The 113242-nt window shown below is 63.9% G+C and carries 98 protein-coding genes, 5 tRNA genes, 2 pseudogenes and 1 riboswitch (1 of these 106 only partly in view); of the genes and pseudogenes, 41 read left to right on the plus strand and 64 right to left on the minus strand.

Annotated features, from left to right (window positions below):
- Positions 1-122: 122 nt before the first annotated feature.
- Together ACPRTJ_RS02360 and phnN are read right to left on the minus strand one after the other, a co-directional pair.
- A tRNA-Arg gene (locus ACPRTJ_RS02360) sits at positions 123-199 on the minus strand.
- A gap of 109 nt (positions 200-308) precedes the next feature.
- On the minus strand, positions 309-899 hold the full coding sequence (phnN, locus tag ACPRTJ_RS02365) for a phosphonate metabolism protein/1,5-bisphosphokinase (PRPP-forming) PhnN (RefSeq protein WP_255002673.1): 591 nt from the start codon (positions 897-899) through the stop codon (positions 309-311).
- Between the two features lie 344 nt (positions 900-1243).
- Here phnN and ACPRTJ_RS02370 point away from each other — a divergent pair, with 344 nt between their 5' ends.
- Entirely contained in the window at positions 1244-1570 is a 327-nt protein-coding gene (locus ACPRTJ_RS02370) for an Arc family DNA-binding protein (RefSeq protein WP_003254499.1), read from the plus strand.
- Between the two features lie 56 nt (positions 1571-1626).
- On the opposite strand, the gene mgtE is transcribed toward ACPRTJ_RS02370, so the two are convergent.
- The 8 genes from mgtE to alaS form a co-directional block, all read right to left on the minus strand.
- A complete protein-coding gene (gene mgtE, locus ACPRTJ_RS02375; RefSeq protein ID WP_426427953.1) occupies positions 1627-3069 on the minus strand; it encodes a magnesium transporter in 1443 nt (480 codons plus the stop codon).
- A 382-nt stretch (positions 3070-3451) separates the two neighbouring features.
- A tRNA-Arg gene (locus ACPRTJ_RS02380) sits at positions 3452-3528 on the minus strand.
- Positions 3529-3605: 77 nt separating this feature from the next.
- Positions 3606-3682, minus strand: a tRNA-Arg gene (locus ACPRTJ_RS02385).
- A 77-nt stretch (positions 3683-3759) separates the two neighbouring features.
- Positions 3760-3836: transfer RNA gene (locus tag ACPRTJ_RS02390), tRNA-Arg, on the minus strand.
- A 108-nt stretch (positions 3837-3944) separates the two neighbouring features.
- Positions 3945-4035, minus strand: a tRNA-Ser gene (locus ACPRTJ_RS02395).
- A gap of 72 nt (positions 4036-4107) precedes the next feature.
- Complete coding sequence (gene csrA / locus ACPRTJ_RS02400; protein ID WP_010226667.1) at positions 4108-4296, minus strand: carbon storage regulator CsrA; 189 nt, start codon at positions 4294-4296, stop codon at positions 4108-4110.
- Positions 4297-4479: 183 nt separating this feature from the next.
- The gene (locus ACPRTJ_RS02405; protein ID WP_043860296.1) at positions 4480-5715 is read right to left on the minus strand and encodes an aspartate kinase; all 1236 of its coding nucleotides are present in this window, start codon (positions 5713-5715) and stop codon (positions 4480-4482) included.
- Between the two features lie 90 nt (positions 5716-5805).
- A complete protein-coding gene (gene alaS, locus ACPRTJ_RS02410) occupies positions 5806-8424 on the minus strand; it encodes an alanine--tRNA ligase (protein ID WP_043860295.1) in 2619 nt (872 codons plus the stop codon).
- 213 nt (positions 8425-8637) lie between these two features.
- Positions 8638-8789: riboswitch (FMN riboswitch) on the plus strand.
- A 93-nt stretch (positions 8790-8882) separates the two neighbouring features.
- Here alaS and ACPRTJ_RS02415 point away from each other — a divergent pair.
- Positions 8883-9389 carry a 6,7-dimethyl-8-ribityllumazine synthase gene (locus ACPRTJ_RS02415; RefSeq protein ID WP_043860294.1) on the plus strand — a complete coding sequence of 169 codons (507 nt, stop codon included), beginning with the start codon at positions 8883-8885 and terminating at the stop codon, positions 9387-9389.
- 89 nt (positions 9390-9478) lie between these two features.
- Here ACPRTJ_RS02415 and astE read toward each other — a convergent pair whose 3' ends face one another.
- From astE to acs, 13 genes are all read right to left on the minus strand, one after another.
- Positions 9479-10489: a succinylglutamate desuccinylase gene (astE, locus tag ACPRTJ_RS02420; RefSeq protein ID WP_104572318.1), complete on the minus strand. Its 1011-nt coding sequence runs from the start codon at positions 10487-10489 to the stop codon at positions 9479-9481.
- Between the two features lie 12 nt (positions 10490-10501).
- Entirely contained in the window at positions 10502-10792 is a 291-nt protein-coding gene (locus ACPRTJ_RS02425; protein WP_043860292.1) for a hypothetical protein, read from the minus strand.
- Between the two features lie 14 nt (positions 10793-10806).
- On the minus strand, positions 10807-12156 hold the full coding sequence (gene astB, locus ACPRTJ_RS02430; protein ID WP_253087409.1) for an N-succinylarginine dihydrolase: 1350 nt from the start codon (positions 12154-12156) through the stop codon (positions 10807-10809).
- Positions 12157-12181: 25 nt separating this feature from the next.
- On the minus strand, positions 12182-13648 hold the full coding sequence (astD, locus tag ACPRTJ_RS02435) for a succinylglutamate-semialdehyde dehydrogenase (protein ID WP_173925083.1): 1467 nt from the start codon (positions 13646-13648) through the stop codon (positions 12182-12184).
- Positions 13645-14673, minus strand: coding sequence for an arginine N-succinyltransferase (gene astA / locus ACPRTJ_RS02440; RefSeq protein WP_043860289.1), 1029 nt, complete (start codon positions 14671-14673; stop codon positions 13645-13647). Before astA ends, astD begins: the two co-directional genes overlap by 4 nt.
- Before the next feature lie 62 nt (positions 14674-14735).
- The gene (aruF, locus tag ACPRTJ_RS02445) at positions 14736-15755 is read right to left on the minus strand and encodes an arginine/ornithine succinyltransferase subunit alpha (RefSeq protein ID WP_043860288.1); all 1020 of its coding nucleotides are present in this window, start codon (positions 15753-15755) and stop codon (positions 14736-14738) included.
- A 128-nt stretch (positions 15756-15883) separates the two neighbouring features.
- A complete protein-coding gene (locus tag ACPRTJ_RS02450) occupies positions 15884-17104 on the minus strand; it encodes an aspartate aminotransferase family protein (RefSeq protein WP_043860287.1) in 1221 nt (406 codons plus the stop codon).
- 318 nt (positions 17105-17422) lie between these two features.
- Complete coding sequence (gene argR, locus ACPRTJ_RS02455; protein WP_043860286.1) at positions 17423-18403, minus strand: transcriptional regulator ArgR; 981 nt, start codon at positions 18401-18403, stop codon at positions 17423-17425.
- 107 nt (positions 18404-18510) lie between these two features.
- The gene (locus tag ACPRTJ_RS02460) at positions 18511-19275 is read right to left on the minus strand and encodes an ABC transporter ATP-binding protein (RefSeq protein WP_043860285.1); all 765 of its coding nucleotides are present in this window, start codon (positions 19273-19275) and stop codon (positions 18511-18513) included.
- 65 nt (positions 19276-19340) lie between these two features.
- Complete coding sequence (locus ACPRTJ_RS02465) at positions 19341-20039, minus strand: ABC transporter permease (RefSeq protein ID WP_054916584.1); 699 nt, start codon at positions 20037-20039, stop codon at positions 19341-19343.
- Complete coding sequence (locus ACPRTJ_RS02470; RefSeq protein ID WP_426427959.1) at positions 20036-20725, minus strand: ABC transporter permease; 690 nt, start codon at positions 20723-20725, stop codon at positions 20036-20038. The genes ACPRTJ_RS02465 and ACPRTJ_RS02470 overlap by 4 nt, the downstream gene beginning before the upstream one ends.
- Positions 20726-20815: 90 nt before the next feature.
- Positions 20816-21598 carry an ABC transporter substrate-binding protein gene (locus ACPRTJ_RS02475; RefSeq protein ID WP_043860283.1) on the minus strand — a complete coding sequence of 261 codons (783 nt, stop codon included), beginning with the start codon at positions 21596-21598 and terminating at the stop codon, positions 20816-20818.
- 534 nt (positions 21599-22132) lie between these two features.
- A complete protein-coding gene (gene acs, locus ACPRTJ_RS02480) occupies positions 22133-24094 on the minus strand; it encodes an acetate--CoA ligase (protein ID WP_043860282.1) in 1962 nt (653 codons plus the stop codon).
- A 414-nt stretch (positions 24095-24508) separates the two neighbouring features.
- Between acs and ACPRTJ_RS02485 the strand changes: the two genes are divergently transcribed.
- Positions 24509-24769, plus strand: coding sequence for a DUF2790 domain-containing protein (locus ACPRTJ_RS02485; protein ID WP_043860281.1), 261 nt, complete (start codon positions 24509-24511; stop codon positions 24767-24769).
- An 87-nt stretch (positions 24770-24856) separates the two neighbouring features.
- Here ACPRTJ_RS02485 and ACPRTJ_RS02490 read toward each other — a convergent pair whose 3' ends face one another.
- Positions 24857-26416: a sigma-54-dependent phenylalanine hydroxylase transcriptional regulator PhhR gene (locus tag ACPRTJ_RS02490; protein ID WP_043860280.1), complete on the minus strand. Its 1560-nt coding sequence runs from the start codon at positions 26414-26416 to the stop codon at positions 24857-24859.
- A 272-nt stretch (positions 26417-26688) separates the two neighbouring features.
- Between ACPRTJ_RS02490 and phhA the strand changes: the two genes are divergently transcribed.
- From phhA to ACPRTJ_RS02515, 5 genes are all read left to right on the plus strand, one after another.
- On the plus strand, positions 26689-27477 hold the full coding sequence (gene phhA / locus ACPRTJ_RS02495; protein WP_043860279.1) for a phenylalanine 4-monooxygenase: 789 nt from the start codon (positions 26689-26691) through the stop codon (positions 27475-27477).
- 44 nt (positions 27478-27521) lie between these two features.
- A complete protein-coding gene (locus ACPRTJ_RS02500) occupies positions 27522-27878 on the plus strand; it encodes a 4a-hydroxytetrahydrobiopterin dehydratase (protein ID WP_036994257.1) in 357 nt (118 codons plus the stop codon).
- Positions 27878-29071 carry an amino acid aminotransferase gene (locus ACPRTJ_RS02505; protein WP_415378425.1) on the plus strand — a complete coding sequence of 398 codons (1194 nt, stop codon included), beginning with the start codon at positions 27878-27880 and terminating at the stop codon, positions 29069-29071. The genes ACPRTJ_RS02500 and ACPRTJ_RS02505 overlap by 1 nt, the downstream gene beginning before the upstream one ends.
- 203 nt (positions 29072-29274) lie before the next feature.
- Positions 29275-29406, plus strand: coding sequence for a hypothetical protein (locus ACPRTJ_RS02510; RefSeq protein WP_255002693.1), 132 nt, complete (start codon positions 29275-29277; stop codon positions 29404-29406).
- 137 nt (positions 29407-29543) lie between these two features.
- The gene (locus ACPRTJ_RS02515; RefSeq protein ID WP_426427963.1) at positions 29544-30743 is read left to right on the plus strand and encodes an MFS transporter; all 1200 of its coding nucleotides are present in this window, start codon (positions 29544-29546) and stop codon (positions 30741-30743) included.
- Here the strand turns inward: ACPRTJ_RS02515 and arfB are convergent.
- Both arfB and ACPRTJ_RS02525 read right to left on the minus strand, forming a co-directional pair.
- Entirely contained in the window at positions 30737-31150 is a 414-nt protein-coding gene (arfB, locus tag ACPRTJ_RS02520) for an alternative ribosome rescue aminoacyl-tRNA hydrolase ArfB (protein WP_043864296.1), read from the minus strand. The genes ACPRTJ_RS02515 and arfB overlap by 7 nt on opposite strands.
- Positions 31151-31250: 100 nt before the next feature.
- Entirely contained in the window at positions 31251-32672 is a 1422-nt protein-coding gene (locus tag ACPRTJ_RS02525; RefSeq protein ID WP_043864106.1) for an amino acid permease, read from the minus strand.
- Between the two features lie 426 nt (positions 32673-33098).
- On the opposite strand from ACPRTJ_RS02525, the gene ACPRTJ_RS02530 reads away from it, so the two are divergent.
- Positions 33099-33371, plus strand: a complete 273-nt coding sequence (locus ACPRTJ_RS02530; protein WP_282362074.1) for a hypothetical protein — start codon at positions 33099-33101, stop codon at positions 33369-33371.
- Between the two features lie 4 nt (positions 33372-33375).
- On the opposite strand, the gene rluB is transcribed toward ACPRTJ_RS02530, so the two are convergent.
- The 5 genes from rluB to ACPRTJ_RS02555 form a co-directional block, all read right to left on the minus strand.
- Positions 33376-34440: a 23S rRNA pseudouridine(2605) synthase RluB gene (gene rluB, locus ACPRTJ_RS02535; RefSeq protein ID WP_054916588.1), complete on the minus strand. Its 1065-nt coding sequence runs from the start codon at positions 34438-34440 to the stop codon at positions 33376-33378.
- 153 nt (positions 34441-34593) lie between these two features.
- On the minus strand, positions 34594-35358 hold the full coding sequence (gene scpB, locus ACPRTJ_RS02540; protein WP_426427966.1) for an SMC-Scp complex subunit ScpB: 765 nt from the start codon (positions 35356-35358) through the stop codon (positions 34594-34596).
- An 18-nt stretch (positions 35359-35376) separates the two neighbouring features.
- Positions 35377-36075 carry a segregation and condensation protein A gene (locus ACPRTJ_RS02545; protein WP_162484885.1) on the minus strand — a complete coding sequence of 233 codons (699 nt, stop codon included), beginning with the start codon at positions 36073-36075 and terminating at the stop codon, positions 35377-35379.
- A 128-nt stretch (positions 36076-36203) separates the two neighbouring features.
- Positions 36204-36833 carry an L-threonylcarbamoyladenylate synthase gene (locus ACPRTJ_RS02550; protein ID WP_043864297.1) on the minus strand — a complete coding sequence of 210 codons (630 nt, stop codon included), beginning with the start codon at positions 36831-36833 and terminating at the stop codon, positions 36204-36206.
- Positions 36834-36846: 13 nt separating this feature from the next.
- Positions 36847-37710 carry a PHP domain-containing protein gene (locus ACPRTJ_RS02555; RefSeq protein WP_043864110.1) on the minus strand — a complete coding sequence of 288 codons (864 nt, stop codon included), beginning with the start codon at positions 37708-37710 and terminating at the stop codon, positions 36847-36849.
- A 66-nt stretch (positions 37711-37776) separates the two neighbouring features.
- On the opposite strand from ACPRTJ_RS02555, the gene ACPRTJ_RS02560 reads away from it, so the two are divergent.
- From ACPRTJ_RS02560 to ACPRTJ_RS02585, 6 genes are all read left to right on the plus strand, one after another.
- Positions 37777-38373 carry a septation protein A gene (locus ACPRTJ_RS02560; RefSeq protein WP_043864111.1) on the plus strand — a complete coding sequence of 199 codons (597 nt, stop codon included), beginning with the start codon at positions 37777-37779 and terminating at the stop codon, positions 38371-38373.
- Position 38374: 1 nt separating this feature from the next.
- Positions 38375-38674: a YciI family protein gene (locus ACPRTJ_RS02565; RefSeq protein ID WP_043864112.1), complete on the plus strand. Its 300-nt coding sequence runs from the start codon at positions 38375-38377 to the stop codon at positions 38672-38674.
- Between the two features lie 202 nt (positions 38675-38876).
- Positions 38877-39278: a translation initiation factor 2 gene (locus ACPRTJ_RS02570; protein WP_426427969.1), complete on the plus strand. Its 402-nt coding sequence runs from the start codon at positions 38877-38879 to the stop codon at positions 39276-39278.
- Between the two features lie 7 nt (positions 39279-39285).
- Positions 39286-39963, plus strand: coding sequence for a response regulator transcription factor (locus ACPRTJ_RS02575; RefSeq protein WP_043864114.1), 678 nt, complete (start codon positions 39286-39288; stop codon positions 39961-39963).
- A gap of 163 nt (positions 39964-40126) precedes the next feature.
- Entirely contained in the window at positions 40127-40543 is a 417-nt protein-coding gene (locus tag ACPRTJ_RS02580; RefSeq protein ID WP_043864115.1) for a Spy/CpxP family protein refolding chaperone, read from the plus strand.
- A 57-nt stretch (positions 40544-40600) separates the two neighbouring features.
- Complete coding sequence (locus ACPRTJ_RS02585) at positions 40601-41938, plus strand: sensor histidine kinase (protein WP_043864116.1); 1338 nt, start codon at positions 40601-40603, stop codon at positions 41936-41938.
- Positions 41939-42066: 128 nt separating this feature from the next.
- On the opposite strand, the gene ACPRTJ_RS02590 is transcribed toward ACPRTJ_RS02585, so the two are convergent.
- The gene (locus tag ACPRTJ_RS02590; protein WP_426427972.1) at positions 42067-42630 is read right to left on the minus strand and encodes a nitroreductase family protein; all 564 of its coding nucleotides are present in this window, start codon (positions 42628-42630) and stop codon (positions 42067-42069) included.
- Between the two features lie 100 nt (positions 42631-42730).
- On the opposite strand from ACPRTJ_RS02590, the gene ACPRTJ_RS02595 reads away from it, so the two are divergent.
- Entirely contained in the window at positions 42731-44185 is a 1455-nt protein-coding gene (locus ACPRTJ_RS02595; protein WP_043864118.1) for a TrkH family potassium uptake protein, read from the plus strand.
- On the opposite strand, the gene ACPRTJ_RS02600 is transcribed toward ACPRTJ_RS02595, so the two are convergent.
- Entirely contained in the window at positions 44142-45227 is a 1086-nt protein-coding gene (locus ACPRTJ_RS02600) for an AraC family transcriptional regulator (RefSeq protein ID WP_088514518.1), read from the minus strand. The genes ACPRTJ_RS02595 and ACPRTJ_RS02600 overlap by 44 nt on opposite strands.
- A gap of 159 nt (positions 45228-45386) precedes the next feature.
- Here ACPRTJ_RS02600 and ACPRTJ_RS02605 point away from each other — a divergent pair, with 159 nt between their 5' ends.
- Positions 45387-45698 carry a DUF962 domain-containing protein gene (locus tag ACPRTJ_RS02605; protein ID WP_043864120.1) on the plus strand — a complete coding sequence of 104 codons (312 nt, stop codon included), beginning with the start codon at positions 45387-45389 and terminating at the stop codon, positions 45696-45698.
- A 25-nt stretch (positions 45699-45723) separates the two neighbouring features.
- Here the strand turns inward: ACPRTJ_RS02605 and ACPRTJ_RS02610 are convergent, their stop codons facing one another.
- Positions 45724-46542, minus strand: a complete 819-nt coding sequence (locus tag ACPRTJ_RS02610; RefSeq protein WP_054916590.1) for a UDP-2,3-diacylglucosamine diphosphatase — start codon at positions 46540-46542, stop codon at positions 45724-45726.
- A gap of 140 nt (positions 46543-46682) precedes the next feature.
- On the opposite strand from ACPRTJ_RS02610, the gene ACPRTJ_RS02615 reads away from it, so the two are divergent.
- Positions 46683-47567, plus strand: a complete 885-nt coding sequence (locus ACPRTJ_RS02615; protein WP_078481770.1) for a DMT family transporter — start codon at positions 46683-46685, stop codon at positions 47565-47567.
- Between the two features lies 1 nt (position 47568).
- Here ACPRTJ_RS02615 and ACPRTJ_RS02620 read toward each other — a convergent pair whose 3' ends face one another.
- Positions 47569-47853, minus strand: a complete 285-nt coding sequence (locus ACPRTJ_RS02620; RefSeq protein ID WP_054916592.1) for a SelT/SelW/SelH family protein — start codon at positions 47851-47853, stop codon at positions 47569-47571.
- A gap of 70 nt (positions 47854-47923) precedes the next feature.
- Here ACPRTJ_RS02620 and ACPRTJ_RS02625 point away from each other — a divergent pair, with 70 nt between their 5' ends.
- Complete coding sequence (locus ACPRTJ_RS02625) at positions 47924-50113, plus strand: patatin-like phospholipase family protein (protein WP_078481771.1); 2190 nt, start codon at positions 47924-47926, stop codon at positions 50111-50113.
- Here the strand turns inward: ACPRTJ_RS02625 and ACPRTJ_RS02630 are convergent.
- A complete protein-coding gene (locus tag ACPRTJ_RS02630; protein WP_043864125.1) occupies positions 50110-50544 on the minus strand; it encodes a MarR family transcriptional regulator in 435 nt (144 codons plus the stop codon). The genes ACPRTJ_RS02625 and ACPRTJ_RS02630 overlap by 4 nt on opposite strands.
- A 118-nt stretch (positions 50545-50662) precedes the next feature.
- Positions 50663-52795, minus strand: coding sequence for a DNA helicase RecQ (gene recQ / locus ACPRTJ_RS02635; protein WP_043864126.1), 2133 nt, complete (start codon positions 52793-52795; stop codon positions 50663-50665).
- Positions 52796-53040: 245 nt separating this feature from the next.
- Between recQ and ACPRTJ_RS02640 the strand changes: the two genes are divergently transcribed.
- Positions 53041-53628, plus strand: coding sequence for a YecA family protein (locus ACPRTJ_RS02640; RefSeq protein WP_258662370.1), 588 nt, complete (start codon positions 53041-53043; stop codon positions 53626-53628).
- Positions 53582-54004 (plus strand): YbaN family protein, encoded by a 423-nt coding sequence (locus tag ACPRTJ_RS02645; protein ID WP_423814792.1) that lies wholly within the window; start codon positions 53582-53584, stop codon positions 54002-54004. Before ACPRTJ_RS02640 ends, ACPRTJ_RS02645 begins: the two co-directional genes overlap by 47 nt.
- Positions 54005-54128: 124 nt before the next feature.
- Here ACPRTJ_RS02645 and ACPRTJ_RS02650 read toward each other — a convergent pair whose 3' ends face one another.
- The gene (locus ACPRTJ_RS02650; RefSeq protein WP_426427976.1) at positions 54129-62714 is read right to left on the minus strand and encodes a retention module-containing protein; all 8586 of its coding nucleotides are present in this window, start codon (positions 62712-62714) and stop codon (positions 54129-54131) included.
- A 510-nt stretch (positions 62715-63224) separates the two neighbouring features.
- Between ACPRTJ_RS02650 and ACPRTJ_RS02655 the strand changes: the two genes are divergently transcribed.
- From ACPRTJ_RS02655 to ACPRTJ_RS02665, 3 genes are read left to right on the plus strand one after another with little or no spacing between them, the layout of a single operon-like run.
- Complete coding sequence (locus tag ACPRTJ_RS02655) at positions 63225-64598, plus strand: TolC family outer membrane protein (protein WP_043864130.1); 1374 nt, start codon at positions 63225-63227, stop codon at positions 64596-64598.
- Between the two features lie 28 nt (positions 64599-64626).
- Positions 64627-66780 carry a type I secretion system permease/ATPase gene (locus ACPRTJ_RS02660; RefSeq protein ID WP_043864131.1) on the plus strand — a complete coding sequence of 718 codons (2154 nt, stop codon included), beginning with the start codon at positions 64627-64629 and terminating at the stop codon, positions 66778-66780.
- 11 nt (positions 66781-66791) lie between these two features.
- Positions 66792-68147 carry an HlyD family type I secretion periplasmic adaptor subunit gene (locus tag ACPRTJ_RS02665; protein ID WP_043864132.1) on the plus strand — a complete coding sequence of 452 codons (1356 nt, stop codon included), beginning with the start codon at positions 66792-66794 and terminating at the stop codon, positions 68145-68147.
- 6 nt (positions 68148-68153) lie between these two features.
- On the opposite strand, the gene ACPRTJ_RS02670 is transcribed toward ACPRTJ_RS02665, so the two are convergent.
- The 4 genes and pseudogenes from ACPRTJ_RS02670 to ACPRTJ_RS02685 form a co-directional block, all read right to left on the minus strand.
- The gene (locus ACPRTJ_RS02670; protein ID WP_426427980.1) at positions 68154-68747 is read right to left on the minus strand and encodes a tRNA-uridine aminocarboxypropyltransferase; all 594 of its coding nucleotides are present in this window, start codon (positions 68745-68747) and stop codon (positions 68154-68156) included.
- A 76-nt stretch (positions 68748-68823) separates the two neighbouring features.
- Positions 68824-69321, minus strand: a pseudogene (locus tag ACPRTJ_RS02675) (methyl-accepting chemotaxis protein); the annotation flags it as partial.
- A 786-nt stretch (positions 69322-70107) separates the two neighbouring features.
- Positions 70108-70389 (minus strand): annotated as a pseudogene (locus ACPRTJ_RS02680) (PAS domain-containing protein); the annotation flags it as partial.
- Positions 70390-70525: 136 nt separating this feature from the next.
- Positions 70526-71419 (minus strand): LysR family transcriptional regulator, encoded by an 894-nt coding sequence (locus ACPRTJ_RS02685; protein ID WP_043864135.1) that lies wholly within the window; start codon positions 71417-71419, stop codon positions 70526-70528.
- 223 nt (positions 71420-71642) lie between these two features.
- On the opposite strand from ACPRTJ_RS02685, the gene speB reads away from it, so the two are divergent.
- The gene (gene speB, locus ACPRTJ_RS02690) at positions 71643-72593 is read left to right on the plus strand and encodes an agmatinase (RefSeq protein WP_043864136.1); all 951 of its coding nucleotides are present in this window, start codon (positions 71643-71645) and stop codon (positions 72591-72593) included.
- A 138-nt stretch (positions 72594-72731) separates the two neighbouring features.
- Positions 72732-74111: a sodium:solute symporter gene (locus ACPRTJ_RS02695; RefSeq protein ID WP_426427983.1), complete on the plus strand. Its 1380-nt coding sequence runs from the start codon at positions 72732-72734 to the stop codon at positions 74109-74111.
- A 525-nt stretch (positions 74112-74636) separates the two neighbouring features.
- On the opposite strand, the gene ACPRTJ_RS02700 is transcribed toward ACPRTJ_RS02695, so the two are convergent.
- Complete coding sequence (locus ACPRTJ_RS02700) at positions 74637-74762, minus strand: PA1414 family protein (RefSeq protein ID WP_286900691.1); 126 nt, start codon at positions 74760-74762, stop codon at positions 74637-74639.
- A 111-nt stretch (positions 74763-74873) separates the two neighbouring features.
- Positions 74874-75773 (minus strand): putrescine utilization regulator PtrR, encoded by a 900-nt coding sequence (gene ptrR, locus ACPRTJ_RS02705; protein ID WP_426427985.1) that lies wholly within the window; start codon positions 75771-75773, stop codon positions 74874-74876.
- Positions 75774-75877: 104 nt separating this feature from the next.
- Between ptrR and ACPRTJ_RS02710 the strand changes: the two genes are divergently transcribed.
- Positions 75878-77053 (plus strand): MFS transporter, encoded by a 1176-nt coding sequence (locus ACPRTJ_RS02710; RefSeq protein WP_426427986.1) that lies wholly within the window; start codon positions 75878-75880, stop codon positions 77051-77053.
- Here the strand turns inward: ACPRTJ_RS02710 and ACPRTJ_RS02715 are convergent.
- Together ACPRTJ_RS02715 and ACPRTJ_RS02720 are read right to left on the minus strand one after the other, a co-directional pair.
- Complete coding sequence (locus ACPRTJ_RS02715; RefSeq protein WP_370409175.1) at positions 77001-77885, minus strand: DMT family transporter; 885 nt, start codon at positions 77883-77885, stop codon at positions 77001-77003. The two genes, ACPRTJ_RS02710 and ACPRTJ_RS02715, sit on opposite strands and share 53 nt — an antisense overlap.
- A gap of 143 nt (positions 77886-78028) precedes the next feature.
- The gene (locus tag ACPRTJ_RS02720) at positions 78029-78424 is read right to left on the minus strand and encodes a hypothetical protein (RefSeq protein ID WP_043864142.1); all 396 of its coding nucleotides are present in this window, start codon (positions 78422-78424) and stop codon (positions 78029-78031) included.
- A 128-nt stretch (positions 78425-78552) separates the two neighbouring features.
- On the opposite strand from ACPRTJ_RS02720, the gene ACPRTJ_RS02725 reads away from it, so the two are divergent.
- Positions 78553-78822: a hypothetical protein gene (locus tag ACPRTJ_RS02725; RefSeq protein ID WP_043864143.1), complete on the plus strand. Its 270-nt coding sequence runs from the start codon at positions 78553-78555 to the stop codon at positions 78820-78822.
- 74 nt (positions 78823-78896) lie between these two features.
- Here the strand turns inward: ACPRTJ_RS02725 and ACPRTJ_RS02730 are convergent, their stop codons facing one another.
- Positions 78897-80225, minus strand: a complete 1329-nt coding sequence (locus tag ACPRTJ_RS02730; RefSeq protein WP_043864144.1) for a DEAD/DEAH box helicase — start codon at positions 80223-80225, stop codon at positions 78897-78899.
- A gap of 142 nt (positions 80226-80367) precedes the next feature.
- Between ACPRTJ_RS02730 and ACPRTJ_RS02735 the strand changes: the two genes are divergently transcribed.
- Positions 80368-81669, plus strand: a complete 1302-nt coding sequence (locus ACPRTJ_RS02735; protein ID WP_043864145.1) for a mechanosensitive ion channel family protein — start codon at positions 80368-80370, stop codon at positions 81667-81669.
- On the opposite strand, the gene ACPRTJ_RS02740 is transcribed toward ACPRTJ_RS02735, so the two are convergent.
- The 5 genes from ACPRTJ_RS02740 to ACPRTJ_RS02760 all read right to left on the minus strand — a co-directional run bounded on the left by ACPRTJ_RS02740 (position 81610) and on the right by ACPRTJ_RS02760 (position 85658).
- Complete coding sequence (locus tag ACPRTJ_RS02740) at positions 81610-82488, minus strand: carboxylate/amino acid/amine transporter (RefSeq protein WP_104572196.1); 879 nt, start codon at positions 82486-82488, stop codon at positions 81610-81612. The genes ACPRTJ_RS02735 and ACPRTJ_RS02740 overlap by 60 nt on opposite strands.
- 93 nt (positions 82489-82581) lie before the next feature.
- Entirely contained in the window at positions 82582-83520 is a 939-nt protein-coding gene (locus ACPRTJ_RS02745) for a hypothetical protein (RefSeq protein ID WP_426427989.1), read from the minus strand.
- Between the two features lie 45 nt (positions 83521-83565).
- Positions 83566-84387, minus strand: coding sequence for a hypothetical protein (locus tag ACPRTJ_RS02750; RefSeq protein ID WP_426427991.1), 822 nt, complete (start codon positions 84385-84387; stop codon positions 83566-83568).
- A gap of 249 nt (positions 84388-84636) precedes the next feature.
- On the minus strand, positions 84637-85236 hold the full coding sequence (locus ACPRTJ_RS02755; protein ID WP_054914940.1) for an FMN-dependent NADH-azoreductase: 600 nt from the start codon (positions 85234-85236) through the stop codon (positions 84637-84639).
- A gap of 107 nt (positions 85237-85343) precedes the next feature.
- Entirely contained in the window at positions 85344-85658 is a 315-nt protein-coding gene (locus ACPRTJ_RS02760; protein ID WP_043864149.1) for a hypothetical protein, read from the minus strand.
- A 50-nt stretch (positions 85659-85708) separates the two neighbouring features.
- Between ACPRTJ_RS02760 and ACPRTJ_RS02765 the strand changes: the two genes are divergently transcribed.
- The 4 genes from ACPRTJ_RS02765 to ACPRTJ_RS02780 all read left to right on the plus strand — a co-directional run bounded on the left by ACPRTJ_RS02765 (position 85709) and on the right by ACPRTJ_RS02780 (position 89909).
- Positions 85709-86632 (plus strand): LysR family transcriptional regulator, encoded by a 924-nt coding sequence (locus ACPRTJ_RS02765; protein WP_043864150.1) that lies wholly within the window; start codon positions 85709-85711, stop codon positions 86630-86632.
- Positions 86633-86644: 12 nt separating this feature from the next.
- Positions 86645-87460, plus strand: a complete 816-nt coding sequence (locus tag ACPRTJ_RS02770; protein WP_116053165.1) for an alpha/beta fold hydrolase — start codon at positions 86645-86647, stop codon at positions 87458-87460.
- Complete coding sequence (locus tag ACPRTJ_RS02775; RefSeq protein WP_043864152.1) at positions 87454-88011, plus strand: peptidylprolyl isomerase; 558 nt, start codon at positions 87454-87456, stop codon at positions 88009-88011. The genes ACPRTJ_RS02770 and ACPRTJ_RS02775 overlap by 7 nt, the downstream gene beginning before the upstream one ends.
- A gap of 68 nt (positions 88012-88079) precedes the next feature.
- Positions 88080-89909, plus strand: coding sequence for an ABC transporter ATP-binding protein (locus ACPRTJ_RS02780; RefSeq protein ID WP_058541540.1), 1830 nt, complete (start codon positions 88080-88082; stop codon positions 89907-89909).
- A gap of 77 nt (positions 89910-89986) precedes the next feature.
- Here ACPRTJ_RS02780 and ACPRTJ_RS02785 read toward each other — a convergent pair whose 3' ends face one another.
- From ACPRTJ_RS02785 to hrpA, 6 genes are all read right to left on the minus strand, one after another.
- Positions 89987-91111, minus strand: a complete 1125-nt coding sequence (locus tag ACPRTJ_RS02785) for a GNAT family N-acetyltransferase (protein WP_275731234.1) — start codon at positions 91109-91111, stop codon at positions 89987-89989.
- A 94-nt stretch (positions 91112-91205) separates the two neighbouring features.
- Complete coding sequence (locus tag ACPRTJ_RS02790; RefSeq protein ID WP_100634645.1) at positions 91206-92519, minus strand: OprO/OprP family phosphate-selective porin; 1314 nt, start codon at positions 92517-92519, stop codon at positions 91206-91208.
- A gap of 206 nt (positions 92520-92725) precedes the next feature.
- Positions 92726-92959, minus strand: a complete 234-nt coding sequence (locus ACPRTJ_RS02795) for an anti-sigma factor family protein (protein WP_123753009.1) — start codon at positions 92957-92959, stop codon at positions 92726-92728.
- Positions 92953-93561 (minus strand): RNA polymerase sigma factor, encoded by a 609-nt coding sequence (locus tag ACPRTJ_RS02800; RefSeq protein WP_043864157.1) that lies wholly within the window; start codon positions 93559-93561, stop codon positions 92953-92955. Before ACPRTJ_RS02800 ends, ACPRTJ_RS02795 begins: the two co-directional genes overlap by 7 nt.
- A 12-nt stretch (positions 93562-93573) precedes the next feature.
- Complete coding sequence (locus ACPRTJ_RS02805) at positions 93574-94695, minus strand: beta-ketoacyl-ACP synthase III (protein WP_043864158.1); 1122 nt, start codon at positions 94693-94695, stop codon at positions 93574-93576.
- Between the two features lie 194 nt (positions 94696-94889).
- The gene (gene hrpA / locus ACPRTJ_RS02810) at positions 94890-98801 is read right to left on the minus strand and encodes an ATP-dependent RNA helicase HrpA (RefSeq protein ID WP_054914945.1); all 3912 of its coding nucleotides are present in this window, start codon (positions 98799-98801) and stop codon (positions 94890-94892) included.
- A gap of 443 nt (positions 98802-99244) precedes the next feature.
- On the opposite strand from hrpA, the gene ACPRTJ_RS02815 reads away from it, so the two are divergent.
- Positions 99245-100609, plus strand: coding sequence for a glutamine synthetase family protein (locus ACPRTJ_RS02815; protein WP_426427997.1), 1365 nt, complete (start codon positions 99245-99247; stop codon positions 100607-100609).
- 27 nt (positions 100610-100636) lie between these two features.
- On the plus strand, positions 100637-101944 hold the full coding sequence (locus ACPRTJ_RS02820; protein ID WP_054914947.1) for an NAD(P)/FAD-dependent oxidoreductase: 1308 nt from the start codon (positions 100637-100639) through the stop codon (positions 101942-101944).
- Positions 101945-102034: 90 nt separating this feature from the next.
- Here ACPRTJ_RS02820 and fadD1 read toward each other — a convergent pair whose 3' ends face one another.
- Together fadD1 and fadD2 are read right to left on the minus strand one after the other, a co-directional pair.
- Positions 102035-103732: a long-chain-fatty-acid--CoA ligase FadD1 gene (gene fadD1, locus ACPRTJ_RS02825; protein WP_043864162.1), complete on the minus strand. Its 1698-nt coding sequence runs from the start codon at positions 103730-103732 to the stop codon at positions 102035-102037.
- 283 nt (positions 103733-104015) lie between these two features.
- Positions 104016-105704, minus strand: a complete 1689-nt coding sequence (fadD2, locus tag ACPRTJ_RS02830) for a long-chain-fatty-acid--CoA ligase FadD2 (RefSeq protein ID WP_043864163.1) — start codon at positions 105702-105704, stop codon at positions 104016-104018.
- Between the two features lie 201 nt (positions 105705-105905).
- Between fadD2 and ACPRTJ_RS02835 the strand changes: the two genes are divergently transcribed.
- The 3 genes from ACPRTJ_RS02835 to ACPRTJ_RS02845 are packed head-to-tail and all read left to right on the plus strand — an operon-like array spanning position 105906 to position 108152.
- On the plus strand, positions 105906-106850 hold the full coding sequence (locus ACPRTJ_RS02835) for an alpha/beta hydrolase (RefSeq protein ID WP_213607511.1): 945 nt from the start codon (positions 105906-105908) through the stop codon (positions 106848-106850).
- A 42-nt stretch (positions 106851-106892) separates the two neighbouring features.
- Entirely contained in the window at positions 106893-107363 is a 471-nt protein-coding gene (locus tag ACPRTJ_RS02840) for a MaoC family dehydratase (protein ID WP_043864165.1), read from the plus strand.
- A gap of 9 nt (positions 107364-107372) precedes the next feature.
- On the plus strand, positions 107373-108152 hold the full coding sequence (locus ACPRTJ_RS02845) for a helix-turn-helix domain-containing protein (RefSeq protein ID WP_054914949.1): 780 nt from the start codon (positions 107373-107375) through the stop codon (positions 108150-108152).
- A 193-nt stretch (positions 108153-108345) separates the two neighbouring features.
- Here ACPRTJ_RS02845 and ACPRTJ_RS02850 read toward each other — a convergent pair whose 3' ends face one another.
- The 4 genes from ACPRTJ_RS02850 to ACPRTJ_RS02865 all read right to left on the minus strand — a co-directional run bounded on the left by ACPRTJ_RS02850 (position 108346) and on the right by ACPRTJ_RS02865 (position 110685).
- Positions 108346-109005 (minus strand): LysE family translocator, encoded by a 660-nt coding sequence (locus ACPRTJ_RS02850; protein WP_078481629.1) that lies wholly within the window; start codon positions 109003-109005, stop codon positions 108346-108348.
- Positions 109006-109087: 82 nt separating this feature from the next.
- Positions 109088-109420, minus strand: coding sequence for a type II toxin-antitoxin system HicB family antitoxin (locus ACPRTJ_RS02855; protein WP_043864168.1), 333 nt, complete (start codon positions 109418-109420; stop codon positions 109088-109090).
- A complete protein-coding gene (locus ACPRTJ_RS02860; RefSeq protein ID WP_081315179.1) occupies positions 109417-109671 on the minus strand; it encodes a type II toxin-antitoxin system HicA family toxin in 255 nt (84 codons plus the stop codon). The genes ACPRTJ_RS02855 and ACPRTJ_RS02860 overlap by 4 nt, the downstream gene beginning before the upstream one ends.
- A 57-nt stretch (positions 109672-109728) precedes the next feature.
- Positions 109729-110685, minus strand: coding sequence for a threonine dehydratase (locus ACPRTJ_RS02865; protein WP_043864169.1), 957 nt, complete (start codon positions 110683-110685; stop codon positions 109729-109731).
- Positions 110686-110773: 88 nt separating this feature from the next.
- Here ACPRTJ_RS02865 and ACPRTJ_RS02870 point away from each other — a divergent pair, with 88 nt between their 5' ends.
- The 3 genes from ACPRTJ_RS02870 to ada form a co-directional block, all read left to right on the plus strand.
- Positions 110774-112099 carry a PLP-dependent aminotransferase family protein gene (locus ACPRTJ_RS02870; RefSeq protein WP_426428001.1) on the plus strand — a complete coding sequence of 442 codons (1326 nt, stop codon included), beginning with the start codon at positions 110774-110776 and terminating at the stop codon, positions 112097-112099.
- Between the two features lie 152 nt (positions 112100-112251).
- Complete coding sequence (locus ACPRTJ_RS02875; protein WP_054914952.1) at positions 112252-112875, plus strand: DNA-3-methyladenine glycosylase family protein; 624 nt, start codon at positions 112252-112254, stop codon at positions 112873-112875.
- Between the two features lie 93 nt (positions 112876-112968).
- Positions 112969-113242, plus strand: the 5' portion of a protein-coding gene (ada, locus tag ACPRTJ_RS02880) for a bifunctional DNA-binding transcriptional regulator/O6-methylguanine-DNA methyltransferase Ada (protein ID WP_043864172.1). Its footprint extends 797 nt past the window's final position; the window shows 274 of its 1071 coding nt (coding positions 1-274); it begins with the start codon at positions 112969-112971; its stop codon lies off the right edge, out of view.

A 113242-nucleotide genomic window follows, 5' to 3' on the forward strand; every position in this document is an offset into this window, starting at 1 on the left:
TCGCCAGGGGGCAGCACGAACGTCAGCCAAGGTAGCGAATCATGCGCAGAAACGAGGAGGGATGGATGGAGCAGAAGAAGAGAAGGTAAAGCGCAGGAAGCAGCCAGCCCTCGAACGAAGGATGGTGTCCCAGGCAGGGTTCGAACCTGCAACCTTCCCCTTAGGAGGGGGATGCTCTATCCAATTGAGCTACTGAGACATGCGTCTGGCGTACATGGCCCGCCATACGGAACGGCGAGCATGTTACCCAGCGAGCCAGGATTTGTCATGTCGTCTCTGCGCTTTTTACCAGTAGGTGGTTTCCAGCCTCAGGCACGTACGCCTGCCTCCTGCAAAACCATCAGCAGGCGGCGCACTGCATCGTCAAGACTGGTCGAGTTGTCCACCCGCCGGACCCGATCATCAACCTGTGTCATGGACTGCTGGTTGCGCGCCATTCGCTGCTCGATCTCGTGCTGCCCCTCCCTGCCCCGTTGAAGCAATCGCCCGCGCAATACCTGCGGATTCACACAAAGCAATATGGGCAACAGGTCCGGGTACTTCGCCTGCGCCACCGGCAGGTGCGCGCGCGACCCGTTGACCATCACGTGCCAGCCTTCGGCAAGCCACGCATCTATATAAGCAGGAACCCCATAAGCCAACCCATTGGCGCGCCACTGCAGGGCAAATTCGCCACGGTCAGCCATCTGCTCGAACTGCTGGACCGATACGGCGACTGCGTCCTCCCCCACCGCCTCGGCGGAGCGAGTGATGACACGCTTAGGAATGCGCACCTGGTTTGCCAGCAAAAGCTCACGCGCCGCATCCAGAAGACTGTCCTTGCCGGCACCGGACGGCCCCATCAAATAGATCACCCTGCCCGCCCCCGCCAAGGGAACGTCGCTTGCGTCATACTGCATAGCCACTATGCTCAGAGAAAGGAAAGCTCGCGCATTTTAGGCGCATTGCACGGTCTTTGCGCCTTTGCCGGTGATGAAAAGTCGAGCCGCCGAGGTGGCCAGGCCGAGCGCCAAATGAAAACTTTTCAAACCAGTGCGCATTTCTGATAATTGGTACTGGCATAACGCCTTTACCCAGTTCAATATTTGTCACAGAATTGACGCCAAGGAACCGGCGACACTGAGGCATGATGAAGACCTCATTCGTACTCCAGGTTGAACATTTTGTCTTAACGATGGTCGTAACACTCATCGTGCGGCCGATTTCGAGAACCGCTTCCCCCTGAACTAAACCGGTCAATTATATGCGCCCAATGAAACAGGCTATCTACTCAAGCCGCACCGCTGACAAATTTGTCGTCCGCCTGCCAGACGGAATGCGTGAGCGCATTGCCGAGGTTGCGCGTAACCACCACCGCAGCATGAACTCCGAGATCATTGCACGCCTGGAGCAGAGCCTTATTCAGGAAGGTGCACTGGGCGACGAGCTGAGCATGCGCCTGGACAGCCCAGAGCTGTCACTGCACGAACGTGAACTGCTGCAACGCTTCCGCCAGCTGTCCCATCGCCAGCAAAATGCTCTGGTCGCACTGATCGCCCATGACGTCGAGATGGCCGCAGACGCTTCCTGACTCCACCCACGCACAAAAAAGCCAGCTTTCGCTGGCTTTTTTTATGCCTTGCCTTTTTACAGCAAGAAGATCGTAGCAAGGCCCAGGAAGATGAAGAACCCGCCACTGTCGGTCATGGCAGTGATCATCACACTTGCGCCCATCGCAGGATCGCGCCCCATTCGAGCAAGCGTCATCGGGATAAGAACGCCCATCAGGGCCGCCAACAGCAGGTTCAGGGTCATCGCCGCAGTCATCACTACCCCCAGCGACCAGCTGCCATAGAGCAGGTAGGCCACAACGCCGATCACGCCCCCCCACACCAGGCCATTGATCAAGGCCACCGCAAGCTCCTTGCGCATCAATCGCGTAGTATTGCCCGGGCTGACCTGATCGAGCGCCATGGCACGTACGATCATGGTAATGGTCTGGTTGCCGGAGTTGCCCCCGATACCGGCCACGATGGGCATCAGTGCAGCCAACGCCACCAGCTTCTCGATCGACCCCTCGAACAGGCCGATCACTCGCGAAGCGACAAAGGCCGTGATCAGGTTGATTGCCAGCCATGCCCAACGGTTGCGAAGCGAACGCCAGACCGAGGCGAAGATGTCTTCCTCCTCACGCAGACCCGCCATGTTGAGGACTTCGTTCTCGCTTTCCTCACGGATCAGGTCGACCATTTCGTCGATGGTCAAACGGCCGATCAGGCGATCGCTCTTGTCCACCACCGGGGCCGAAATCAGGTCATAGCGCTCAAAGGCCTGTGCCGCATCGTAGGCGTCTTCATCGGGATGAAAACTCACCGGGTCACTGGCCATGACCTCGGCAACCTGCTTGTCGGGGTCGTTCACCAGCAGCCGCTTGATGGGCAGCACACCCTTGAGCTTGCCGTCGTAATCGACCACGAACAGTTTGTCGGTATGGCTTGGCAGTTCCTTGAGCCGGCGCAGGTAACGCAACACCACCTCAAGGCTGACGTCCTCGCGGATGGTCACCATCTCGAAGTCCATCAAGGCACCGACCTGGTCCTCGTCATAGCTCAACGCGGAGCGTACGCGCTCACGCTGCTGGGCATCGAGGGTTTCCATCAGCTCATGCACGACGTCGCGCGGCAGCTCCGGCGCAAGGTCGGCCAGCTCGTCGGCGTCCATCTCCTTGGCAGCGGCAAGCAGCTCGTGATCGTCCATGTCGGCGATCAGGGTTTCCCGAACCGAATCGGATACCTCGAGCAGGATGTCACCATCACGCTCGGCCTTGACCAGTTGCCAGACCGTCAGACGATCATCCAGCGGCAGGGCTTCGAGAATGTAGGCAACGTCAGCGGAGTGCAGATCATCGAGCTTGCGTTGCAGCTCGACCAGATTCTGGCGGTGTACGAGATTTTCGACCCGATCGTTATGGTGCCCTTCCTGACGATGTGTCAGGTCTTCGACCACTCGTTGGCGCTGCAGCAATTCGACCACCTGGGCCAGGCGATCCTGCAGGCTTTCTTGCGATTTTTTTACTTCACTTTCGGTCATACGCGTACTCCACTCCCAGCAGCGGAGCACGCCAGGAGAATCAATCAGTCAGATCGTGATTGGCAAAACAAGCTATTGAGTAACTACTGGGTAAGTCCATGGTGGTATTCCACAAGCCCCGGCGGAGCTGACGGGCGCAATCATACACGGCTTGGGCTGCTCGGGCTGAAAATATTGGCCAGAACAATCGCTTGCGAGATAAAGCTGTGACAACGTCCAGCTCTGACAGTGCGACGGCTGGCACACCCCAAAGAACACATTGAAGACGCAAAAGTTAGCAGAGGCCGGTAAACGCATCGATGACAGTTTATTCATCGCGCCTTACGGAAAAGTGAAAAGCCGAAAAGCAGAAGGCCCGCTTAAAAGCGGGCCTTCTGTTGTATGGTGCACTCGACAGGATTCGAACCTGTGACCGCTCGGTTCGTAGCCGAGTACTCTATCCAGCTGAGCTACGAGTGCAGGGTTGGCGCTTGATAGACCAGATCACCTCTGGTTGAAGCTGAAACAACTTCCAGACTGGAAACTGCTTCGTCGTATGGTGCACTCGACAGGATTCGAACCTGTGACCGCTCGGTTCGTAGCCGAGTACTCTATCCAGCTGAGCTACGAGTGCAGGGTTGGTACTTGATGGACCAGATCACCTCTGGTTGAAACTGAGGCAACTTCCAGACTGGAAACTACTTCGTCGTATGGTGCACTCGACAGGATTCGAACCTGTGACCGCTCGGTTCGTAGCCGAGTACTCTATCCAGCTGAGCTACGAGTGCATTTGTTGCCGCGCATTATAGACCGCTTAATCGATTTGCCAACCACTTTTTCGTTTAATTTCAACTACTTAGCGATTCAAGCAAGATTACAGCGCCCTACATGAATAATGGCGGAGAAGGGGGGATTCGAACCCCCGATACCCTTGTGAGGTATACTCCCTTAGCAGGGGAGCGCCTTCGGCCACTCGGCCACCTCTCCGCAACACGGGGCGTATAATAACCAGAGCCTTCCCCGTTTGCAAACCCTTTTTTGAAAAAATATCGATAAAAATTAATGGGTTGGTTCTTCGTCCTTCTCTTTCTTGATCCGCAGGTAGATTTCCTCACGGTGCACGGCCACTTCCTTGGGCGCGTTCACCCCAATCCGTACCTGGTTTCCTTTGACGCCGAGCACGGTCACGGTGATTTCGCCGTCGCCAATTATCAGGCTCTCTGCGCACCGACGAGTCAGAATCAACATACCTTTCTCCTCACGCAATTCAGTTCAGGGATAACAGTCTGCAAAAAAAGGGCTTCAACCCGCCGCCAGAACAGCGGCGGACCTACGCCTGAACGTTGATCGACACCCGACAACCCACAGGTTTCTTGTGCCGTTCAAAAACACGAAGGGCGCGGCCAGGCCGCGCCCTAGTGAGCACAACGCTTACTCGCCCTGACGGGAAGGCGCGTCGAGTTCGAAAGCGGTGTGCAAGGCACGCACAGCCAGTTCCAGGTACTTCTCTTCGATAACCACCGACACCTTGATTTCCGAAGTGGAGATCATCTGGATGTTGATGCTCTCCTTGGCCAGCGATTCGAACATGCGGCTGGCAACGCCCGCATGCGAGCGCATGCCCACACCCACGATCGATACCTTGGCGATCTTGGTATCACCCACCACTTCGCGGGCATTGAGCTTCAGGGCGGTTTCACCCAGTACCTTCTGCGCCTTTTCGTAATCGTTGCGGTGTACGGTGAAGGTGAAGTCGGTAGTGTTATCGTGCGAAACGTTCTGCACGATCATGTCGACTTCGATATTGGCTGCACTGATGGGGCCCAGAATCCCGAATGCCACGCCCGGGGTATCCGGCACACCGCGAATGGTCAGCTTGGCTTCATCGCGATTGAAGGCGATGCCGGAAATGATCGGCTGTTCCATGGATTCCTCTTCATCAATAGTAATGAGGGTACCCGGACCCTCCTGAAAACTGTGCAGTACACGCAGCGGTACGTTGTACTTGCCGGCAAACTCCACGGCCCGAATCTGCAGCACCTTGGACCCGAGGCTGGCCATTTCCAGCATCTCTTCGAAAGTGATCTTGTCCAGCCGCTGCGCCTGGGACACCACGCGCGGGTCGGTGGTATAGACACCATCGACGTCGGTGTAGATCTGGCACTCGTCAGCCTTCAATGCAGCCGCCAAGGCCACGCCGGTGGTATCGGAACCGCCACGCCCCAGCGTGGTGATGCTGCCGTGCTCGTCAACGCCCTGGAAACCGGCTACCACGACCACGCGACCTGCCTTGAGGTCGGCACGAATCTTCTGATCATCGATCTGCAGGATGCGCGCCTTGTTGTGCGCACTGTCGGTGAGAATACGCACCTGGTTGCCGGTGTAGGACACCGCAGGCACACCCCGCTTGATCAGCGCCATGGCCAGCAACGCGATGGTCACCTGCTCGCCGGTGGACACGATCACGTCCAGCTCGCGCGGAACCGGCTGATCGCTGATTTGCCTCGCCAGCTCGATCAGACGATTGGTTTCCCCGCTCATTGCCGACAGCACGACCACCAGGTCGTCGCCAGCCTCGCGGAACTTCTTCACCTTGTCGGCAACCTGTTCGATGCGCTCGACCGTGCCCACCGAGGTGCCGCCAAATTTCTGTACGATCAACGCCATTTCAAAGCCGCCTCAGCCCGTGAAGGGCACCCAATAAACACAATTACCCAACGCCAGGGCCCGCCATCGGATGGCGGGCCACCGGGCGCTTCAGACACCCTGTTCTACGAATGGCACGGTCAGAGCCAGTGCACCGTCCAGCGCTGCGGCATCCACGCCACCGCCTTGCGCCATGTCCGGACGACCACCGCCTTTGCCGCCCACCGCTGCAGCGGCTTGCTTCATCAGATCACCGGCTTTGAGTTGGCCGGTCAGGTCCTTGGTCACGCCTGCGACCAGTACGACCTTTTCTTCGTGGACACTGCCGAGCAGGATCACTGCGCGGCCGAGTTTATTCTTCAACTGGTCGACCAGGGCCAGCAAGGCTTTGCCGTCCTGCCCGTCCAGACGCGCGGCCAGCACCTTGACGCCCTTGACGTCGACTGCGCTGGCAGACAGGTCATCGCCGGCAGCACTGGCGGCCTTGGCCTGCAGTTGCTCCAGTTGCTTTTCCAGCTGACGGTTGCGCTCGAGCACCGCCGACAGCTTGTCGACCAGGTTCTCGCGGCTGCCCTTGACCAGCTGGGCAGCTTCCTTCAACTGCTCTTCGGCAGCGTTCAGGTAGGCCAGTGCGGCGGCGCCAGTGACCGCTTCGATACGACGCACCCCGGAGGCCACACCGCCTTCGCTGATGATCTTGAGCAGACCGATATCGCCGGTGCGCTTGGCATGGATGCCGCCGCACAGCTCGACGGAGAAATCACCGCCCATGCTCAGCACGCGCACGCTGTCGCCATACTTCTCGCCGAACAGCGCCATGGCGCCCTTCTGCTTGGCAGTCTCGATGTCGGTCTCTTCGGTCATGACCTCGGTGTTGTTGCGCACTTCGCGGTTGACGATGTCTTCCAGCGCCTTGAGCTGCTCTGGCTTTACCGCCTCGAAATGGCTGAAGTCAAAACGCAGGCGCTGGCTGTCGACCAGCGAGCCTTTCTGTTGTACGTGCTCGCCCAGCACCTGACGCAATGCCGCGTGCAGCAGGTGGGTGGCCGAGTGATTGAGCGAGGTGGCATGACGAACCTGCGCATCGACCCGGGTTTCAACCTGGGCACCGACGCTCAGCTTGCCGCTGGCAACCACACCGTGGTGCAGGAAGGCACCGCCGGTCTTGGTGGTGTCACGGACATCGAAGCGGACGGCACCGGCCTGCAGGTACCCGCAGTCACCCACCTGGCCGCCGGACTCGGCGTAGAACGGCGTGCGGTCGAGGATCACCACACCCTCCTCGCCTTCACCCAGCTGCTCGACGGCCTTGCCGTCCTTGTACAGTGCAACGACGCTGGCAGCGCCTTCGGTGGTGGCATAACCGGTGAATTCGGTGGCCACATCGACCTTGACCAGGGTGTTGTAGTCCAGGCCGAAGGCGCTGGCCGAACGCGCGCGCTCACGCTGCGCCTCCATCTCGCGCTCGAAACCGACTTCGTCGATGGTCAGGCTGCGCTCACGGGCGATGTCGGCCGTCAGGTCCATCGGGAAACCGTAGGTGTCATACAGTTTGAACACCACGTCACCGGGCACCACGCTGCCCTTGAGTTCGGCCAGGTCCTGCTCGAGGATCTTCAGGCCCTGCTCCAGGGTCTTGGCAAACTGCTCTTCCTCGGCCTTGAGCACGCGCTCGATGTTGGCCTGCTGCTGCTTGAGTTCCGGGAACGCCTCGCCCATCTCGGCAACCAGCGCCGCAACTATCTTGTAGAAGAAGCTGCCGGTGGCACCGAGCTTGTTGCCGTGACGGCAGGCGCGACGAATGATGCGACGCAGCACGTAGCCACGGCCTTCGTTGGAAGGCAGCACGCCATCAGCAATCAGGAAGCTGCACGAACGAATGTGGTCCGACACTACCTTGAGCGACGACTGGTCTTCGTTGCTGCAGCCGATGGCGGCAGCCGACGCGCTCAGCAGGTTCTTGAACAGGTCGATTTCATAGTTCGAATGCACATGCTGCATCACCGCACTGATGCGCTCCAGGCCCATGCCGGTGTCCACCGACGGTGCAGGCAGCGGGTGCAGCACGCCGTCGGCAGTGCGATTGAACTGCATGAAGACGTTGTTCCAGATCTCGATGTAACGGTCACCGTCTTCTTCCGGCGAGCCTGGCGGGCCACCCCAGATGTCGGCGCCGTGGTCATAGAAGATCTCGGTGCAGGGGCCGCACGGGCCGGTATCGCCCATGGTCCAGAAGTTGTCCGAGGCGTAGGGCGCGCCCTTGTTGTCGCCAATGCGCACCATGCGCTCGGCCGGCACACCGATGTGCTGGGTCCAGATGTCGTAGGCCTCGTCATCGGTGGCATACACGGTGACCCAGAGCTTTTCCTTGGGCAGTTGCAGCACGCCGGTGAGGAAGGTCCAGGCGTAGGTGATGGCATCACGCTTGAAATAGTCGCCGAAACTGAAGTTGCCCAGCATTTCGAAGAACGTATGGTGACGCGCGGTATACCCGACGTTTTCCAGGTCGCTGTTCTTGCCGCCGGCGCGCACGCACTTCTGGCTGCTGGTGGCGCGGGTGTACGCGCGCTTTTCCTGGCCAAGGAAGCAGTCCTTGAACTGGTTCATCCCCGCGTTGGTGAACAGCAGGGTCGGGTCGTTGCCCGGGATCAAGGAGCTGGAGGCAACTCGGGTATGGCCCTGCTCTTCGAAGAAGCGAAGGAAGGCTTCACGGATTTCTGCGCTTTTCATAGGTTCTTCCACGGAAACGGCGGCCTGCGTCAAATTGACGAAACGACGGCAAAGGGCCGCATTATATCGAGCCTTAACACGAGGTGCAGTGAGTTTATACATCGCCAACCGCCATTTGAGGATGAAATGACCTTCATCCGGCGCGGTTTGCTTAGCAGGCTATACGTTCTGCCGACATCTATGCTACAACGTGTGCGTCGCCAGCCACTGGCGGCACGTTCTCAGGGCGGGGTGCAATTCCCCACCGGCGGTAATTGCGCCCATTGCGCATAGCCCGCGAGCGCTTGCAGGCAACCCTGCAAGGTCAGCAGACCCGGTGTGATTCCGGGGCCGACGGTCATAGTCCGGATAAAGAGAGAGCGGGATAGGCACGCGAGTGCCTGCGTCTGCACATCTGCGCAACGACAATCCCCTTCGATCCACTGCCCTGTTTCTCATACAAACAGGAGTTCGTTTCAATGCAAGCTACCCCAATCGACAGCAAAGGCCATCACAACGATCGCATCGCCTTCGTCCAGGCCTGCTGGCACAAGGATATTGTTGACCAGAGCCGCAAGGGTTTCGTCGAAGAGATGGCCAAGCAAGGCTATCAGCTGAGCGATATCGACTTCTATGAAGTCGGCGGTGCCTTCGAAATCCCGCTGCACGCCAAGCTGCTGGCCCGCAGCGGCCGTTACGCCGGCATCGTGGCTGCAGGCCTGGTGGTGGACGGCGGCCTGTACCGCCATGAGTTCGTCGCCCAGTCGGTGATCAGCGGCCTGATGCAGGTGCAGCTGGAAACCGAAGTGCCGGTGTTCTCGGTGGTACTGACCCCTCATCACTTCCATGCCGGCGACGAGCACCAGAAGTTCTTCTTCGATCACTTCGTGCACAAGGGCGCCGAAGCGGCAGTGACCTGCGCCGACACCCTGCTCAAGCTGCGCTCGCTGCGCCGCAATGAAGTACCGCAGAAGATGGCGGGCTGATTGCCCTACCCCTTTCGCCGGCAGGGCCGGCTGCTACGGGATACGCGGCACCTGTAGCAGCCGGCCTTGCCGGCGAAGGTGTTTCATCTTCAGCCCAACTGCTCATCCGACGCAGGCACGATCAGCATCCCCGCACGCAGCCCGTTCTTCACCTTGGGGTTCGGGAAAATGATCCGCGCGCCCTCCTCCTCGACAACCCAGCGCGTCTCGGCCAGGTCCTCGGCCAGCAGATACCCTCTGGAAAGCTCGGAAAAGTTCTCGATATCCGCCGGCAGGTGCAGGTGGAAGCTGTCGCTGTGCTTGATGATCTCGCGCGCGACGCTGAACAGTTGCAGCCCGCCGATCCCTTCATCTTCAGCCGGCTCGTTACCCTCGATGATCGCCCTGAGCCGCGCTTCGAGCTTGCCGAGCTTGATCTCGCCGTTCTGGCCGAACGGCCGCGCCTTGCCCAGCTCGAGGGTGAACGCTTCGGCCCCCAGGGTTTCGTAGGTGAATGCGGTAAAGGTGATCGAAGGCTTGCTCTGCAGCAGCACAGCCTGCATGCCGGCGGCGCGCAAGCGAGCCAGTTCCCGACGCGAGTGCTGACGGCCTTCCTTGTAGGGATACAGCGCAAACTGCTCGATCTTGGAGCCGCGAATGGCGGTGTGCAGGTCATAGTGCAGGCGGGTACGGCCCTCTTTATAGAAAAAAAAGGCCGTTGCCAGACGCTCCAGCGCACAGGCACGCAATGCCTCGACACCACTGGACTGCTCATGACGCCGGTTGAACAGACGGTTGACGTCGTGCTCGATATACCGCGCGCCCGTGCGCATCGCCTCGGGGTTGCCGAACAGGAACAGCACACGCGCCCGCGGCTTGATCTCCCCCCTGGCAATGCCATGCAGGAGTTCGTCGAGCAACTCGATCGGTGCAGTCTCGTTGCCATGAATACCTGCAGACAGCAGCAGGTCCATGCCATCGTCACGCCCCTCGGGCGGGGTCACTTCAAGCGCCCCCTCGTCGAGCCAGCGCATGCGCACGCCTTCGACAGTCAGCTGGGTCTTCTCTGCCGGTTCACGACCGGCAAGGGTCAGTTCAAGCAGTTTGCCGAGGGCGAGCATGGGCGGTGTTCCTTAGTGGTGATGCCCGCAATCGGGGCCATGGACGTGGTCGTCATCTTCGCCAGCATCGGCCGGCTCCATTTCCAGCTGCAGGCTCACCAGGTTGGTGGCCAGCGGGCGCAGCAGCAGGTTGGCATACTCGGCGTCGCCTTCTTCAACATCGACACCGATCAGCAGCTGGCCGCGGCCATCCTGCTGAATCCACACTTCCTTGCCTTGCCACAGCACGGCAAAACGGGTGCAGGAAGTTTCCAGCTGGGTGCCATCTTCATCTTCAAGGATCAGCTGCAGGGCGTCGGACATAATCGAGTTCTCTTTCAAGGTTGGAGTTGGAACGGATACACCGAACCCAGCTTGAGGATCTGGGTCAGCTCATCCAGTGCCGTACGACATTCCAGCAACAGCTGCGGGTCAGCCAGGTCGCGTTCGCTCAGGCTGTCGCGGTAGTGCCTGTCGACCCATTGGGTCAGGGTGTCGTACAGCGGCGCGGTCATGATAACCCCTGGGTTGACGGCCGCCAGTTCCGTTTCGTTGAGCGCCACGCGCAAACGCAGGCACGCGGGGCCGCCGCCATTCTGCATGCTCTGCTTGAGGTCGAAGACCTTGACCTCGGTCACCGGCCCGCCCTGGCCGGTCAAGGCCGACAGATAGGCCCAGACCCGCTCGTTGTTGCGGCATTCCTCCGGCACGATCAGCAGCATCGAACCGTCTTCACGGGACAGCAACTGACTGTTGAACAGATACGAACGCACGGCGTCCTCGACCGTCACCTGGGCCCGCGGCACGCAGATGGCCTTGAACTTGCCGCCACATCCGGCCAGTTTAGCCTGCAGCTCGGCCAGCACCGCTTCGGTGTCGAGGAAGGCGTCCTCGTGATAGAACAGCACCTCGCCGTTGCCCACCGCGATCACATCGTTGTGAAACACGCCCTGGTCGATCACGGCAGGGTTCTGCTGAGCATAGACCACGCCGTCGGCACTCAGGCCATGCAGCCGGGCAACCGCCTGGGAAGCCTCCAGGGTCTGGCGGGCCGGGTATTTGTGCGGCGCCGGGTAGCGCGCATCGAATGCACTGCGCCCGAACACGAAGAACTCCACGCCCGGTTCGCCATAGGCACGGCAGAAGCGCGTGTGGTTGGCAGCACCTTCGTCACCAAACTGCGCCACCGCCGGCAACGCGGCATGGTGGGCAAAGTGCTGCGCATTGGCGAACATCGCGCCCAGCACACGACTGGTGGTCGGGTGCTCGATACTGCGGTGGTACTTGCAGTTCAGGTTGGCCGCCGTGAAGTGCACGCGTCCATCGGCCGTATCGGCGCTCGGACTGACCGTGGCGGCGTTGGCCACCCACATGCTGGACGCAGAGCAACTGGCGACCAGCAACGGCATCGCCTCCCTGGCCGCCCGCTCGATGACCTGTGCATCGCTGCCGCCAAAGCCCAGGCGACGCAGCGCAGCCACATCCGGACGCTCCTGCGGGGCCAGTACGCCCTGCACAAAGCCCATCTCCATCAGCGCCTTCATCTTCGCCAGGCCCTGGCGCGCCGCTTCACGCGGGTTGGATGCCTGCTGGCTGTTGCTCTGCGAAGCAACGTTGCCGTAGGACAGCCCGCCGTAGTTGTGCGTCGGCCCCACCAGGCCATCAAAATTCACTTCAAATGATTTCATCGGCTAAGGCTCCGTGAAGCTGTTGTTATAGGGTGACGCCGGGCGTCAGCGTGGCGGGCAGCACAAGGCTGGATGCCTCCAGCGACGCCACCGGGTAGGCGCAGTAGTCGGCCGCGTAATAGGCGCTCGCCCGATGATTGCCACTGGCCCCGACACCACCGAACGGTGCGCTGCTGGCGGCACCGGTCAGTTGCTTGTTCCAGTTGACGATACCGGCGCGGCTTTCCAGCCAGAACTGCTGGTAGCGCGCCTCGGAATCGGACAACAGCCCTGCGGCCAGGCCGTACTGGGTGTTGTTGGCTTCGCGGATCGCGGCATCGAAATCGCTGTAGCGGATAACCTGCAGCAGCGGCCCGAAGAACTCCTCGTCCGGGCGCTCGGCCACCGAGGTCACGTCGATGATGCCCGGGGTCAGCAACGCCGCATCGGCCTGTGGCTGGGTCATCGGCAGCAGCGACTGTGCGCCGCTGGCCAGCAACTGGGCCTGGGCATCGAGCAGCGCGCGGGCTGCCCCCAGGGAGATCACCGAGCCCATGAACGGCGCCGGCTGTTGATCGAACGCGCCCACCGAAATGTTCCGGCTGACGGCCACCAGCCGCGCCAGCAGGGTGTCGCCCCATTCGCCTTGGGGTACCAGCAGGCGGCGTGCACAGGTGCAGCGCTGGCCGGCGGAAATGAAGGCCGACTGGATGATGGTGTATACCGCAGCGTCCAGGTCCTGCACCTGGTCGACCACCAGGGGGTTGTTGCCCCCCATCTCCAGGGCCAGGATCTTGTCCGGGCGCCCCGAGAACTGCTGGTGTAGCAGGTTGCCGGTGCGGCTGGAGCCGGTGAAGAACAGGCCGTCGATGCCGGGGTTGGCCGCCAGGGCCACCCCGGTTTCCCGCGCCCCCTGCACCAGGTTGAGCACGCCAGCCGGCAGCCCGGCCTCGATCCAGCACCTGAGCGTCAGCTCGGCCACTTTCGGCGTGAGCTCGCTGGGCTTGAACACCACGCTGTTACCGGCCAGCAGCGCCGGCACGATATGCCCGTTGGGCAGGTGGCCCGGGAAGTTGTACGGGCCGAACACCGCCACCACACCGTGGGGCTTGTGCCGCAGTACCGCCGTGGCGTCAGCCAGCGGGCCGCTCTTCTCGCCGGTACGTTCGCGGTAGCTCTGCACCGAAATGGCCACCTTGTTGACCATGCTGGTCACTTCGGTGGTGGCCTCCCACAGCGGCTTGCCGGTTTCTTCGCCGATGCAGCGGGCCAGTTCATCGGCGTGGGCCTTGAGGCTCGCGGCAAAGGCTTCGAGCACGCTGATACGCGCCTCCAGCGGCTGGCGAGCCCAGCCAGCAAAGGCTTGACGCGCAGCCTGTACCGCGGCCTCGACCTGCCCCGCGTCGGCGCCCTGGCCCTGCCAGATCACCTGTTGGCTGACCGGGTTCAGCGACTGCAGGGCCTCGCCCTGGCCGGCCTGCCATGTACCGGCAATGTAGTGCGTGGTCATTATTTGGCCTCCCGTGCTGCGGACAGTGGCACCGCACGTACCTGGTCACCGGCGCTCAGGCGCAGGCGCTTGGCCGTCAGCGGGTCGACCACCAGGGTGCCCGCAGCCAAGCGCGCGGGCGCTGCGGTGATACGGCAGTCCTCGCGCTTGCGGTTGTGGATGATGAAAGGGGTGGCATCGTCGCCCGGCGTGCCGATCGCCAGCACCAGGGCCTGGCTGTCGTGCACCGCGCGAATCTTGCTGGTCTGGCACTCGACCGCCGGGCCCGCGTCGAAGATGTCGACGTAGCCCTGATAGCTGAAGCCTTCGCTCTGCAGCATGGCCAGCGCCGGTTCGGTATCGGTGTGCACGCGCCCGATCACATTGCGCGCCGCCTCGGACAGAAAGCAGGTGTACAGCGGGAACTTGGGCATCAGCTCGGCGATGAACGCCTTGTTGCCGACCCCGGTCAGGTAGTCGGCCTGGCTGAACTCCATCTTGAAGAAGTGTCGGCCCAGGCTCTCCCAGAAGGGCGAACGGCCCTGCTCGTCGGACATGCCGCGCATTTCGGCAATGATCTTGTTGCCGAACAGTTCGCTGAATTCGGCAATGAACAGCAGGCGAGCCTTGGCCAGCAGACGACCATTGAGGCCACTGCGGTAGTCGCTGCGCAGAAACAGGGAGCACAACTCGGAGTTGCCGGTCAGGTCGTTGGCCAGAAACAGCGTGGGGATCTCGCGGTAGATGTCCAGTTCCTGGGACGCGCTGACGGTCAGGCCCACCCGGTAGTTGTACCAGGGTTCACGCAGCCCAACGGCACCGGCGATGGCCGAAATGCCCACCACTTCGCCTTCGTCGTTCTCGAGCACGAACAGGTAGTCGGCATCGCCACGCTCGGCTTCGCCGCGGAAGGTCTTCTCGGCCCAGCCCACCCGGTGGGCCAGGCGCTCTTCGTTGGCCGGCAGAGTGGTCAGGCCGGTGGTGCCGGTGCTGCGCGCCAGCTCGATCAGCGCCGGTAGGTCGCTGCTGCGTACGGGACGAACAATCATGCTATCTCCTCGGGCAGGTGCCTGCTGGCCCCTGCGAAACTCGACCTGGGGTAGCCAGGCAATCAGACCGCGACCAGGCGCACGCTGGCGCCCTCACCCACTCCCAGCGCCTCGGCGGCGGCCAGGTCCAGCTGCACCGGCTTGCCAGGGGCCCAGTCCAGCTCCAGCATCACGGCGCGGTAATCCTGCAACTGGCCGTTGGATACCAGGTACGGGCGCCCGCCCTTGACGGCCTGCTCCTGCAGCTTGACCGGCACCAGCCGGCTCTGGGCGATGGAGCGGATGCCGGACACTCGCGCATGCAGGGTCGGCCCACCGTCGAAGATGTCGATGTAGTGATCGGTCTCGAAGCCTTCGCGCATCAGGATGTCGAAGGTGATCTGCGCGCGCGGGTGCACCTGGCCCATGGCCTCCTGCGCGGCATCCGGCAGCAGGGGCACATAGATGGGGTAATGCGGCATCAGCTCGGCAAGGAAGGTACGGCTCTTGAGCCCGCACAGGCGCTCGGCGGCAGCGTAGTTGAGGTCGAAGAAGTTGCGCCCGATGGCATCCCAGAACGGCGAGTCGCCGTGCTCGTCGCTGTAGCCGACGATCTCGGTCACCACCGAATCGGCAAACCGCTCCGGGTGCGCTGCCATGAACAGCAGCCGGCCGCGGGAGTTGAGCTCGGCCCAGCCGGTGCCCACCAGTTCGGGCAGCACGTAGAAGCTGGTCAGCAGGCTGTTGCCGGTCAGGTCGTGACACTGCGACAGCACATGGATCTTGTTGTGGATCTTCAGCTCGCGCGAGGCGTGCACGAAGGTCTCGTTGCGAAAACTGTAGAACGGCTCGGAATAGCCGGCCGAGGCCACGATGGCCGAACAGCCGACCAGCTTGCCGGTCTCGCTGTCTTCGAGCACGAAGAAGTAGCTCTCCTCGCCATTGAAGCTGACTTCGGCGGCAAAGGAGGTTTCGGACGCGGCGATCTTGTCGCCCAGGCGACCGGCATCATCCGGCAGGGACGTGACACCGATGGGACTGTCCGCGGCCAGACGCTGCACTTCACCCAGGTCAGCCATTTGCGCGGGGCGCATCACCAGCATGGTGTCACTCCTTTAGGGAAAATCGGGCCGACAGCTGCCGGCGCAGAAGAAGCGGCACGTGCCACGGGCACGGGCCACCAGAATCGGTTCGCTGGCCACCGGGGCCAGCGAAGGACCGCAGGCCGGTATCAGGCCTTGGTCAGTGCAGCGGCAGCGCGTTCGAAGCGGTCCAGGCCTTCATCGATGTCGGCATCTTCCACCACCAGGCTGGGGGCGAAACGCACCACGTCCGGGCCGGCCTGCAAAACCATCAGGCCTTCTTTCTCGGCAGCATTGAACACGTCCTTGGCCTTGCCCTTCCAGGCATCGGACAACACGCAACCGATCAGCAGGCCCAGGCCGCGGACCTGGGTGAACAGGCCGTACTGCTGGCCGATCTTCTCCAGGCGCGCCTTGAAGCGCTCGTGCTTGGCCTTGACGCCCGCCAGCACTTCGGGGGTGTTGACCACATCCAGCACCGCAGAGGCCACGGCGCAGCCCAACGGGTTGCCGCCATAGGTGGTGCCGTGGGTGCCCACGGCCAGGTGCTTGGCCAGCGCTTCGGTGGTCAGCATCGCGGCAATCGGGAAGCCGCCGCCCAGGCTCTTGGCGCTGGTCAGGATGTCGGGGGTCACGCCGTAGTGCATGTAGGCGAACAGCTCGCCGGTACGGCCGACGCCGGTCTGCACTTCGTCGAAGATCAGCAGTGCGTTGTGCTTGTCGCACAGCTCGCGCGCGCCTTGCAGATAGGCCTTGTCGGCCGGCACCACGCCGCTCTCGCCCTGGATCGGCTCGATCACCACCGCGCAGGTCTTGTCGCTGATCTGCGCCTTGAGCGCTTCGAGGTCGTTGTACGGCACATGGCTGATGCCGGTGATCTTAGGGCCGAAGCCGTCGGAGTACTTGGGCTGGCCACCGACGCTCACGGTGAACAGGGTGCGACCGTGGAAGCTGTTCACGGTAGCAATGATCTCGTGCTTTTCAGGGCCGAAGCGGTCGTGGGCGACACGACGGGCCAGCTTGAAGGCGGCCTCGTTGGCCTCGGCGCCGGAGTTGCAGAAGAACGCACGCTCGGCAAAGGTGGCGTCGACCAGCTTGTGGGCCAGGCGCAGGGCTGGCTCGTTGGTGAACACGTTGGACACGTGCCACAGCTTGTTGGCCTGCTCGGTCAGCGCACCGACCAGCGCCGGGTGGGCGTGCCCCAGGACGTTTACGGCGATGCCGCCAGCGAAATCGATCAGCTCGCGCCCCGCCTGGTCCCATACACGGGAGCCCTGGCCACGCACGGGGATGAAAGCGGCCGGCGCATAGTTGGGGACCATTACCTGGTCGAAATCGGCGCGTTGCACCGGAGCTTGCTCAACGGACATCGGAGTCTCCTGAAGAGGAACGCCTGCCTGGAACTGGCGAGCGATGGGGGGATTGTAAGGACTGATGAACGCCCGGCCTTGCCGCCAAGCGACAACTTCTTATAGCGCCAAACCCTGTTTTGCCAAGGCTTTCGGCAATGCGACAAATAGGGTCGCAAAGGCGCAGTTTAAACGGTGCGCGGTGCTGGCGGGGAGATTGTGTCACGCACGGATTTGCGGGGGCTTCTTCGCTGGCAAGCCAGCGCCCTCGGGCCGGTGCAGCCCCCTTCGACGCTGCGGGCGCTGGTTTGCCGCCGAAGGTCGCGCTGCGCTACCGAATCAGCCGCGCTCGGCAGGCGCCGACGACAACTCGAACGGGCTGTTGCTGCGGCGCTGGTTGCGGTCTTCGCGTGGCGTTGCGCCAAAGAAGTTGCGGTACGCGCTGGAAAAATGCGGCCCCGACGAGAACCCGCACGACAGGCCGATCTGGATGATCGACTTGCTGGTCTGCATCAGCATCTGGCGCGCCTTGTTCAAGCGCAGCTCCAGGTAATACTGGCTGGGCACCCGATTGAGGTACTGCTTGAAGATCCGCTCCAGCTGCCGGCGCGATACGCACACATGCTGGGCAATCTCGTCGGTGGTCAACGGCTCTTCGATATTGGCCTCCATCAGCAGCACCGCCTGGGTCAGCTTCGGATGGCTGGAGCCCAGGCGATTCTGCAACGGGATGCGCTGACGCTCGCCCCCCTCGCGAATGCGCTCGACCACCAGCTCTTCGGACACCGCACCGGCAAGCTCGGCGCCATGGTCACGGGCCAGCACGGCCAGCAGCAGGTCCAGTACCGACATGCCACCACACGCGGTCAGCCGATCGCGATCCCAGTCGAACAGGTGGCTGGTGGCGATGACCTTGGGGAAGCGTTCGGCGAAGTCATCCTGCCAGCGCCAGTGCACCGCGGCGCGATAACCATCCAGCAGGCCCAGCTGGGCCAGCGGATACACACCTGCCGAAAGACCACCCACCACGCACCCCGAGCGCACCAGTTGCTTGAGCGCGCTGCCCAGCGCCGCGCCTACCGCCTGCGGCGGCTCATCGGCCAGCAGAAACAGCTTCTGGCAACCTTCCAGCCGCCCCACCCAGGCTTCGCCAGGCAAGCGCCAGGCGCCCTCCGGCGCAGGTTCGGCCTGCAGGAACAGCAACTCGTAGACCACTTCGGGGTGCACCTTCTGGGCCACCCGCAAGACCTCTTCGGCCAGCGCCAGGGTCAAGGCCTTGGTGCTGGGCCAGAGGAGAAAACCGATTCGCTGGGTGGTCATTGGGTAAGGTCCGAAACCTGAGAGGAGTCTGGGAGAAAAGCCTCGATCGAGGCGCAGCATGCCCTATTCTGGTGCAAAGCGGCAGCCTCGAACTGTAGCACGGTCGATTATTTCAGGCTGCCGGACAGGAACTGCTGCAACCGCTCGGACTGCGGGTTGACCAGCACTTCACGCGGGTTGCCGCTCTCTTCGACCACACCCTTGTGCAGGAACACCAGCTGGTTGGACACCTCGCGGGCGAAGCCCATCTCGTGGGTCACCACCACCATGGTGCGGCCTTCCTGGGCCAGCGCCTGCATCACCTTGAGCACATCGCCCACCAGCTCCGGGTCCAGCGCCGAGGTCGGCTCGTCGAACAGCATCACTTCAGGCTCCATCGCCAGTGCACGGGCAATCGCCACACGCTGCTGCTCACCACCGGACATATGGCCCGGGTAGGCATCCTTGCGATGGGACACACCGACCTTGGCCAGGTAGTGCTCGGCCTTTTCCAGCGCGTCCTTGCGGCTCATGCCCAGCACGTGCACCGGTGCCTCGATGATGTTCTCCAGCGCAGTCATGTGCGACCACAGGTTGAAGTGCTGGAACACCATCGACAGGCGCGAGCGCATGCGCTGCAACTGCTTGGGGTCGGCCGCCTTCAGCGCGCCGTCCTTGTTCGCCACCAGCTTCAACTCTTCGTTGTTGAGCAGGATCTTGCCGGCATGCGGCTGCTCGAGCAGGTTGATGCAGCGCAGGAAGGTGCTCTTGCCCGAGCCGCTGGAGCCGATGATGCTGATCACATCGCCCGCCTTGGCCGCCAGGGACACACCCTTGAGCACTTCGTGACTGCCATAGCGTTTGTGCAGGTCTTGGACTTCGAGTTTGTACATGCTGTCGGTTCTCACAAAGCGTCAGTCCCGGGCCTGCGCCCGGGGCGAAAAAGTTGCCGCCGGGCTCAGCCCTTGCGCGGCGCCAGGTAGCCGAGCCAGCGGCGTTCAGCCAGCTTGAACAGGCGCACCAGAATGAAGGTCAGGCACAGGTAGAACACACCGGCGGTGATGTACGCCTCGAACGGCAGGTAGTACTGGGCATTGACCGTGCGCGCCGCACCGGTGATGTCGATCAGGGTCACGATCGACGCCAGGCTGGTGGTCTGCAGCATCATGATCACTTCATTGCTGTACTGCGGCAGCGCCCGGCGCAGGGCCGAGGGCAGCAGGATGCGGCGGTACATCTTGACCCGCGACATGCCCATCGCCTTGGCCGCTTCGATCTCGCCGTGGGGCGTGGCCTTGAGGCTGCCGGCGATGATTTCGGCGGTGTAGGCACTGGTATTGATGGCAAAGGCCAGGCACGCACAGAAGGTCGCACTGGACAGCCACGGCCACAGGAAGCTCTCGCGCACCGCCTCGAACTGGGCCAGCCCGTAATAGATCAGAAACAGCTGCACCAGCATCGGCGTGCCACGAATCACGTAGGTGTAGAGCCAGGCGCTCATGTTCACCAGCGGCTGCTTGGACACCCGCATCAGGCCCAGCGGCACTGCCACCAGCAGGCCGAACAGCAACGACAGCGCCAGCAGCTTGAGCGTGGTCAGCATGCCGCTCAGGTACAGCGGCATGGCTTCCCAGATGACGTTGTAATCGAAAATCATAGATCAGCCGCCTTTACGCCAACCGAGTAGCGTTTCTCGAGGTAACGCAGGGCCAGCAACGAGACGCTGGTGAGCACCAGGTACAACGCCGCGACCGCCAGGAAGAACGTGAACGGCTCGCGGGTCGCGTCCGCCGCCTGCTTGGCCTTGAACATCATGTCTTGCAGGCCCACCACCGAAATCAGTGCGGTGGCCTTGGTCAGTACCAGCCAGTTGTTGGTGAAGCCAGGGATCGCCAGGCGAATCATCTGCGGCACCAGCACCCGGAAGAAGATCTGCAGGCCGCTCATGCCATAGGCCATGCCGGCTTCGGCCTGCCCCTTGGGGATGGCCATGAAAGCGCCGCGGAAGGTTTCGGACAGGTATGCACCAAAGATGAAGCCCAGGGTACCGATACCCGCCATCAGCGGATTGAGGTCGATGTAATCGTCGAAACCGAGCAAGGGTGCGACGCGGTTGAGCAGGTCCTGACCGCCGTAGAAGATCAGCAGGATCAGCACCAGGTCGGGGATCCCGCGGATCACCGTGGCGTACAGGTCGCCCAGCCAGGCCAGCCAGCGCACCGGCGACAGCCGCAGCGCCACGCCGATCAGGCCCAGTACGATGGCCAGGGCCATGGACGACAAGGCGAGCTGTAGCGTCAGCCATGCTCCATCGAGGATGACTGCCCCGTAGCCTTTCAACATGTTGAGGTCCTCGACCTTAGGGATGAAAAAATGGTGCAAACCTCAGCGCTTCTGCTGCTTGCACCATTGAACAGGTGAAACGTCGACGGATTACTGCGCGTCAGGGCCGTAGATGTCGAAGTTGAAGTACTTGTCCTGGATCTTCTTGTACTCGCCATTGGCACGGATGCCGTCGATGGCGGTGTTGATCTTGTCCTTCAGGGCGTCGCCCTTGCGCACGGCGATACCGATACCGTCACCGAAGTACTTGGCGTCGGTGAAGGACGGGCCTACGAATGCATAGCCCTTGCCGGCGTCGGTCTTGAGGAAGCCGTCTTCGAGCAGGGTAGCATCGGCCACGGTGCCATCCAGACGACCGGCGGCAACGTCCAGGTAGATTTCGTTCTGGGTGCCGTAGGGAACGATGGTGGCGCCTTTGGGGGCCAGCACTTCCTTGGCGAAACGGTCGTGGATCGAGCCACGCTGAACGCCGATCTTCTTGCCCTTGAGTTCGTCCAGGCTGTCGCTGACGGTGGTACCGTCCTTCATCACCAGGCGGGCCGGCGTGAGGTAGTAGCGCTTGGTGAAGTCCACGGACTTCTTGCGATCATCGGTGATCGACATGGACGACAGGATGGCGTCGATCTTGCGCACCTTGAGCGCCGGGATCAGGCCGTCGAATTCCTGCTCGACCCAAACGCACTTGACTTTCATCTCTGCACACAGCGCGTTGCCGATGTCGTAGTCGAAGCCCACGATGCTGCCGTCCGGCGCCTTGGAAGCGAACGGTGGGTAGGCGGCCTCGATGCCGATCTTCAGTGGTTTTTCATCAGCCAGCGATGCCAGGGAAAACACGGACAGCGCCAGGGCGCCAAGCAGTGCGAGTTTCTTCATCTGGGAACTCCATCGGTAAAGGGCAATACGTGACAGGCCGATTGGCCGTCGACGTTGCGAATGGGTACAACGCGAGCTGCGCAGGGCTCGACGAAACAGGGTCGAGGCATCACGAGCGAGTGATTGGCATTTTAGCGACAGCTCCGAACCCGATATTTCTTCAATGCGACAACTAGTTACAGAAGCGCCGGAAGTCAGGGCCGGAGATATTGACAGCTTTCGCGGAATATGCAAAAGCGAGAGACAAATAACCTATCAATCAAGCAATAACCGCGCCCATTATTGGCAAAGCCTTGTAATCCGGCAAGTGCAGCGTGGCAGCCATGCAAAATTGGCGTGGTGGATGCGCCCGGATCGGGCGGCGGCGTTTCCCAATGCCCCGTTTGTGTGCGAAACCGGTGACAGAAAAGGTTACCGATGAAAGTCGGCGTAACAGGCATGAAAAAGCCCCGCAGTGCGGGGCTTTGTGCTGACAGCCAACCGGCCCTATCGCCGGAGGTCGCCCCCTACAAGGGCCGGCCTGCCGGCGATGACTCAGGCCGAAGCCAGGTTCATCGACTTGTGCGTGTCGATCAGGTGCTGCACCACACCCGGGTCGGCCAGCGTCGAGATGTCGCCCAGGCCGTCGTACTCGGCCGTGGCGATCTTGCGCAGGATACGGCGCATGATCTTGCCCGAGCGGGTTTTAGGCAGCCCTGGCGCCCACTGGATCACGTCTGGCGAGGCGATCGGCCCGATCTCCTTGCGCACCCAGTTCTTCAGCTCCAGACGCAATGCTTCGCTCGGCTCCTCGCCACCGTTGAGCGTGACGTAGACATAGATGCCCTGCCCCTTCAGATCATGCGGCACACCGACGACCGCCGCCTCGGCGACCTTCGGGTGCGCAACCATGGCGCTCTCGATCTCGGCGGTCCCCATGCGGTGGCCCGAGACGTTGAGTACGTCGTCGACCCGGCCGGTGATCCAGTAGTAGCCGTCTTCGTCGCGGCGCGCGCCGTCACCGGTGAAGTACATGCCGCGGAAGGTCTTGAAGTAGGTGTCGACGAAACGGTCGTGATCGCCGTACAGCGAACGCGACTGGCCCGGCCACGAATCGAGGATCACCAGGTTGCCCTCGGCGGCGCCGTCGATCAGGTTGCCCAGGTTGTCCACCAGCGCCGGCACCACGCCGAAGAACGGACGGGTGGCCGAGCCCGGCTTGAGCGCAGTGGCGCCCGGCAGCGGGCTGATCAGGATGCCGCCGGTCTCGGTCTGCCACCAGGTGTCGACGATCGGGCAACGCTCCTTGCCCACGGTGGTGTGGTACCAGTTCCAGGCCTCAGGGTTGATCGGCTCGCCCACCGAGCCCAGCAGGCGCAGGCTCGAACCGTCGGCATCCTTCATGGCCGCCTGACCTTCGGCCATCATCGCGCGAATGGCGGTGGGCGCGGTGTAGAGGATGTTGACCTTGTGCTTGTCGACGATCTTCGCCACACGGGTGATGTCCGGGTAGTTCGGCACGCCTTCGAACAGCAGGGTGGTGGCGCCGTTGGCCAGCGGGCCATAGACGATGTAGCTGTGACCGGTTACCCAGCCCACGTCGGCGGTGCACCAGTACACGTCACCAGGGCGATAGTCGAACACGCGCTCATGGGTCAGCGAGGCGTACACCAGGTAGCCGCCAGTGGTGTGCAGCACGCCCTTGGGCTTGCCGGTGGAGCCGGAGGTATAGAGGATGAACAGCGCTTCTTCGGCGCCCATCTCTTTCGGCGCGCAGTGGGCAGAAGCCACTTTCATCAGGTCTTCGTACCAGATGTCGCGGTGCTGGTGCCAGGCAATGTCGCCACCGGTGCGCTTGCACACGATGATCTTCTGCACGCTGGCGGTTTCCGGGTTGGTCAGCGCCAGGTCAACGTTGGCCTTGAGTGCGGTACGACGCCCGCCACGCAGCCCTTCGTCGGCGGTGATCACGACCTTGGACTTGCAGTCGATGATGCGCCCGGCCAGCGCCTCGGGCGAGAAGCCGCCGAACACCACCGAGTGGATCGCGCCGATACGCGCGCACGCCAGCATGGCGACCACGGCTTCGGGAATCATCGGCATGTAGATGGTCACCACATCGCCGCGGTGCACGTCCTGGCCACGCAGGGCGTTGGCGAACTTGCAGACCTGCTCGTGCAGTTCGCGATAGGTGATGTTGCGGTGCTCGGAAGGGTCGTCGCCCTCCCAGATGATCGCCAGCTGATCGCCACGCTCGGCCAGGTGACGGTCCAGGCAGTTGTAGGAAACGTTCAGAGTGCCGTCGGCAAACCACTTGATGTCGACATGGTGGTCGTCGAACGAGGTCTGCTTGACCTTGGTGAAGGGCTTGATCCACTCGAGGCGCTGAGCTTGCTCGCGCCAGAAGCCGTCAGGGTTGATCACCGACTGCTGGTACATGGCCTTGTAGGTCGCCTCGTCGGTCAGCGTGTTGGCCGCAACCTCGGGACGCACGGGATACAGGGGAGCCGCACTCATCTTTGTTACCTCGGTGTAATAGTTGTTTTTGTATGACCTCGTTTTAACTGTACCAGAGCGCCAAGGGCCATTCGACGTTGGTAGTAACGGGACCTGCATTTGGTCCAACACGGCGCGTCGACCGCTCTGGCACGGGCGTTCCAGCGCGGCAACAGATAGAAAAATAAATCCCGAGGTGAAATTTCAACTGATTGTTACAGTTTCCGCCAACAGTGTTTATCAAAACGGGCTCTGTTTCGGGACCCGCCACACTCCTAGAATTCACCTCGCCAGCAACGGCAACGCGAATTAACTGGTAACAGCCCCCACGAAGGCATGTTAATCCCGCGATAACCCTGAAAGTTTCAACTTGCTGCACACGCCGCGCCACAAGCGCAGCGTGACCCCTTACGACCTTAGACAGGTAACTTGAAGATGAAAGCTTTACTGGTATTGGCACTCGGTAGTTTTTGCGCATCGGCCATGGCGGCTGAAGTTGCAGATGTTTCCGCCGAGCAGATTCCGGTTGAACAATACAGTTACTCGCAACATCTGGACATCGCCAAAGTCATTTCCATGACCGAAGTCCCGAACGTCTGCGAAGTGGTTCCGGCCCGCATGACCTACGAGGACTCCCAAGGCCAGAAGCACATTCTCGAATACCGCGTCATGGGTAACGGGTGCTCCAACGGCTGATAGAGCACACTGACGGTAGTTGCGCCTCGGGCCTTGTGTCGACGAGGCGCACCCTCGCTGCAAACAGTAACTTCCCCGCCTTTCAAGTCACTCCACAACTTTGCCGATTGCGTAATCACGCAACTTGTTGGCAATGGTGGTATGCGAAACGCCCAGGCGTTTACCCAGTGCTCTGCTACTGGGGAATTCACCCTGCAAACTTTCAAGTACGGCTTTTTCGAAACGACCGACTATTTGCGACAAGTCACCTTCCAGGGAAAACTCGCCCAAAGGTTGGCGCGCGCCATAATCGGGCAGGCGAATATGCTCGGCCTTGACCACCCCGCCGTCGCACAATGAAACCGCCTGGAACAGTACGTTCTCCAGTTGCCGAACGTTGCCCGGCCAATGGTATTGGCTCAGGCGCTCCATCGCCGCCGGTGCCAGGCTCGGCAACGGGCAGCCAATCTGACGGCTGGCCTGGTCGAGAAAATGCTCCACCAGCGGCGCCAGGCCGTCCAGGCACTCGCGCAGCGGTGGAATGTGCAGCGACAGCACGTTGAGGCGGTGATACAGGTCCTGGCGAAACTCGCCGCGGGCGCACAACTCCGACAAGTCCACCTGGGTCGCGCAGATCACCCGCACATCCAGGTACACCTCCTCGTCACTGCCCACCCGGCGAAAGCAACCGTCCTGCAGAAAGCGCAACAGCTTCACCTGCAGGCGCGGGCTCATCTCACCCACGCCGTCGAGAAACAGCGTGCCGCCCGCGGTCAGTTCCAGCAGGCCAAGCTTGCCCTCGGCGCGGGCGCCTTCGAACGCCCCCGGCCCGTAGCCGAACAGCTCGGTCTCGGCCATCGACTCGGGCAGCCCGGCACAGTTGAGCGCCATCAGCGGCGCCTGCCCACGCGGACTGGCCAGGTGGCAGGCACGGGCCAGCAACTCCTTGCCGGTACCGGTCTCGCCCTCGATCAGCAGTGGCGCATCCAGCGGCGCCATGCGACGTGCCTCGCGCACCACCGCCGCCATCACCCTGGAGCTCTGGAAAATGCTGTCGAACCCACGCAGCTCCTGCTTGCGCACGTTGTAGATGCGTTCGCCGATGCGGTCAGCCCGGTGCAGGGTCAGCACGGCCCCTGCCAGCGCCTCGCTGTCATCGTGCTCGGACTGCAGCGGTGCGATATCGGCCAGGAACACATCGCCTTTGATCTTCACCCGCAAGCCGTTGATGCGTGACTTGTTGGCCCGCACCAACTCCGGCAGGTCGAAATCCTCGGCATACCGCGACAATGCAATGCCCGGCACTTCGTCCACCCGTACCCCGAGCAACTGCGCCGCCGAACGGTTGGCCGCGACGATCGAGCCCCCCATGTCGATCGACAGCACGGGAAAATCCAGCGCACCCAGCAAGGCATTGAGCTCCATGTGCCGGCGCTCGCTGGGCATCAGGCCCACGCGCTTGACCCCGAACACACCGGTAATGGCTTCGAACTTGGGGCGCAGCGCCTGGAACTGCAGGTTGATCAGGTTCGGGCAGTGCAGGTAGATGGCATTGCCATGCTCGCCCCCCACCTCGCCGCGGGCCACGTTGATCCCGTACTCGACCAGCAGGTTGAGCATGTCGCGCAAGATACCGATGCGGTTCTGGCAGTGCACTTTGATACGCATGAAAGGTCCTACAAACAAGAAGACGAGGCCAACTATCTGCACAACGGCATGAATTCTCGTAAAGAATACGTTACAAAAAGGCGAATTCACAGCTACCAGCACCTGCGTTTTCTCGGCACTTCGGCACCACCGTAAAATCTGCGTTACAAAAATACGGTTGAACCGCCCGCCGGGCACGAGGCAACGGGATGCAAACACCAGAGTGAGGGGGTATTCCTAGGGCATGGCGAAAGCCACCCTATAACAATAAAGGCCCTCATCAGGAGAGCAGCATGAAACAGACGCACTACGTGGCCCGCGAGCCCGATGCGCAGGGTTTTATCGATTACCCGCCGCAGGAACATGCGGTGTGGAATACCCTGATCACCCGCCAGCTGAAGGTGATCGAGGGGCGCGCGTGCCAGGAGTACCTGGACGGCATCGAACAACTGAACCTGCCTCATGACCGCATTCCGCAACTGAGCGAGATCAACCAGGTACTGGGCGCCACCACCGGCTGGCAAGTTGCCCGCGTGCCGGCCCTGATCCCCTTCCAGACCTTCTTCGAACTGCTGGCCAGCAAGCGCTTTCCGGTGGCCACCTTCATTCGCACCGAAGAAGAACTCGACTATCTGCAAGAGCCCGACATCTTTCACGAGATCTTCGGCCACTGCCCGCTGCTGACCAACCCCTGGTTTGCCGAATTCACCCACACCTACGGCAAACTCGGCCTGGCCGCGACCAAGGAACAGCGCGTCTACCTGGCCCGCCTGTACTGGATGACCATCGAGTTCGGCCTGGTGGACACCCCGCAGGGCCGCAGGATCTACGGCGGCGGCATCCTCTCCTCGCCCAAGGAAACCGTCTACAGCCTGTCCGACGAACCGGAACACCAGGCCTTCGATCCGCTCGAGGCCATGCGCACGCCGTATCGCATCGATATCCTGCAGCCGGTGTACTTCGCCCTGCCGCAGCTCAAGCGCTTGTTCGACCTGGCCCACGAAGACATCATGGGCATGGTTCAACGCGCCATGCAGCTGGGCCTGCACGCCCCCAAATTCCCCCCCAAGGTGGCCGCTTGAGCCACCCTGTACACCTATAACAACCACTTGCGGAAGAATCACCTATGAACGCCTTGAACCAAGCCCATTGCGAAGCCTGCCGTGCCGACGCCCCACAGGTCAGCGACGAAGAACTGCCGGTACTGATCAAGCAGATCCCGGATTGGAACATCGAAGTGCGCGACGGCATCATGCAGCTGGAAAAAGTGTTCCTGTTCAAGAATTTCAAACATGCCCTGGCGTTCACCAACGCAGTGGGCGAGATCTCCGAAGCCGAAGGCCATCACCCTGGCCTGCTGACCGAGTGGGGCAAGGTCACCGTGACCTGGTGGAGCCACTCGATCAAGGGCCTGCACCGCAACGACTTCATCATGGCCGCGCGCACCGATGAGGTCGCCAGCACCGCAGAAGGTCGCAAGTAATGCAATTCGGCGCCATCGCGCGCGTGCCGGGCGACCCGATTCTGGGGCTGATGGAGGCGTACGCCAGGGACACCAACCCCGACAGGTTCGACCTGGGGGTTGGCGTGTTCAAGGACGCCCAGGGCCTTACCCCGGTGCCCAAGGCGGTCAAGCTGGCCGAACAGCGCCTGCTCGACGGCCAGACCAGCAAGAGCTACGTAGGCGGTCACGGGGATGCAGCCTTCGGACAACTGATCGCGCAACTGGTACTCGGTGACGACGCGCCACTGCTCGCAGCCCGGCGCGCAGGCGCCACGCAAACCCCGGGCGGCACCGGCGCACTGCGACTGGCGGCGGAGTTCATCCGCCAGTGCCTGCCAGGGCGTGGCATCTGGCTGAGCGACCCGACCTGGCCGATCCACGAAACGCTGTTCGCCAGTGCCGGCCTGAAGGTCAGCCACTACCCCTATGTGGGCGCAGACAACCGCCTGAACGTGACCGGCATGCTCGCGGCACTGGAATCGGTGCCCACGGGCGACGTGGTGCTGCTGCACGCCTGCTGCCACAACCCCACCGGCTTCGACCTGTCGCAGCAGGACTGGCAGGCGGTGCTGGAAGTGGTCAAGCGCCGCGAACTGCTGCCGCTGATCGACTTCGCCTACCAGGGCTTCGGTGACGGGCTGGAGCAGGATGCCTGGGCCGTGAGGCTGTTTGCCCAGGCCCTGCCGGAGCTGCTGGTGACCAGTTCGTGCTCGAAGAACTTCGGCCTGTACCGCGAGCGCACCGGTGCGCTGCTGGTATGCGCCGACAGCGCCGAAAAGCTGCAGGATGTGCGCAGTCAGCTGGCATCGATTGCACGCAACCTGTGGTCGACGCCGCCAGACCATGGCGCGGCGGTGGTGGCGACGATTCTTGGCGATCCGGCGCTCAAGCGCCTGTGGGCCGACGAAGTCGACGCCATGCGCCAGCGCATCGCCATGCTGCGGGTCGGCCTGGTCGAGGCGCTGCAGCCCCATGGGCTGAGCGAGCGGTTCGCGCATATCGCCGCGCAACGCGGAATGTTCTCCTACACCGGCCTCTCACCGCAGCAAGTGACGCAACTGCGGGAGAAGCACAGTGTGTACATGGTCGGTACCGGGCGGGCGAACATCGCCGGGGCGGATGCGGCCAGGCTGCAGGTACTGGCGGCGGCCATCGCGGACGTCTGTCGCTGAAGCCTTCGTCGGCAAGGCCGGCTCCTACAGGGACGACGTCGATCCGTGTAGGCGCTGGCCGTGCCGGCGAAGCCGTTGAAGGCCACCAATCAGCAGGAAAATTCATACTGTCATCCAGACTCCTGTATCCTGCCCAGGCTTTATCGAAGCCAAGCGCGCCTTGCGCAGCCTTTCCACCTTATAAACTTGCGAGGAACGACGAGATGCATGAAATCCCGAATCTTCCCTTCCCAAGCCTGAACCAAGCCGAGCAGCCTGCTGCTCCTCTCAGCGCCGAACCTGCCCACGTGGCAGATTCCGATGGCGACGAAACCCCGAGCGCCGAACAGGAATAAACCGCGCACTACCCGGCGTGTGAAAACCACTACGACAGGGGACGACCCCGGCAACGGGTTTTCACACCGCCAAGAACCCTCCCCGCGCTCCACAGGTCTATGATAGGCACTCCAGCCCGTCACCTCCCGGACCTTCCATGCCTGTCACACCGCGCCCCCTGGCGGCCACCCTGCAAGTCGTCTCCATCGTGCTGTTCACCTTCATCGGCTACCTCAACATCGGCATTCCCCTGGCCGTGCTGCCCGGCTTCGTGCACGACACCCTGGGGTTCGGCGCCGTGGTCGCCGGCCTGGTGATCAGCGTGCAATACCTCGCCACCCTGCTCAGCCGCCCCTATGCCAGCCGCCTCATCGACAATCAGGGCTGCAAGCGTGCGGTGATGTACGGCCTGGCCGGCTGCGGCCTGAGCGGCGTGTTCATGTTGCTGGCCGCCTGGCTGCAGGCCACGCCCTGGATGAGCCTGACCAGCCTGCTGGTGGGGCGCCTGGTGCTGGGCAGCGCCGAAAGCCTGGTGGGTTCGGGCGCCATCGGCTGGGGCATCGGGCGGGTGGGCGCGCAGCACACCGCCAAGGTGATCTCCTGGAACGGCATCGCCAGCTACGGCGCGCTGGCCATCGGCGCACCGCTGGGGGTGGTGCTGGTACAGCAACTGGGGCTGTGGAGCATGGGCGTGAGCATCCTGCTGCTGTGCGCGGCAGGCCTGGCGCTGGCCTGGCCCAAGCAGGCGGCGCCGATCGTCAGTGGCGTGCGCATGCCGTTTCTGCATGTGCTGGGGCGGGTGTTCGGGCATGGCTCGGGGCTGGCGCTGGGCTCGATCGGCTTTGGCACCATCGCCACCTTCATTACCCTGTACTACGCCAGCCAGTCCTGGCACAACGCCGCCTTGTGCCTGAGCCTGTTCGGCGCCAGCTTCATCAGCGCACGCCTGCTGTTCGGCAACCTGATCAACCGTCTGGGCGGCTACCGTGTCGCCATTGCCTGCCTGAGCGTGGAGACGATCGGCCTGTTGCTGCTGTGGCTGGCCCCCAGCGCCGAACTGGCACTGGCCGGTGCGGCACTGAGCGGCTTCGGCTTTTCGCTGGTATTCCCGGCGCTGGGGGTAGAGGCGGTCAATCTGGTGCCGGCGGCCAACCGCGGTGCCGCGGTGGGGGCCTACTCACTGTTCATCGACCTGTCGCTGGGTATCACTGGCCCACTGGCGGGGGCTGTGGCGGCAGGTTTCGGCTTTGCCTCGATCTTTCTGTTTGCGGCAATCGCCGCCTTGTGCGGCCTGCTGCTCAGCCTTTACCTGTACCGCCAGGCACGACTGAACCCGGTACGCCACACGCTTCAGTAGTCGATCTTGCCGCGCCCGGCCTTGATCGCCCCGCGCTTGCTCTTTGACTCCAGGCGACGGGTCTTGGAGCCCAGGGTCGGGCGCGTAGGCCGCCGCGCCTTCTCGACCTTCACCGCCGCCAGAATCAGTTCGCGCAAGCGCTCCAGGGCGTCGGCCCGGTTCTGCTCCTGGGTACGGTATTGCTGGGCCTTGAGCACGATCACCCCGTCGCTGGTGATCCGGCTGTCACGCAGGCCCAGCAACCGTTCCTTGTGAAACGGCGGCAGTGACGAGGCATTGATGTCAAAGCGCAGGTGCACGGCGCTGGAGACCTTGTTGACGTTCTGCCCACCGGCGCCCTGGGCGCGAATGGCGTTCAATTCGATCTCGTCATCGGGAATGTGCACGGCGTTGGAAATGATCAGCATGGGCCTGGCTTTGCGCGAATTGGCCTTCAGGATACCCGCCCTGGTGCACAAAACCAAAAAGCCCGGCACAAGGCCGGGCTTTCATTGCAGCATCCTGCGCTTACTTGAGGGCGGCGCTCGGCACTGCAGGGGCGCCGTTGGCGCTGCGCTTGCTCTTGAGCCAGTAGAAGCCCCACATCACCACCAGCCATACCGGAATCGCGTACACCGATACACGGATGCCCGGCATCAGCAGCATGATGCCCAGGATGAACACCACGAACGCCAGGCAGAGGTAGTTGCCGTAGGGGTAGATCAGCGCGCGGAACAGCGACTTCTGACCGGTACGGTCCATGTGCTGGCGGAACTTGAGGTGCGAGTAGCTGATCATCGCCCAGTTGATCACCAGGGTCGCCACCACCAGCGACATCAGCAGCTCCAGGGCGCTGTGCGGCATCAGGTAGTTGAGCAGCACCGCCACCACGGTAACGGCTGCCGACGCCAGAATCGAGCGTACCGGCACGCCACGCTTGTCGATCTTGGCCAGGCTGGCCGGCGCATCACCCTGCTCGGCCATGCCGTAGAGCATGCGCGCGTTGCAGTAGGTGCCGCTGTTGTACACCGACAGCGCCGCGGTCAGCACCACGAAGTTGAGGATATGCGCTGCGGTGTTGCTGCCCAGCAGCGAGAACACCTGCACGAACGGGCTGGCGCTGTAGGCATCGCCCGAGCTGGTCAGGCTGCTGACCAGGCTGTCCCACGGGGTCAGCGACAGCAGTACCACCAGGGCACCGATGTAGAAGATCAGGATGCGGTAGATGACCTGGTTGATCGCCTTGGGGATCACGGTCTTCGGCTTGTCGGCCTCGGCTGCGGTGAACCCGAGCATTTCCAGGCCGCCGAAGGAGAACATGATGATCGCCATGGCCATCACCAGGCCGCCGACGCCGTGCGGGAAGAAACCGCCGTGGGCCCACAGGTTGGTGACAGAGGCTTCAGGGCCGCCGCTGCCACTGACCAGCAGGTAGCTGCCCAGGCCGATCATGCCGACGATGGCCAGCACCTTGATGATCGCGAACCAGAACTCCGCCTCGCCGAACACCTTCACGTTGGCCAGGTTGATCGCGTTGATGAGGATGAAGAATGCGGCTGCCGAGGCCCAGGTGGGGATCTCCGGCCACCAGTAGTGGACATACTTGCCGACCGCGGTCAGCTCCGACATCCCCACCAGGATGTACAGCACCCAGCAGTTCCAGCCCGACAGGAAGCCGGCGAAACCGCCCCAGTACTTGTGGGCGAAGTGGGCGAAGGAGCCGGCCACCGGCTCTTCGACGATCATCTCGCCCAGCTGGCGCATGATCAGGAAGGCAATGAAGCCGCAGATCGCATAGCCCAGGATCATCGACGGGCCGGCCGATTGCATCACCCCGGCCGACCCCAGGAACAGGCCGGTGCCGATAGCGCCACCGAGGGCGATCAGCTGGATGTGGCGGTTTTTCAGGCCACGCTTGAGCTCACCTGAATGCGAGTTTTGTCCACTCATGAACGGAGTCACCTGTTTGTTTTTATCTGTGACGGAATCGGACCCACCGCGCTCGTGGCGCAGCGGAATTAACAAGGTGGTATACCTTGAGGAGTCTTGGACCAGAGCCTTCGGTACGGGCGGCAGCCCGAGGCGAATCAGCCCGGAGTCAGCAAGGTTGCGCGGTACGCAGTTGGGTCACAGTTAAAACGCGGCGCATTGTATACCCTTGCTTTGGCGCAGGGGTCAACACGTTGCGTGACTGTCGGATGACAAGACGCAGCGGTCCGGCGGGGGTTCTGAAGCCTGGGGGAGTGTACGGCGTGCATGGCGCCTCCATTTTTTGTTATGGCTTGCCCAGCTCTGCGGCGGGGCTTTTGCACTTGGCAATGGCGGCTATCACACCGTGGTTGCGGGGGTTGGGCAAGAGGTTGACGTGGACGGAAGGTGAGCGTCGCCGACGTTTTCGGCAAGGTTTGTTTACAGCCTGAAGGATGGGCGGGCTTGCCCAATCAGTACGCCACAAGTCGTAACGAATTATTTACGACGCGGTTCAAAAAGTTTCCACCGGTTGCCTTGAAGTGTCTGCGCCGGCCCTTCGCCGGCAACGCCGACTCCTACACTGCGAGTGCAATGCCTGTAGGAGCCGGCCTTGCCGGCGAAGGGCACGTGAAAACACCACAGGCACAAAAAAGCCAACCCGAAGGTTGGCTTGTGTGAGCGCTTACTCAGCCCGCGGCGGCTTGCCACGGCTGCTGCCCGGCCGCTTGGGTGCGGAGCCGGCCGGCTTGCGCTTGTTCATGTCGCTCGGACGCTCGGCCACGGTGCTGCGGCCCTTGCGTGGCGAGTCGTCACGCGGCTGGCGCGCTGCGCGCTCGGTGGTCGCGCCACCTTCCTTGGCCGGGCGCAGGGTGCGCACGCGCTCGCCACGGCCCACTGGCTTGGACGACTTGCGCTGCATGCGCTCGAGCTTGTCCTTGACCTTGGCCTTCATCGCTGGCATCGCCACCGGCTTGAGCCCCACTTCGGCAGCCAGGATGTCCACTTCGCCCTGGCTCATTTCGCGCCAGCGGCCCATCGGCAGGTCGCTGTTGAGGAACACCGGGCCAAAGCGCACACGCTTCAGGCGGCTGACCACCAGGCCCTGGGATTCCCACAGGCGGCGCACCTCACGGTTGCGGCCTTCCATCACCACGCAGTGGTACCAGTGGTTGAAACCTTCACCGCCCGGGGCTTCCTGGATGTCGGTGAAACGCGCCGGACCGTCTTCGAGCACCACGCCCGCCTTCAGGCGCGCGATCATGTCTTCGTCCACTTCGCCGCGTACACGCACTGCGTATTCACGGTCCATTTCGGACGACGGGTGCATCAGGCGGTTGGCCAGCTCACCATCGGTGGTGAACATCAGCAGGCCGGTGGTGTTGATGTCCAGGCGACCGACGTTGATCCAGCGGCCCTCTTTCGGGCGCGGCAGGCGATCGAACACGGTCGGGCGACCTTCCGGGTCGTCACGGGTGCAGATCTCGCCGTCGGGCTTGTTGTACATGATGACGCGGCGCACGGTCTCTGCGGCTTCTTCACGCTTGATCAGGCGGCCGTCGACCGAAATCGCGTCGTGCATGTCGACGCGCTGGCCAAGGGTGGCGTCCACGCCATTGACCTTGATGCGACCCTGGCTGATCCAGGCCTCGACGTCGCGGCGCGAACCCACGCCAATGCGCGCGAGTACCTTTTGCAGTTTTTCGCCGGCTGGACGCGGCGGGCTATCGTGCAGATCCTGTTCACTCATCTGGGCACCTCCCGGTGTAGTGCTGCTGAAAATCATTGAATTGGCCAAACAAGCGCCAAAAAAGGTCGCGAATCATACGCCGAACCGACGACAAACGCACCACAGACTAGCCGATATTGCACCCCAGGACGCTGTTTTCCGCTCGAAGGCCGCTCAGCCCTGCGGCGAACCGGGCGCTGCCTGGCCCTCATCGGGTTCATCGGCCTCCTCGAGCAGGTCGTCGAAGTCGGTCTTGAGCCCCTGCTCCATCGAGTCCAGCTCCAGCAACAGGCTGTGAAAGCTGGTCTCCTCGACCGGTGCTTCGGGCTCGGCGCTCTCGTCGGCCAGGGCCTGCAGGTGGGCTGGCACCGGTGCGTCATCCACTTCCAGCAATGGCTCGGGCTCCATCTCGCGCAACTCGGCCAGCGAGGGCAGCTCGTCGAGGTTCTTCAGGTTGAAGTGGTCGAGAAAGGCCTTGGTGGTGGCGAACATCGCCGGTTTGCCGGGCACTTCGCGGTAGCCCACGATGCGCACCCACTCGCGCTCGAGCAGGGTCTTGATGATATTGGTGTTCACCGCCACGCCCCGCACATCCTCGATCTCGCCACGGGTGATCGGCTGGCGATAGGCGATCAGCGCAATGGTTTCGAGCAACGCACGCGAATAGCGCTGCGGCCGTTCTTCCCACAGCCGCCCGACCCAGGGCACGTAGTCCTCGCGGATCTGCAGGCGGTAGCCCGAGGCCACTTCCTTGAGCTCGAACGCGCGCCCGGCACAGGACTTGCGCAGCACCTCGAGGGCCTTCTTGAACACGCCGGGCTCAGGGCGCTCGGCCTCTTCGAACAGCTCGTACAGGCGCTCCAGCGATTGCGCCTTGCCAGAGGCGAGCAGGAAGGCTTCCAGCAGCGGCGCCAGGTCACGGGGGTCGGTCAGGTTCATTAGGGTGCTCGTGTACGGTTATTCGGCCCGGGCGCGGACATGGATGGGAGCGAAGGGCTCATTCTGCACCAGTTCGACGAGAGATTCCTTGACCAGTTCGAGGATGGCCATGAAGGTCACCACCACCCCCAGCTTGCCCTCCTCGGCCGTGAACAGCTCGACGAAGGGCACGAAGCCGCCGCCCTTGAGGCGCTCGAGCACATCGCTCATGCGCTCGCGGGTCGACAGCGCCTCGCGGCTGACCTGGTGGCTCTCGAACATGTCGCCGCGGCGCAGCACCTCGGCCATCGACATCAGCACCTCTTCCAGCGCAACGTCGGGCAACAGCTTGCGCGCCTTGGCCTGGGGTGCCTCCAGGCGCGGTACGATCACCTCGCGGCCAACCCGGCTCAGGCCGTCGATGCCTTCGGCGGCGGCCTTGAAACGTTCGTACTCCTGCAGCCGGCGAATCAGTTCGGCACGCGGATCGTCCTCTTCCTGCTCCACTTCGGCAGAGCGCGGCAGCAGCATGCGCGACTTGATCTCGGCCAGCATCGCGGCCATCACCAGGTACTCGGCGGCCAGTTCCAGGCGTACGGTCTTCATCAGCTCGACATAGCCCATGTACTGGCGCGTGATCTCCGCCACCGGGATGTCGAGAATATCCACGTTCTGCTTGCGAATCAGGTACAGCAGCAGGTCGAGCGGGCCCTCGAAGGCTTCGAGGAACACTTCCAGCGCATCGGGCGGGATGTACAGGTCCACCGGCATCTCGGTCATGGCTTCGCCATACACCATCACCAGTGGCAGCTCCTGCTGGGCGCCGGCCTGTGGGTCCAGGGCCGGCTCGACCGCAGCGACCTGGTTCACGCTTCGGCCATGAAGGGCGCCGGGTCGCCGCAGCCTTCACGCACCAGCACCGCCTCCTCCCCGGTCAGGTCGATGATGGTGGAGGCCTTGAGGTCGCCGTAACCGCCGTCGATGATCAGGTCGACCTGTTTTTCCAGGCGCTGACGGATCTCGTACGGGTCGGTCATGGGTTCGTCGTCGCCTGGCAGGATCAGGCTGACGCTCATCAACGGCTCGCCCAGCTCTTCGAGCAAGGCCAGAAGAATGGGGTTTTGCGGCACGCGCAGGCCGATGGTGCGGCGCTTCTCGTGCAACAGCAGGCGCGGTACTTCGCGGGTGCCATTGAGGATGAAGGTATAGGGCCCCGGCACATGCGCCTTGAGCAGGCGGAACGTGGCGGTGTCGATCTTGGCGAACAGGCCCATCTGCGACAGGTCGCAGCAGATCAGCGTGAAGTTGTGGCTCTTGTCCAGCCCGCGCAAGCGGCGCACGCGCTCCACGGCAGACTTGTCGCCGATCTGGCAACCCATGGCGTAGGACGAATCGGTAGGGTAGACCACCACCCCACCCTTGCGGATGATCTCGACGGCCTGCTTGATCAGGCGCGGTTGCGGGTTTTCCGCATGAATCTGGAAAAATTGACTCACGTTTTCTACCTGTTCAGACGGGTGCAGTGGGCTGCTCATGTTTGAATCGACGCCACAGGGGTGGCAGGTCCTCCGGCAACGGCCGGTAGACACCGATCTCAGACCAGGCGCCCGGGCCATGGAAATCGCTGCCGGCGCTGGCCAGCAGACCGAACTCACGGGCCAGGATCGACATCGTGCCCACCTGTTCGGCGGGCATCATCCCGTTCACCACTTCCAGCGCCTGGCCACCTGCTTGAATATAGTCGGCAATCAGGCGTCGACGCTTGCTGCGGGTTAATTCGTAGTGCATCGGGTGGGCAAGGCTGACCCATGCGTGGGACTGGCGCAGGGTCTGCACGGTGTCTTCCAGGCTTGGCCAGTGCAGCTTCACATCCCCCAGCTTGCCGGCGCCCAGCCACTTGCGAAAGGCTTCGCCGCGGTCCTTGACGTGGCCGGCACGCACCAGGTACTCGGCAAAGTGCGGACGGGCCGGCGCATTGCCGCTGTCGCCCAGCTCCTGCTGGATGGCACGGGCGCCGTCCAGCGCGCCGGGCATGCCCTTGAGCGCCAGCCGCCGGTCGATTTCCTCGGAGCGCAGCCAGCGTCCACGGTGCAGCGACTCGACGGCGCGCTGCAGCGGTTCGGCATCGAGCGGGAAGTTGTAGCCCAGGATGTGAATCGTCGCCCCGCCCCAGGTGCAGGACAGCTCGACCCCGCTGACCCACTGCATGTCCAGCGCCTGGGTGGCAGCCTGGGCTTCGAGCTGGCCTTCGAGGGTGTCGTGGTCGGTCAGCGAAAGCATCCGCACGCCGTGTTCGTGGGCGCGAGCGACCAGCGCCGTGGGCGACAGGGCGCCATCGGAAGCGGTGCTGTGGCAGTGCAGATCAACATTCATAGGTGGCGCATACGCTCTCATTGATGTTTGTTATTATGCCGTCACATCCTGCTTCTGGCTGCCACTGTGAAACAATTCATCGATTTCATCCCGTTGTTCCTGTTTTTCATCGTCTACAAGCTCGACCCGCGCACGGTCGACGTTGCCGGCCAGTCGTTCGAGCTGGGCGGCATCTACAGCGCCACGGCGGTGCTGATCATCAGTTCGCTGGTGGTGTATGGCGCATTGCTGATCCGCCAGCGCAAGCTGGAGAAGGGCCAGTGGCTGACCCTGGTGGCATGCCTGGTATTTGGCGGCCTGACCCTGGCCTTCCACAGCGAGACCTTCCTCAAGTGGAAGGCCCCGGCGGTGAACTGGCTGTTCGCCACCGCTTTTGCGGGCAGTCACTTCATTGGTGACCGTGTATTGATCAAGCGCATCATGGGCCATGCGCTGACCTTGCCCGAGCCGGTGTGGACGCGCCTGAACCTGGCGTGGATCGCGTTCTTCCTGTTCTGCGGCGCGGCCAACCTGTTCGTTGCCTTCACCTTCCAGGACATCTGGGTGGACTTCAAGGTATTCGGCAGCCTGGGTATGACCGTACTGTTCCTGGTGGGCCAGGGTGTCTACCTGTCCCGTCACCTGCACGACAGCGACCCTACTACCCCCAAGACCGAGGACTGACATGCTCTACGCCATCATCGCCACAGACGTTGCCGATTCGCTGCAAGCCCGCCTGGCTGCACGCCCGGCGCACCTTGAGCGCCTGCAGCAGCTCAAGGCCGAAGGCCGCATCGTACTGGCCGGCCCGCACCCGGCGATCGACAGCAACGACCCTGGCGCGGCCGGGTTCAGTGGCAGCCTGATCGTCGCCGAGTTCGACTCGCTCGAGGCTGCCAAGGCCTGGGCAGATGCGGATCCTTACATTGCGGCGGGTGTATATGCCGAGGTGCTGGTGAAGCCGTTCAAGCAGGTCCTGCCGTAACCTGATCGGCGCGACGAGCCCGTCGTCGCGCCGGTTCGCCTCACCTTCTGCGCACCCTCGCACATACTCCCTGCCCCCCTTCCTGGCTTTGCCCACTACAGCGGGTCTGTAGTGCTACGCCTTAAAATCCACTCGAATGTTCATCATTCTCGTCCACCTGCCGACAACCTACGCAACACCCGATTGGAATCAAGGAGTTCCGATGCGTCAAGGTCCGTTGTCCATGCTGCTGTGCCTGTTGCTGCTGACCCCGCTCGCCAAGGCCGCCGAAGCCTCCGCCAGCACCCCTTTGTCGTTGAGTGCGGGTAGCCAGATCTCCGAGCTGCAGCAACGTCTCAAGGAAAGTGAGCGCCAGCACGAAGCGCTCAAGCAGCAGCTGAAAAATGCCGAGAACGAACGCGAAAGTGCCCAGCTGACCCGCCTGCGCCAGGAGAACCAACGCCTGAAGCAGCAGCTCGAGCAACCCCAGGCCAACCCGCTGCCCAAGCTGCTCACCGATCAGCAGCAATGGTTCGTGATTGGCGCCGGAGTTGCCCTGTTGGCCGTGCTCTGCGGTATCTTTGCCAGTGGCAGCCACAGACGGCGCCGGCAATGGTTGAATTGAGTGAGACATGAGCGAGCTGCTACTGATTGATGATGACCAGGAACTGTGCGAGCTGCTGAGCAGCTGGCTGACCCAGGAAGGCTTTCAGGTGCGTGCCTGCCATGATGGCCAGAGCGCCCGCAAGGCCCTGGCCGAGCACGCCCCGGCAGCGGTGGTGCTGGATGTGATGCTGCCCGACGGCAGCGGCCTGGAACTGCTCAAGCAATTGCGCAGCGACCACGCCGAACTGCCAGTGCTGATGCTGTCTGCTCGCGGCGAGCCGCTGGACCGTATCCTGGGCCTGGAACTGGGCGCCGACGACTACCTGGCCAAGCCCTGCGACCCCCGCGAGCTCACCGCGCGGCTGCGCGCCGTGCTGCGCCGCAGCCACCCGGCCGCCACACCCACCCAGATGGAAGTGGGCGACCTGCGCTTCAGCCCCGCCCGTGGCGTGGTCGACATCGACGAACGCGAGCTGACCCTGACCCTTTCCGAAAGCCGCATTCTCGAAGCCCTGCTGGGCCAGCCGGGTGAGCCGCTGGACAAACAGGAGCTGGCGCAGCTCGCCCTGGGCCGCAAGCTGACCCTGTACGACCGTAGCCTGGACATGCACGTCAGCAACCTGCGCAAGAAGATCGGCCCGCATCCCGATGGCAGGCCGCGCATCGTCGCCCTGCGCAGCCGCGGCTATTACTACAGCCTGTAGGCGCCAGCCTTGCTGGCAAAGGGGCGCACGCCAACGCCCCACCGTGTAAACACCCTCGCCCACCGTCTTTACCCAAGCTTTACCCTTGCCTGACCGCCGCTGACCTTGATCTCCCTAGACTGGGCACATCCGGTAACGACCGGCCTCAACAAGGAGAGTCACCATGCGCAAGACCCTTATCGCCCTGATGTTCGCTGCCGCCCTGCCAACCGTAGCCATGGCCATGCCCGATGGCGGCCCCCGTCACGGCGCCGAGCACCAACGCGGTGGAGCGCCTTTCGCCCAGCTGGACCTGACCCGCGAGCAGCGCCAGCAGATCCGTCAACTGATGGGCGAGCAGATGAAGAGCCGCCACGAAATCACCCAGCGCTACCTGGCCAAGCTGCCGGCAGCCGACCAGAAGGCACTCAAGGACGAACTCAAGGCAAGCCACGACAAGGTCGACACCCAGATCCGCGGCATGCTCAAGCCAGAGCAGCAGAAGCAGTTCGATGAAATGAAGAAGAAGCAGGCAGAGCGCAAGGCCGAGTGGGCCGAGTTCAAAGCCTGGAAAGCTGAAAAAGCCAGCAAGGCCCAGTAAGCTGTCCACACCCCGCCCGACCTGCCCCCGCAGGTCGGGCTTCTTTCGTTTGAGGTAATGCCCTTGCGTTCACTGTTCTGGCGCATCCTGGCCAGCTTCTGGCTGGCCATCACCCTGGTTGCCGGGCTGTCGATCCTGCTCGGCCACATGCTCAATCAGGACGCCTGGATCCTCAGCCGCCACCCGGGGCTCAATACCCTGGCCATGAACTGGTCGGCGCGCTACGAACAGCAAGGGCCCGAGGCCGCGCAGCGTTATCTGGAGCTGCGCAAGCGACGCTACAACATCGACGTGCAGGTGCTCAACGAAAGCGGCGAGGCGGTGGTGCCAGGCACGTTCCCGCGCCGCGCAGCAGCCTTCGAGGCGCGCCGGCACAACGGCGAGCCGCTGCCCTGGCGACGCCTCACCGAGGAGTACACCAGCCCCGGCACGGGCGACACCTACCTGCTGATCTACCGCATCCCTCACCCCGAACTCGACGCCTGGCACCGCGACAGCCTGCTGTGGCCGCTGAGTGCATTGGGCATTGCCCTGGTGGTACTGACCCTGTTCAGCCTGCTGGTAACCCTGTCGATCACCCGCCCCCTCAGTCGCCTGCGTGGCGCGGTACATGACCTGGGGCAGACCACCTACCAGCAGAACAGCCTGGCACGCCTGGCCAACCGGCGCGACGAGTTCGGTGTGCTGGCCAATGACTTCAACCGCATGGGCGCACGCCTGCAGAGCCTGATTGCCAGCCAGCGCCAACTGCTGCGTGACGTGTCCCATGAACTGCGCTCACCGCTGGCACGCCTGCGGATCGCCCTGGCCCTGGCCGAGCGGGCAGAGCCTGCACAGCAGCAGGCCTACTGGCCGCGCCTGACCCGCGAGTGCGACCGCCTCGAGGCTTTGATCAGTGAAATCCTAGTGTTGGCGCGGGTGGATGCCGAAAGCGCCAGCGCAGAACCGGTCGACCTCAATGCGCTGCTGGCCAGCGTGCGCAAGGATGCTCAGCTCGCAGCGCCGGAACAGGACATCCAGCTGCACGACACGCCTGGGCTGAGCCTGCAGGGCTGGCCGACACTGATCGAACGTGCGCTGGACAACCTGCTGCGCAATGCCGTGCGCTTCAATCCGCCGGGGCAACCGATCGAGATGAGTGCACAGCGTGAAGGCGAGCGTATCGTGCTGACGGTGCGCGACCACGGGCCGGGGGTGGCCGACGAGCACCTGGCGCAGTTGGGCGAGCCGTTTTTCCGCGCTCCGGGGCAGACCACGGCCGGGCATGGCCTGGGCCTGGCGATCGCGCGCAAGGCGGCGGAACGTCATGGTGGCAGCCTGGTGCTGGGCAACCATGCGCAGGGCGGGTTCGTGGCGACGCTGGAGTTGCCGGTGGCGGGGCCGGCTAGCGCCTGAATAAAGACGGGTGGTGGCTTCTTCGCTGGCAAGTCAGCCCCTACAGGCATGTCACCGTCCTCCAGGGCAAGTGCGCACCTGTGGGAGCTGGCTTTGCCAGCGAAAGGGCCATCTGATGCCTGTACAGCTTAGCGGGGCTGCTCCCAGGCGCTGACAAACGCCTCGACAGACACCACTGGCGCCGTACGCGGCGGGTTAAGCGGCGTGCCCACATACAGGAAGCCGATCAGCTCTTCGGTATCCGCCAACCCGAGGCCCTTGGCCACCTGCGGGCTGTAGGACAGCTCGCCGGTTCGCCACACCGCGCCGATCCCCTGGGCATATGCCGCCAGCAGAATGGCATGCGCCGCACACGCGGCCGCCAGCCGCTGCTCGGACTTGGGCACCTTGAAGTGATCCTGCACGTTCGCGATCACCACAATCAGCAACGGCGCCCGCAGCGGCATGGCATGGGCCTTTTCCAGCGCTGCCTCGGTGGTTTCGCCCTGCGCCTGCACCGCCTCGGCCAGCAGCGCCCCCAATTGTTCGCGGGCCGCGCCTTCGATGGTCAGGAACCGCCAGGGCCGCAATTGGCCATGGTCCGGCGCACGCGAGGCCGCCCGAAACAGCAACTCGCGCTGCGCAGCATCAGGTGCCGGCTCTACCAGGCGAGGAACGGAAACACGGTTGAGCAATGCGTCGAGAGCCTCCATCGGCTACCCCCTGTCGAGAAATGTGCGGCTATTCTACCGTTTACTTAAAGAGGCCCATAGGTAGAATGGCGCCCCTCCGTTTCAACCCAGAGCAGATCACATGGCGTTGCCGACCTTAAGGATCATCGGTTTCATTATCGGCATCTTCCTGATTACCCTGGCGATCAGCATGACCGTGCCCATGGCCACCCTGGTCATCTACGAGCGCACCGGCGACCTGCCGTCGTTTCTGTGGGCCAGCCTGATCACCTTCATTGCCGGCCTGGCCCTGGTCATACCCGGGCGCCCCGAGCACGTGCACCTGCGCCCGCGCGACATGTACCTGCTCACCGTGAGCAGCTGGCTGGTGGTGTGCATCTTCGCCGCCCTGCCGTTCCTGCTGACCCAGCACATCAGCTACACCGATGCCTTCTTCGAGAGCATGTCGGGCATCACCGCCACCGGCGCCACCGTGCTCAGTGGCCTGGACAGCATGTCGCCGGGCATCCTGATATGGCGCTCGCTGCTGCACTGGCTGGGCGGCATCGGCTTCATCGGCATGGCGGTTGCGATCCTGCCGCTGCTGCGCATCGGCGGCATGCGCCTGTTCCAGACCGAGTCCTCGGACCGCTCCGAAAAGGTCATGCCCCGCTCGCACATGGTCGCCAAGTCGATCGTGGCGGTGTACGTGGGCATCACCACCATCGGCGGGCTGGGGTTCTGGCTGGCCGGCATGAGCCCGTTCGATGCCATCAACCACGCCATGTCGGCGATTTCCACCGGCGGTTTCTCCACCTCCGACCAGTCGCTGGCCAAGTGGGACCAGCCGGCCGTGCACTGGGTGGCGGTGGTGGTGATGATCCTGGGCAGTGTGCCGTTCACCCTCTACGTGGCCACGATGCGTGGCAACCGCAAGGCACTGATCAAGGACCAGCAGGTACAGGGCCTGCTCGGCCTGCTGGTGGCCACCTGGGTGGTGCTGGGTACCTGGTACTGGGCCACCACCAGCCTGCCGTGGTTCGATGCCTTGCGCCACGTGGCGCTGAACGTGACCTCGGTGGTCACCACCACCGGCTTCGCCCTGGGCGACTACAGCCTGTGGGGCAACTTTTCGCTGATGCTGTTCTTCTACCTGGGTTTCATCGGCGGCTGTTCGGGCTCGACCGCGGGCGGGATCAAGATCTTCCGCTTCCAGGTAGCCTACATTCTGCTCAAGGCCAGCCTAAATCAGCTGATTCACCCGCGTGCGGTGATCAAGCAGAAATACAACGGTCACCGCCTCGACGAAGAGATCGTGCGGTCGATCCTGACCTTCTCGTTCTTCTTCGCCATCACCATCTGCATCATCGCGCTGCTGCTTTCGTTGCTGGGCGTGGACTGGATGACTGCCCTGACCGGCGCGGCCAGCACCGTATCCGGCGTGGGCCCGGGCCTGGGCGAAACCATCGGCCCGGCGGGCAACTTCGCCACCCTGCCCGACGCCGCCAAGTGGATCCTGGCCGGCGGCATGCTGCTGGGCCGCCTGGAGATCATTACGGTGCTGGTTCTGTGCATGCCGGCGTTCTGGCGACACTGACGCCCTGGGCCGACGCCTCGGGGCCGGCACTGCGCGCCAGCTCCATACGGGTGCGGTATTCCCCGGGGGTGAGGTCGAACCAGCGCCGGAAGGCCCGGAAGAAGTTGCTCGGGTCGGCAAAACCCAGCAGGTAGGCAGCCTCCAGCAATGTCATGTTCGGCTGCGCAAGGTACTGCTCGGCAAGTTCGCGACGGGTATCGTCGAGCAGGGTCTGAAAGCTGGTGCCCTCCTCCTGCAGGCGCCGCTGCAGCGTGCGCTGCGACAGGTGCAGAGCCTGGGCGACCATTTCGCGCTTGGGTTCGCCCTGGGGCAGCATGCGGCACAGCACCTGACGTGCACGGTGGGTCACCCGGCTTTCGGAAAAACGCGCCAGGTACTCGCCGGCAAAACGGTCGTGCAGAATTGCCATGGCCTCGTTGGCCGTGGGCAACGGCGCCTCCATGTCGGCGCGCTCGAACACCAGCGCATCGTGGGGCGCGCCAAACACCAGCGGGGCACGAAACGCCTGCTTGTAGGGTTCTATATCCTGAGGCTGCGGGCCTTGTACCAGCACGCGGCGCAGTTGGATGGTGCGCCCGCTCAACCAGCAGCACAGCGCCAGGGCGCAGGCCAGCGAGGCCTCGGCACTGTGCCGGGTGGGCGGCAGGTGATCGCCATGCACGGTCAGCACCAGCGAGTAGCCTTCCGGCCCCAGGCGAAAGCTCAGGTCGGAACTCTCCGCGATAATGCGCTGGTAACGCACCAGGCGCTCGAACCCCTCGGCCAGGGTGCGGCTGGACATCAAGGCATAGCCGACCACGTGAAACGATGCCGGGCGCACCACCCGCGCCATGTTCAGGCCGATGGCACGGTTGCCCGACAACTCTTCGGCCAGTTGCCACAAGCGGGTCATGGAGTCCTGGGTGAAACGTGCGTCGGGGTCGTCCAGCGCGGCGAAGTCCAGGCCGAGCTGCTTGAACAGCGCAGGGCAATCGAGCCCTTCGAATTCAAGTGCCTTGACGATCCCCGAGGCCCAGCTTGCTGACGTGGTTCTTTCGCTCATGGCTGGCTTCTTTTGGGTAAGACCGCTCCTGCGGTGAACGCAAAGGATACTAAAGTGGCGCTTATTGTCACTGACTGATACTGCGACACAATTCTAGACTCGGTTCAGGCTCCACGCCGTGCATGTTTCGCCACCTTAGACCGATACGGGAGCGACGCAGTGAACAGCCCCCCACGCTTCAACAGCTTTGCCGAGTTCTATCCGTATTATCTGGGTGAGCATAGCAATCCTGTCTGCCGCCGCCTGCACTTCGTCGGCACCAGCCTGGTGATCGCCCTGCTGGCCTACGCCCTGGCCAGTGCCAACGGCTGGCTGCTGCTGGCGGTCCCGGTGGCCGGCTACGGCTTTGCCTGGGCAGGCCACTTCTTTTTCGAGAAGAACCGCCCCGCCACCTTCACCTACCCCTTCTACAGCCTGCTGGGCGATTTTGTCCTGTACCGCGACATGCTGCGCGGCAAGGTGCAGTTCTGACCATCGCCCGCCCCCTGCGCGTGGCCTAGAGGCTGGGCTCACCCACCGCCCGGGCCTGGCGCAGGGCCTCCCGGGCCTGGGCGTCGGCCAGGCGGTACAGCTCGATCGTACCGTCCCAGTGCTCGATCAAGGCAGTGCACGACTCCACCCAGTCGCCGCAATTGAGGTAGTCCACCTCTCCCACCTTGCGGATTTCGGCGTGGTGGATGTGCCCGCACACCACCCCGTGAAACCCTCGCTTGACGCATTCGCGTGCAATCGCCTCCTCGAAGTCGCTGATAAAGCTTACCGCAGTCTTGACCTTGTGCTTGAGGTAGGCCGACAGCGACCAGTAGCCATAGCCATACCGCGCGCGCCAGTGGTTGAGCCAGCGGTTGAGGGTGAGGGTCAGTTCATAGGCCCAGTCACCCAGGAAGGCCAGCCAGCGGTGATAGCGGGTAATCACGTCGAACTGGTCGCCATGGATCACCAGTAGCCGCCTGCCGTCGACGGTGAGGTGCTCGGCCTGGTCCACCAGCTGGATATTGCCCAGCACCAGCTTGGAGTAGCGACGCAGGAACTCGTCGTGGTTGCCGGTCACATAGATCACCTCGGTGCCGCGCTTGCTCATGGTCAGCAGGCGCCGGATCACGTTGGTATGGGCCTGGGGCCAGTACATGCCACCCCGCAGCTTCCAGCCGTCGATGATGTCGCCCACCAGGTAGATGCGATCGGCCTGGTAGCCCTTGAGAAACTGCGACAGATGCTCGGCCTGGCAGTCGCGGGTGCCAAGGTGCACGTCCGAGATCCACAGCGTGCGCACGCGCTGCTTGCGCGAAGGTTTGCCAAGCTCGGCATGGGTCATGGGCAGGCTCCGGGAGAGTTTGTGCGAGCTTGCCTGTGGGCAGTGAATCGACCATGACCGTTGTGCGGCAGTCCTGTGACAGGACGTCGGGGCATGTACACTGCGTGGCCTGTACTCCCGATCCAAGGCAACCGCCCGCCATGACCCCTCGTACCGCCCTGGGCGCCCTGCATGCAGGCGCACTGTTGTTCGGCCTGACCGGCGTGCTCGGCAAGCTGGCCAGTGCCGGCCCGTCGGTCATCGTATTCGGCCGTGCGGCCTTCGCCGTGCTGGCCCTGGCCATCTTCGTCGGCGTTGCCCGACAACACTGGCACCCCCTGAAGGCGCGGGACTGGCGCGGGCTGACATTGGCCGGGATGTTGCTGGCCGGCCATTGGGTCAGCTTCTTCGTCGCGGTCAAGGTGGCCGGCGTGGCCATCGCGACCCTGGGCTTTGCCAGCTTCCCGGCGTTCACGGTCATTCTGGAAGGGCTGTTGTTCCGTGAGCGCATCCGTCGCAACGAAGCCTTGCTGGTACTGCTGGTGAGCATCGGCCTGGTGTTGGTGACGCCCGATTTCGACCTCGCCAGCCAGGCCACCAGCGGGCTGCTGTGGGCGTTGTTCTCCGGGTTGCTGTTCGCCCTGCTGTCACTGCTGAACCGTGCAGGCTCGCGGCACATTCCGGCGGTACAGGCGGCGCTGTGCCAGAACGCCGTGGTGGCACTGTGTCTGCTGCCGGTGGCGGGCCCGCTGCTGCCTTCGGTGAGCGCGCTGGACTGGCTGTGGCTGGGGCTGCTGGGGGTGTTCTGCACCGGCGTGGCACACAGCCTGTTCGTGGCCAGCCTGGCGGTGATCAAGGCCCGTACCGCCGCCGTGGTGTTTGCCATGGAGCCGGTCTACGGCATCGCCATGGCCTGGGTGATCTTCGCAGAGCAGCCCACCTTGCGCATGCTGATGGGCGGGGTGCTGATCATTCTGGCCATCGTGATTTCAAGCCGTCTGGCCGCCGGCGCACCACACACCGCACCCGCCACCTCCGGCGGCTGAGTCAGGCGCGGTCGTTGTGGCCCAGGTCGCGCTGCGGGTCGATCTGGTCGCGGACCCGCTGCTTGAGCACCTTGGCCTCGGGGAAACCGCCATCGGCCTTGCGTTCCCAGATCTGCACGCCATCGCAGGTGATGCGAAAGTTGCCGCCCGTGGCCGGTTCCAGGGCCACCCGGGCCAGGTCGTCACTGAAGGTGCTCAGCAGTTCCTGGGCCAGCCAGGCGGCGCGCAGCAGCCATTGGCACTGCGTGCAATAGGTGATGACAATTTCGGGTTTGGATACGGACATGGGGTAACGGTCTCCTGATAGGTGGTCGCGCTTATACTAGCCACCTTTAGCCTTTGCTCCGAGAGCCGCGATGCGTCGTCTGCTGTTGTGCCTGTTGCTGTCCCTTACCTCCCTTGCCCTCTGCGCCGCCGAGGCCGCCCGGCCCAAGGTCGGCCTGGTGCTGTCCGGCGGCGCGGCGCGCGGCCTGGCCCACATCGGTGTGCTCAAGGCGCTGGAAGAACAGGGGGTGAAGATCGACGCCATCGCCGGCACCAGCATGGGCGCGGTGATCGGCGGGTTGTACGCCTCGGGCTACAAGATCGACGAGCTGGAGAAGCTGGCCCTGGCCATCGACTGGCAGCAGGCGTTGTCCGATGCACCGCCGCGCAAGGACATCCCCTTCAGGCGCAAGCAGGACGACCGCGACTTCCTGGTCAAACAGCGCCTGAGCTTTCGCGACGACGGCAGCCTGGGCCTGCCGTTGGGGGTGATCCAGGGGCAGAACCTCGCGCTGCTGCTCGAAAGCCTGCTGGCCCACGCCAGTGACACCCGTGACTTCGACAAGCTGCCGATCCCGTTCCGCGCAGTGGCCACCGATATCGCCAGCGGCGAGAAAGTGGTGTTTCGCAAGGGCCACCTGCCCCAGGTGATCCGCGCCAGCATGTCGATCCCGGCGGTGTTCGCCCCGGTCGAGCTGGACGGCCGCCTGCTGGTCGACGGCGGCATGGTCGACAACATCCCGCTGGATATCGTGCGTGAGATGGGTGTGGACATGGCGATCGTCGTCGATATCGGCACGCCGCTGCGCAATCGCAAGCAGTTGGCCACGGTGGTCGATGTGCTCAACCAGTCGATCACCCTGATGACCCGGCGCAACTCCGAAGAGCAACTGGCCTCGCTGCACCGCGACGACATCCTGGTACAGCCGCCGCTGTCGAGCTTTGGCGTCACCGACTTCGGCCGGGCCCAGGACATGATCGACGCCGGCTACCGCGCCACCCGCCTGCTCGACCCGCGCCTGGCCAGCCTGCGCCGGGTCAACGACACGGCGGTGCAACTGGCCGAGGCGCGCTCGGCCGGGCAACGCACCCCGGTGATCACCGCCATCAAGGTCGAGAACGACTCCAAGGTCAGTGACGACGTGATCCGCTACTACATTCGCCAGCCCATCGGCGAACCGCTGGAGCTCGAGCGCCTGCGCACCGACATGGGCACCCTGTACGGCCTGGACTACTTCGACCGGGTGCAGTACCGCGTGGTGCACAAGGGCGACGAGAACACCCTGGTGATCAACGCCCGGGGCCGACGTGGCGGCACCGACTATCTGCGGCTGGGGCTGAACCTGTCCGATGACCTGCGTGGCGACAGCGCCTTCAACCTGGGCGCCAGCTACCGCGTCAACGGCATCAACCGCCTGGGCGCCGAGTGGCTCACCCGAGCCCAGATCGGCGACAAGCAGGAGCTCTACAGCGAGTTCTACCAGCCGCTGGATACCGGGTCGCGCTACTTCGTGGCGCCCTACCTGGACATCGGCTCGCAGAACATCGAGGCCACCCTGGACAACGACCCCATCGCCGAGTACCGCCTCGAACGCTATGGCTTCGGGCTCAACCTGGGCCGCCAGATCGGCAACAACGGCGAAGTGCGCCTGGGGGTGGGCCAGGCCTGGGGGCAGGCCGAGGTACGCATCGGCGAACAGGGCCTGCCCAAGGTGAACTTCAACGAAGGCTTCTATGACCTCAAGTATTCGTTCGACACCCTGGACAACGTCTACTTCCCCCACAGCGGCGAAGACGTCAGCCTGACCCTGCGCCAGTTCGAGCCGGGCCTGGGCTCCGACCAGCGCTATCGCCAATGGGACATGAAACTGGACAAGGCCCTGAGCAGCGGGCCGAACACCTGGGTATTCGGCGGTCGCTATGCGCGGACTCTGGATGATGCCGAGGTGGTCACCTCGAGCTTCGTGATGGGCGGCGCCCGGCAGCTGTCGGGCTTTCGCCAGGACTCGGTGTCAGGCCAGAACCTGAGCCTGATGCGCATGGTCTACTACCGGCGCCTGACCCCGCGCTCCTACCTGCCGCTGGACTTCCCGCTGTATCTGGGCGGCTCGCTGGAACGCGGCCGCGCCTGGAACAACGACAACGAGTTCGACAGCGGCTACATCAACGCCGCGAGCATCTTCCTGGGCTTCGAAACGCCGCTGGGGCCGCTGAACTTCAGCTACGGCATGAACACCGAGAACCAGAAGGCGTTCTACCTCAACCTGGGGCAGACCTTCTAGGACTTCTCCAGGTTGCCCAGGATGCGCGCGTGCACCCGCATGCACACGCGCAGCTCTTCTTCGTCGATGCCTTCGAACAGCTCGACGCGCAAGGCGTTGGCAATGGTCTCGATCTGGTCGATCAACGGCTTGGCGGGCGGGCACAACACGATCTTCTTGGCGCGCCGGTCCTCCAGCACGGCCTGGCGCTTGACCAGGCCCTGGGCCTCGAGGCTGTCGAGCAGACGGGCCAGGGTCGGCCCTTCAACCCCCACGCTCTGCGCCAGTTCACGCTGGGTGGGGGCCTCGTCGAAGCGCGCCAGGTGCAGCAGCACCAGCCAGCGCGCCTGCGACAGGTTGAGCCCGGCCAGGCGGCGGTCCAGCTCGGCGCGCCAACCCCGGGACATATGGGCCAACTGCATCCCGAAACGGTGGTGATCGGTCAACGGCATAGGAAACTCATCATCAGAACTAATTAATAGGCAGCTAATCATGCCCTTGGGCCTTAGGCAAGGCTCATGCCGTCGGCAGGCGCTGCATAATCGTCATAAATGATGACAAACAACCTTTCTACATCTCGAACTCGGCCGCCAGTGCGGCGCGCACGCAATACAGCACGCCCTCAGGCACGCGTCCGCCAAACTGCTCGATGATCGCCGACACCGGCGGCAACTCGCCTTCGCCGTCGAGGAACGCGTCCTGGATCTCGCCCATCAGGTCCTCGGGCAGGTCCAGCGCCTGTTCCAGTGACAGCTGTTGGCGACCGATGGCCTCGGCCAGCAGGCTGTAAACATTCTTTTCACTGCATTGCAGCTGGCCGGCGATCTGCAGCGGAGTCATGCCCGCGCGGGCCAGGCTGATCAGCTCGTGGCGCAGGTCGGCGACCGGGGCCGGGGCCTCTGCAGCGCCGCCCAGCACCTCGAGGAAGGCCTGGCCGTAGCGCTCCAGCTTGCGTGCCCCCACGCCACTGACCTGGGCCATCTCGCTGAGGCTGCCGGGCTGACTGCGCAGCATCTCCAGCAGGGTCGAGTCGGGGAAGATGACATACGGCGGCACGCCATGCTCCTCGGCCAGCTTGCGCCGCAGGGCGCGCAAGGCGTCCCACTGTTCGCGTTCCTCACCGCGCACCAGCTGGCTGGCCGGGCTGCCCGAGCTGCTGCTCTTGCTGCTGGTCTGCGGCTTGAGGTCGCGGCGCAGCTCAAGGGTGACTTCGCCACGCAGCAAGGGCCGGCACGTATCGGACAGGCGCAGCCCGCCATAGCCTTCCAGGTCGATATCGGCCAGACCACGCGCCACCAGCTGGCGGAACAGCGAACGCCACTCGCCTTCTGCGCGAGCCTTGCCCACGCCATACACGGCAAGCTTCTCGTGCCCGAAGCTGCGGATCTTCTCGTTGTCCTTGCCCAGCAGCACGTCCACCAGATGGCCCACGCCGTAGCGCTGGCCAGTACGGTAGATGGCCGACAGCGCCTGGCGCGCAGGCTCGGTGGCGTCCCAGGTCTGCACGCCGTCGACGCAGTTGTCGCAGTGCCCGCAGGGCTGGGGAAGTTCTTCATCGAAATAGTTGAGCAGGGTCTGGCGACGGCAGCGGGTCTCTTCGCACAGTGCCAGCATGGCATCGAGCTTGTGCTGCTCGACCCGTTTGTGACGCTCGTCACCTTCGGAGTTCTGCAGCATCTGCTTGAGCATCACCATGTCCTGCAGGCCGTAGGCCATCCAGGCATCGGCGGGCAGGCCGTCACGGCCGGCGCGACCGGTTTCCTGGTAGTAGGCTTCCAGCGACTTGGGCAGGTCCAGGTGGGCCACGAAACGCACGTTGGGCTTGTCGATGCCCATGCCGAAGGCGATGGTCGCGACCATGATCAGGCCTTCCTCGTTGAGGAAGCGGCGCTGATTGCTGGCGCGGGTCTCGGCAGGCAGGCCGGCGTGATAGGGCAGCGCCGGGAACCCCTGCTCGCACAAAAACGCGGCCACATCGTCGACCTTCTTGCGCGACAGGCAATAGACGATGCCGGCGTTGCCGCGCCGCTCGTTGAGGAACGCCAGCAACTGTTTGCGCGGCTGTTCCTTGGGCACGATGCGATAGAAGATGTTCGGCCGGTCGAAACTCGACAGAAAGCGCTCGGCGTTCTGCAGGTGCAGGCGGGTGACGATCTCTTCGCGGGTACGCATGTCCGCGGTGGCGGTCAGGGCAATGCGCGGCACGTTGGGGAAGAGTTCGGCCAGTTGCCCCAGTTGCAGGTATTCAGGGCGGAAGTCATGGCCCCATTGCGACACGCAGTGCGCCTCGTCGATGGCGAACAGCGCGATGTCCAGGCTGCGCAGAAAATCCAGCATGCGTGGCTGCACCAGGCGTTCCGGGGCCAGGTACAGCATCTTGAGCTCGCCGCGACGAATGCGCATGGCCAGTTCGCGCTGCTGGTCGGCGCTCATCGTGGAGTTCAGCGAAGCCGCGGCGACACCCAGCTCGTCGAGGGTCGCCACCTGGTCGTCCATCAGCGCGATCAACGGCGACACCACCACTGCCAGGCCTTCGCGCAGCAGCCCCGGAACCTGGAAGCACAGCGACTTGCCGCCGCCGGTGGGCATCAGTACCAGCGCATCGCCGCCCTTGGCCACGCATTCGATGATCGCCCCCTGGCGCCCGCGAAAGCTGTCGTAGCCGAAGATGTCCTTGAGGACGCGCTGAGCCTGTTCGAGCATAAAAACTCCATAAATCGCAGAACCATCCTGGCCACAGGCTGGATGAAAAGCTTCCCCGCCACACCTGAAATTGCGTAAGCGGCTTTTGCCGGGGCCGCATGCTGGCGTGACCGGGCGCAAAAGCCGGGCATTATACCGGACACGGCGCCCGTGCAGGGGGCTCTGCGATAGGCGTCATCCTTTGCCTCGCAGGCGCCGCAAGATGCTAGAATTCCAGCATCGTTTATTCCCAAGGTAGCCCTGTAATGTCCTTCGCTGAGCAATTAACCCGCCTGCAAGCCTTCCTCGACGCTGACGAGCTGCACGAAGAAGCGCTGGACTACGTTGCCGCACACGGCTACCTGACCGCGCTGTCGATCTGCTCCGAAGCCGTTCCCGAGCGTGAATGGATCGACGCCCTGTTCGCCGAGCCGCCGCACTACAAGGACGAGGCCCAGCGCGAAGAAATCGAAAGCACACTGATCAAGCTCAAGGAGCACATCGCCCGCCAACTGGCCAGCGATGAGGAGTTCGAGCTGCCGTGCGACCTGGACCTTGGCGACGAGCCGGACGACTCCGAGCTGCGCGGCTGGTGCATCGGCTTCATGGAAGGGGTGTTCCTGCGTGAAGCGGCCTGGTTCGAAAGCGCCGAGGAAGAGGTCAGCGAAATGCTGCTGCCGATCATGGTCGGTTCCGGCCTGTTCGACGAAGAGGCCGAGTTCGCCGACATCGCCAGCGACGCCAACCTGATGGACGACATGATCGTGCAGATCCCCGAGGCGCTGACGGCCTTGTACCTGCTGTGCCATGCCCCGGACGAGAAACCTGCGCTGCTCAAGCCTCGCCACCACTGAGTCTGCATCCATGCGCTACCTGCTGCTGGCCATCGGCTGGCTCAGCGTCGCGCTGGGGGTGATCGGCATCTTCCTCCCGGTGCTGCCGACCACCCCTTTTCTGTTATTGGCGGCAGCCTGCTTTGCGCGCAGCTCGCCCCGCTTTCACGCATGGCTGGTCAATCACCCGCGGCTTGGGCCGTGGATTCGCGACTACCTGGGCGGTGAGGGCATTCCGCTCAAGGCCAAGGTATACGCCATCGGGCTGATGTGGCTGAGCATAGGTTTTTCGTGCTACCTGGTGCCCTTGCCGTGGGCACGCGGGTTCATGCTCACCAGTGCGGTACTGGTGACCGTGTACATCGCGCTGCAGAAGACCTTGCGCAAGCGTACCTAGGCGCAACCACGCGCCCACCCCATCGCGGGCCAAGCCCGCTCCCACAGCTACTTCATTGCTCTTGTGGGAGCGGGCTTGGCCCGCGATGGCGGCGGCAGGTCAGCTGCGCCATCTACGCCTCATGTCACACCGTATCCACCTTCAACGAATGATCATTGAGCATCCCGTTGATCACCGTGGCTGTATCCGCCCCCGCCGAGATGACCCCACCCGCGCCCGCCGTCACCCCATAGTGATGGGCAAGGTCCACGCCAGCCAGTTCGATGGTCTGGGTCGGCGCCGCGCCGGCCACCGCACTCACCTGGATGGTCGATATCACGCCGTTGCCCGTGCCCGTCACCGTGAAGTGCAGGTAATCGTCCAGCGACGCCGACGTCGCGTTCTCGCCCTGCAGCAATTGCGAGAGGTCCAGCCGATCGGTACCCGGGGTAAAGTCGGTCACCTTGTCGTGGCCAGTATTGCCCTGTTGCCACAGGAAGGTATCGCTGCCCGCGCCACCGGTCAGGGTATTGTTGCCCGGCCCGCCGATCAGCAGATCGTCACCGCCGCCCCCGATCAGGATGTCGTTGCCCAGGCCGCCGATCAGCGTGTTGGCGTTGTCGTCGCCGGTCAGCTTGTCGTCGTGGTCGGAACCGATCAGGTTCTCGATCGACACCAGCTTGTCGAGCCCGGCGCCGATCGTGTTCTGCTCACCGGTCAGCGCCAGGCTCACCGTCACCCCAGCGCTCGCCCCGGCGTAGCTGGCGGTGTCGTTGCCAGCGCCACCGTCGAGCAGATCGTTGCCGTTGCCGCCGATCAACAGGTCGTTGCCCTCCCCCCCGTAGAGCTTGTCGTTGCCATCGCCGCCAATCAGCACGTCGTTGCCTGCACCGCCATTGAGAACGTCATCACCGCTCCCGGCCAGCAGCACGTCGTCGTGGCTGGTGCCTTCCAGGGTACTGCCGGCCTGGTAGGTGATGTCCACCGCCCCCGTGGCGCTGCCGCCATGGCCGTCGCTGACGGTATAGGTGCCGTTGTAGGTGGGCGTGTAGTCATGCGCCCCGGCGTAGTTGATCGACATGTTCAGCTGGTAGCTTTCTGCGCCCTTGCCGCCGTCGTCATTGACCTGGTTGACCAGATGGATGCTGTACACCCCATCATGGCTGGCGGTGAAACTGCCGCCATCGGCGATGGTGTGGTAGGTGCCGCCCTCATCCTTCCACTGCATCAGCAAGTTGCGATCAGCGGTGCGGTTGTGGTCCAGGGTCAGGGTTTCGCCCTCGCGCAGGCTTACCTTGATCACGTCTTCGTCATTGCCATTGGCAGCACTCACCGCCCCCAGGTAGCCACTGACCACCAGCGCCGCGGTCATCGACCCGGCTGCGCCGGTAAAGGCACTGCGCGCCAGAACCCGCTCCTGATTGGCCAGCGTGTCGTCCTGGCCGGTGAAGGTGATGACCGTCTTGCCGTTGCCGGCCGTGAAATCCGCCCCCTTGGTCCAGCCGGTGTTGAAGGTGATCGGCGCCGCACTCAGGCGATCGTGGTTGGCGTCGCTATCGTTGGCCAGCAAGGCGGCGGCCGGGACGCTGATGCTCGGCGCAAGGATATTGGTGATGACATGATCGGCACCGGCCACCGGCGCAGCATTGGTGTTGACGTTGATCACCAGGTTGGCACCGCTCAGGTCGCCGTCGTTGTCGCTGGCCACGAAGCGGATGGTCTCCACCTGATTGCTGCCGCTGTCCTTGGGCGGCGTATAGGTGAACTGGCCGTTGTCCATGTCCACCACCAGCGTCCCGCCCAGCGCGGTCTTGACCGTGATGCTGTGGCTGTTCGCGTCGAAGGTGCCGCGGTCTGCACCGCCACTGGCTGCATAACTGGGCTGGTTGGCGTTGCCTTTGGGGTCGAAGGTGTAGGTGGTGCCGTCGATCAACAGAGACTTGATGAAGCCACCATCGGCACCGAAGTCGCCACCGCTCATCAGGCTGCCGGTGATCGGCGCGCCCTGCACGGTGCCCGACAGCACGTTGTCCAGTTGCGCCAGGTCGGTGACCACCACCGAGTTGGTATTGGTGTGGGTACTGCCGTCATAGGCAGCCGGGTTGAGATTGCCGGTGTTGACGCCGCTGCCCAGCCCGATCGCATACGACTTGATGCCGTTGTCGCCCAGGAAGTTCTCCCAGTTGCCGGTGCGCGTTTCGGTCAGGGCATGCCCCGAGGTCGGCGCACCGTCCGAGAAGAAGTAGCTGACGCTCTGCGCGCCCTCCAGCTTGCCCGGCGTCTGGTAGGCCGTCTGCGCCACGTTGACTGCCGAGTCGTAATAGGTCGAGCCACCCGGGGTCAGGTCCTTGATCAGGGCCTTGGCCTCGGCCACCGTCACCCACACGTCGGTGCGATCACTGGCACCGGTGGAGAACGTGACGACCTGCACCTTCACATCGCCCATGTCGTCGTACTTGTCCAGCAGTGCGCCGATGGCCTCCTTAGCCAGCTCCAGGCGCGACAGGCCGCGCACCCCGGAATTGTCGGCCATGCTGCCGGACACATCGATGATCAGCATGACGTTGGTGTCTACCTGCCCCGGCGTGGTCGAACGCACGGCGTCGGCCGTTGTGGGCACGTCATCGACGATATTGATCACGATGTTGCTGGTGGTCGAATTGCCGGCCGCATCGGTGGCCTTGTAGACGAAGGTCTCGCTGGTGACCACGTTGGGGCCGTCGTTGAGCCCGCCTGCGGTTTTGGGTGCGGAGGTGAGGGTGTACTTGAAGCTGCCGTCGGCGTTGAGCTGAATCTGCCCATAGGCGCCCGTGCTGCTGCCCACCAGCGTATAGGTGATCGCGCCGCTGGCTCCGCTGACCGAGCCCACCAGGCTGCCGGTCGCGGTTTCACCCGCTGAGCCGGGGTCGCTGCCGGTCACGGTACCGGGGGCGAGGTCGTTCGGGTCCTGGCTAAGGTCCAGGGCCTTCTCGTACACCGTGACCTCGTTGTTGGGGCAGGCGACGATCTTGCTGTCGGTGACATTGATGGTGATGGTGGTGGTGCTTTCGTCGCCGTCCGCGTCACGAATGGTGTAGGTGAAGGTGTCTTGGGCACCGTCCTGCGTCACCGCATTGGGGTTGGCCTTGTACTCGGCCTCGCCGTTGGCATGCAGGATGAGGGTGCCATAGGTGCCGGCGATGCCCACGCCCAGCGAGCCGATGGCCGAGGTCGAGGTGTCGGCGCCGAACCGCACACCCACCACCGCCCCGCCCTGGGCCGGGCCGTCTGCCCCCAATGTGTCGTTATCCAGCACATTGCCGGTGACCGTACCGCCCTCCACCACCGTGGTGCTGTCGGACTCCGCCCTTGGCACGTCATCCACGATCTTGATCACGATGGTGCTGGTGACGCTGTTGCCCAGTTGGTCGGTCGCCTTGTAGGTAAAGGTCTCGGACGTGACGATATTCGCCCCGTCGTCGCCGTTGCCGATGTGCGGCGCCGAGGTCAGGGTGTACTTGTAGCTGCCGTCGGCATTGAGCTGAATCTGCCCATAGGCACCTGTAGTGCTACCCACCAGCGTGTAGGTGAGCGCGCCGGAACCGCCCGTGACCGAGCCGACCAAGGTGCCGATACCCGTCTCGCCAGGCGAGGTAGGGTTGCTGCCCACCACCGTGCCCGGGGCCAGGTCCTGCGGGTCCTGGGTCAGGTCCAGCGCTTTTTCGTAGACTTTCACCTCGGTATCGGCGCAGGCCACCAGCTTGCTGTCGGTGACATTGATGGTGATGGTCGTGGTGCTTTCGTCACCGTCCGCATCGCGGATGGTGTAGGTGAATACATCCTTGGCGCCGGTTGGCGCTACCGAGTTGGGGTCGGCCTTGTAGATCGCCTCGCCATTGGCGTTCAGGATCAGCGTGCCGTAGGTACCGGCAATGCTCACGCCCAGCGAGCCAATGGCCGAGGTCGAGGTGTCGGCGCCCGCCCGCACACCCACCACCGCACCGCCCTGGGCTGCGCCGTCTGCACCCAGGATGTCGTTGAGCAGCACGTTGCCGGTGACCGTTCCGCCTTCCATCACCGTGGCACTGTCCGATTCGGCGATGGGCATGTCGTCGACGATATGGATCACGATGGTGCTGGTAACGCTGTTGCCCAGCGCATCGGTGGCCTTGTAGGTGAAGGTCTCGGTGCTCACGACGTTGGCGCCGTCGTTGCCGTTGCCGATATGCGGCGCCGAGGTCAGGGTGTACTTGTAGCTGCCGTCGGCGTTGATCTGAATCTGCCCGTAGTTACCAATGGCGCTGCCTTCCAGGCTGTAGGTCAGGGCACCGGAGCCACCGCCCACCCGGCCTTGAAGGTTGCCGACCGAGGTTTCCGTGGCCCTGGTCGGCGCGCTGCCTTCTACCGTGCCAGGCGCCAGGTCCCAGGCGTCCTGCACCAGGTCCAGCCCGCGCTCGTACACCTTGATGTCATCGTCCGGGCAAGCGACGAGCTTGCTGTCGGTGACGTTGATGGTGATGGTCGTGGTGCTTTCGTCACCGTCCGCGTCGCGGATGGTGTAGGTGAACACGTCCTTGGCGCCGGTTGGCGCTACCGAGTTGGGGTCGGCCTTGTAGATCGCCTCGCCATTGGCATTCAGGATCAGCGTGCCGTAGGTACCGGCAATGCTCACGCCCAGCGAGCCAATGGCCGAGGTCGAGGTGTCGGCGCCCGCCCGTACACCCACCACCGCACCGCCCTGGGCTGCACCGTCTGCACCCAGCGTGTCGTTGTCCAATACGTTGCCGGTGACCGTACCGCCTTCCATCACCGTGGCACTGTCCGATTCGGCGATGGGCATGTCGTCGACGATATGGATCACGATGGTGCTGGTAACGCTGTTGCCCAGCGCATCGGTGGCCTTGTAGGTGAAGGTCTCGGTGCTCACGACGTTGGCGCCGTCGTTGCCGTTGCCGATATGCGGCGCCGAGGTCAGGGTGTACTTGTAGCTGCCGTCGGCGTTGATCTGAATCTGCCCGTAGTTACCAATGGCGCTGCCTTCCAGGCTGTAGGTCAGGGCACCGGAGCCACCGCCCACCCGGCCTTGAAGGTTGCCGACCGAGGTTTCCGTGGCCCTGGTCGGCGCGCTGCCTTCTACCGTGCCAGGCGCCAGGTCCCAGGCGTCCTGCACCAGGTCCAGCCCGCGCTCGTACACCTTGATGTCATCGTCCGGGCAGGCCACCAGCTTGCTGTCGGTGACATTGATGGTGATGGTCGTGGTGCTTTCATCGCCGTCCGCGTCGCGGATGGTGTAAGTGAACACGTCCTTGGCGCCGGTTGGCGCTACCGAGTTGGGGTCGGCCTTGTAGATCGCCTCGCCATTGGCGTTCAGGATCAACGTGCCGTAGGTGCCGGCGATGCTCACGCCCAGCGAACCGATGGCCGAGGTCGAGGTGTCGGCGCCCGCCCGCACACCCACCACCGCACCGCCCTGGGCTGCGCCGTCTGCACCCAGCGTGTCGTTGAGCAGCACGTTGCCGGTGACCGTACCGCCTTCCATCACCGTGGCACTGTCCGATTCGGCGATGGGCATGTCGTCGACGATATGGATCACGATGGTGCTGGTAACGCTGTTGCCCAGCGCATCGGTGGCTTTGTAGGTGAAGGTCTCGGTGCTCACGACGTTGGCGCCGTCGTTGCCGTTGCCGATGTGCGGCGCCGAGGTCAGGGTGTACTTGTAGCTGCCGTCGGCGTTGATCTGAATCTGCCCGTAGTTACCGATGGCGCTGCCTTCCAGGCTGTAGGTCAGGGCACCGGAGCCACCGCCCACCCGGCCTTGAAGGTTGCCGACCGAGGTTTCCGTGGCCCTGGTCGGCGCGCTGCCTTCTACCGTGCCAGGCGCCAGGTCCCAGGCGTCCTGCACCAGGTCCAGCCCGCGCTCGTACACCTTGATGTCATCGTCCGGGCAGGCCACCAGCTTGCTGTCGGTGATATTGATGGTGATGGTCGTGGTGCTTTCATCGCCGTCCGCGTCGCGGATGGTGTAAGTGAACACGTCCTTGGCGCCGGTTGGCGCTACCGAGTTGGGGTCGGCCTTGTAGATCGCCTCGCCATTGGCGTTCAGGATCAACGTGCCGTAGGTGCCGGCGATGCTCACGCCCAGCGAACCGATGGCCGAGGTCGAGGTGTCGCCGCCTGCCCGCACACCCACCACCGCACCGCCCTGGGCTGCGCCGTCTGCCCCCAGGATGTCGTTGAGCAGCACGTTGCCGGTGACCGTACCGCCTTCCATCACCGTGGCGCTGTCCGATTCGGCGATGGGCATGTCGTCGACGATATGGATCACGATGGTGCTGGTAACGCTGTTGCCCAGCGCATCGGTGGCCTTGTAGGTGAAGGTCTCGGTGCTCACGACGTTGGCGCCGTCGTTGCCGTTGCCGATATGCGGCGCCGAGGTCAGGGTGTACTTGTAGCTGCCGTCGGCATTGATCTGAATCTGCCCGTAGTTACCGATGGCGCTGCCTTCCAGGCTGTAGGTCAGGGCACCGGAGCCACCGCCCACCCGGCCTTGAAGGTTGCCGACCGAGGTTTCCGTGGCCCTGGTCGGCGCGCTGCCTTCTACCGTGCCAGGCGCCAGGTCCCAGGCGTCCTGCACCAGGTCCAGCCCGCGCTCGTACACCTTGATGTCATCGTCCGGGCAGGCGACGAGCTTGCTGTCGGTGACATTGATGGTGATGGTCGTGGTGCTTTCATCGCCGTCCGCATCGCGGATGGTGTAGGTGAACACGTCCTTGGCGCCGGTTGGCGCTACCGAGTTGGGGTCGGCCTTGTAGATCGCCTCGCCATTGGCGTTCAGGATCAACGTGCCGTAGGTGCCGGCGATGCTCACGCCCAGCGAACCGATGGCCGAGGTCGAGGTGTCGCCGCCTGCCCGCACACCCACCACCGCACCGCCCTGGGCTGCGCCGTCTGCCCCCAGGATGTCGTTGAGCAGCACGTTGCCGGTGACCGTACCGCCCTCCACCACCGTGGTGCTGTCCGACTCTGCCCGTGGCACATCGTCCACGATCTTGATCACGATGGTGCTGGTGACGCTGTTGCCCAGCGCGTCGGTAGCCTTGTAGGTGAAGGTTTCGGAGGTGACCACATTGGCCCCGTCGTTGCCACCGCCCACCTGCGGCGCGGACGTCAGGGTGTACTTGTAACTGCCGTCGGCGTTGATCTGGATCTGCCCGTAGGCGCCGGTGCTGCTGCCCACCAGCGTGAAGGTCAGCGCGCCGGAGCCACCACCGACCGAGCCGGCCAGCGTTCCGGTCGCGGTCTCGCCCGCCGAGCCCGGGTTGCTGCCCACCACCGTGCCCGGCGCAAGGTCTTGCGGGTCCTGGACCAGGTCTAGGGCCTTTTCATACACCGTGACGCTGTCCGGGCAGGCGACGAGCTTGCTGTCGGTGACATTGATGGTGATGGTCGTGGTGCTTTCATCGCCGTCCGCATCGCGGATGGTGTAGGTGAACACATCGGTCGCGCCCGCTGGCGGCACGGCGTTTGGGTCGGCCTTGTACACCGCCTCGCCGTTGGCGTTGAGCACCAGCGTGCCGTAGGTACCCGCAATGTTCACGCCCAGCGAGCCGATGGCCGATGTCGAGGTATCGGAGCCGGCCCGCACACCGACCACCGTGTGCTCGACCGGCGGGCGATCGGCGCCCAGGCTGTCATTGTGCAGCACGTTGCCGGTGACGGTACCGCCTTCGACTACCGAGGCGCTGTCGGGCCTGGCCTGCGGCACGTCATCGACAATGTTCACGTCCAGGCTGCCGGTGGCCTTGCTGCCATCGCTGTCGATGGCCACCACGCTGAAGCTCTCACCGATGTTGTTGATGCCCTGGCCAGCGGGATGAGCTTCGTTGTCGAGCAAGGTGTAGCTGTAGCTCACCACGCCTGTGGCGGGGTTGTAGCCGGTGATGGTGAGGGTATTGCCCAGCCCCGTGGTGATCGATTGCGGAAAACCACTGACCACCCCGCCGATCACCACGTTGATGCCCCCGACGGTAAGCGTGTGCAGGCCATCGGGGGCATGCACGGTAAAGCTGCCGCTCTGGGTCAGCGCGCCATTATCGGGGCTTGAGCCATCGGCCAGGTTCTTCTCGTACACGGTCAGTTCACCGCCATTCACCTCCAGCCCGTCCAGTGTCACCGGGTGGTCGATGGGCGGCTCAACCGGCGGGATCACCGGCGGCACGAAACCGCCAGGGCCCTGGTCATCACCCCGCGCGCCAATCCACGGTTCGGGAATCTCGGGGATGCTGTTGAAACCCGCCGTCGGAAAGCCGATCACCGGGTCCAGGTGCCCTCCCACCTCGGTGAGCTGCACGAACGAATGGCCGCCGCCCAATGCGCTTGGCGAACCGCCGTTGCCGGGGCCCGCCGCCGGAGCTTCGCCCTCCTGGCTGGGATCGGCGCCCGCCGCAATGGCCTGCTGCAGTTTCTCCACATCGGTCAGTTGTGCCTGGCTGGGCGTCACCGTCTCGGGCGCGTTCACGTGCGAGGCATGGTTGGCCAGCAGGTCGGGAGACAGCTGCAGGCTGCTGTCACGGCCCAGAGTCAGCTCGGCACCGTTTTCCAGGTGCACCGCCACTGCCCCGGCCGCGCCGGTTTCCAGTTGTTCCCCGGCATAAAGGCGGTCGCCTTCCACCAGGGCACGTCGACCGCCATCGGCCGCTACCGCGAATACCTGGCCGACAACCTTGCTGACCACACCGATTAAATTAGCCATGAGCATGCCTCCATTGCCGAAGGTTTTCGCAAACACGTGCCGGGGTATCGCGAAACCTGGCGCGGGCAATGCCCGGCCGACTCGGAGAACAACCTTGCGACCGCACGCACCGATCTCAACGAAATCAATGCATTCGGCCTGCCCATGCTCCGGTTAAGTCACGCTGCGATCTGGCAATCGGCCATGAGCCAAAATTTTGTCGCCATATTTCGCCGCGTTGACCTCCCCTCCGCTCACTCCATACCCAATGCTGCAAAAAACGAGGAACTTTATCGGACGCCCTGACAGGCCAACATCTGCGCCTGTTTTCGAGCTATCTGAAGAGAACAATGTCTTGCTTTGAGCACAGCGCATAAGTTTTTTTTCGCATATCGGTTATGAGAAATACTTCTTAGGTTGGCCGTTAAATGTTCTTAGCTCTGTTGTTACAAGCCTGAAACGGTTTGACCTCCATTTTTCGTCATTTTTTTGGCGATTGAGAGACCACAAGAAATCAGGGAGATGTCATCCATGCGCGTTTTGACCCCCATCAGCAGCGCGATTCTGTTCGCCATGATCTGTGCCAACGCGCAGGCCATGTCCTTGTCACAAGCCGTGCAGAGCGCCGTGGACTACCACCCGGAGAACAAGGCCGGGATCAATAGCCGGCTGTCCGCCGACGAGGATGTGAAGGTGGCCAGAGGGGGCTACTTTCCCACCGTCGACCTGGTGGCCGGCTACGGACGCGAACGTTCAGACAACACCAACACCCGCGGCTTCAACGCCGACGGCAGCCGCAATCACAACAAGGAAACCCTGAACTACACCCAGTCCGAACTGCGCCTGCGCCAGATGCTGTTCGACGGCTTCAATACCGCCAATGAAGTGGGCCGCACCGAGGCCGTGGTCAATTCACGCGCCTACTACGTGCAGGCCACCTCCGAGACCATCGCCCTGCGCGCCATCGAGGTGTACCTGGAAGTGCTCAAGCGCCGCGAGCTGGTGACCCTGGCCAAGAACAACCTGCAGGCACACCTGCGCGTCAACGACCAGATCGGCCTGCGCAGCGAGCGCGGCGTGGGCAGCAATGCCGACCTCGACCAGTCCACCGCACGCCGGGCGCTGGCCGACAATAACCTGTACACCGCCCAGGTCGACCTGGCCGATGCCGAAGCCAACTTCATCAGCGTGGTCGGGCGTGCCCCCGACGAGCTGGAAACCCCGGTGTCGATCAAGGGCGAGATGCCCGGCGACCTGACCCAGGCGCGCCAGGCCATGTTGCAGAACAACCCCTACCTCAAGTCGGCCCAGGCCGACATCCAGGCCGCCGAGCAACAGTACGAAGTGGCCAAGTCGCCGTTCTACCCGCGCCTGGATGCAGAGCTCGCCACCGGCGCCAACAACAACATCGCCGGTGAACCCGGGCATGCCAACAGCGATTGGCGAGCCGGCGTGGTAATGAGCTACAACCTGTTCAAGGGCGGCAGCGACAAGGCCCGCCTGCAGTCGGATGCGCACAAGATCAACCAGGCTATGGACATCCGCAACAACGCCTTGCGCACCCTCAACGAAAACCTCGCGCTGTCGTGGAACGCCATGACCAACGCGCGCCTGCAAACCCCGACTGCACGCGAATACGCCGACACCACCACCCGTGTGCGCGCCGCCTACCAGGATCAGTTCGGCCTGGGCCAACGCACCCTGCTCGACCTGCTCGACAGCGAGAACGAGCTGTACAACGCCAACCGTCGCTACACCGAAGTGCGCTACACCGAGGAGTTCTCGATGTACCGGGTGCTGGCCAACATGGGCGAGTTGCTGAGCAAACAGAAGATCTCGCTGCCACCGGAGGCCATTGCACGCAGCGAAGTCAGAAGCGACGCCACGCTGCCAGACCTGCGTTGAACACGTTCGACCGCCCGAGGAGCCGCCCATGACCAGCATGCAGCCGGCCGGCACCGCCGACCCGCGCCAGAGCTTCGATGACCCGTTGCTCGACGGGCTGCTGATACTGTGCAAGCTGCACGGCGCTGCGGTCAGTCGCAGCAGCCTGTGTGCCGGCCTGCCGCTGGCCGAACAACGCATGAGCCTCGACCTGCTGCCGCGCGCAGCGGCCCGGGCCGGCCTGCAGGCACGGGTACTGCGCCGCGAGCTGGGCGCGATCTCGGCGCTCAACCTGCCGGTGCTGCTGTTGCTTGCCGATGGCCGCAGCGCCGTGCTGCGGCGCTGGGGCGAGAACGACCAAGCCCTGATACTGCCCAGTGAAGCCGAAGGCGGCGAGCAGTGGGTCAGCCGCCAGGAGCTGGCCGACGTCTACAGCGGCCAGGCCCTGTTCGCACGCCCGCGCCACGAGGTCGAAGACCTGCGCACACCGCTGCTGCCCAGGGTCAACGCCTGGTTCCGTGACACCCTCAAGCAGTCGCGCTGGCTCTACAGCGACGCCTTGCTGGCCAGCCTGCTGATCAACCTGCTGGGCCTGATGGTGCCGCTGTTCGTGATGCAGACCTACGACCGGGTGGTGCCCAACCAGGCCACCTCCACCCTGTGGGTGCTGGTCATCGGCCTGATGCTCGGCACCCTGTTCGAGCTGGTGCTGCGCGTGGTGCGTGCGCACCTGCTGGACCAGGCCGGCAAGAAGACCGACCTGATCCTGTCGGCCACCCTGTTCGAGCGCATCACCGGCATGTCGATGAAGGCCCGCCCGGCCACCATCGGCGGCTTCGCCCAGAGCATCCACGACTTCCAGGGCCTGCGCGAATTCCTCACGGCGGTGACCCTGACCAGCGTCATCGACCTGCCCTTCGTGGTGCTGATGCTGCTGGTGATCGGCCTGCTGGGCGGCTGGCTGGTGGTGATTCCGCTGGTGGCCTTTCCGATCACCATCGCCTTTGCGCTGTTCATCCAGGCACGCCTGCGCGATACCGTGGAAAAAAGCCTGAGCCTGGGCGCGCTGCGCCAGGCGCTGCTGATCGAGACCCTGGGCGGCCTGGAAACCCTCAAGGCCTGCGGGGCCGAAAGCGAGCGCCAGCACCAGTGGGAAAGCACCCACGGCGCCCTCACCCGCCTCGACGTACAGGCGCGCAACCTTTCGGCACTGGCCACCAACGGCACCCTGTTCATCCAGCAGCTGTGCGGCATGGCCACCATCGTCGCCGGGGTGTACAGCATCATTGCCGGCAACCTCAGCGTGGGTGCCCTGGTGGCCAGCTACATGCTCGGCAGCCGCGTGCTCGCACCATTGGGCCAGATCGCCGGGCTGATCACCCGCTACCAGCAGGCCCAGCTGACCATGCACAGCACCGACGCGCTGATGGCCCTGCCCCAGGAACGCCCTGCCGGCCAGCAGACCCTGGAGCGCACCCAGTTGCACGGCGCGCTGCAGGTCAGCCAGGTGACCTTCCGCTACAACGGGCAGAACGCCGCAGCGCTGGACAACGTGAGCTTCACGGTCAAGCCGGGCGAGCGCATCGGCATCATCGGTCGCAGCGGCTCGGGCAAGAGCACCCTGGCACGCCTGCTGATGGGCTTCTACGAACCCGAAGAGGGGCAGATCCTGCTCGACAACCTCGACCTGCGCCAGCTCGACATCGCCGACCTGCGCCAGCAGCTCGGCTACGTGGCCCATGACCTGCCGCTGCTGGCCGGCAGCCTGCGCGACAACCTGACCCTGGGCGCACGCTACGTCAGCGATGCGCGCATGCTCGAAGTGGCCGAGATGACCGGCGTGAGCGAACTGGCCCGCCAGCACCCGCAAGGCTTCGAACGGCCGGTGGGCGAGCGCGGCATGCTGCTCTCCGGCGGCCAGCGCCAGACCGTGCTGCTGGCCCGCGCGATGCTGCTGGAACCGCCGATCCTGATCCTCGACGAGCCCACCAGCCATATGGACAACAGCAGCGAAGACCAGCTGCGCCAGCGCCTGCACGGCTGGGTGCAGGGCAAGACCCTGCTGCTGGTCACCCACCGCACCTCTATGCTCAGCCTGGTCGACCGCCTGGTGGTGCTGGACAACGGCAAGGTGGTGGCCGACGGGCCCAAGGACGCGGTCATCGATGCACTGCGCAAGGGCCGTGTCGGCTCTGCACTCTGAGGGGTATTAGCATGTCTGCATTGTCCGGCCTGGGCGATTACATCCGCAGCTTCGGCAAGACTGCCGAACGCGAGTACATGCCAGACCTGGCCGGCGCGACGCTGCAGGACTCGCCCCGCCTGTCGCGTATCACCGTGTGGCTTGCGGCAGGCTTGCTGCTGGTGGCACTGGTGTGGGCCAAATTCGCGGTGCTCGATGAAGTCACCATGGGCGAAGGCAAGGCCATCCCGTCGAGCAAGGTGCAGGTGATCCAGAACCTGGAGGGCGGCATCGTCACCGAGATCTTCGTGCGCGAGGGGCAGATGGTAAACAAGGGCGACACCCTGCTGCGCCTGGACGACACGCGCTTTCTGTCGAACAAGGGCGAAAGCGAAGCCGACCGCTATGCCCTGACCGCGCAGGTCGAGCGCCTGTCCGCCGAGGCCGAGGGCCGCCCCTTCCAGCTTTCGGAGGTGGTACGCAGCAAGGCCCCGCAGGTGGCCGAGGACGAACTGTCGCTGTACCAGTCGCGCCAGCGCCGCCTCACCAGCGAGAAACAGACGCTCAACGAGCAACTGCGGCAGAAAACCCAGGAGCTGGCCGAGTTTCGCTCCAAACTGGAGCAGTACCGCTCGGGCCTGGCATTGCTGCAGCAAGAGCTGAACATGTCCACGCCGCTGGTGGGCACCGGCGCGATTTCGCCGGTGGAGATCCTGCGCCTCAAGCGCAGCGCGGTGGAGGCTCGCGGCTCGCTGAACGCCACCAGCCTGGCGATTCCGCGGGCCGAAGCGGCGGCGGCGGAGATCCGCAGCAAGATCGAGGAATCCGAGGCAGGCTTTCGCTCGGAGGCGGCCAAGGAACTCAACGACAAGCGCACCGAGCTTTCGAAGATCACCGCCACCAGCATCGCCATCGACGACCGCGTCACCCGCACCACCGTGGTGTCGCCGGTGCACGGCATCATCAAGCTGCTCAAGGTCAACACCATTGGCGGTGTGGTGCAGCCGGGCAGCGACCTGCTGGAGATCGTGCCGCTGGAAGACAACCTGCTGATCGAGGCCAAGGTGCGCCCACAGGACGTGGCCTTTCTGCACCCCGGGCAGACCGCGATGGTCAAGTTCAGTGCGTACGACTACACGATCTATGGTGGCCTGAAGGCCAAGCTGGAACTGATCGGCGCCGACACGGTGACGGACGACAAGGGCAACGCGTTCTACCTGATCCAGGTGCGCACCGACAAGAACCACCTGGGGGGGGACAACAAACCGTTGCTGATCATCCCGGGCATGACCGCCACGGTGGACATCATCACCGGGCACAAGAGCGTGCTGGATTACCTGCTCAAGCCGGTGCTCAAGGCACGCACCGAGGCGTTGCGCGAGCGCTAGCGCCCATCAACGCAGGTGGTTGCGCTCGTAGGTCTGTTGCCCCATCGCCGCAATCTGCCCCTCGATCAGGGCATCGAACGGCCGCAGCAGCGCATCGAACAGCGCCGGCGCCTCCAGCACGTTCAATGCCTGCGCCACTGCCTCGATGGTCGACAAGGCGCCCTCCCCGGGTGCCTTGCGCAACCGATAGCGCGACGGCTGCAACGCCCCCAGCGTGACCCGTGGCAACGTTGCCAGCAAAGGGTTCACATGCAGCAACTTGCGCGCCTTGCGCCAGGTGCCGTCGGGCACCACCAGCAACCACGGTCGCTCATCGCCAGCATAAGCCTGCAGCGCCTGCGCGCCCTCACCCGGGAACAACAGGCCGGTGCGATACCCCGGCTGCGTCAGCCACTGCTCGAGATCCTCGAACACCTCGCCCACCCGCAACTCGGCATTGCACAGGCCCAGCGCCGCCAGCCTGGCGGTGTTCAAGGCATGGTTCACTTCGCTGGGATGCTGCAGCAGCAGTACACGGGTGCGGCTGTCCAGGCGGGGGATCAACGCGCAAAGGCAATGGGTTTGTGGGCGCAAGCAGCGCTCGCAGTGAATTCTGGACATCGGGTTCTCCTGGGGCGCGAAGTGTGCCACAGCAGGCCCGCGAAATACCTCACCGCCCTGGGTCAAACGCGCGGATTCAGCGATTGAAGCGTTCGGCCAGGCTGTACAGGTAGTCGGCCATGCGCTGCAGGTCCTGGCTGATCTCGGCGCCCTGCTTGGCCTGCCCGGCGCTGTGGTCGCACAGCTGGGCGATGCGCGTGATCTGCTGGTTGATGTCTTCGGCCACATGGCTCTGCTGTTCCGACGCCGTGGCCATCTGCTGGCTCATGCCGGTGATGCGGCTGACCGCCTGGCTGATGCCCACCAGCGCGGTCTGCACGGCCTCGACACTGTGCACGCTGTCACGCGAGATCTGCTCGCCGCGGCTGGCACTGCTCACCGCCCGCTCGGCCCCGGCACGCAGGCTGGCGATGATCTGGTGGATTTCCTCGGTCGAGACCCGCGTGCGCTGCGCCAGCGACCGCACCTCGTCGGCCACCACCGCAAAACCGCGGCCCTGCTCGCCGGCCCGCGCCGCCTCGATGGCGGCATTGAGCGCCAGCAGGTTGGTCTGCTCGGCGATCGAGGTGATCACATCCACCACGCTGCCGATGGACTGGGTTTGCCCGGCCAGTTCGTTCACCGCCTGGCCGATCTCGGTCACCGCATCGGCCATGCTGCCCATTGCCTGCAGGCTTCGTTGTGCCAGGTCGCTGCCCTGGCGGGCCAACTGGTCGGCATCGGACGCCGCCGTGGCGGTGTCCTGCACGTTGTGGGTGACCTGCTGGATGGTTGCCGCCATCTGCGCAATGGCGGCCGCCGACTGGTCGGTCTCGCAGCGCTGGCGGTCGAGCATCTGCGCCTGGGCCCCGGACAGGTCGCTCGATTGCGTGGCCCGTGCCTTGACCCCGACGCCGGCGTCCACCAGCCGCGTGAGCGCGGTCTGCAGGCGCGCTTCCTCGCTGATGATCGCCAGGTCCAACTGCCCCTGCAGGCCCCGGTTGTCACTGTAGGTCAGCGCTACCAGCGGGCTGGTGAAGGCCCTGGGGTGCTCGGCCAGGGTACGCCGGATCATCCGGTCGTGATGGGCCTCGATCAGGTACCAGGCACTGAGCAGGCTGGCCATCAGCACGCCCAGCGCCGCGTACTGGGGCAGCCACAGGTAGCCGGCGGCCGACAGCAGCGCCGCCCCTACCAGCGGCCAGCCCAGCTCCAGTTGCACCGCTGCACGCGCGGCCCAGGACATGGCGCCCCGGCCCTGGCGCAAGCGTGCATACAACGCCGTGGCTCGACGGATCTGGTCCGGGGTGGGCACCGAGCGCACCGACTCGTAGCCACTGATACGGCCATCCTCGTAGATGGCCGTCACGTAGGCACTGACCCAGTAGAAATCGCCGTTCTTCGCGCGGTTCTTGACCACCCCCATCCAGGGCTTGCCTTGCTTGAGGGTGTCCCACATGTGCCCGAACACCGCGGGCGGCATGTCCGGGTGGCGTACAAGGTTATGGGGCTGGCCCACCAGTTCGTCGTAAGTAAAACCGCTGATACTGACGAAGGCGTCGTTGCAGTAGGTGATGCGACTGTTGAGGTCGGTGGTGGATATCAGGCGCTGATCGCTCGGGAAGGTTCTTTCATGCTCAGTGACGGGCAGATTCGTACGCATCTCGGCGATCCCTGCTTGGAAGATGTTGGGAATTTTCAACAAGCAAGAACAGGTTTAGCAGAGCATTTACGGGCTTGTAGGGCTTGTCTGAAGGATTTTTCTTCTATTTGCGCAAAAGATTTTCATGCGCATCCGATCAGGCCGGCGTGAGCTGCGCCTTGAGGCGGTCGCGAAAGGTCTGGATCAAGGGTTCGCGGCTGCGGCCCCGGCGAATGATCAGCGAGAACGGCGCCTGATAGCCGAAGGTCGCCGGCGACAGCACCCGCAGGTCGCCCTTGTCCACCCAGGCCTGGGCATAGTGTTCAGGCAGGTAGCCGATGTAAGCCCCCGACAGTACCAGGATCAGCTGTGCCTCCATGCTCTCGACCGTGGCGGCGCTGTGCTTGAAGCCGTGGCGGGCCAGTTCGGCCTGGCTCCAGTAGCCTCGACCGACCATGCGCTGCTGGGTGATCACCTGTTCGGGAATGCGCCGCTCGGTGAACAGCGAATGCCGGTTGCTGCAGTACAGCCAATGCTGCTCGCGGTACAACGGCTGATACACCAGCCCGCTCATGCGCGTGGAGAAAGCGCCGATGGCCAGGTCCAGGCGGTTGTCCTGCACCCCCAGTTGCAGTTCGTAGGGGCTGGACACCGACAGGTGCAGGTGCACGGCCGGGTGTTCGAGGCTATAGGCACCGATGGCGTCGGCCAGCGGCAATGCGCGATCGCCGACCGTGGAGTCGATCACCCCCAGGTTCAGGGTGCCGCGCAGCTCGCCCTTGAGCGCCGCCGCGTACTGCTCGAAACCGTCCATTTCGGCCAGCAGGCGCAGGGTCTCCTGATGGAACAGTTCGCCCTTGCTGGTGAGGCTGAAGCCGCCGCGCCCACGGTGGCACAGCACGATACCCAGCGCCGACTCCAGCTGGCTCATGTAGGTACTGATGGCGGACGTGGACAGGTTCAGCTCGCGCTGGGCATTGGCGAAGCCCTGGTGGCGTACCACGCTGACGAAGATGCGCAGCAATTTCAGATCAGGCAGGGCCGAGGCCATGGCAAGGGCTCCAACAGGGCAACGAATACGCGCCAGTCTACCCGCTGATCGCCATTAGTTCATGAAAACCTGAAGTAAGTATTTGCCTGTAGCGATTCTCTTGGCGCACTACCTTTTGCAGACTCTGCGCCAATGCACCTGTCCTCGCGCATTGCTGCACCTGTTCGCAGGGTGGCCGGACAGGTTCCAACAACTAGAACAATCCAAACCGTGAGGCCCGACCGTGGACAAGATTCTTCACCAACCACTGGGCGGCAACGAAATGCCGCGTTTCGGCGGCATCGCCACCATGCTGCGTCTTCCCCACCTGCCCAGCGCCGCCGGCCTGGACGCTGCCTTCATCGGCATCCCGCTGGACATCGGCACCTCGCTGCGTTCCGGCACCCGCTTCGGCCCGCGCCAGATCCGTGCCGAATCCGTGATGATCCGCCCGTACAACATGGCCACCGGCGCCGCCCCGTTCGACTCGCTGTCGGTCGCCGACATCGGCGACGTGGCAATCAACACCTTCAACCTCCTCGACGCGGTGCGCATCATCGAAGAGGCCTACGACGAGATCCTCGAGCACGACGTGATCCCCATGACCCTGGGCGGCGACCACACCATCACCCTGCCGATCCTGCGCGCGATCCACAAGAAGCACGGCAAGGTCGGGCTGGTGCACATCGATGCCCATGCCGATGTCAACGATCACATGTTCGGCGAGAAGATCGCCCACGGCACCACCTTCCGTCGCGCCGTCGAAGAAGGCCTGCTGGACTGCGACCGCGTGGTGCAGATCGGCCTGCGCGCCCAGGGCTACACCGCCGAAGACTTCAACTGGAGCCGCAAGCAGGGCTTTCGCGTGGTGCAGGCCGAGGAGTGCTGGCACAAGTCGCTGGAGCCACTGATGGCCGAAGTGCGTGAAAAGGTCGGTGGTGGTCCGGTTTACCTGAGCTTCGACATCGACGGCATCGATCCGGCCTGGGCACCGGGCACCGGCACCCCGGAAATCGGTGGCCTGACCACCATCCAGGCGATGGAGATCATCCGTGGCTGCCAGGGGCTGGACCTGATCGGTTGCGATCTGGTGGAGGTCTCGCCGCCCTACGACACCACCGGCAACACCTCGTTGCTCGGCGCCAACCTGTTGTACGAAATGCTGTGTGTTCTGCCTGGCGTAGCGCATCGCTAACGGCCATCGGCCTGGAGTTTCACCCCCGGATGGAGCCTTTCGGCGGGCCGTACACGCGGCCCGCTTGCGGATGAATGACGCCTGGCGCACGCCACCGGCGATCGATCTCACCATAATAAAGATAATCGGAGACACCCCATGGCCTTGGACATATTCGTTGTACTGATATACGCCGCCGGCATGCTGGTACTGGGCTGGTTCGGCATGCGCCGCGCGAAGACCCACGAAGACTACCTGGTGGCCGGGCGCAATCTGGGCCCAAGCCTGTATATGGGCACCATGGCCGCCACCGTGCTGGGCGGCGCCTCTACCGTCGGCACCGTGAAGCTGGGCTATGTGCACGGCATTTCCGGCTTCTGGCTGTGCGCCGCGCTGGGCCTGGGCATCATTGCCCTGAACCTGTTCCTGGCCAAGCCGCTGCTGCGCCTGCGCATCTTCACCGTGACCCAGGTGCTGGAAAAGCGCTACAACCCCATGGCCCGCCAGGCCAGCGCCGTGATCATGCTGGCCTACGCCCTGATGATCGCCGTGACCTCTACCCTGGCCATCGGCACCGTGCTGCAGGTGCTGTTCGACCTGCCGTTCTGGGGCGCCATCCTGCTCGGTGGTGGCGTGGTAGTGGTCTACTCGACCATTGGCGGCATGTGGTCGCTGACCCTGACCGACATTGTGCAGTTCGTGATCAAGACCGTGGGCCTGATGTTCATCCTGCTGCCGATCTGCCTGTACCGGGTGGGCGGCTGGGACGAACTGGTGGCCAAGCTGCCGGCTGCCAGCTTCAACCTGACCACCATTGGTTGGGACACCATCATCACCTACTTCCTGATCTACTTCTTCGGCATCCTGATCGGCCAGGACATCTGGCAGCGCGTGTTCACTGCCCGTGACGAAAAAGTCGCCCAGCGGGCCGGTACCACGGCCGGTGTGTACTGCGTGATCTACGGCCTGGTGTGTGCCCTGATCGGCATGTGTGCGCATGTGCTGCTGCCTGACCTGGGCAATGCCAACAATGCGTTTGCGGCGATCGTGAAGTCAGCGTTGCCCGACGGCATCCGTGGGCTGGTGATTGCCGCGGCCCTGGCGGCGATGATGTCCACCGCCAGTGCCGGCTTGCTGGCTGCCTCCACGGTGCTGACCGAAGACCTGCTGCCCAAGCTGCGTGGCGGCAAGCAGTCGAGCCTTGGCATCAACCGGTTGTTTACCTTGCTTACGGGTATTGCGGTGCTGGGGATCGCGCTGGTGGTAGTGGATGTGATCAGTGCATTGACCCTGGCGTACAACCTGCTGGTGGGCGGCATGCTGGTGCCGTTGATCGGGGCAATCTACTGGAAGCGTGCAACCACGTCCGGGGCAATCACCAGCATGGGGCTGGGGTTCGTGACGGCGCTGGTGTTCATGTTCAAGGATGGGATGGATGCCAATACGCCGATCTACTACAGCCTGGCGATCGGGTTGGTGAGTTTTGTGGTGGTGAGTTTGATGTCGCGTCGGCCGATGGGCGCGGTGAATCTGGCATAGGACGCCCCGCCCGGGTAGCGGGGCGGAGGGTCATGGACGACCTGTAGGAGCGGGCCTTGCCCCGCGAAGGCAGCAACACGCCTGCGTCAGCAATAGGCTCTGTAACATCGGCAAGCGCAGGCCTATCCAGCATGGATGCAGCCAGCAAGGGCCCCTTCCGCTCTTACAGCGGCTTACTTTTTTCTTGGAAAAAGTAAGCAAAACCGCTCCCGTCCATCATCCGGCCCTACGCTTCGCTACGGGTCCCCTCATTCCACCCACGCTCCGTGGGGCCACGCCGAACGGGCATCCCTGCCCGTCGGCGCTTTACAGGCCATCCATGGCCCTCCACCCCACTACGCGCAGGTTCCATTCGGCCTCCTGGGGACGGGAAGATCAAGATCAAGATCAAGATCAAGATCAAAAGCCAAAGCCAAAGCCAAAGCCAAAGCCAAAGCCTTTCAGAGATTTCGTGGGAATGGGGACGACTGAAAAATCGCAAAAGAATACCGACGCATTGCGCAATGCGTCGGTTTCAGCAGCACGCTAGCGCCGAGGTTGGCGTTTGCGTTGCTCCTCATCGGTAGGGATCGGTACAGGCTGCATGGGTGGCGGGACAAGCCCCAGTGCCACAGCCAGGTCGTGGAGCCAGTTGAACAGATCGTTTCTCATAACTCCCCCTCACGGGTCATCTGCGCGCGAAGTACGGCGGCGGCGCTACAAACTCATCATAGCCCCATGTGCAGCATCACGCCCGGGTAAAAACTTCTCTATTGATTTCAGTCAGGCACGCAGGGCCACCTCGGCATCATCGCTCACCTGCCCCTTCACCGCTTCCTGCACCGCTATCCAGGCACTCAGGTTGGCCCCGCACATGCCCTTGCGCCACATCAGCCAGGTGGTGGTCTGGTCGAACGGCGACTGCAACGGGTGCACCGTGACCCGTTCACGGCCCGGCAGGCTTTCAAGCATCGAGGTCGCCATCAACGCCACACCCGCCCCGGCGATCACGCAGGCAAGCATGCTGGGATACGATTCGATTTCCATCACCCGCCCCATCGCCGCACGATCATGGGCGTACCAGGCCTCCAGCCGCATGCGGTACGAGCATCCCTGGCGAAACGTGAACACCGCACGCCCAGCCACGTCCCGGGCACTGTGCACCGGCGGGTGGTCGGCCTCGGTGAGCAGCACCAGGGTCTCCTCGCACAAGGGCACCCCGTCGAGCCCGGCCAGGGCCAGCGGTCCATCCACCAGCGCCGCGTCGAGACGCCCGCTGAGCAGCCCTTCGAGCAATTCGCCGCTGGGGGCGGTCTGCACCTGCAGGTTCACCGCCGGGTAAGCTCGGTGATAGCGCGCCAGCAGCTCAGGCAGATGAATGGCCGCTGAACTGTACATGCTGCCCAGCACGAAATTCCCCGCCGGCTCGCCCCCCTGAACCGCCGCAAAGGCTTCGTCATGCAACGTCAGCATGCGTGCGCTGTAGTCCAGCAGCACCTTGCCAGCCGGCGACAGCTGCAGGCGCTGGCGCTCGCGCCGAAACAGCTCCACACCCAGTTGCTCTTCCAGCTGGCGCAGGCGCGTGGACAGGTTGGAGGGCACGCGGTGCAGGCGCTCGGCCGCGCGGGTGATCGACCCCTCTTCGGCGACCGCCTGAAAGATGCGCAGTTGACTCAGCTCCACGGTAATTCTCCAAAGCAGAACAAGTTCCTCATCATTATTCAATTTTTATGAAAGTCAACCCGCAGTAGCCTGACGGTCAACGCTCATCGCACAGGAACCCGACCATGTCCTCGACAATGCGCCTGCTGGCCAGCTTCGTTGCCCTGATGATGGCCATGGGCATCGGCCGATTCGCCCTCACCCCGCAACTGCCGCACCTGATCAGCGAAGGCCAGATCAGCCTGACCGCCGCCGGGCTGGTAGCCGCCGCCAATTACCTGGGCTACCTGCTCGGCGCCCTCGACGCGATGTTCGCGCACCGCCCCGCCCAGGTGCGCAGGCGCCTGCTGGCCGGGTTGTGGCTGTGTGTGCTGCTGACCCTGGCCTCGTTCTGGGCCCACGGGTTCTGGCCGCATATGGCGCTGCGCCTGGGCATCGGCATCGCCAGTGCGTGGGTGGTGGTGACGCTCACCGGCATGACTCAGCACCTGGCCGCTCAAAGCCGGCAACCGCGTCTTGGCGCATTGGTGTTCGCCGGCCCTGGCATGGGTATCCTGCTCACGGGGATGCTGGCACTGGGCGCCAATCTGCAGGGGCTGGGTTCGGCACCGCTGTGGCTGATCTACGCCACCGTGGCGCTGCTGATGCTGCTGGTGATCCAGCCCGCGCTGCCACACCCGCAACCAGTGCCCGCGCACAAGGCCACCGCGCAGGGTGCGACACCCGGCATCGGACGGCTGGGGCTGATCTATGCACTGTACGGGGTGGGATACATCATTCCGGCCACTTTCATGTCGCAGATGGCCAGCGCACGTTTTCACGGCCAGTGGCTGGCCGACCTGTTCTGGCCGGCCTTCGGCCTGGCTGCCGCCATGGGTGTGGTGCTGGTCAGCCTGCGCCGCCCGCACCACGGCAGCACGGCGCGCTGGCTGATGGCAACGTTGTGGCTGCAGGCCGCCGGGGTACTGGCCTGCCTGCTGGGCAGCGGCGCCGGCCTGGCGCTGGGTGTACTGCTGTGCGGCACGCCGTTTCTGGCCTGCATGCAGTTGGTGATGCAGCGCTCGCGCGAACTGGCCCCCCACGCCACCCACCGCAATGCCGGCCTGCTGACCACCTGCTTCGCCCTCGGCCAACTCAGCGGCCCGCTGCTGGCGGCGTTGAGCAATCAGTTCAGCGCCAGCCTGCAACCGGCGCTGGTAGTGGCCGCCAGCGGCCTGATCATCGCCGGGGCCCTGCTGTTGCGCCCGGCTACTGGCCGAGCAGGCGCCGCAGACGCCTGCGTACCCACTGCTCGGCACTGACCAGGGTAATGCCCAGCAACACGCAGACGGCGCCCAGGATGAAGTTCAGGCTCAACGGCTCGCCCAGCAGCAACACGCCGAACGTCACCCCGAACAACGGGGTGATGAACGAGAACACCGCCAGGTTGGACGCCAGGTAGCGACGCAGCAGCCAGAACCAGGTCAGGTAGCTGAAGAACGACACCACCACCGCCTGGAACAGCACGCTGCTGATCGATGTGGCGGTCAGCGTCACATGGCCGACCTGCCCGGTCAGCACCGCGATCAGCAGCAGGCCGACGAAGCCGACCATCAGCTGGTAGAACAGGGTCAGGGTAGCCGGTGCCTCCGACAGGCGCGAAGCCCGCACCACGACGGTGGTCGCGCCCCAGGCCATGCCGGCCATCACGCCCATCGCATCGCCCAGCAGCATGCGCCCATCGAGGTTGTCCAGCGACAGTCCGCCGGCAAAGGCCACGGCAATACCGGCGAACGCCAGCAGGATGCCGAGCCACTGCAGCGGGCGCAGGCGCTCGCTGGGCAGCATGAAGTGCAGCCCCAACGCAGTGAACACCGGCGCGGTGTAGAGGAACACCGACATGTGCGCCGCGGACGTCAGTTGCAGCCCTTCGGCGATCAGCAGAAACTCCAGGCCGAACAGCGAACCGGCCAGCAGACCGCCCTTCCAGGTGGTGCCCAGCTGTTCCCAGCCACCCCGCCAGCACATCAACAACGCGACCATCAGTGCCGAGATGCCCGAGCGCGCGGCGGCCTGCATCACCGGTGCGATGTCCGGCGCGGCCCACTTGATCATGACCTGCTGGATGCCCCAGATCAGGCACAGGCCCAGCATGACCTGCAGAGCGAAGGTGTCGGTATTCTTACGAAGGGCGCTCAAGGGCGACCCCCATTATCGCGGCACGGCATGGCAGGCTCTCGGCAATAGTGGATCCAGCGCCGATTATCAGGGCCTGCTGCCAGCGATTACCAGCCCGATCAGGCGATTTGTGCCTTTGACGCCACTTCGTCGAAGGTCGCCTCATCCAGTGCATCAGCCTGCTCGTTCAACACCTGGCGCGGATGATCATTGCCCGGGATTGCGCTGTCGATAAGGCTGAGCAGGCGCGAGCCTCGTTGGGTAAGGACGAAGTTCTCGCCATTGCCCCCTTCCTCTTCAGGGCGCGTCTCGATAAAGCCGCGCTCGAACAGCAGCTTCTCGTATTCGCAGGCCTTGGTCTTCAGATGATCAAGCTCCGGCACTGCATCGCCTTTGGCAGCCAGGCCGGCAGCATGCTGCTCGGCATACGGGCGCGGGGTAAAGCTGTGGCCGGCGCCGTTCTGCACTTCGTGCAGCAGGCGCTCCATCAGGTCCCAGTCATAGGTAGTGCTCATCGGTCCAACCTCCAGCAAGGGGATGTAAGGGTGTGACAGGCGCGCGCGGCAGCGGTTCGACTGAACTTTCCGGCCGGCACAGCCCTCCACCGAACACCTTCGCCCGTAATGGAACACGAGGTCCGACCATGAAAACGCTGATGAGCATCACCGCTGCCGCTGCCCTTCTATTTGCCGTGCCCACCTGGGCCTGCACGCTGGAAGAGGCCACGCAGAAACGCGAGGAGCTGGCCAAGGAGGTCAGCAAACTGACGGAGCAGAACCCGCAGAAGGCCAAGGAGATCAATGAAGAATTGCAGGGGATGAAGCTGGGAACCGAGAGCAAGGACCTGCCGGACAAATGCCAGCTGATCGACAAGCGCATGCAGGAACTGAAGGCGGCAGAGAAGAAAGTCTGAATCGAGGATGACGCGTTCGCTGGCAAGACAGCTCCTGTAGGAGCCGGCCTTGCCGGCGAATAGGCCCTGCAACCTTACTCGGCAGCCGGGGCCGGCTTGCGCTTCTTCAGCGGTGCCATGCCGTCCTGGCTCACCAGGGAGGGAGCATTGGGCTTGGGCTTGGCGGTCGGCTTGCGTTTGGCCACCACCTTCTTGTCGGTCTTCTTGTCGGTCTTTTTCTTCTTGACCCCGGCGGCCTTGCCCGACGCCTTGACCTTCTTCGGCCCGGTATAGGTGCCTTTGACTTCCTTGATGGTGCGGCGCTCGAAGCTCTGCTTGAGGTAGCGCTCGATGCTCGACATCAGGTTCCAGTCACCATGGCAGATCAGCGACACTGCCAGACCTTCGTTGCCGGCGCGCCCGGTACGACCGATACGGTGGACATATTCGTCGCCGCTGCGCGGCATGTCGAAGTTGATCACCAGGTCCAGGCCGTCCACGTCCAGGCCACGGGCCGCGACGTCGGTCGCCACCAGCACCTTGGCGCCGCCCTGCTTGAGGCGCTCGATGGCCAGCTTGCGGTCCTTCTGGTCCTTGTCGCCGTGCAGCACGAATGCCTTGATGTCCTTGGCAACCAGGTGACCGTAGATACGGTCGGCCATCACCCGGGTATTGGTGAAGATGATTGCCTTCTGGTAGGTCTCGTTGGCCAGCAGCCACTGCACGATCTGTTCTTTGTGCTGGTTGTGGTCGGCGGTGATGATCTGCTGGCGGGTGCCGTCGTTGAGCTGGCTGACGGTGTTGAGCATCAGGTGCTCGGGGTCTTTGAGTACCTTGCCGATCATGTCGCGCAGGCCGGCACCGCCAGTGGTAGCCGAGAACAGCAGGGTCTGCTCGCGGTTCGCGCACTCGTTGCACAGACGCTCGACGTCTTCGGAAAAGCCCATGTCGAGCATGCGGTCGGCTTCGTCAAGCACCACCGCCTGCACATGTTCAAGGTGCAGGTTGCCGGCATTGAGGTGTTCGAGCATGCGCCCCGGGGTGCCGACCAGGATGTCCGGCACCTTGCGCAGCATGGCGGCCTGTTCCTTGAAGTCTTCACCACCGGTGATCATGCCGGCCTTGATGTAGGTGAACTGGGCGAAACGCTCGATTTCCTTGAGGGTCTGCTGGGCCAGCTCGCGGGTCGGCAGCAGCACCAGGGCACGGATCTCGACACGGCTCTGCTTCAGGTCCACCAGGCGGTTGAGCACGGGCAGCATGAAGGCGGCGGTCTTGCCGCTACCGGTTTTCGCCGTCACCCGCAGGTCACGCCCTTGCAGCGCCAGGGGGATGGCCGCCGCCTGCACAGGCGTGGGCTCGACAAAGTTCAGTGCGGCCACGGCTTTGAGCAGGCGTTCGTGCAGGGCGAATTGGGAAAACACGGGTGTACCTCGGGCAAGTGCAGAAATTCAGCCATATAGGGTAACGTTTTCCGGCGCTCACGCCGAATTTCTTTTGGCATTGTCACGACTTTCCGCGTTCTAATTGCACTTCCACTCTTTTTGCGGACACCTTTACTAAGGCATGGATATTCAATTGTTCTGGCAAAACGCCCTGGATCTGTGGGGCACCCTCGATCAGCACCCGCTGCTGCACGCCGGCCTGGGCCTGGCGGTACTGCTGCTGGCCGCCCTGGTACTGGGGCGTGTGGCACGCTTCATGATCCTGCACGCCGTCCGGCTGCTGAGCCGCCAGCCGGCCCTGCACTGGCTCAACGACCTTCTGCACAACAAGGTATTCCAGCGCCTGGCGCAGATGGTGCCCTCGCTGGTGGTGCAGTTCGGCCTCAAGCTGGTGCCGGAGCTCAGCGCCACCAGCCAGCATTTTCTGGGCAACGTGGCGCTGGCGTTCACCATCCTGTTCCTGGTGCTGGCCATCAGTGCACTGCTCGATGCCCTGCTCGATATCTATGCCCGCACCGAACATGCGCGTACCCGTTCGATCAAGGGCTATGTGCAACTGGCCAAGATGGTGCTGTTCGTGTTCGGCGCGATCATCATCGTCGCCACCCTGATCGACCGCTCGCCGTTGTTGCTGCTGTCGGGCCTGGGTGCGATGTCGGCGGTGATCCTGCTGGTGTACAAGGACACCCTGCTGTCGTTCGTGGCCAGCGTGCAACTGACCAGCAACGACATGCTGCGCGTCGGCGACTGGATCGAGATGCCCCAGGTGGGCGCCGACGGCGACGTGGTGGACATCACCCTGCACACGGTCAAGGTGCAGAACTTCGACAAGACCATTGTCTCGATCCCCACCTGGCGCTTGATGTCCGAATCGTTCAAGAACTGGCGTGGCATGCAGCAGGCCGGCGGTCGGCGCATCAAACGCAGCCTGTTCATCGATGCTGGCGGCGTGCGCTTTCTGACCGATGAAGAGGAGCAACGCCTGGGCAAGGTGCGCCTGCTCACCGACTACATGACCCGCAAGCGTAGCGAACTGCAGGCCTGGAACGAAGCCCAGGGCCCTGTGGCAGCGCTGTCGGCCAACCGCCGGCGCATGACCAACATCGGCACCTTCCGCGCCTATGCCCTGGCGTACCTGAAAAGCCACCCGGACATCCAGCCGAACATGACCTGCATGGTGCGTCAGATGCAGACCACCGCCCAGGGCGTGCCCCTGGAAATCTACTGCTTCACCCGTACCACCGCCTGGGCCGATTATGAACGTATCCAGGGCGATATCTTCGACTACCTGCTGGCCGTGATGCCCGAGTTCGGTCTGGGCCTGTACCAGCAACCCAGCGGCAGCGACCTGCGCGCCGGGCTGCTACCGGCCGGTGCCGTTCGCGAGCAACGGGCGTTGAGCACCGAGTCGGCTGAGCCATAGCGAGGCCAGTATCACCGCACCACCGATGAACAGCCGGCCCAGCGGCTCGTGCTGGTTCCAGATCAGCAGGTTGAGCATCAGCCCGACCGGCACATGCAGGTTGTTCATCACCGCCAGGGTGCCGCCTGAAACCAGGCAGGCGCCCTTGTTCCACCAGTACAGCCCCAGCGCCGTCGGGCACAATCCCAGAAACAGCAGCACCAGCCACTGCACGTCGGTGCTGGGCAGATGTTGCGCGTTGCCGAACAGCAGGAAGGCCGGCAGCACCACCAGCAGGGCGCCCAGGTAGAAGTAGCCGAAGCGTCGGTAGTGCGGCAGGTCACTGGGGTAACGGGCAACCAGGTGCTTGTACAGCACCTGACCGGCGGCATAGGTGAAGTTGGCCAGTTGCAGCAGCACAAAGCCCATGAAGAAGTCCGGGCTGATGCGGTCGAAGCGAATCACCGCTGCGCCCCCCACCGCCACCAGTGCGGCCACCAGTGCCCACGGGTTGAAGCGCCGGTTCAGGGCATCCTCGATCAGGGTCACGTGCAAGGGTGTAAGAATGGTGAACAGCAGCACTTCGGGCACGCTCAGCACACGAAAGCTCAAATACAGGCACACATAGGTGATGCCGAACTGCAACGCGCCGATCAGCAGCATGGCCCGCATGAAGCGCGGCTCGACCTTGCGCCAGCGGGTCAACGGCAAAAACACCAGGCCGGCCAGCAGTACCCGCGCCAGCACCGCGAAGTAGCTGTCGACATGCCCGGCCAGGTATTCGCCGATCAGGCTGAAGGAAAACGCCTGGATCAGCGCGACGATCAATAAGTACCCCATGTATGCCCCCTGATATGCAGGCGGCGACCTTAGCGGTTGACCAACGGGCCGGCAACCGCTTTTGAAAGGCCTGCACTCAAGGTGCCAGCAGGCTCAACGGGTCTGATCGGCCGTGATGAACTGGAAGCGTGCGGGGGTGGCGCCAGAGGGCAAGGTCACCGCGATGATCGGCACCAGGATGCCCGTCTGGCTGAAGAAGTCCCGCTGATCCGCCTGCGCCCCCGCCCTTCCGCTCGCGCTCCCGCCAATATAGAAGAAGGCTTCCATCGGCAATTGCCGACCGATGTTCTGCGGCCACAGGGCCATGCGCACTTCGTTCTGGATGCCGCCAAGGTTGGCGCCGGGCAGGTTTCTGGCACGCAGGCTCTGATAGAACGCGATGGCGCCTTCTTTGTTGAGTTCATCGCGAACATTGAAGCCGCACTGGCGTGCATTGATCCGGTTGGCGTTGTAATGCGCCAGCCATTGTTCGGCTGTACCGATGCCCTGCGCCCTGCACTCGCGACTCACCGTGGGATAACCGACATTCTGCCCGCACCCCTGCGATTCTCGCCTGTTGGAATCGGCGTCCACAGGAAACGAGCACAACACACGGGGCTTGTATTGATTGTTGGCGTACAAGATAGGCACGAAGATGAAGCCGTTAGTGTACCCATAGGCCAACCGACTGAACGCAGAGTCGGCGCGCAGGTAGGAGAACGACACGCCCGAGGCGGTGGGGTTCGGGTTCCACGAATGAAACGCCGGGCTGTTCTGCGTAGCGCGCATGAGGATGCCGCTGCACAGAAAGGCCGGCGCGCTGGAGGCGTTACAGTTCTGCCGGGTGTCGCGGTAACGTTCCTGCAGGTGGCGGGCAACCGTGGCTCCGGAAACAGCCGCCGTACCTGCACGGGACTGCAACGCAGCGGCCTGGACCGCTGGCGGCACCGAGCTTGCCTGCGCAACCTCGTCATTGGCAGGCTGCACCGGCGCCCGGCTGGCGCAGGCTGTCATCAGGCTGATCAACAGCAACAGTGTGAACGTGTTCAACATGGTGCCTCCCTGCGCTCGCGCCGGCTTTGAACCCTTGCTTGCGGGTCACGCCTTGCTTGGCGGGCGTTTCGCAGGTTTTCCAGGCACTTTCGCAGGTGCTTCTGACGCCTTCGCAGGTTTTTTCACCGGCACTTTCGCAGGGACCTCAGGCGCCTCCTCAGATGCCGGGGGCACCTCCAGGCTCGGGATATAAAGCAGCCTGGAAAATTGGTAGTCCGAGCCCGTAACCGCTTCAAGCGCATAATTGAGCCACACTGGCTGGCCTCTGTTCTGCTGAAACCAGCTCAGTGGAATTTCAAACTGGGCTTTACCACCCTCCATGGATTTCCACCCCAGGTCCTCATGCCCTGTCATGGTGAAACCTCTTAGACGAACCTTGTGTGAACGGTGCCATTTGGGATATGTAACCGTGGCCACGCGAGAACCGCGCTCAAGTGTTGGCCGGTCCAATGGATCGAAACTTTGGACTTGCACCGTATAGTAACGACTCTGCGAAACCACCCATGCTCCGCCATTCCTGCTCAGCGCGAAATTTACCTGTGCCGTTTGACCGGAACTGCTGTACATCAGCGCTTTTGGACAAGAAGAGTACAGCGCTTGCGGCGGGTTTTTGATGACCTGCACGGGCAAATCGAAGATGATACCGGAAGGTTCAACAATTCTTACCCTGACCCTGTCACCGGCGTACATACCGGCTGATATGAGCGTCCTGACTGACAAAAAATCCGTATTGCTGCCGCAGTTGAAGATCCCCCTTATCAGGAAATACCTTCTTGACGGGTCTTGGGGGTAATCGGGATGTGGAATCGAACAGTCGATCGTCGGGGCATCCCAGGCATATAGCTTGGACTCAATTTTAGCAGGCATAGGTACGCATCCTTATATCCGCGAGGCAAGTTACAGACTTTCACTGCGGAAAGTCTGTCCGTCACCTGTATATAAACAGCTAGGCATTCAAGCGCGCACCTGACAAAACTGTCAGTTCTCTATAAACAATCAACCTGGCAATGACAAGTTTTATAACCACCCACAAAAAAGCCCGGTCAAACCAGTGTCTGACCGGGCAGGTACACCCAAAGGAGCAAAGGTGTCAGGCGGGGGGAAAATCGGTACGGCTCAAGCTACCGCAGCCAGCAGCGCCTTGGCCTGGTTCAGGCCTTTTTCGTGGAAGTCGCCGCCCATGTTCAGGCCCTCGGCGTGAATGAACGTCACCTCGTGAATGCCGATGAAGGCCATCACCTGGCGCAGGTAGGGCTCCTGATGGTCGCTACCGGCCCCGGCGTGGATACCGCCGCGGGCCGTCAGCACATAGGCGCGCTTGCCGGTCAGCAAGCCCTGCGGGCCGGTCGGGGTGTATTTGAAGGTGACGCCGGCACGCAGCACATGGTCGAGCCAGGCCTTCAGCGTACTGGGGATGGTGAAGTTGTACATCGGCGCCGCCAGCACCAGTACATCGGCGGCCAGCACTTCGTCGGTCAGTTCGTTGGAACGTGCCAGTGCCTGCACTTCTTCGGCGCTGCGCTGGGCTTCGGGCTTCATCCAGCCACCCAGCAGATGGCTGTCCAGGTGGGGTACCGGGTTCAATGCCAGGTCGCGCACGCTGATCTGGTCGGCCGGGTTGGCCGCCTGCCACTGGCTGATGAAATCACGGGTCAGCTGACGAGACACGGAGTCCTGCAGGCGGGCGCTGCTTTCGATGATCAGTACGCGGGACATGGGTTGCCTCCATCGGCAAGTTCGCTAAGTCGATGGAGGCAAGATTAGAGATTGACCTATCGATAAAAAAGCGTAAAAACTGGGTTAAATCTATCAGTTAACCTGTTTTATTGCGGTTTGCAGTCCAGCGCGATGCGCAGCTTGAGGATTTCGCGGTTGAATTTGGCCGTCACGTCGACGCTCTTTTTCGCCGGTACCTGTATGCGCCGTACCCTGGGGGCCTCCGGGCCGTTGCGGAAGGTGACCTTGCACGTCGCTGCCACATCGCCGTAGTTGTTCAGGCTGATCGAGCCGATGTCACGGTCGGTGTCGTAGGTGGTGTAGTCAAGCTTCACCCCGTCGGTGTTCTTGGTCACGTCGATGGGGTAGGCCAGGGCCGTCAGCGGCAGCAGGGCCAGCAGTGCAACACAGATTTTCTTCATAACGGCGCTCTCCATGAAAGTGCGCCAGCTTAGGACAACAGGAGCCGAAGATGAAAGCGCCGCGCGTTACCCTGGATCAGTGGCGGACTCTGCAGGCGGTGGTCGACCACGGCGGCTTTGCCCAGGCCGCCGAAGCCCTGCACCGCTCCCAATCGTCGGTGAGCTATACCGTGGCCCGCATGCAGGACCAGCTCGGCGTGCCGTTGCTGCGCATCGACGGGCGCAAGGCGGTGCTCACCGATGCCGGCAGCGTGCTGCTGCGCCGCTCGCGCCAGTTGGTCAAGCAGGCCAGCCAACTCGAAGACCTCGCCCATCACATGGAGCAGGGTTGGGAAGCCGAGGTGCGCCTGGTGGTCGATGCCGCCTACCCCAATGCCCGACTGGTACGTGCCCTGAGTGCGTTCATGCCGCAAAGTCGCGGCTGCCGGGTGCGCCTGCGCGAGGAGGTGCTGTCAGGGGTCGAGGAAGTGCTGCACGAAGGGGTGGCGGACCTTGCCATCAGCGGCTTCAGCATCCCCGGCTACCTGGGCACCGAATTGAGCGCGGTGGAGTTCGTGGCCGTTGCACACCCCGAGCACAGCCTGCACCGCCTGGGCCGCGAGCTCAGTTTCCAGGACCTGGAGAGCCAGTTGCAGGTGGTGATCCGCGACTCTGGCCGGGCACAACCGCGGGATGTGGGCTGGCTGGGCGCCGAACAGCGCTGGACGGTCGGCAGCCTGGCCACCGCCGCCACCTTCGTCAGCAGCGGCCTGGGCTTTGCCTGGCTGCCACGCCACCTGATCGAGCGCGAACTGCGCGAAGGCGTGCTCAAGCCACTGCCGCTGGACCAGGGTGGCAGCCGTCACCCGCTGTTCTACCTTTACTCGAACAAGGACAAACCCCTGGGCCCGGCCACGCAGATCCTCATCGAGTTGCTGCGCAACTTCGACACTGCGCCGCTGGACGTGCCCTTCGCCGCCCCCGCCCAAGCCTGACAGGTAACGCCCATGGCCTATTTCGAACATGAAGGTTGCACCCTGCATTACGAGGAATATGGCCAGGGCGAGCCCCTGGTACTGCTGCACGGCCTGGGCTCGAGCTGCCAGGACTGGGAATACCAGGTACCGGAGCTGGCCCGTCATTACCGCGTGATCCTGCTCGATGTGCGCGGCCACGGGCGCTCCGACAAGCCTCGCGAGCGCTACAGCATCGCCGGCTTCAGCGCCGACCTGCTGGCCCTGCTGGAGCACCTGAACACCGGCCCGGTGCACCTGGCTGGCCTGTCGATGGGCGGCATGATCGGCTTCCAGTTTGCCGTCGACCATCCCCACCGGTTGCGCAGCCTGTGCATCGTCAACAGCGCACCCGAGGTCAAGCTGCGCAGCCGCGACGATTACTGGCAATGGTTCAAGCGCTGGAGCCTGGCCCGCCTGCTGAGCCTGGAGACCATCGGCAAAGGCCTGGCCGCACGCCTGTTTCCCAAGCCGGAGCAGGCCGAGTTGCGACGCAAGATGGCCGAGCGCTGGGCGCGCAACGACAAGCGTGCGTACCTGGCCAGCTTCGATGCCATCGTCGGCTGGGGGGTACAGGAACGCCTGGGCCAGATCCGCTGTCCTACGCTGGTCATCAGCGCCGACCACGATTACACCCCGATACAGCTCAAGCAGCGCTACGTCGCGCTTATTCCTCAAGCACGACTGGCGGTCATCGAAGATTCACGGCACGCTACACCGCTGGATCAACCCCGGCTGTTCAACCAGACCCTGCTGCAGTTTCTGGCAACGGCTTCAACCACTTCTCAAGGATCATTGAGTTCATGCTGAAAAAACTTCTGCTTGGCGCCTGCTCGGTCGTCTTCGCCACCAGCCTGATGGCTGCCGAAAAAGCCCCGCACGTACTGCTCGACACCAGCTTCGGCCAGATCGAAGTGGAACTGGACCCGGTCAAGGCGCCCATCTCGACCAAGAACTTCCTCGAGTATGTCGACAGCGGCTTCTACACCAACACCATCTTCCACCGCGTGATCCCTGGCTTCATGGTCCAGGGCGGCGGCTTCACCGCGCAGATGCAACAGAAGTCGACCAAGGACCCGATCCGCAACGAGGCCAGCAACGGCCTGCACAACACCCGCGGCACCCTGTCGATGGCCCGCACATCCAACCCGAACTCGGCCACCAGCCAGTTCTTCATCAACGTGGCCGACAACGCCTTCCTCGATCCGGGCCGCGATGCCGGCTACGCCGTGTTCGCCAAGGTGGTCAAGGGTATGGACGTGGTCGACCAGATCGTCAACTCGCCGACCACGCGCAAGAACGGCATGGCCGATGTACCGGTCGATCCCGTGCTGATCAAGTCCGCCAAACGCATTGACTGAGCCCGTGTTCACAGGGACGTGAACCACGACCGGCCCGGTCGAGTCAGACAGGAGTTAGAGTTTTGAGGTTGTATCGCTATTTCGAAAAGCTGATCGACATCTTTCGCGAAGCACCGACCGCATCGCCGCCGGGCAAGGTCCTGCCGTTCTATTTCTACTACCTGCGCCAGGTGTGGCCCAGCTTTGCCGCACTGCTGGTGGTGGGGCTGGTGGCTTCGCTCATCGAAGTGGCGCTGTTCAGTTACCTGAGCCGCATCATCGACCTGGCCCAGGGCGCGCCAAACCCCGATTTCTTCAGCGATCACGCCAGCGAGCTGATCTGGATGGTGGTGGTCACGCTGCTGCTGCGCCCGCTGTTCTTCGGCCTGCACGACCTGCTGGTGCACCAGACCATCAGCCCGGGCATGACCAGCATGATCCGCTGGCAGAACCACACCCATGTGCTCAAGCAGAGCCTCAATTTCTTCCAGAGCGATTTTGCCGGGCGCATCGCCCAGCGCATCATGCAGACCGGCAACTCGCTGCGCGATTCGGCCGTGCAGGCGGTGGACGCCCTGTGGCACGTGCTGATCTACGCGATCAGCTCGCTGGTGCTGTTCGCCGAGGCCGACTGGCGCCTGATGCTGCCCCTGACCGTCTGGATCTTCGCCTACATCGGCGCACTGTGCTATTTCGTGCCCAGGGTCAAGGAGCGCTCGGTGGTGTCATCGGATGCGCGCTCCAAGCTGATGGGCCGCATTGTCGATGGCTACACCAACATCGCCACCCTCAAGCTGTTCGCCCACACCGACTTCGAGCGCCAGTACGCCCGCGAAGCGATTCGCGAGCAGACCGAAAAGACCCAGCTGGCCTCGCGGGTGATCACCAGCATGGATGTGGTCATCACCAGCCTCAACGGGCTGCTGATCGTCACCACCACCGGCCTGGCGCTGTGGCTGTGGAGCCAGTCGCTGATCACCGTGGGCGCCATCGCCCTGGCCACCGGCCTGGTGATCCGCATCGTCAACATGTCGGGCTGGATCATGTGGGTGGTCAACGGCATCTTCGAGAACATCGGCATGGTGCAGGATGGCCTCAAGACCATCGCCCAGCCGGTCACCGTCACCGATCCGCCAGATGCTCCGGCGCTGAAGGTCGATCGCGGCGCGGTGCGCTTCGACAACGTCGACTTTCATTACGGTCAGGGCAGCCGGATCATCAGCAACCTGACCCTGGACATTCGCCCCGGCGAGAAGATTGGCCTGATCGGCCCCTCGGGCGCCGGCAAGTCCACCCTGGTCAACCTGCTGCTGCGCCTGTACGACCTGGAAAGTGGCCGTATCCTGATCGACGGCCAGGACATTGCCCAGGTGAGCCAGGCCAGCCTGCGCGCACAGATCGGCATGATCACCCAGGACACCTCGCTGCTGCACCGCTCGATTCGCGACAACCTGCTGTATGGCCGGCCGGATGCGACAGAAGAGGAGTTGTGGGAGGCGGTGCGCCGGGCGCGGGCCGATGAGTTCATCCCTCAGCTGTCCGATGCCCAGGGGCGCACCGGTTTCGATGCGCATGTGGGCGAGCGTGGCGTGAAACTGTCCGGCGGCCAGCGCCAGCGCATCGCGATTGCACGGGTGCTGCTCAAGAATGCGCCGATCCTGATCATGGACGAAGCTACTTCGGCGCTGGATTCGGAAGTGGAGGCAGCCATCCAGGAGAGCCTGGAGACCCTGATGCAGGGCAAGACGGTGATCGCCATTGCTCACCGCCTGTCGACCATCGCGCGGATGGACCGGCTGGTGGTGCTGGAGCAGGGGCGGATTGCCGAGATGGGCACCCATGCCGAACTGCTGGCGCACCAGGGGCTCTACGCACGGTTGTGGCATCACCAGACGGGTGGGTTTGTCGGGGTCGATTGAACACCGCGGCGACGGTATCGCGGGTCAAGCCCGCTCCCACAGGGATTTCACTGCGCCTGCGGGAGCGGGCTTGGCGTTCAGACTTGCCTGAAGGGCAGCGCCGTACGCGCCTCCTCGGCATACCCCAGCACCCCCACCCGCTCCTGCGCCAGAAAGTCCTGCACGGCCGCCTTCAACCCCGGATGCAGCAGGTAATGCCAGGACCGCGTGATCACCGGTTCGAACCCGCGAATCAGCTTGTGCTCGCCCTGCGCCCCGGCATCGAAACGCTGCAACCCTTCGGCAATGGCAACGTCCATGCCCTGATAGAAGCACGTCTCGAAATGCAACCGGTCGAACTCCGCCAGGCAGCCCCAATAGCGCCCATACAGGCTGTCACCGCCCACCAGGCTGAACGCCATCGCCACCGCCCGCCCGCCCTGATGCGCCATCACCACGCGGATCGACGCGGGCATGCGTTCGGCCAGCAGGCTGAAAAACGCCCGGGTAAGGTACGGGGCACGGCGGCGCACGGCGTAGGTGTTGGCATAGCATGCGTACACGAAATCCCACTGCGCCTCACTCAGCTCATGGCCGTGGTACCACTGAAACTCGATACCCTGCCCCGACACCTGCTCGCGTTCCTTGCGCATCTGCTTGCGCTTGCGCGAACTGAGGCTGTCGAGAAAATCCTGGAAGTCCCGATAACCCTGGTTGCGCCAGTGAAACTGACACCCCAGGCGCTCCATCCAGCCCGCACGCCCACGCAATACTTCGTCGCTGGCCGGGTCGGTGAAGTTCACGTGCAGGCCCGACAGCCCCTGTTCGAGCAAAGCATCGCTGACGCCGTCGATCAGCTCACCCGCCGCCTGCGCGTCGCCCAGCAGGCGCGCGCCGCTGACCGGTGAAAACGGCACCGCGCACAGCAGCTTGGGGTAATAGTCGATACCGGCGCGGTCGCAGGCGTCGGCCCAGCCGTGATCGAACACGTACTCGCCGAACGAATGGGTCTTCACGTAGGCCGGCATGGCCGCCCGCACCTGGCCCTGAGTGTCCGTCAGGACCTGGTGGGCCGGTGCCCAGCCGGTGCGTGGGGTGACGCTGGCGCTGTCTTCCAGGCTGCGCAGGAAGGCATGGCGCAGGAACGGCTGGGCATCCGGCACCAGGGCATCCCAGGTGGCGGCGTCGATATCGGCAAGGTGCGGCAGAATTGAGATGGGCATGCGCGCAGTCTGCCCCCTCGTGCGAGCAAAAAAAAGCCCCGCAGGTGCGGGGCGAAGATCTAACGGATGAAGGAGTGTGTTGCAGGGGTAACGCTTAGAACACGTACTGCGCGCGCATCACGAAACCGTCGCCGCTGTCGTCGCCGGCAGCGTTCTGCGCGTTGTCGGTCTTGGCCTTGACGTACACGCCGCTGAGCTTGATCGACTCGTTGGCGTACCAGTTCACACCCAGGTTGTGCACCTTGGCTTCCACGTCACCGATGTCGGCAAATGCGCCGTTGTTGTCGTCGACGCTCAGGTGGTCGTAGCGGTAGAACACTTCCCACGCACCAATCTGCTTGTTGGAAGGCTTGATACTGTCGAACTTGCCGAGTTTGTAGCCACGCGCTTCACCGGTGATGGTGTAGGCCACCTGGCCGTAGTAACCCTTGGCCTTGATGTCGGAGAAGGCCGAGTCGTCTGCCTGAACATCACGCTTGATGTACTCGCCCTGCACCGAGAACGGGCCCAGCGCGTAGGCGGCTTCCAGGCCCCAGGCCTTGTCGGTGTCGTAGGCACCGGCCGGGGTGGTGGCGTTGCCGCCCAGCACCAGGCGGTTGCCGTTGTTGCCGGCGTCCTGGCCACCGTCGGTGCTCACCCCACGCATGCCCAGGCGGCTGCGGATACGGCCGTCGAACGCGGTGTCGGAAAGGTCGCGCTGGGCGTAGTTCAGGCCAACGTGCAGTACGTTGCCGGCCTCGTGCATCGGTGCGAACACACCGCGCAGGTTGAACTGCTTGGAGCTGTCGCCGTCCTTGTCCTGGTTGGTGGCGTCCTTGGCGAACAGGCCGGCCGAACCGTACAGCGAGTCACCGGCGTTACCCGATGCCTGGATACCGAAGCCGCCGTTGTGCGAGTTGGTCCAGTCCACCAGGTCGTAGGCAGCGGTTCGCTCCTGGGCAGTCACCCACTTGGAGCTGGTGGCTTTTTCCAGGCCGAACTCGGGGTCGAAGCGACCGACCTTGATCGATACCGGCTTGAAGCCGTTGTAGGCCAGCGACGCTTCGTCGAAGTAACCGTCTTCGGAACGGTTGTCGCCACCGGAGTTATGCGAGAAGTCGTAGGCGATCTGGTAGGCCCAGTCGGTGTACATCACACCGCCCAGTTCCAGGTAGGCACGGCGGAAGTAGCCCGCATCGGCGGTATTGCCGTTCTTGGTGTAGAAACCGTCGAAGCGGCTGTAGTCGGCCTGGACCCGGCCACCCAGCTTGAAGCTGAATTCCTTGTCAGCGGTAGCGACCTCCAGGCCACCCTTGGTCTTGACTACGATATCGGCGCCGTCAGTAGTCACGGTGCCCGCGAAAGCCTGGGCGGTAACGGCCATTGCCAAGGCGCTGGCTGCGAAACCTGCGAAGTGCTTACGGATCATCGAAGGAACTCCCCTACGTTCATAACGTTTATGGTCTTGATTACGTTGAAAAAACACGCGGCTCAGGCCACTTGTGCTGGGGACGAATCTTGGCGGGGGGTTATTTCAGATCAGTGGCTGTTAGATAAATATTTAGTGACAGGGGAACTTTTTACTTCGAATGTGAATAAGACAATCAGCCCCGTTGCAGGGCTGGTTGCGGGGTTTCAGCGCGTTGCCCGGCGCTCGGCGGCCAGCCGCGCCGCAAGGGCCTCGGCCCCCTCCACAGGCGCCGGCGGCAGCACCTTGAGGGTTGCCTGGGCCAGGCGCAACTGCTTGATGAAGCGACGACAATTGCGACAGAACAGCAGGTGCTGGCGCGTCATCAGGCGCTCGCCCAGGGTCAGTTGCCCGTCCAGGTAATCACTGGAGCAGGCGACCAGTTGCTTGCAGGTCAGCATTGGCCGGTGTCCTCGAAATGTTCCAGGGTCGCGAAGACCTTGAGGCGTGCACGGTGCAGCAGCACACGCACATTGGAGAGCGACAGGTCGAGCAGATTACAGATCTCCACCAGTTCGAGGCCCTGGCGCTCACGCAACAACAGCACACTGCTCTGCAGTTGCGACAGGCTGAGCAGGGTGTGCTCCAGGCATTCGCGCAACTGCTCCTGGCTGAGCAGGGCCTCGGGGCTGTCTTCGTGCCAAGCCGAAGGCGCCAGCAGCCAGTGACCGTCGCTGGCGAAACGCGCGTCGTCGATGCTGCCATGGGGGGCCGGCAGGTCGTCGAGCAGCACCTCGCGGCGGTTTTGCCGGTAACGGGTCTTGGCCGTATTGGCGGTGATGGTCAGCAGCCAGGTCTTGAGGCTGGAGCGGCGCTGGAAGCCCGCCAGACCGCGTACCGCCGCCAGCCAGGCATCCTGCACCACCTCGTCGGCGCCACGTTCGCCGACGATGGCATAGGCCACCGCGCGCATGGCGCCCTGGCAGGTCTGAACCAGTTCGGCGAACGCGCGCTGCTCTCCCGCCAGCAGGCGGTCGAGCAAGCGCTGTTCGTCAGCCGTCACTGGCGTGGGCGATCAACGTTTGCGCAGGATCACGCTGCCGATCGAGTAGCCGGCACCGAACGAACTGAGCACCCCGAGGGCACCCTTGGGCAGGTCGTCCTGATGCTTGTGCAGCGCGATCACCGAGCCGGCCGAACTGGTGTTGGCGTAGGTATCGAGAATCACCGGGGCCTCCTCGACCAGCGCGTCGCGGCCCAGCAGCTTCTTGACGATCAGGTGGTTCATGCTCAGGTTGGCCTGGTGCAGCCAGAAGCGCTTGACGTCACTGACGTTGAGGTTGTTTTCGCTCAGGTGCTGGCCGATCAGCTCGGCCACCATCGGGCACACCTCGCGGAACACCTTGCGGCCTTCCTGCACGAACAGCTTGTCCGGCGCACCGATACCCTCTTCCGCCGCGCGGTTGAGGAAGCCGAAGTTGTTGCGGATGTTGTTGGAGAACTGGGTCAGCAGCTTGGTGCTGACGATATCGAACTGGTGCGCCGAGGTAGCGAGGTCGGCACGTTCGACCAGCACCGCCGTGGCGGCGTCGCCGAAGATGAAGTGGCTGTCACGGTCACGGAAGTTCAGGTGGCCGGTGCAGATCTCGGGGCTGATCACCAGCACCGAACGGGCCTGACCCAGTTGCACGCTGTTGCAGGCGACCTGAATGCCGAAGGTCGCCGACGAACACGCCACGTTCATATCGAAACCGAAACCGGCGATGCCCAAAGCCTGCTGCACTTCGATGGCGATTGCCGGGTAAGGGCGCTGCAGGTTGGAGCAGGCGACGATGACCGCGTCGACATCGGCTGCGGTGCGCCCGGCACGCGCCAGGGCCTGCTCGGCGGCGGCCACGCCCATCTGGCAGAGGATCGACGGCTCGTCGTTGCTGCGCTCCGGCAGGCGCGGCTTCATGCGCTGCGGATCGAGGATGCCGGCCTTGTCCATCACGAAGCGGCTCTTGATGCCCGAGGCCTTCTCGATGAACGCAGCGCTCGACTCGGCCAGTGCCTGCACTTCGCCCCGTTCGATGGCAGCGGCATTGTCGGCGTTGAACTGCTGCACATAGGTGTTGAAAGACTCGACCAGCTCTTCGTTGGAAATGCTGTTGGCCGGGGTGTACAGGCCGGTGCCGCTGATGACGACGTTATGCACGGTCGTTCCTCTGTTCGGGGCCGCTGCCTGCCGGGCAACGGCCTGTTCTGTCGGTCAAATGGCACGAAAGTACCAATTAATACAGGCAATGCACCCGACGAGCGGGGCAGTACGCTGTGCTGCATTCTGTAGCTACCGTGGCAGGTACCTGACACGGTAGCGAAGTTCGCCAAGTGTGCCACAAGTTCCGGGGATTAGGCTTCCACCAGACTCCATTGCTTGGCCAGGCGCTTGTCGGAAATCGGTACCTTGGTACCCAACTGCTGGGCAAACAGCGACACGCGGTATTCCTCGATCCACCAGCGGTACAGCACCAGTTGCTCGTCGCGCTTGCCCTCCTGGGCATGCTTGTCGGCACGCGCCTTGTACTGTGCCCACAGACCGCTAAGCTCGCCGCTCCACACGCGGTCCTTCTGCACCTGCGAACCGAGTTTTTCCAGACGCAGCTCCACTGCCTTGAGGTAGCGCGGCAGTTCCTTGAGCCAGATGCCCGGGGTTTCCCGCACAAAACCCGGGTACACCAGGTTGGCCAGTTGCTGCTTGATGTCGTTGAGCGCCACGGCCTGGGCCAGGTCGATCTTGCCCTTGAAGCGCTTCTGCAGACCGTGCCAGAGCTTGAGTATCTCGAGGGTCAGGCGGGCCAGGCGCTCGGCGTGATCGGCCCAGTGGCCGCGCTTGCGTTCGGCCAGCGAAGCAAGCCCGGCACCGTCGCGCGGCAGGCTGCTCTCGCCGTCGAGGATGCAGGTGTCCAGGCTGGCCAGCAGGATGTCCTCGACCAGCGCATCGACACGCCCCAGCTCGCGGTACAGCAGGCCCAGTTCGGTCAGCCCCGGCAGCTTGCCGCGCAGGAACTTCGCCGGCTCGGCCAGTTGCTGCAGCAGCAGCCGCTGCAAGGCTCGGCGGTGCTGGAACTCCGCTTCGGCCTGGGTCGAGAAGCGCCCTTCCTTGACCGTACCGCCCTCTTCCACCAGCGCCGGGTACACCGTCATCGACAGCCCGGCGATCTTCTGCTGGGCGGTCTGGGCCACCTCGGCAAACACCTTGGCTTGCACCGGCTGCTGGGCCTTGGCCGATTGCGGCACGGCCAGCGCGGCCTGGCTGGCAGCAACGAAGCGCGCCGTCAGCTCGGTCAGGTCGCGGCCTTCACCCAGGAACTTGCCCTGGGCATCGACCACTTCGATGTTCATGCGCAAATGGCCTTCCACCTGCGCAGCCGCCTCGGCCCAGGCCTCGTCGCTGACCCGCGCACCGGTCATGCGCAGCAGTTCGCGGCCCAGCGCCTGGGGCAGCGAGCCGTCGGCGAAGGTCATGCGCTGCAAGGCGGCCTTGACGAAGTCGGGCACCGGCACGAAGTTCTTGCGCAAGGCCTTGGGCAGGTTGCGTACCAGCGCAATGCACTTGGCTTCCAGCAACCCCGGCACCAGCCATTCCAGGCGCTCGCCCGGCAGGCTGGGCAGCAGCGGCGCCGGCACCCTCACGGTAACGCCGTCGCGGGGGTGGTTGGGTTCGAAGTGATAGCTCAGCGCCAGGCTCAGGTCGCCGATGCGCAGGGTATCGGGGTACTGCGTGGCGGTGACTTCACTGGCCTCGCGGGCCAGCACGTCCTCTTCGCGCATGATCAGCAACTGCGGGTCTTTCTGGCTGGTGACGCGGTACCAGCTGTCGAAGGTCGCGGTCTGGTGGATCTCGGCCGGCAGGCGCGCCTCGTAGTAGGCGTACAGGGTCTCTTCATCAGCCAGGATGTCGCGCCGGCGGGCCTTGGCCTCCAGCTCGTCGAGCTGCTCGAGCAGGCGCGTGTTGGCCGCCAGGCACTTGGCCCGCGACTGGATCTCACCGCCCACCAGGGCCTGACGGATAAACAGCTCGCGCGAGGCCTGCGGGTCGATCGGCCCGTAGTGCACCGGGCGCCGGCCGACCACGATCATGCCGTACAGCGTGACCTGCTCGAAGGCCACCACCTGGCCGCGCTTCTTCTCCCAGTGCGGTTCGAAGTGGTTCTTCTTGATCAGGTGCCCGGCCAGCGGCTCGATCCAGTCCGGCTCGATCTTGGCCACCATGCGCGCATACAGCTTGGTGGTCTCGACCAGTTCGGCGGTCATCAGCCATTGCGGGCGTTTCTTGCCCAGGCCCGAGGACGGGTGTACCCAGAAGCGCCGCTGGCGCGCGCCCAGGTAGTCGCCGTCCTCGGTCTTCTGGCCGATCTGGCTGAGCAGCCCGGACAGAATCGCCTTGTGCAGGCGCGGGTAGTCGGCCGGCTCCTTGTTGATGCTCAACTGCAGGTCGCGGCAGATCAGGCTCAGTTGCCGGTGTGCATCGCGCCATTCGCGCAGACGCAGGTAATTCAGGAAATTCTTGCGGCACCAGTTGCGCAGCGGGCTGGCCGTCAGGGCCTGGCGCTGTTCTTCGAAGCCGCGCCACAGGTTGACCAGCGCGGCGAAGTCCGAGTCGCTGTCCTTCCACTGCGCATGGGCCTGGTCGGCAGCCTGCTGGCGCTCGGGCGGACGCTCGCGGGGGTCCTGCACCGACAGTGCACTGGCCACGATCAGCAACTCCTGCAGGCTGCCCTGCTTGGCGCCTTCGAGCAGCATGCGGCCCAGACGCGGGTCCACCGGCAGGCGCGCCAGCTGGCGGCCCAGCGGGGTCAGCTGGTTCTCGCGATTGACTGCCGAGAGTTCCTGCAGCAGGTTGAAGCCGTCGCTGATGGCCTTGCCATCCGGCGGCTCGATGAACGGGAAGGCGTCGATCTCGCCCAGGCGCAGGTGCAGCATCTGCAGGATCACCGCGGCCAGGTTGGTGCGCAGGATCTCGGGGTCGGTAAAGGCGGGCCGACCATTGAAGTCGTCCTCGCTGTACAGGCGCACGCAGATGCCCGGTTCGACCCGCCCGCAACGGCCCTTGCGCTGGTTGGCACTGGCCTGGGACACCGCCTCGATGGGCAGGCGCTGCACCTTGGCACGGTAGCTGTAGCGGCTGATGCGCGCCGTGCCGCTGTCGATCACGTAGCGAATGCCCGGTACGGTCAGCGAGGTTTCCGCAACGTTGGTGGCCAGCACCACGCGCCGCCCCGGATGGGACTGGAAGATCTTCTGCTGCTCGGCCGGCGACAGCCGTGCATACAGCGGCAGGATTTCGGTGTGGCGTAGCTGTGCCTTGCGCAGCATCTCGGCGGCATCGCGAATTTCGCGCTCGCCGGGCAGGAACACCAGCACGTCGCCCGGGCCCTTGCCGATGCTGCGCTCATGGGCGGCAATCTCGTCGAGGGTGGCCAGGATCGCCTGGTCGACGGTCAGGTCGTCCTCGACGCGGTTGCCCTCCTCGTCCTGCTCGCTGGTCAGCGGCCGGTACCAGGTCTCGACCGGGTAGGTACGCCCGGACACCTCGATGATCGGCGCATCGTTGAAGTGCCTGGAAAAGCGCTCCAGGTCGATGGTCGCGGAGGTGATGATGACCTTGAGGTCGGGGCGCCGCGGCAGCAGGGTCTTGAGGTAGCCGAGCAGGAAGTCGATGTTCAGGCTGCGTTCGTGGGCTTCGTCGACGATGATCGTGTCGTAGCGTTCCAGAAAGCGGTCGTGCTGGGTTTCGGCCAGCAGGATGCCGTCGGTCATCAGCTTGACCAGGGTGTTGGCATCGCTCTGGTCTTCGAAGCGCACCTGGTAGCCGACCAGCGCGCCCAGCGGCGTACCCAGCTCTTCGGCCACGCGGGTGGCCACGCTGCGCGCGGCAATCCGGCGCGGCTGGGTGTGGGCGATCTGGCCATGCTGGCCGCGGCCCAGTTCCAGGCAGATCTTGGGCAACTGGGTGGTCTTGCCCGAGCCGGTTTCGCCCGCGATGATCAGCACCTGGTGGGCGGCCAGCACCTTCTTGATTTCGTCACGCTTGGCCGCGATCGGCAGGCTGTCGTCGTAGTGGATGCGCGGCACGCTGGCCTTGCGCGCGGCGACCTGGTCGCAGGAGGCCTGTACCCGGGCGGCCCACTGGGCCAGCTTGGCCTCGTCGGGGCGCTTGCGCAGGTCATGCAGTTGCCGACGCAGGCGATGGCGCTCGGCGATCATGGCGTGGTCAAGGTTTTTCAGCAGTTGCTCGATGGCGGCGTTCTGGTCAGTCATGACGTCTTTTTAATAATGCAGGTGAGCCTGCTTTCACATGATCGGCGTAGTTTGGTCGGGGATTGTCGCAGATTTGCCCTGCCACGGCACGGTTCGCCATGCAGGGCCATTGTTTAGCCATTGATTAACTGAAGGTATACAAAGGCCGATTTAATGAACCTTCCCACGCGTGGGAGTATCCGTGCATGACTTTGCCAGCGTGTACGCCCCGCCCCCTGATGCGCCCTTCGTTCCCGAAGGTGCGGGCGCGCCCCGGTGAAAATCCGCTGTTCAATAGCATCCTCGCGTTCTGGGCCTTGTGGCATTGCCGCCATGCCCGCCCACCAGATACCGCCCTCGCACCCCACTGATACCGCTGGCCCGGTTGCGGCCACCCTGTCGACCGATCGACGTGCCCACTGGCGCGCGATCCTGTACGCCGCCACGGCGTAAGCGAGTGCACCATGCAGTTTGCCCCTGTTTCCGAGGCCGAGGATTTCCTGGCCGCCAACCCCGATATCGACATGATCGAGTTGTTCATCCTCGACGCCAACGGCGTGCCCCGCGGCAAGCTGCTGCACCGCGAGGAACTGCTGGCCGTGTATGAAAGCGGGCGGCCGCTGCCCAGCACCATCCTCGGCCTGACCCTCAATGGCGACGATGTGGAGAACTCGGGGCTGGTGTGGGACGTGGGCGATATCGACTGCCGCGCATACCCGCTGGCCGGCAGCCTGGTGCGCATGCCGTGGCGGCAGATCCCCACGGCGGCATTGCAGGTGAGCATGCACCCCAGCGAAGGCCTGCCGGCCACCGTCGCCGACCCACGCCAACTGCTGGCCAAGGTGATCGACGCGCTCAAGGCCGATGGCTATGAGCCGGTAATGGCCTGCGAGCTGGAGTTCTACCTGCTCGACCAGAAGCGCGATCACCTGGGCCACCCGCAACCGGCACTGGATACCGACGGCGGTCGCCCCCGCGCCACCCAGGTATACGGCCTGCGCGAGCTGGAGCAGATCGAACCGTTTCTGGCCGACCTGTACAGCGCCTGCAAGGCCCAGGGCATCCCTGCGCGTACCGCGATTTCCGAATACGCCCCCGGCCAGGTGGAGATCACCCTGGAGCACGGCGACGCCTTGCTGGCCATGGACCAGGCGGTGCGCTACAAGCGCCTGGTCAAGGGCGTGGCACACAAGCACGGCATGCAGGCCTGCTTCATGGCCAAGCCGTTCGAGCACCTGGCCGGCACCGGCATGCACATGCACGTGAGCCTGGCCGACGCCGCCGGCCACAACCTGTACGCCAGCGAAGACAAGGCCGGCACGCCCCTGCTGCGCCAGTCGGTGGGCGGCATGCTGGCCATGCTGCTCGACTCGCTGCTGCTGTTCTGCCCCAACGCCAACTCCTATCGCCGCTTCCAGGCCAACAGCTATGCACCGCTGGCGCCGACCTGGGGTGTGGACAACCGTACCGTGAGCCTGCGCGTGCCCGGCGGGCCGGCCAACACCCGACATATCGAACACCGCATCTGCGGCGCCGATGCCAACCCGTACCTGGCAGCCGCAGCCATTCTGGCCAGCATCCACCATGGCATCCGCCAGCAACTGGACCCCGGCGCCCCGGTGCAGGGCAACGGCTACGCCCAGGCCAAGACGCTGCTGCCCACCGACTGGCTGACCTCGCTGACCGCGCTGGAGCGCTCCAGCTGGGCGCGCGAAGCGTTCGGCGAGGCCTTCCTCGGGGTGTACCTGGCGGTCAAGCGCGCCGAGTACCGCCAGTTCATGGCCGAGGTCGGCGAGCAGGACTGGCGCTGGTACCTGACCCAGGCCTGAGCCCCCTATTCTTCAAGGAACACACCCATGAATGCAGCCCTCAACCACGGCACCGCCCAGCGCAGCGCCTCCTACTACACCGCCAGCCTGAACGACACCACCCAGTACCCGACCCTGCAGGGCACGGTCGAGGTCGACGTGGTGATCATCGGTGGCGGCTTCACCGGCGTGGCCAGCGCGGTGGAACTGGCCGAGCGCGGCCTGAAGGTGGCCATCGTCGAAACCAACCGTATCGGCTGGGGCGCCAGCGGGCGCAACGGCGGCCAGGTCACCGGCAGCCTGTCGGGTGACGAGGCCATGCGCAAACAGATGCGCAAGCGCCTGGGCGATGACGTGGACGATTTCATCTGGCAACTGCGCTTTCGCGGCCACGACATCATCCAGCAACGGGTCGAACGCTACGCCATCGACTGCGACCTCAAGCACGGCCACCTGCACGCGGCCATGAAGCCTGCGCACATGACCGAACTGCAGGCCTTCGCCGACGAAGCCCAGCGGCGCGGCATGGGCGAGCAGGTGCAGATGCTCGACCGCGAGGCGGTGCGCCAGCACCTGGACAGCCCGTTGTACCTGGGCGCGCTGAAGAACCTGCGCAACCTGCACCTGCACCCGCTCAACCTGTGCCTGGGCGAGGCGCGGGCAGCGCACCAACTGGGCGCGCTGATCTTCGAGAACTCCGAAGTGCTGGAGATCGTGCATGGCGACAAACCTGCGGTTGTCACGGCCAAGGGCCGGGTCAACGCACGCCAGGTGATGCTGGCCGGCGACGTGTACCACAAGCTGGAAAAGCCCCAGCTCAAGGGCAAGATCTTCCCGGCCATGGGCGGCATCGTGACCACCACCCCACTGGGCGAGCTGGCCCGCAAGCTCAACCCGCAGGACCTGGCGGTGTACGACTGCCGCTTCGTGCTCGACTATTACCGCATGACCGCAGACGGGCGCCTGCTGTTCGGTGGCGGGGCCAACTACTCGGGACGTGATTCGCGGGATATCGCGGGGGAGCTGCGCCCGTGCATCGAGGCGACCTTTCCGGCGCTCAAGGGCGTGCCGATCGAGTTCCAGTGGAGCTGCGCGATGGGCATCGTGGTCAACCGCATTCCGCAGTTGGGCAAGCTGTCGGACAACGTGTGGTACTGCCAGGGGTATTCGGGGCATGGCATTGCCACCAGCCACATCATGGGCGAGATCATGGCCGAAGCGATCACCGGCACATTGAGCCGATTCGATACCTTTGCCGGCTGCAGCCACATCAAGGTGCCGATGGGCGATGTGCTGGGCAACCCATTGCTGGCGGCGGGGATGTGGTACTACCAGATGCTTGAGAAGCTGCGTTGAAAACATCGCGGGTCAAGCCCGCTCCCACAGGGATCACTACTGTCCTTGTGGGAGCGGGCTTGACCCGCGATGAGGCCCGAAGGTTAAACCTCAGGCGATCTTCTTGAGGCCCAGCTTCTTCAACTCTTCATCGCGCAACTCGCGCCGCAGGATCTTGCCCACGTTGGTGGTCGGCAAGGCATCGCGGAACTCGATCAGGCGCGGCACCTTGTACGCCGTGACATTGGCGCGCATGTGCTCCATCACCTGGTCCTTGGTCAGGGTCACACCCGGCCGCGCCACGATGAAGATCTTGATCAGTTCGCCCGATTTCTCGTCCGGCACGCCAATGGCGGCGCACTGCAATACGCCCGGCAGGGTCGCCAGCACGTCTTCGAGTTCGTTCGGGTAAACGTTGAAGCCAGACACCAGAATCATGTCCTTCTTGCGGTCGACGATGCGCATGTAGCCATCGGTCTGGATCACCGCGATATCACCGGTCTTGAGCCAGCCGTCGGCATCCAGGATCTCGGTGGTCGCCTCTTCGCGCTGCCAGTAGCCCTTCATCACCTGCGGGCCCTTGATGCACAGCTCGCCAATCTCGCCCAGCGCCAGCTCCTTGCCATTGTCGTCGATCACCTTGCACAGGGTCGACGGCAGCGGAATGCCGATGGTACCGATCTGGTTGTGCTCGGCCGGGTTGACCGCCGCCACCGGGCTGGTCTCGGTCATGCCGTAGCCTTCGCAGATGGAGCAACCGGTGACGCTCTTCCAGCGCTCGGCCACCGCCACCTGCAGGGCCATGCCGCCCGACAGGGTGAGCTTGAGCCCCGAGAAGTCCATCTTGCGGAAGGTCTCGTTGTTGCACAGGGCCACGAACAGGGTGTTCAGGCCGACGAAGCCGGTGAACTTCCACTTGGACAGTTCCTTGACCATCGCCGGCAGGTCGCGCGGGTTGCTGATCAGGATGTTGTGGCTGCCGATCAGCATCATCGCCATGCAATGGAAGGTGAAGGCATAGATGTGGTACAGCGGCAGCGGCGTGATCAGCACCTCGCAGCCCTCGCCCAGGTTCGAGCCCATCAGCGCACGGCATTGCAGCATGTTGGCCACCAGGTTGCGGTGGGTCAGCATCGCACCCTTGGCCACACCCGTGGTGCCACCGGTGTACTGCAGCACGGCGACATCGCCGCTGTCGGGGCTGACTTCGTTGACCGCCTTGCCCTGCCCCTTGGCCAGCGCATCGTTGAACTTGACGGCCTTGGGCAGGTGGTAGGCCGGCACCATCTTTTTCACGTACTTGATCACACTATTGATCAGCAGACGCTTGAGCGGTGGCAGCAGGTCGGCCACTTCGGTGACAATGATGTGCTTGACCTGGGTCTTGGGAACGACCTTTTCGGCCAGGTGGGCCATGTTGGCCAGGCACACCAGCGCCTTGGCACCGGAATCGTTGAACTGGTGTTCCAGCTCCCGCGCGGTGTACAGCGGGTTGGTGTTGACCACGATGAGCCCGGCGCGCATCGCACCGAAGACGGCCACGGGGTATTGCAATACGTTTGGCAGTTGTACCGCGATGCGGTCACCGGGCTGCAGGTCGGTATGCTGCTGCAGGTAGGCGGCAAACGCCCCCGACAGCTCATACAGCTCGCCATAGGTGAGGGTCTTGCCCAGGTTGCTGAACGCCGGCTTGTCGGCGAAACGCTGGCAGGACTGCTTCAATACCGCTTGAATGTTCGGATACTCATCAGGATTGATTTGCGAGGCAACCCCGGCTGGGTACTTATCCTTCCAAAAGTGTTCGATCATGGAAGCCCACTCCTCCAGCAACAGCGAAATCTTCTCCGCAGTCGACGCGATTATTATTGATATGTGATGACGGATTGCTACAAACCGAAGCATCAGAAGCGCGCCGAGAGTAGCAGCTTTGCCAGAGGGCGCCTAGAGCCAAAGTGGGCCGCAAAGTCACATAAATGACTAACGAATACCCAGTAGTCATTTTTAGAGTAAAGGGTCTATTCAGCAAAAGCTTCGCCGGCAAGGCCGGCTCCTACACGGCAAAGTAGGAGCCGGCCTTGCCGGCGAATGGCTTTCAGGCGATATCACGCAATTCCCGGCGCAGGATCTTGCCCACCGGGGTCATCGGCAGCGAATCGCGCAGCACGATCTGCTTGGGCACCTTGTAGCCGGTGAAGTTGGCCTTGCAGTAGGCCTTGAGCTCCTCGACGCTCACGCCGCCATCGCGTGGCACCACGAACAGTTTCACCGCCTCGCCGGAACGCTCGTCCGGCACTCCGATGGCCGCGCAGTTGGCCACCTTGGGGTGCGCCATCACCACGTCCTCGATCTCGTTGGGGTACACGTTGAAGCCCGACACGATGATCATGTCCTTCTTGCGGTCGACGATGCGCGTGAAGCCGTCCGGGTCGATCACTGCAATATCGCCGGTCTTGAGCCAGCCCTGCGCATCGAGCACCTCGGCGGTGGCGTCCGGACGCTGCCAGTAGCCCTTCATCACCTGCGGCCCCTTGATGCACAGCTCGCCGCGCTCGCCCAGGGCCAGCTCGTTGCCGTCATCATCGATCACCTTGTACGCGGTATCGGGCAGCGGTATGCCGACCGTACCCAGGCGCGCCTGCTGGCCGTAGGGGTTGGTGCTGGCCACCGGCGAGGTTTCGGTCAGGCCATAGCCTTCGACGATGCGACACCCCGTGATGCTCTCCCAGCGCTCGGCAGTGGCCTTGACCAGCGCCGTGCCGCCGGAGTTGGTGACCTTCAGCGAGGAGAAGTCCAGGTTCTTGAAATCCGGATTTTCCATCAGTGCCACGAACAGCGTGTTCAGGCCCAGCAATGCCGAGAAGCGCCACTTTTTCAGCTCTTTGACAAAGCCCGGTATGTCGCGCGGGTTGGTGATCAGCACGTTGTGATTGCCGGTGACCATCATGCACATGCAGTTCGCGGTGAAGGCATAGATGTGATACAGCGGCAGCGGCGCGATCATCACCTCCTGGCCTTCCTTGATCATTCTCTGCCCGTCCGGCCCCAGCTGCGAAAAGCACGCCAGCACCTGCAGCATGTTGGCCACCAGGTTGCCGTGGGTGAGCATCGCGCCCTTGGGCAGGCCGGTGGTGCCGCCGGTGTACTGCAGCACCGCCACGTCATCGAGCGTCACCTGCACCGGCTTGAGCGCATGGCCACGGCCCTGGCGCATCACCTGCCGGAACGGCACCGCCTGGGGCAGGTGATACGCCGGCACCATCTTCTTGACCCGTGCCACAACGGTGTTCACCAGCCAGCCCTTGGCCAGCGGCAGCAGGTCGCCCATCTTCGCCTCGATCAGCACCTCGATGCCGGTATCGGGCAGCACCTCCTGCACCAGCTTGCCGAACATGTTCAGGTACACCAGGGCACGGGCGCCGGAGTCCTTGAACTGGTGGCGCATCTCGCGCGCGGTGTACAGCGGGTTGGTGTTGACCACGATCAGCCCGGCGCGCATCGCGCCGAACACGGCAATCGGGTACTGCAGCACGTTGGGCATCTGCACCGCGATGCGATCACCCGGGACCAGGTCGGTGTGCTGTTGCAGGTAGCCGGCAAAGGCCGCGGACTGGCGATCCAGATCGGCGTAGGTCAGGGTGACGCCCAGGTTGGTGAACGCCGGGCGGTCGGCGAAGCGCTTGCAGGAGCGCTCGAACACCTCCAGCACCGACTTGTAGACAGTCAGGTCGATATGTGAGGGCACGCCCGCGGGGCGCTTGTCATTCCAGAAGTCAGCTTGCATTTATTCTTGTCCTCATTCCTGAGCCTGTGGGCTGCCTGCATGCAGAAAATCGCATCGTGTGCCGACGTTAGCAGTTAAGCCGCAGGGGGCAAACATGCCAAGACCTGTCATTAACATTCTGAATCTTGTTGCCATCATCCGTTCAATTACACAAATGGGCTATACACTTGCAGGATCAGCCACTTGCGCAAGGGAACCGCCATGAACCACGACGTGTTCTGGCTGCCGGCCAGCAACCATTGCAGCCTGCATGTGTATCAATGGCTGCCCGCCGCGCCGATCCGGGCCGTGGTGCTGCTGGCCCATGGCATGGCCGAGCATGCCGGGCGCTACCAGCGCCTCGGGCAGGCCCTGAGCGCTGCCGGCTTCGCGCTGTATGCCCACGACCAGCGCGGCCACGGGCGCACCGCCGAACACGGCACCCTGGGGCTGTTCGCAAGCCACCAGGGCTGGGACAGCGTGGTCAACGACCTGGCCAGCCTGGCCCAGCACATCGGCCAGCAGCACCCGGGCGCCCCGCTGTTCCTGTTCGGCCACAGCATGGGCAGCTACATCGTCCAGGCCTACCTGCTGCACCACAGCGCCAGCCTGCAGGGGGCGGTGCTCAGCGGCTCCAACTTCCAGCCACCGGCGCTGTACCGCGCGGCCTGCGTGATCGCCCGCCTCGAAGCCTGGCGCCAGGGCCCGCTGGGACGCAGCGCCCTGATCGACTGGCTGTCGTTCGGTTCGTTCAACAAGGCGTTCAAGCCCAACCGCACGGGCTTCGACTGGCTCAGCCGCGACAGCGCCGAGGTCGACGCCTACGTGGCCGACCCGCTGTGCGGGTTTCGCTGCACCAACCGCCTGTGGGTCGACCTGCTGATGGGCCTGGAACACATCAGCCAGCCGCGGCACCTGGCACAGATCGATCCCAACCTGCCGATCCTGGTGATGGGCGGCGAATGTGATCCGGTGAGCGCCGGCAAGCGTCTGAAGGATCTGGTCGGCGCCCTGCGCCTTGCCGGCAATCAGCGCGTGCAATTGCAGCTCTACCCGCAGGCACGCCATGAACTGCTCAACGAAACCAACCGTGACGAGGTGACGGCGGCGCTCATCGCCTGGCTCGAGCAGGGGCTGACCCAGGGCCGCCCTGCCCGCAGCGAGTGATACAGTACGCACCTTGTCCGAACCTTGAAGGAAACAGCCTGCATGACCCAGGTCACCAACACGCCTTACGAAGCCCTCGAAGTGGGCCAGACCGCCAGCTTCAGCAAGACGGTCGAAGAACGCGACATCCAGCTGTTCGCCGCGATGTCCGGTGACCACAACCCGGTGCACCTGGATGCCGAATTCGCGGCCAGGAGCATGTTCAAGGAACGCATTGCCCACGGCATGTTCAGCGGCGCGCTGATCAGTGCCGCAGTGGCCTGCGAACTGCCCGGCCCCGGCACCATCTACCTGGGCCAGCAGATGAGCTTCCAGAAGCCGGTGAAGATCGGCGACACCCTGACCGTGCGCCTGGAAATCCTCGAGAAGCTGCCCAAGTTCCGCGTGCGCATTGCCACCCGCGTGTTCAACCAGCACGACGAACTGGTGGTGGACGGCGAAGCCGAGATCCTCGCCCCGCGCAAGCAGCAGAGCGTCGATCTGGTGAGCCCGCCGCCGATCACCATCGGCTGATAGCGTCCCATGGCGCTGGTTACCGAGCACCTGCAGGCGGGCGGCCTGGTCGAGGCCTACTGGGTCAGGGCCAGCGCCGCCAGCTTTCCGCGTCATGCCCATGACGAGTATGTGCTGGGCGTTAACCTGAGCGGTTGCGAGCAGATCTGGCTGGACGGACGTGAGCTGCAGGCGGCGCCGGGTCAGGTGACCCTGTACAACCCGCTGGCGGTGCAGGCCTCCACCTTCGACCCGGCAGGCGTGGAGTACATCAGCCTGCACATGGCGCCCGAGGCGATTGCCCGGTTGGTCAGCCAGAACAACCTGAACAGCCCGCTGTTCGAGCAAGGCGTGTTCGACCAGCCTGCGCTGTGCCAGGCGATCGTGGCCTTCGCCCGTGCGCCGGCACACTCCGGCCATCAGGAGGAAGCCTTGTTGGCCCTGCTGGCGCAATGGCTGGAGCAGTCGCCCGGCAGGCCCGGCGAATACAGCCACGCATTGGCCCAGGCGCTGCAGTTCATGCGCCAGCACCTGGGGCACAAGCTTGAGCTGGACGAGCTTGCGCAGGTGGCCGGGTTGAGCAAGTACCACTTCGTGCGCAGCTTCAAGAAGGCCACAGGGCTGGCACCGCTGCAGTACCACATGCAACTGCGCCTGATCGAGGCACGCCGTTGCCTGCGCGCCGGCCTGCACCCGCTGGACGTGGCCCAGCTTCTGGGCTTCTACGACCAGAGCCATTTCATCAACAGTTTTCGCCGGGTAATGGGCGCCACGCCCCATCATTACTGGCAGGCGTTCAAGCCTTCATAAGCAAAAGAGCTGCTGGCGCAGCCCTGACCGGTCAATGCGGCAAAAAGCCTGCCGTCCCGTCCTTGGAACGTTTTGCCGTGCGCTTTTCCTTGGCGGTTTTGGCGGGTTTCTTCTTGACCGATTTTTTCGCATCCAGACCTTTCATGACAGGCCCTCCGCTGAGCGCGACACCTGCTTGCCGGTGACCGACTGATTATAGACCCGCCCCGGCGACCGGCGCGGCGAGGATGAATTCGCGGTAGCCCGATACGATCACGTACACCGCGAAATAGCAGAAGATGCCCGCCGAGGCCAGGTACGACCAGGTCAGCAGACGGTCGCCCAGCAGGCGCCCGCCGTGGCTGGCCAAGGTGCACAGCGACGCGCACCACAGCAGCCCGGCAATGAAGAACCCGCTGAGAAACAACCCGGCCTCGAGCATGCCGCCTGCGCCGGAGCGCGAGATCAGCACCCCGCCGACCGCGGCAAACCACAGGATCGCGCTGGGCGAAGACATGGCCAGAAAGATGCCGCGCAGAAACTCGCGCCAGGGCGATTCGCGCACCACCTGCTGGCTGGTGTCCATATGCGCATTGCCGCGCCAGGCGGCCAGCAGCATCTTCAGTGCAAACCACACCAGCAAAAGCGAACCGCCCACCCACAACACCCAGCGCACGCTGGTGAACTGCAGCAGCACGGTCATGCCGAGCAATGCCGCCACGGCATAGATCAGATCCCCCACACAGGTGCCCAGCCCCAGCCAGAAGCCCTGCAGAAAGCCGCGCTGCATGGCCAGGGTGATCATGGCGATATTGGCCACGCCGATATCCAGGCACAACGACAGGCTGAGAAGAAATCCGTTGGAAAATGGCATGAACGCTCGACTACCGACGATGAAGGGCAGGCGCCATTAGACTCAGTGATGGAGGGTGTTGTATTGGAAGAAATTGCCGTGCTCAGGCCCGCGCGGCCCGCTCGAAGACCTCATCGGCCCATTGATTGAGACTCTTGCCTGCAGCCTGCGCCGCGATGCTGGCAGCGGCGTGCACCTCTGGCCGGATACGCAGCATCACCTTGCCAGAAGCCGGTTTCTCGGGAGCGATGCCCTGTTCAGCACAATCGGCCAGGTAGTCTTCAAGCGCCAAGCTAAACGCTTCATGCAGCGCACTCACGGAGCTTGCGTGAAAACTGATGATGTCTCGAACCCCGAGTACCCGCCCGACGAAGATATCGTCGCGTGCGTCGTATTCGACACGGGCCGAATAGCCCTTGTAAGTCATGCTGCTCATACCTGAACTCCTGCCCGCGAGAGAAATTCACGAGCTTCTTCAACCTGATATCGCTTGGCCTCTTTGCCTGGGTGCGGGCGGTGGCAGCGCCACTGCTGATCGCCCAGCACCAGCTTGAGCCTTGAGCCCTCACGCTCGATGACCCGCCCCCCAAGATGGAGAACCAGCGCTTCAATATCGGAGAAGACCACAGAAGAAAGGGTCGGTATCCGAAAAATGGCATCGAGGGTCTTTCGATATCGATTGTTCATCGGAAAATGCTATCAAAATAAGATAGCATTTTTTCCAAAGGAGTCATTCAGGATCTTTCAGTGACCCGCCAGCACCTGCGCATACCGCTCCCGGTCGATATTGGCGCCACTGAGCACCACTGCCACCTTGCGCCCCTGCTGGCGCTCGCGCTCCTGCAACAACGCCGCCAGCCCCGCCGCACCGGCGCCTTCGGCGGTGTTGTGCGTGTCTTCGTGGAAGATGCGCATGGCGTTGGCGATTTCAGGGTCGCTGACGCGCACCACCCGCGCCGCGCCCTGGCGGATGATCTCGAACGCCTCGGGCAAGGGCATGCGGCATGCCATGCCGTCGGCGAAGGTGTTGGCGGTTTCGGTGGTGACGATGCGGTTCTGCTCGAAACTCGAGGCAAAGGCATCGGCCTCGGTGGACACCACCCCGACGATCTCGGTGTGCAGCCCCAGCAGGTCACGGGTACGAATCAGCCCGCAGATGCCCGAGCCCATGCCGATCGGCACGTACACGCAGTCCAGCGCCGGTACGGCCTCGAACAGCTCCAGCGCGTAGGTGGCCACGCCGCGGATCAGGTCCGGGTGGAACGGCGGCACGCTTTCATAGCCGTGCACCTGCGCCAGTCGCGCCGCCTCGGCCCGCGCCAGGTCGAAATCGGCGCCATGCTCCACCAGTTGCGCACCCAGCGCGCGCATGGCGGCATTCTTTTCCCGCGAGTTGCCCTCGGGCACCACGATGATGATCGGCAACCCGGCACTGCGCGCCGCCAGCGCCAGGCTCTGCCCGTGGTTGCCACGGGTGGCGGTGACCAGCCCGCGCACCGTGGGTGAGCGCGCCAGCAGCGCCTGCACGTACAGCAGCCCGCCGCGAACCTTGAAGGCACCGGTGGGCGCGTGATTCTCGTGCTTGACCCACACCTGGCAGCCCACGCGTTCGGCCAGGCGCGGCCAGGCGTACTGGGGCGTGGCAGGAACGCGGGTGTGTACCAGGCGGGCAGCGTCGCGCAGGGCGGACAGGTCGAACATGAGGCACCTCGATGGCCAGGGGAATTGACCTGATCCTAGTCGCGCCGCATTGTATGGGTGAACCCTTATATTGCATGGCCAACAATAAATGTGGACCCCCACCCTAGGCGACACCTCCCTGCCCCGCTACCTCGAACTGGTCGAGGCGATTGCGCGGGCGATCGAAAGCGGCGAGCTGAAAGTGGGCGAGCGCCTGCCGCCGCAGCGGCGCCTGGCCTGGAACCTGGGCCTGAACCCCAGCACCACCCAGCAGGCGTACCGCGAGGCAGCGGCCCGGCATCTGGTGTCCGGGGAGGTAGGGCGAGGCACCTACGTGCTGGCGGGCAGCAAGGAAGCAACGCTGTTCCGCCTCAAGCAACCCGGCCAGCAAGCGACGCAGATCGACCTGTCGACCAATGTGCCGGTGGCCGACGACAGCAGCCCCGACCTGGCGCATGCCTTGCGCCATCTGCTGGAACAAGGCCCTGCCGGCCAGCTCGAGCATTACCTGGGTGCCGAACAGTTGCTGCGCGGGCGCCTTCAGGGCGCCGCCTGGCTGCACCGGCGCGGCCTGCAACTGGACGAGCGCCAGGTGCTGCTGTGCGGCGGTGCCCAGCTGGGGTTGTTCAACGTGCTGCTTTCGCTGTGCCAGCCCGGAGACGCCGTGATGGTCGAGGCCTTGACCGCACCCGGCATCAAGGCGGCCTGTCGACAATTGCGCCTGCCGTTGCACGAGGTTGCGCTGGACGGCCAGGGCATCCTGCCCGACGACCTGGACCGTGTCGCACGTGCCACCGGCGCGCGGGTCGTGGTGCTGACGCCGACCCTGCAGAACCCCACCGGCGCCTGCATGGGCGCTGCGCGCCAGGCCGCCATTGCCGCAGTGATCGAGCGCCATGCCCTGACCTTGATCGAGGATGATGTCTACGGTGCCCTGGCCGATACCCCGGCGCTGCTGGCACAGGTGGGCGGGCGCGGCGTGCTGGTCACCAGCCTGTCGAAGAGCGTCGCGGCCGGTTTGCGCCTGGGCTGGATCGTCGGCAGCGCCGAGTTGCTGGCGCGCATCGACCCGCATGCCCAGGCAACACACTGGCCGGTGTCGCCGCTGGACCTGGAGATCGCCTGCCGCTGGATCGATGACGGCACCGCGGCGCGACGCGTGGCCTGGCAGCGTGAAGAAGTGGGTCAGCGCTGGCGGATGGCCAGGCGGATACTGGGCAAGGCATTGGTGGGGGATGTGCCTTCGCCGCATGTCTGGGTCAACGGTGTGCGCGCCACAGCGTGCCGTGATGCTGGCGTGGCAGTGGTGCCAGCCGAGGTGTTCGCGGTGCGCCAGGGCGACCGGGCAGCGGTGCGCATCAGCCTGTCGGCGGCGCAGAGCCGGGCGCAGTTGAAGCAGGCGCTGGAAAGGGTGGCGGAAGTGGTTTCAGGGTGAGCGGGCCGCCCCTTCGCCGACAAGGCCGGCTCCTGCAGTGAACGCGGTACCGGTGCCGGCGAAGAGGCCCTCCAATTCAATCGCAACATCCGGAGTGAAACCCCAGTCACCTTTTCTACACTGAACCTGCTCCCTTACCCACGGAAACCGGCATGAACCCGCTGTTCTACACCCAGGCCTGCGCCCACCTGGCCAGCCTCGACCCGAAGTGGGCCGCGCATATCGAGCGCATCGGCCCATGCCTGCACCAAACGCTGCCCACCCGCGACCCGTATCAGGCGCTGGTCAGGTCGATTGCCTACCAGCAATTGCACGCCAGGGCCGCCGAAGCGATCCTGCGGCGGTTCCTGGCGCTGTACCCCGGGCAGGCCTTCCCCAGCCCCGAGCAACTGCTGGCCACCGCGCCCGAGCAACTGCGTGCCTGCGGGTTTTCCGCGAGCAAGCTGGCCACTATCCAGGGCATCGCCCAGGCTCGCCTCGACGGCCTGGTACCCGACCATGAGCTGGCCCGCCGTCTCGACGAAACCAGCCTGATCGAGCGCCTGACGCAACTGCGCGGGGTTGGACGCTGGACCGTGGAGATGCTGCTGATCTACACCCTTGAACACATGGACACCCTGCCCGCCGATGACTTTGGCGTGCGCGAAGGCTACCGTCGCCTGTTCGCCCTGCCCGCCCAGCCCACGCGCAAACAGATGCTGGAACTGGGCGCCCCGTGGAGCCCGTATCGCACCGTGGCCGCCTGGTACCTGTGGCGCGTTCCCGCCACCGGCTGAAATCCGGGCGAATTCCACCGCAAGACCCGGAGTGCCGCCCCGCACGGCACCACCTACCCTCACCACATCGCCCTCAGCCAAGAGCCATACGCCATGCCCCGCACACCTTCGATCGATGTCAACGACCCACGCTGGCAAGCCGTGCTGGCCCGCGACGCCGCGGCGGATGATGATTTCGTCTATGGGGTTCGCACCACCGGGGTCTACTGCCGCGCCTCCAGCCCGTCACGGTTGCCGCGCCCGGAGAACGTCGAGTTCTTCGACACTGCCGCCCAGGCCGAGGCCGCCGGCTATCGCCCCAGCCGGCACTACGCCGCCGACCCGCGCCAACTGGCCGAGCAGCATGCCACCCAGGTCACCCGGGCCT

The sequence above is a fragment of the Pseudomonas palmensis genome (assembly GCF_049942755.1).
In the GTDB taxonomy this organism is placed as follows: domain Bacteria; phylum Pseudomonadota; class Gammaproteobacteria; order Pseudomonadales; family Pseudomonadaceae; genus Aquipseudomonas; species Aquipseudomonas palmensis.

Bases quoted from the DNA above. Each gene is read 5' to 3' on its own strand.
- phnN (WP_255002673.1), bottom strand. From the start codon at position 899: ATGCAGTATGACGCAAGCGACGTTCCCTTGGCGGGGGCGGGCAGGGTG.
- ACPRTJ_RS02370 (WP_003254499.1), top strand. From the start codon at position 1,244: ATGCGCCCAATGAAACAGGCTATCTACTCAAGCCGCACCGCTGACAAA.
- mgtE (WP_426427953.1), bottom strand. From the start codon at position 3,069: ATGACCGAAAGTGAAGTAAAAAAATCGCAAGAAAGCCTGCAGGATCGC.
- csrA (WP_010226667.1), bottom strand. From the start codon at position 4,296: ATGTTGATTCTGACTCGTCGGTGCGCAGAGAGCCTGATAATTGGCGAC.
- ACPRTJ_RS02405 (WP_043860296.1), bottom strand. From the start codon at position 5,715: ATGGCGTTGATCGTACAGAAATTTGGCGGCACCTCGGTGGGCACGGTC.
- alaS (WP_043860295.1), bottom strand. From the start codon at position 8,424: ATGAAAAGCGCAGAAATCCGTGAAGCCTTCCTTCGCTTCTTCGAAGAG.
- ACPRTJ_RS02415 (WP_043860294.1), top strand. From the start codon at position 8,883: ATGCAAGCTACCCCAATCGACAGCAAAGGCCATCACAACGATCGCATC.
- astE (WP_104572318.1), bottom strand. From the start codon at position 10,489: ATGCTCGCCCTCGGCAAACTGCTTGAACTGACCCTTGCCGGTCGTGAA.
- ACPRTJ_RS02425 (WP_043860292.1), bottom strand. From the start codon at position 10,792: ATGTCCGACGCCCTGCAGCTGATCCTTGAAGATGAAGATGGCACCCAG.
- astB (WP_253087409.1), bottom strand. From the start codon at position 12,156: ATGAAATCATTTGAAGTGAATTTTGATGGCCTGGTGGGGCCGACGCAC.
- astA (WP_043860289.1), bottom strand. From the start codon at position 14,673: ATGATTGTTCGTCCCGTACGCAGCAGCGACCTACCGGCGCTGATCGAG.
- aruF (WP_043860288.1), bottom strand. From the start codon at position 15,755: ATGCTGGTGATGCGCCCCGCGCAAATGGCTGACCTGGGTGAAGTGCAG.
- ACPRTJ_RS02450 (WP_043860287.1), bottom strand. From the start codon at position 17,104: ATGTCCGTTGAGCAAGCTCCGGTGCAACGCGCCGATTTCGACCAGGTA.
- argR (WP_043860286.1), bottom strand. From the start codon at position 18,403: ATGACCACCCAGCGAATCGGTTTTCTCCTCTGGCCCAGCACCAAGGCC.
- ACPRTJ_RS02460 (WP_043860285.1), bottom strand. From the start codon at position 19,275: ATGTACAAACTCGAAGTCCAAGACCTGCACAAACGCTATGGCAGTCAC.
- ACPRTJ_RS02465 (WP_054916584.1), bottom strand. From the start codon at position 20,039: ATGATTTTCGATTACAACGTCATCTGGGAAGCCATGCCGCTGTACCTG.
- ACPRTJ_RS02470 (WP_426427959.1), bottom strand. From the start codon at position 20,725: ATGTTGAAAGGCTACGGGGCAGTCATCCTCGATGGAGCATGGCTGACG.
- ACPRTJ_RS02475 (WP_043860283.1), bottom strand. From the start codon at position 21,598: ATGAAGAAACTCGCACTGCTTGGCGCCCTGGCGCTGTCCGTGTTTTCC.
- acs (WP_043860282.1), bottom strand. From the start codon at position 24,094: ATGAGTGCGGCTCCCCTGTATCCCGTGCGTCCCGAGGTTGCGGCCAAC.
- ACPRTJ_RS02485 (WP_043860281.1), top strand. From the start codon at position 24,509: ATGAAAGCTTTACTGGTATTGGCACTCGGTAGTTTTTGCGCATCGGCC.
- ACPRTJ_RS02490 (WP_043860280.1), bottom strand. From the start codon at position 26,416: ATGCGTATCAAAGTGCACTGCCAGAACCGCATCGGTATCTTGCGCGAC.
- phhA (WP_043860279.1), top strand. From the start codon at position 26,689: ATGAAACAGACGCACTACGTGGCCCGCGAGCCCGATGCGCAGGGTTTT.
- ACPRTJ_RS02500 (WP_036994257.1), top strand. From the start codon at position 27,522: ATGAACGCCTTGAACCAAGCCCATTGCGAAGCCTGCCGTGCCGACGCC.
- ACPRTJ_RS02505 (WP_415378425.1), top strand. From the start codon at position 27,878: ATGCAATTCGGCGCCATCGCGCGCGTGCCGGGCGACCCGATTCTGGGG.
- ACPRTJ_RS02510 (WP_255002693.1), top strand. From the start codon at position 29,275: ATGCATGAAATCCCGAATCTTCCCTTCCCAAGCCTGAACCAAGCCGAG.
- ACPRTJ_RS02515 (WP_426427963.1), top strand. From the start codon at position 29,544: ATGCCTGTCACACCGCGCCCCCTGGCGGCCACCCTGCAAGTCGTCTCC.
- arfB (WP_043864296.1), bottom strand. From the start codon at position 31,150: ATGCTGATCATTTCCAACGCCGTGCACATTCCCGATGACGAGATCGAA.
- ACPRTJ_RS02525 (WP_043864106.1), bottom strand. From the start codon at position 32,672: ATGAGTGGACAAAACTCGCATTCAGGTGAGCTCAAGCGTGGCCTGAAA.
- rluB (WP_054916588.1), bottom strand. From the start codon at position 34,440: ATGAGTGAACAGGATCTGCACGATAGCCCGCCGCGTCCAGCCGGCGAA.
- scpB (WP_426427966.1), bottom strand. From the start codon at position 35,358: ATGAACCTGACCGACCCCCGTGACCTGGCGCCGCTGCTGGAAGCCTTC.
- ACPRTJ_RS02555 (WP_043864110.1), bottom strand. From the start codon at position 37,710: ATGAATGTTGATCTGCACTGCCACAGCACCGCTTCCGATGGCGCCCTG.
- ACPRTJ_RS02565 (WP_043864112.1), top strand. From the start codon at position 38,375: ATGCTCTACGCCATCATCGCCACAGACGTTGCCGATTCGCTGCAAGCC.
- ACPRTJ_RS02570 (WP_426427969.1), top strand. From the start codon at position 38,877: ATGCGTCAAGGTCCGTTGTCCATGCTGCTGTGCCTGTTGCTGCTGACC.
- ACPRTJ_RS02575 (WP_043864114.1), top strand. From the start codon at position 39,286: ATGAGCGAGCTGCTACTGATTGATGATGACCAGGAACTGTGCGAGCTG.
- ACPRTJ_RS02580 (WP_043864115.1), top strand. From the start codon at position 40,127: ATGCGCAAGACCCTTATCGCCCTGATGTTCGCTGCCGCCCTGCCAACC.
- ACPRTJ_RS02585 (WP_043864116.1), top strand. From the start codon at position 40,601: ATGCCCTTGCGTTCACTGTTCTGGCGCATCCTGGCCAGCTTCTGGCTG.
- ACPRTJ_RS02590 (WP_426427972.1), bottom strand. From the start codon at position 42,630: ATGGAGGCTCTCGACGCATTGCTCAACCGTGTTTCCGTTCCTCGCCTG.
- ACPRTJ_RS02595 (WP_043864118.1), top strand. From the start codon at position 42,731: ATGGCGTTGCCGACCTTAAGGATCATCGGTTTCATTATCGGCATCTTC.
- ACPRTJ_RS02600 (WP_088514518.1), bottom strand. From the start codon at position 45,227: ATGAGCGAAAGAACCACGTCAGCAAGCTGGGCCTCGGGGATCGTCAAG.
- ACPRTJ_RS02610 (WP_054916590.1), bottom strand. From the start codon at position 46,542: ATGACCCATGCCGAGCTTGGCAAACCTTCGCGCAAGCAGCGCGTGCGC.
- ACPRTJ_RS02615 (WP_078481770.1), top strand. From the start codon at position 46,683: ATGACCCCTCGTACCGCCCTGGGCGCCCTGCATGCAGGCGCACTGTTG.
- ACPRTJ_RS02620 (WP_054916592.1), bottom strand. From the start codon at position 47,853: ATGTCCGTATCCAAACCCGAAATTGTCATCACCTATTGCACGCAGTGC.
- ACPRTJ_RS02625 (WP_078481771.1), top strand. From the start codon at position 47,924: ATGCGTCGTCTGCTGTTGTGCCTGTTGCTGTCCCTTACCTCCCTTGCC.
- ACPRTJ_RS02630 (WP_043864125.1), bottom strand. From the start codon at position 50,544: ATGCCGTTGACCGATCACCACCGTTTCGGGATGCAGTTGGCCCATATG.
- recQ (WP_043864126.1), bottom strand. From the start codon at position 52,795: ATGCTCGAACAGGCTCAGCGCGTCCTCAAGGACATCTTCGGCTACGAC.
- ACPRTJ_RS02640 (WP_258662370.1), top strand. From the start codon at position 53,041: ATGTCCTTCGCTGAGCAATTAACCCGCCTGCAAGCCTTCCTCGACGCT.
- ACPRTJ_RS02645 (WP_423814792.1), top strand. From the start codon at position 53,582: ATGCCCCGGACGAGAAACCTGCGCTGCTCAAGCCTCGCCACCACTGAG.
- ACPRTJ_RS02650 (WP_426427976.1), bottom strand. From the start codon at position 62,714: ATGGCTAATTTAATCGGTGTGGTCAGCAAGGTTGTCGGCCAGGTATTC.
- ACPRTJ_RS02655 (WP_043864130.1), top strand. From the start codon at position 63,225: ATGCGCGTTTTGACCCCCATCAGCAGCGCGATTCTGTTCGCCATGATC.
- ACPRTJ_RS02660 (WP_043864131.1), top strand. From the start codon at position 64,627: ATGACCAGCATGCAGCCGGCCGGCACCGCCGACCCGCGCCAGAGCTTC.
- ACPRTJ_RS02665 (WP_043864132.1), top strand. From the start codon at position 66,792: ATGTCTGCATTGTCCGGCCTGGGCGATTACATCCGCAGCTTCGGCAAG.
- ACPRTJ_RS02670 (WP_426427980.1), bottom strand. From the start codon at position 68,747: ATGTCCAGAATTCACTGCGAGCGCTGCTTGCGCCCACAAACCCATTGC.
- ACPRTJ_RS02685 (WP_043864135.1), bottom strand. From the start codon at position 71,419: ATGGCCTCGGCCCTGCCTGATCTGAAATTGCTGCGCATCTTCGTCAGC.
- ACPRTJ_RS02695 (WP_426427983.1), top strand. From the start codon at position 72,732: ATGGCCTTGGACATATTCGTTGTACTGATATACGCCGCCGGCATGCTG.
- ACPRTJ_RS02700 (WP_286900691.1), bottom strand. From the start codon at position 74,762: ATGAGAAACGATCTGTTCAACTGGCTCCACGACCTGGCTGTGGCACTG.
- ACPRTJ_RS02710 (WP_426427986.1), top strand. From the start codon at position 75,878: ATGTCCTCGACAATGCGCCTGCTGGCCAGCTTCGTTGCCCTGATGATG.
- ACPRTJ_RS02715 (WP_370409175.1), bottom strand. From the start codon at position 77,885: ATGCTGGGCCTGTGCCTGATCTGGGGCATCCAGCAGGTCATGATCAAG.
- ACPRTJ_RS02720 (WP_043864142.1), bottom strand. From the start codon at position 78,424: ATGAGCACTACCTATGACTGGGACCTGATGGAGCGCCTGCTGCACGAA.
- ACPRTJ_RS02725 (WP_043864143.1), top strand. From the start codon at position 78,553: ATGAAAACGCTGATGAGCATCACCGCTGCCGCTGCCCTTCTATTTGCC.
- ACPRTJ_RS02735 (WP_043864145.1), top strand. From the start codon at position 80,368: ATGGATATTCAATTGTTCTGGCAAAACGCCCTGGATCTGTGGGGCACC.
- ACPRTJ_RS02740 (WP_104572196.1), bottom strand. From the start codon at position 82,488: ATGGGGTACTTATTGATCGTCGCGCTGATCCAGGCGTTTTCCTTCAGC.
- ACPRTJ_RS02745 (WP_426427989.1), bottom strand. From the start codon at position 83,520: ATGTTGAACACGTTCACACTGTTGCTGTTGATCAGCCTGATGACAGCC.
- ACPRTJ_RS02750 (WP_426427991.1), bottom strand. From the start codon at position 84,387: ATGCCTGCTAAAATTGAGTCCAAGCTATATGCCTGGGATGCCCCGACG.
- ACPRTJ_RS02755 (WP_054914940.1), bottom strand. From the start codon at position 85,236: ATGTCCCGCGTACTGATCATCGAAAGCAGCGCCCGCCTGCAGGACTCC.
- ACPRTJ_RS02760 (WP_043864149.1), bottom strand. From the start codon at position 85,658: ATGAAGAAAATCTGTGTTGCACTGCTGGCCCTGCTGCCGCTGACGGCC.
- ACPRTJ_RS02765 (WP_043864150.1), top strand. From the start codon at position 85,709: ATGAAAGCGCCGCGCGTTACCCTGGATCAGTGGCGGACTCTGCAGGCG.
- ACPRTJ_RS02770 (WP_116053165.1), top strand. From the start codon at position 86,645: ATGGCCTATTTCGAACATGAAGGTTGCACCCTGCATTACGAGGAATAT.
- ACPRTJ_RS02775 (WP_043864152.1), top strand. From the start codon at position 87,454: ATGCTGAAAAAACTTCTGCTTGGCGCCTGCTCGGTCGTCTTCGCCACC.
- ACPRTJ_RS02785 (WP_275731234.1), bottom strand. From the start codon at position 91,111: ATGCCCATCTCAATTCTGCCGCACCTTGCCGATATCGACGCCGCCACC.
- ACPRTJ_RS02790 (WP_100634645.1), bottom strand. From the start codon at position 92,519: ATGATCCGTAAGCACTTCGCAGGTTTCGCAGCCAGCGCCTTGGCAATG.
- ACPRTJ_RS02795 (WP_123753009.1), bottom strand. From the start codon at position 92,959: ATGCTGACCTGCAAGCAACTGGTCGCCTGCTCCAGTGATTACCTGGAC.
- hrpA (WP_054914945.1), bottom strand. From the start codon at position 98,801: ATGACTGACCAGAACGCCGCCATCGAGCAACTGCTGAAAAACCTTGAC.
- ACPRTJ_RS02815 (WP_426427997.1), top strand. From the start codon at position 99,245: ATGCAGTTTGCCCCTGTTTCCGAGGCCGAGGATTTCCTGGCCGCCAAC.
- ACPRTJ_RS02820 (WP_054914947.1), top strand. From the start codon at position 100,637: ATGAATGCAGCCCTCAACCACGGCACCGCCCAGCGCAGCGCCTCCTAC.
- fadD1 (WP_043864162.1), bottom strand. From the start codon at position 103,732: ATGATCGAACACTTTTGGAAGGATAAGTACCCAGCCGGGGTTGCCTCG.
- fadD2 (WP_043864163.1), bottom strand. From the start codon at position 105,704: ATGCAAGCTGACTTCTGGAATGACAAGCGCCCCGCGGGCGTGCCCTCA.
- ACPRTJ_RS02835 (WP_213607511.1), top strand. From the start codon at position 105,906: ATGAACCACGACGTGTTCTGGCTGCCGGCCAGCAACCATTGCAGCCTG.
- ACPRTJ_RS02840 (WP_043864165.1), top strand. From the start codon at position 106,893: ATGACCCAGGTCACCAACACGCCTTACGAAGCCCTCGAAGTGGGCCAG.
- ACPRTJ_RS02845 (WP_054914949.1), top strand. From the start codon at position 107,373: ATGGCGCTGGTTACCGAGCACCTGCAGGCGGGCGGCCTGGTCGAGGCC.
- ACPRTJ_RS02850 (WP_078481629.1), bottom strand. From the start codon at position 109,005: ATGCCATTTTCCAACGGATTTCTTCTCAGCCTGTCGTTGTGCCTGGAT.
- ACPRTJ_RS02855 (WP_043864168.1), bottom strand. From the start codon at position 109,420: ATGAGCAGCATGACTTACAAGGGCTATTCGGCCCGTGTCGAATACGAC.
- ACPRTJ_RS02860 (WP_081315179.1), bottom strand. From the start codon at position 109,671: ATGAACAATCGATATCGAAAGACCCTCGATGCCATTTTTCGGATACCG.
- ACPRTJ_RS02865 (WP_043864169.1), bottom strand. From the start codon at position 110,685: ATGTTCGACCTGTCCGCCCTGCGCGACGCTGCCCGCCTGGTACACACC.
- ACPRTJ_RS02870 (WP_426428001.1), top strand. From the start codon at position 110,774: ATGTGGACCCCCACCCTAGGCGACACCTCCCTGCCCCGCTACCTCGAA.
- ACPRTJ_RS02875 (WP_054914952.1), top strand. From the start codon at position 112,252: ATGAACCCGCTGTTCTACACCCAGGCCTGCGCCCACCTGGCCAGCCTC.